Raw genomic sequence first — 113439 nt, 5'->3', positions numbered from 1 at the left:
TCCTTTAGGGTAAGTTCCTTTTCTTCTTTTTTTGTAGTATCTGTGGTATCCTCTTTGTTACATTGAGTAAATACTAAAGAAGTACCTACAAGAATAGTTAATAGTATTTTTTTCATGTTTTAATTATTTTCTATTAAGTGTTATTGGTTATTTTGGAGAAGCGATTTTGAACATTCCGGTTGTGTTGTTCTGATTATCTCCAGCTATGTTATTTACAAAGTCGGTCATTTGTAGAGCTGAGTGGACACTGGGAGTTGCACTATGATTGGGGTTGTCTTCAGAATCATTCTCTGTTAGAGTGATTTTCTTAGTGCCATTAAGGAGTTTGTCAAAGTCGGCAATAATAGTAATTTCAGCGTTTTGATTACCAATGGTTATTTCTTTGGCTAAAGGCAATTTTATATTTCGAGAGGCATCGACCCCGATTTTTTTAGTATCTCTATCCTTAATAGTGCTACCTATATGGATGGACAAAGTTTTATCTTGACTTCCCCAGAAGCCTTCAATTTTAGTAAAGCGATATCCATTTCCCCATTCCCAATGCATACGAGTGTCATTCTTTTCAGCTGCTTTGTAGAACTTAGGGAAACGTTCTTCATCAAGTTTGTTTAGCTCCTTACGGATACCATAGTCAAATTGAATTTCTTTGTATTGTCCTGTAGGTAAGTTGCTTAATTCCAATTTTAAAGAAGTAGGTTTTGCTTGGTCTAGTATAAAAGCACCTGTGTCAAGATTGTCACTATTATAAGAGACAACACTATTATCAGTTTTTATTAGACGGATGTTACTGATTATATACTTTACTTCAGAAAACTTAAGTGCTTGTCCGTTGGAAGTGTATGGTTTAGCACTAGCAGCATTTGCTCCTAACGTCAGTTTTTCTGTTCCTACATAATTTTCAAATTGTAAGGAGAGTTTTCCTTCATCTTTTAATTCAGAATTAGGTTTTTTTTCATCTTGCTTAGAATTATTATCGTCTTTACTACATGAAGAGAGTGCGGCTACTGTAGTGATAGCCATGAGGAGCGTTTTGAATTTTCTCATTTTTATATAAATTAAAATTTTAGAAATTAGGTTTTAGGGTGTGTTTTTCTATCCCTAAAGTATAAAAATAGGGAAAATATTAGGTGGTTAAATTAGAAAAAGAAATACTCATCTTTATCTCTAAAAATGAGTATTTCTTTAGAGATATCTTTTAAATAAATTGTGCTTATTTTTTGGATTACTTATGCTAATGTAGATAGATGACCATAAGGCATGGCAAGGATACGAACAAAAAATGTGGAATGTGGAAAAGGTCTTTTGTTCTGTGGAATGTACCCTGTATTCAAGGCGCAGAAGGGCATCCTTCATGGGTGGCTACATTAGGATCATATAAGGTTGAGCTGCAAGCTCGCACCAGCATAAGCACGAGCTGCAGGCTCGTGTAAAGATGAATGAAGAAGTCATGCGATCGGAGGTCGCATCTGTTTTCTGATGATCTTATGAAGAAGCAATTGTTCCTTGAAGAAGAAAGGGGGTAACTCCTCTATAGATAGCATTACCTTAGTCTCGAAAGCGAAGGGCTGTACGACCACTAAGTCGATATCTTTTAGGTTGAGGAGCTTATCAGAAGTTTTGGAGGTGTCCTCTATGTTCTTTTTCAGGTGGCATTTTCCATGGCAATCCATTTCTTTCTTGTCTTTATTGACACAATAGGCTTTTTCAATGAAATCGCGATTGATATGGTAATGCACAATAAGAAGCGTCTGCTGAAAGGCTATCAGCAGAATAAGTAAGGATAAGAAAAAACTTACAAAACGCTTCACAATAGATGATTTTTAATGTCGGAAATCTAGGGCAAAGATACGATTTTTTTTCAGATAAACAAGTCTTATTTTTAAAATTTCGCAATTATTTTTTAATTGCTGATAATCAGCCTCTTATAATAGATAGTTGATTATTAATGTCTAAAAAATTTTGTTTGTTAGAAAAAAAGCTATACCTTTGCCCTCAAATTCTACATTCATCTTTTACAGTATGAAGACTGTTATGGCAAAAATAATAACTTATGTACTGGCACTCTGCCTGTTAGCCTTACCGCTTACAGGAGAGGTAGCAGGACATGTATGCCCCAAACAGTCGCTGAAGTCTTCTGCTAAGGCGGGTATGGCTTGCCACAAAGAAGAGATGCCTGATTGCTGTAAGAAGAAAAACGGATGTGCTCCCAAGCATGCTTGTTGCCAAGCGTTGCCTATAGCTTCCTATGCTAGATTGGAAAGGAGCGAAACGACTTCTGTTATCGTACTTGTTAAAAAACAAGTACTTCCTACTATTGTATCACCATGGGCTGTGGCCCTTGAGGATTTTCCTTGGGAGCGAACCACTTGCCTTATTAATTCTTCCGCTATTTTGCTGGTGAAGGATATCCCTATCCTCTTTCAGCAATTTCTTTGTTAGCACTTTTAATTTTTTTCTAAAACTAACACTTTCATGGACGTATAGGGTCTTTTCCTTATACAATCTGTGCCAATGAGAGTACTCTATTTTTACAGCCCAAGGAATTCCTTTAGAGCTGTGGGAGAATTTTAAAAAAAAATTAAAAGAAAATTAACAATGAAGAAATATATATGCTTAGCATTATTCATGCTACCTCTTTCTATCTTTGCACAGACAATGTTGCAAGGAAAAATATCCCTCAAAGATGCCACTGATACCTTCACCGAAACAGGGGTGAGTATCTATTGGGAAGATACCACCATAGGTACTACAACCGATGCCAATGGTCACTTCAAACTATTGTATAAGCCAGAGCTTAAAAAACTGGTGGTCAGCTACGTAGGATTCAAGACAAAGGTGCTTACCATTACAGATCCTATGAAATTTGTCAACGCTATTCTACAGGAAGACACGAACCAATTGGAGGCAGTACAAGTCACTGTAGCCAAGCGCAAACCTACCGAACGCTTGCAGCTAAGCACAGCGGGGATGGTCAATATCAACTCAGGAGAGCTACTCAAGGCAGCTTGCTGCAACCTCTCCGATAGCTTCGAGACCAGCTCCAATACGGAAGTCGCGGTAGCCGATGCGGTGACCGGTACCAAGCAGATAAAGATGTTGGGCTTAGCCAGTCCTTATCTTTCGCTCACTCAGGAGAATGTGCCCAGCATACGCGGGGCTTCACAGGTGTATGGGTTGACTTTTATACCAGGCTCATGGGTAGATAATATCCAGCTGATCAAAGGAGCAGGGAGTGTGATCAACGGTTATGAGAGCATCGCTGGACAGATCAATACCGAATTGGTAAAGCCAATCCTTGATACCCCTATTTACCTGAATGTATATGGTAGTGAGGACGGACGTTTTGAACTGAATAATCACCTCAATACCAAGGTGAGTGACCACTGGCATACGGGGCTTTATATACATGGTAATGCCCGTAATATGCAGATGGACAACAATGGTGATGGCTTCATGGATGTACCCACAGGTAGCCAAATCAACCTGATGAACCGTTGGCAGTATGCCAATCCCAATACTGGCTGGATGTCCAACCTTAGCCTACACTATCTCTATGATGATAGAAAGGCAGGGCAACTTAGCTCCCTTGCGATCCCTTCTCTATGGCAAAGCACTAATAAGATTCATCAGTTCAACGCTTCGGCTAAGCTCGGTTATATATGGGAGGATATGCCTTACCAGAGTCTTGGTTTCCAGGCCGACTATAAGCAGTATGATCAGGATGCTCGTTTTGGGCTAAATGATTATGCGATCTCACAGAAGACCCTTTATGTCAATGCCCTCTTCAAGTCTATCATAGGCAATACCAATCATACCTTTACCACAGGGATCAATAGCATTACCGATGTGATAGACGAGCGAGTAGGAGTTCCCTCTCTCTCCGGAGATTATGACCGTACCGATTTCTCTGCTGGGGCCTTCTTCGAGTACAGCCTCTCTGCTGGGGATACCTTTGGGCTTACCGCAGGAGCCAGAGCGGACTATCACAACCATATAGGCGCCTTCATTACCCCTCGTTTCCACTTGCGCTATATGCCTTGGAAGAAGGGAACCCTTCGCCTTGCTGTCGGTCGTGGCGAACGCTTGGCTAGTATCTTCTCTGAAAATCAAAAGCTCTTCTCCACTGCCAGAGCCATACGCCTGATGGGTAGCGAGACGGATAAGACCTATGGACTTTCCCCTGAGATTGCTTGGAACTATGGGCTTTCCTTTACCCAATACTTGCCCTTGGGAGGTAGAGACTTAGAGCTGGTGGGTGACTTATATTATACCAATTTTACCAATCAGGTAGTGGTGGATTGGGACAATCCCAGAGAGGTGGCTTTCTATAACCTCACCGGTAAGAGCTTTTCTACCAATTTCCAAATAGAGGCCAACTATGAGATCCTCAAGCGTACTCACCTGAAGGTCGCCTATAAGTGGTTTGATGTACAGACCGATTACCTTTCAGGAAGGCGAACCCAACCTTTCCAACCTAAAGAGCGCTGGATGGTCAATCTCTCCTATGAAACCACTCCTCAAGAAGGCCGTCAATGGAGATTCGATACCACTTTCAATGCAGTAGGTAGCCAACGCCTACCGGATACTTCCTCCAATCCGCAGGCTTACCAAATGGGAGATACCGCAGCTGCCTATACCACCACTCAGGCACAGCTTACCCGAGTATTCTCTCCTATGATAGAGGTTTATTTAGGGGCAGAGAATCTCTTTAATTACTATCAAAAACGTGCTATCATAGCCTCCGATGCGCCTTTTGGCACTTATTTTGATGCTTCTATGGCCTATGCACCTGTACAAGGACGTATGATCTATGCAGGATTGCGGTTCAAACTTAAGTAAAACAAATTAAAAACCTATATTATCATGAAAAAATTCATATTATTGGCTTTTTTAGCCCTTTCGTTGCCTGTGTTGGCACAAAATAAAAATGCAAAAGCCCAGCTTCAAGTAGAAGGGGTTTGTAACTCCTGTAAGGCACGTATAGAAAAGGCTGCCTTAGGAGTAAAAGGCGTGAAATACGCTCAGTGGAATGTAAACTCGCACCAGCTTTCTCTCATTTTAGACGAGCGAAAAACCTCAACGGATCAAGTACAAGAGGCTATTGCCAAAGCAGGACACTCCAACAACCTTGCCGATGGCTCTCACAAGGTAGAAGCCAGTGAGGAAGACTATAACAAGGTTAGTGATTGTTGTAAGTACCGTGATGAAGAAGTGGTAAAAGCACACCATTAGAAAGAGAAAAGAGGCTATCCGAAAAGGGTAGCCTCTTTTTTTAGTGGTATCTTAGGATTAAAACTTGCCGGTAATATCCGCAATGCTGAAGCGGCCATCGATATCCTGAATTTGGATTTTTCCACTGAGAATATCGAAGAAGAAATCACGTATTTTCTCAACCGTCAGTAGGGCAGGGGTTCCGTCCTTGTCGGGGCCTAAGTCATAGGTTTTGAGCAATTGGCTTCCGAGGCTGGCGGCAGTCAAAAGGAAGTGATTTTGGAATTTATCCGTATCGAGCAGATCAGCAGCCAGTACCTTTCCTATGACGGTATAGCTACGTAGTGTTTTCTGAATATCCTGGTCGGTAAGGGAGGACTTCACCTCGTCCGTTTCGGTATCCATAGCTATTTTTCCAGAGTTAGGTGCCTGTTCGAGGCCTTTGTAGAGCGCACCGAGGTCAGCCAAGCTCAGGTTGTAGAGCCTTGTATCAGCAGTAGTTTGCATTTTTTCAATAGAGAAGGCACTGGGGAGTAGGAGGCTTAGTTGGCCTTCTACACGTACCGCAGGAGCGTTGAAAGTCCCTACGATACAGTTTTTCAAATCGATTTGCTGGGTTGCAAAGACTCCGCCACATATGACAGAGTTCTCCAGGATTACCTCATCGGCATAGATACTTCCGGCGACAAAGGCATTGTATAGGGTTACGCTCTTGGCATTGATATCTGAATAAAATAGAGGTTTCACCTGGGCAGCTCGCGATACGATAGAGTTGGCCGAACCGACACTTTTCTTAAAGGTGATATCCCCTTTGGCTTCGCTATTGATATAGAGTTCCAGTTGGGTAAAGACAGCTCCTTGTATTTCTAAGGAGCCATTTTGTATTTCCATTTTATGCGCAAAGACCGGGCCTTCTATGATGGTATTCCCCTGTACGGTAATGGTACGGGTGAGCTCAGATACTCTTTCGGGTAGGATACTTCCCTTGACTAAGTTATCTTTTAGTTGTATATTACTTTCATTGAAACGAATTTCCTTTAACTGCATGATTATAGACTTTTAATATGATTGAAATTGAGTAGTTTGAGAATACGCTCTCTGACACGGGTGGTGTGTGTATCCCCTTGGGTATATTTTTGGTTGAGTTCCGCATTGAAGAAACGGCTTATCTGGTTACTTTCCTCCTGAGGGAGGTTGCTCCAGGCCTTCTCTTGGAAACCAGAAAGGAGTTCCTTTGGATCCTGTTCGCAGAGCAGCTCGCAGGGAAATACCTCTTTATCTAACTCATTTTTAGCGCTTTGGGTTTCTATAAAACAAACGGGAGCATATCGGGTACCTTGGGCTTGCTCCTTAAGCATATTTTTATCAATGGTCTCTTCCAATTGTTTTTGTTTAAGGAGGAAGGTATTGGCTTTTCCGATTGTTTCAAGGGCACGTTTTTTGGTAAGGGAAGCACTGATCTGCGCTTGTAGGGCTGCCTCTTCGCGACCGAAAACTGTAACGGTAGTGGCCAGGTCGTTCTCCATGGTACGGCTCTGTTGCTGGTCACATTGTTCTTTGAAGAGAAAGGCAGGCTTATCCAATAGTTGAATGCGATTGGCCAATTCATGATTGAGGTCTTCAAAGATTTTCAAGTAGCGCCCTGCGATACTTTGGTAATCCCGTTCCATCTGTTTTTGTTTCTCAAAGCAACGTTTTTTCAGCTCTTGTAGATGTAGGAAGGTAGCCTCGATACGGGAGTTCAGCTCCATGATCTGTTGGTCGATTTCCAATCGGATGGTATTGAAAAAGCCACTGATGATCGTACTTCCTACCTTTTCAGCATTTTGGTTGATAGCGGCAATCTGTGCTGCTTCAGTAGCCGCTACCGAGGAGGTCAGTCCATTGACCGCACTCTTGCAGGTGTGAACCCCTTTATCAAAGGAATCTGTATCTACCTCTATGGTTATATATACAGTATCACTTACAGAGCCGCTATAGTTTACACTTGTTTGACCAGCAGGAACGCTTGCAGAGCCTGAATAATGGAGGGTTATCTTTTTTGAAAAATTTCTTTTGTAACTCATAAGCTATTGGTTTTTAATGGTTTGAAAAGTATTTTTCTCAAATAGCTTAAGGGCCGTATCTTTTACTCGCTCTGAGGCAGAGGAGGCAGAGAGGAGCTTGCTAAATTCGCTTTTTACCTCTTGGTCTGTCTGTGAAGGTTTTTCCCATGAGAGGGTGTCGAGCTGTTGGCCTAAGGTATTGCGTACAGCCGCTTGTGCAGGGGCACTCAGCAGGGGTTCGCAGATAAAGATATCTAAGTTTTTGGTGTTGAACTTATCAAAATTGCACTCGCTGATAAGGACAGGAATCGCCAAGGATTCTGTCTGGGCATGGCTATCGGCAAGGAGCACCTTGTTGGTGAGTTTTTTCTGCTCAAGGGAGGTCGATAGGAAACGGCTCATGGATTCGATCACCTTAGCGCCTCGGTATTTCATATTGGAAGCCAATATTTTTTGGCTATCAGCCAAGGATTCCACTTGTGAGAGGGGGACGGTAGCGGTCAGGTATTTGGATCTGTTGGAAACTCGTTCGAGTTCGCGAACAGCAAAATCAATAGTTGGCTTATCCAGCTCGAAAATGCGCTGGCGAAGGTTTTGGTTGAGGCCATTGAACAGCTTGAGGTAGCGGCCGGAGATCCTATTGTAATCACGCTCCATGCGACTACGGATAGCCAAGAGTTGTTTTTGTTGTACGTTGAGCTGCATGAGGTAGGAATCCACTTTGCTCCGTAGGGTAGCGATCTTCTGAGAGATTTGGGAACGCATCATGGCATAGAAACCCTTATTGACGTTCGAGCAAACCTGATCGGCAGCCTTTTGTTCTGCTAAAACGACGGCAGTCTGCATAGCTACAACAGCGGCAGTGGTACCCTTGATATGGTTGGAGATGGAGGACATCTCCTGAGCCATAGGCTCGGTATCTAAAATACAATCGATATGTGCCATATATTTAGCATTTTTAGGCGTTAGTAGCTTTGTTATCTTGTGATTCCTTTAGGTTTTCCAAGGCATTTTTAGCGATGGCAGGCAGGTTCAGAGAGATGTGTTCGAAGGTAATATCTTCCACCTTAGGGACGGGAGGAAGCTGGGAGGTCTTAGCAAATAGCGGATTGACTAAGGCAAGCGGCTTACGACGTTCGTCAAGGAAACGAACCTGATCGGTAGCTACTGCAATTTCGTTCGAATGCCCATCGCGCAACTTGGCATCGTAGAATTCTATATGGCCAAACTTTTCAGCTTTAAGGTCGATGTCTTCCTTGAGGCGCTCCATATAATCCTCGAAATCGGTCTGAACCTTGGCAAATTCTTGTGATTTTAAGGCAAAGGCAGCAATCGTATCCGCAGAATTATCACTTACATTAACGATAGTGGTATCTAAGTTCTTTTCCTCGGCCATCACCATGCTATCTTCTGTTTTTTGGAGGCTTGCCAAGGCATTGTAGGAGGCTACATACTCTCGAAGGCTCTCCTGCATGAGGTTGATAATATCGGAACTTTCGGCACGGCTCGCTCTATAGAAAGCATCTACATCTTGATGCCACTTATTCAGGTAGCTGATTTTCTGGTCTTTGATATGGTTGTATATTTTAAGGCGGTCTAAGCGGTTTTCCTGCATAAGGTTCTGTACCACAGGGGCGACAATCTCCTCATAGATTTGGTGTACACCGAAGGGCATATGGGTGGTGCTACCATCTTCGGCAGTCCACATACCGGTAAGCAGGTTATAGTACATACGAGAGCTGGGCTTGAGCTGGAAAGGGCGGTATCCTTGTACGGATTCGCTATAGTCGAACTTCTCTTGGCGAATACGCTCAATCTCCTCATGTTCGAGTATGGGGGAGTAGTGATTATAAGGGGACTTGAGGATTTGGTATAGAACTCTGTTGGATTCGTTGATCACCTTATCAGTGGAGGCAACCTTCAGGGCAGAGATAGCCTGAACGGAGTTGGCCATGGTCATCATCAGGCTTTTGAGGACTTCCTCGAACTGTTGGGTTTTGTTGGATAGTGAATCCTTAAGCTTGTTGATTTCCTGAAATTTATTGATACTATGCGTGTATTTCTCCTTGTTGAATACCTCGATAACAGGTGCCTCTTGTGGAATGTTATCGGTGGTGAACTCGTTCAGTTGTTGTAAGTACTCACTCTTGTCGCCCACCAAGGGGAGGGATACAGAGGAAGTATCTAGCTCATCCATACAATAGGAAATCGTTCTGAGGGAACGTTCCAATTTGCCAAAGTAGTCATATTGGTTAAGCTGCTGTAGGGAGGTAGAATAGGCATCGGTTTCGATGGTTTCGGTATCGGCTGAGGTCTCCACAATAGGAGCTTCCATGGAGAGGCCATCGAGGGTGCCAATGGTTTCGATCAACAAGTCGTTTTGGCGAGGCACCTGTAGGGTTACTTCGGACTCGGCTACACGGCCGGTATAATCCACAATGAAGCTCTTATCTTCATACTTAATTTGGTCGGCTACAGGGACATAAGCCACGCCCAGCTTGCTTACCTTATAGTCACGGAAGATCTCTTTGTGCTGTTTCTGAAACTCGTCGATGCGCTCATCCTTCTGAGCGATTTCCTTCTCTAAGGCATTCTTCTTGATGAAATAGACGAAGAAGAGTACAATGGTCAAGAACCACACCCAAAGACCTGCAATTTTCTGCTGTAGGGCGGCTTTTTCTTCTTCTAAGATGGCGATTTCTTTTTCGATACGTTCCTCTTCGGCTACAATTTTTTCGGCCGCTTGGCTGTAATAATTGAATAATATCTTGGCTTGATCCTGGTAGATATTATTCGATTCAGGGAAAATTTTACCTGTCATATACGTTTTTTAGTTTGAATATAGATTTTTTCTTTCTTGGAATAATCGTTCGAGTTTTTTGAGTAACTCCTCCACCCGATCTTTGTCTATTTGGTGATTGGGAATTGCACGAGAGAGATCCGTAGCGGTTTGTACAAAGCGCCTTTCTACCTCATGGGCTTCAGGGGTATTGGCAGGGGAGAGGAAACGCATATTTTCCTCAAGGGTAGCGATACGCTTTACCAAGGGTTCGGGTAGGTTACTTATCTCTTGGGAGAGATTTTTCAGGTGCTGTGCCTCTTTTCTTATCAAGGAGAGCCCTTCTTGCTGTTGGGCTTGTTGGGCATCTACTTCGGCCACCTTGCCAGCGGCAGATAAGGCACCTACTGCACTAAGCAAAAGCAGTGCGATAAGTCCTCCTTGTACCAATAGCTGTAGCAGGAAAGACCATAGGAAAAAGAGGTTGGCCAAGAGCATCACGCCTATAGCGGCTATGGCGTATAGGCTCACCGCTGCCCAACGAAGGCCTAAAGCGCCGAGCTGCTTTTGGGAAGGATCCGAGAGGTGTACCCAGGGTAGGGCTATTTGGGCAAAGCATAAGCCATATACAAGGGAAGCAACCAAAATATTCAGTACCAAGATACTGGTTTCCCAATGAGCGGCAAATATGATAAAAGCACTCACAAGGATAGCCTGCCCGATGAACAAGGCTAAGAGGGAGTATATTTTTTTGGTATCCATATATAGTAATTAGTAAAATTATCGTTTGTTACCACACTTAGGGCAGAACTTCACATGAGGCGGTAGGGGAGTACCACAGCGGCTACAGGAGTCACTGGACTGAACTTGCTTGCCACAGTTGCCACAGAAGGTAGCACCTTCGGGTAGGGGCGCATTGCAGTGCGGACAAGTGCTGTTACTTTGCTGGAGCGGCGTGCCACAACTCACACAGCGCTTGGCCGAGAGGTCATTGTCGGTACCACACTTAGGACAAGGATTGTAAGGATCACCACAGTGTGGACAGAAACGAGCCGTGCTGGGGAATTTCTTAGCACAGTTGGAACAATAGACCATCTTGACTTGTTCTTGTTCCTGAGCACCTCCCTGTCCTTGGAAATTAGCGTTGCCTGCTTGTCCCTGGAAGGTAGGCTGGTTGTACTGAGGTTGCATCATACCGCCGCCAACACCACCTTGGCCACCCATTCCGCCCATCATATTCATAGCCATAAGGCCTCCGAGAAGTCCTCCATTGCCATTGCCAAAGCCACCGATAGCATTGTTGGCCGTGTTGAACATCTGTTCTTGTTGCCAAGTGTGCCCAGTGATGGACATAGAAGCCTGGGTAGCGATGGCCTCGGCCACCTTGCGCCCTTCTTCGGTACTTTTATCAATATCAATAGAAGTAATGTTGAACTGAAGGAGTTCCAGCCCTAAGTTGTCCCAAAAAGGATTGAGAATATTCTTCAGATAGCCAGAGAGCTCGTCCAAGTAAGCCGATAGATACTTATATCCTACGCGATGCTTGAGGACATATTGGGCTATTTGGGATTTGGTTTTGGTGGCGAACTCTCCGAAGAACTGCTCCGAAAGGTCATCTTGGGTAAATTGGTTTTTGGTTCCCACCACCTTGATGAGGAACTTTTCGGCCTCATTGACCTTCAATCCATAGCGCCCCGCAGCAGTTATTGGCAGATGTGTGTTGTAATCAGGATCGTGAATAGCCATCTGGTTTACAGACCAATCGATGCTGAAGGATTGAATCTTGTTCACGAACCACACCTCGGCCGTAAAAGGATTTTTTCCACCGAAGGGGATTCCATACAAGCTCCTAAGGATGGGGAGGTTTTCCGTATTAAGCGTATGCTTGCCTGGGCCGAATTTACCAACGACTTGCCCCTTGGAGAAGAGCACAGCTTCTTGAGATTCCTGAACAATTAACTGAGTGAAAGTGGATAAGTTTGTTTCAGGAAATCGCCAAGCATATATCGTTTTGACTCCCTGGGGAGACCAACTAACTAAGTCTATTATTGCCATAAAAATAAGTTATTATAAAACCTATAGAAAATAATATAGGCAAAGTTAAGAAAAAATATTGATTTTTGAAAGAATTATTTGTATTCTTTTTAAATTATATAAATAATTGAAAAAGAAATCGATAGGTGATTATTTTACCTTCTTGAGTATTACTTTCTTGAAGAAAAAGTATATGCTATATCCGAAAAGGAGGCCTATACATAGGCCTGTGAGTACATCAAAAGGATAATGTACCCCTAAGTAGATACGGCTATAGGAGACCACGGCCGCCCATGATAGCAACCACAAGAGCAGCTTAGGGTAGCGAGGCTTCAGTACTTGCCCTAAGAAAGCAGCTAAGGCAAAACTATTGGCCGCATGGGCAGAGAAATAGCCAAACTGTCCCCCACAATGGGTAAAGCGCAATTGTTCATTAATCAAGGGGTTATGACAAGGGCGCAATCGGTGGAACTGTACCTTGAAGAGGTTGGAGAGCTGGTCAGTGAGGGCAATCATCACCGCTACGCAGAGCAAGATACAGAGGAATTGCCTGAGGGTGTACTGCCTATAACATGCCCAGCATAGCCAGCCGTACAGAGGAATAGCAGTCCATTTGTTGGTGATTACCAGCCAAAATCCGTCCCATAGGGGCGTGCCTAAGCCATTGAGGAAGAGAATCATCTCTTGGTCAAGGCTATTGAGGGTTTCTATAAAGCTATTCATAGCGGCTTATTTCTCGGTCATAGAAGGTGGTTGCCTCCTGGATAAGTCCCTCGGCGGATGCGGCAAGTTCTTCTTCGTCCTCCTTGTCAAACTCCTCCAGCCATTCTACCTCATCGTCGGCAAGGTTGAGGATAAAGCGAGGAAACTCCGTATGAATGATGAAAATAGCGTCGGGATAATCTGTGTTATCACCGAGCAAAAATTTAGGAAATGATGCCATAATCGTTATTTATATTTTCAATATAGTTAAATTCATATTTGCTTTGTTTGCAAATCTCATCGAGCAAGTCATTAAATAGTTCTTTTTCGACAATTTCGTCGAAAAATACAGTTAGCATAGGTATATTTATAATTTCTTCAATGCAAGACATGTATTTTTCTATAATGGATTCTATTGCAAATGCTTTTTTTGCATTTTCTCTAATTTTTCTTGTAATAGTTTCGATAGGTTCATCAGATTTGATGACAAAACTTATGGGGTATTTTTGTATTTTATCTATGTCTAAGAAATATTTTTTGAAATCAAGACTCTCTGTTACTTGGAAGAATCTACCCAAAGGTCTCATAACAAAGTCTATTCCTCCATCATTGGCATTTGTTTTTCCTGTTTTGTATAATTTCAGAGTATCTTCTGTGAGATTTTCTTTTGTATACCCCCAAAAGATAGTCTGATTGCTGTAATAGTATTTTAAAATGGCATAACTTACAATTTCAAACAAGCGAGCATCGGTACTGCATATCAATAGGCTTTTAACAAATGCTTTTTTATCTTCTATAGCACTATTGTTGGTTTGTAGTTCTTCAAGAGCTTCAAAAAACACCTTAAAAGAATATTGTTTAGCCTTAATATACGCATTGATAACCTCTATGATCGTATATGCAATATTAATTTCTTTATCTTTGAGGGTAATTTTTAATAAATTTTCATTAAACCAATAGCGTTTGGTCTCTAAATTTCTTAAGATAGGAATATAAGGGGCTGTAGGAAAGAATTTTTGAAACTCAGCGTTCATACGGTTATTTAGGGCATGGTTCTGGAGTGTTTTTCCGAAAGGAAGATTTTGCTGACGCTCAATGAGATCTTTATATAAAGCACCCTCGTAGGCGGCATAGTTTCCTTTTTTATCGAAGCCATGATACATATAATCTTCAACTATTACATAAATGGCATATAGGTTGGCAAAACTTGAACGAGACTTAGAATCTTTGTTAGCCGAACGTGTTTTTAGATTAAGATATTGTAGGAGTAAGCTCTTTTCAAATAGGGAGGTAGCCTCATCTCCATAACTCTTTTGTAAAATATCTTGAATAATTGTTGAAAAATCAAATCTCATAACACTTAAAATAAAGTAGGCTGATATACTAAGTTTTGTTGTTTTCTCTGGAAAGATTTTTTTTCTTTTTCTATTTTTTCTCCTTTAAATTCCTCAGATAGAGACAGGCGCCTGAGTCCTATTTTTATATATTCTTCTTGGAGTTCTATTCCGATAGACTTTCTTTTGAGGACTTTTGCAACATAACAAGTGGTAAAACTCCCTGAAAAGGGATCTAGAACAATGTCGCCCTCATTAGAACTAGCTCTGATAATCCGTTCTAATAAAATGGTTGGTTTCTGAGTAGGGTGGTTTTCATACTCTTCCATTCGGTAACGAACGCGAGGGAAATCCCATACATTGCCAGGAACTTTTTCGGAGTTATATACCGTAGGAACTGCTTTTCTATAGTCAATGAGTTTTCTTTTGGCACCTGTTTTGGCTTCTACGAGTATTTCTTGGGCATTGAATGTATAATTATTTTTATTCTTAACTCCGAATAAAATGGGTTCGTACATGGAGCCATAGTATTTTTTAGCTTGTACACCAGAGCTATCATATGACCAAACGATACGAGAGAGAATGGTTAGCTTATCTCTTAGAAAGATGTCAAAAAAAGGCATAAATTGTGTAGCGGTCATCACATAAAAACTCCCAGTAGGTTTTAATTTTCTAAGACATAAGTCAAGCCATCGGTAGCACCACTCAAGGTAACTATCTTCGTTTTCCCACTTGTCCATTTTCCCACTAAAATTCTTACCTATATTATAGGGAGGATCGGCAAAGATGAGATCCACAGAGGCATCGGGTAGGCTGTGCAATCCCTCAATTACATCTCCCCAAATTATCTTATGTGTTTCGTTTCCAAGTATTTCCATAATTATAGGTCTTTAGTGATGATTTTTCAAAAGCCTACTGGAGAGCAGCAAAAAGCGGGCAGTTTGTAACAATGCCGAAAAAGCCAGCCCTATAAGGAGTCCTATCCAGATACCTGTGGTCTTCAAAGGGGTGTGTAGTCCTAAGTAATAGCAAATAGGAAAGGCGATCACCCAGTAGGCTACAAAGGAAAGGAGCATAGGTACTTTGGCATCTTGCAAGCCACGAAGAGCACCTAAAGCGACCGTTTGGAGACCATCTACGATTTGGAAGAGGGCAGCGATCAGTAGCAGATGAGCCGATTCTTCTATCACTAAACCTATGTTGGTGGCTGTGCTGAGCTTATCGGTGTCCAAGAATAGTTCAGGTAGTTGGTAGCGTAATAGCCCCATGAGCCCACCTAAGACAAACTGAGTGAAGAGGATAAAGAGGAAAATAGAGATAGCCACACGGCGTAAAGAGACATAATCCTCCAACCCCTTGTAGTTGCCCACCCGTATCATGGCCACCACGCTCATTCCATTGGCAATCATAAAGGTTAGGGTAGCGATACTCAAGGCAATTTGGTTAGCAGCCTGATAGATCTCTCCCAACACTCCACTGATCCAAGTGGCAGCGATAAAGACCCCAGCTTCGAAGACCACTTGGAGGCCAGAGGGAACCCCTATATGGACGAATTTGCGGAGCATCCCTCCGTCTATCTTAGGGATAAGGCCTGTCATGTATTGGGTTAGGCGAGTATCTTTGTAGAGGATCAGCCAAAGCAAAATAGGCATTGCCACACGAGAGGCCAAGGTGCCTACTGCCGCTCCTAATACCCCCATACGGGGGCAGCCCCAACTTCCATAGATGAAGAGGTAGTTCAGGAAGATGTTGAGCAGGTTGGCCGCTATGGTCACATAGAGTGAATATTGAGTAATGGAAAAGCCATCCGCAAATTGCTTGAGTGCCTGAAAAAACATCATGGGAATGATAGAGACAGCCACCAAGTGTACATAAGGTACGGCCAAGGCAATTACCTCTTCCTTCTGTTGGGTGTAGCGCATCAGGGGTTCGGAAAGGAAAAGCCCCGCGAAGATAAGCAAGCCCAAGATGGTATGGGTCAGCAAGCCATGAGTGAGTATGGACTTGGTTTGGGCAGCGTCATTCTTCTTGACAGCTTCGGCGGTAAGGGTTGTAATTACAGTGGAAAAACCAATGCCAAAGGACATCAGTAGGAAGACATAGCTGTTGCCCAAGGAGGCCGCAGCCAGTTCCAAGGTGCCTACCTTGCCCACCATGGCTGTATCTATCACACCCACTAAGGTATGTCCCAGCATGGAAAGAATGATAGGCAGCGCCAAGCGCAGGTTATAACCAAATTCGTTAATATATTGTTTCATTTTTTCACAGTTTTTTCTTCAGGTTTGGAGGGGTTTTCTTCCAACGGAGGCTCGAAGGTGATATCTTGCGCGACTTCCCAGTTGGCACGGAGTTCTATTTCTTTGGCAAAATAGCGAATGGGTTCCGGTTGGAGGTGTCTGAGGAAGTTTCCAGTATCCCATTTTTTGTTTCCGTTGTGGTCTTCTATCACGCGCAGGCGATAGTTGCCAGCCTTGAGAAAAGGAAAGCTATAGGAGGGACTGGACTGTTCCACATACTGCTCATAGAGCACTTTTTTGGCCTCCTTATCAGTAAGTTCGATGATAAAAGGCAGGGGGACACTATCCTTAAAGGTGAGCTTAAGTGCCCCGAAATCCTCTGCTTTCTTGGCTGAAAAAGACTCCTGAAGGGTATCACTCTTCTGTCCGAAGAAGTTCTCAAAGGCGCTAAAGGCCTTGAAGAGGTATTTTTCTCCTTCTTTTACCTTCACCTTGAAGGAAATTTGGGAGGTATTGGGTGTAAAGACAGGCTCAAACCCCACTTCGGTACTGTCCTTAGCCATCATAAACTTGATAGCTTCTTTGTCAAAAGCATGGATTGGCATATTGGAGGCCAAGATGATTTCTTCTTCGGTAGGGGAAATGCCCTTGAACTCCGGGGTGAGCTTCCATTTTTCAGGTTTTATTTTTCGCATACTCACCTTGGTCGTATCGGAGGTATGAGGTGTTTTTACGATAAGCCTGAGGGAATCCTCCACTTTGGGGTGGTACCACAGCCATAGGGTATCCTTGGCGGGTTCCTTTTCTATAACATATTTCCAATCGGCTGGATAGGGAGGCAGTGGCTGTATATGGATACTGTCTTTCTCTCCTTGATAGCCGATACTGATACGCTGCTCACCTGAGAGGAAGGGGCGAGAGGCTTTTGTATGAGGTACTTCCTTGAATAGGGAAAGGGTGTAAGTACTGTCGTTAGGAATGGTAATAGGGGTAGCGTGAAAGCCAATCTTGTCGGTCTTAGGATCAAAGAGATAGTTGTTGTCTTTATCCTTCATCGCTACTAACTTATATTTTCCAGCCTTCAGGTGGGTAAGCTCAAAGGAGGAGAGGCTGTCCAAGGTATTGACTACATAGGTAGGTCTCTGTTTGTAGACAATAGAATCAGAAAATTTCTCGCCCAACTCGTAGAGCATCACATTGACAAAATGGTCACCTTTGGGCAAGAACGCATCCTTGATATTTCCCTTAAGAGTCAGCGAATCAATAGTATTTCCGGTGGAAAAGGTATAGATATAGAAACTCAAGGGGTTCCCCTCGTTGTTGTCCTGTATGCTTCTACCAAAGTTGAGCGTATAGGTAGTATGAGGCTTTAGCGTATCCAATATCTTAATATTGATATACTTAGAGGCATTTCCCGAAGGGGTAATTTCTGGAAAATAAGCCAGGGGAGGGGAGATGATTAGCTGCTTGCGCACGTCCTTGAGCGTGATAAACTCATCAAAATAGATACGAATACGATTGCCGGAGAAGTTCACCGACTCGTTGGGAGGAATGGTTCTTACTACTTTGGGAGGGATCTTGTCCTGTTCGCCCCCTGTAGGGGAGCCTACGCGTGCACAAGCCACCCATAGGAGGAGCAGCACACCACCGAGCAGATAAAGATATATTTTTCTCATAAATTTTTTATCCTAAATTTATCCCAAGTGTACCGCAGTATTGAGTTTGCCTAATAGCTGGGTAGCTACGGTATTGGCATATTCTTTTTTGCGATATTTGCTCACCGACTGTATGCCTTGCCGGGTATTGGTCAGGAACAGTTCATCGGCCTTTTGCAGTTCAAAAGGTGAGACGGGGCGTTCCTCTATGGTGAAGCCATCGGCCTTTCCTATAGCTTCTATGAGTTTTTTGCGGGTAATCCCATTGGGGGCACCTTCCGATAGGGGAGGGGTCACTACTTGATTGCCGAAAACTAAAAAAAGGTTACCATTGAGGAAGCTCACCACATTCTTCTGTGTATTCATCAGGATACAGTTCTGATAGTCATTCTCTTGGGCAAATACGCTTCCGACAATCTGGAGCATACGGTTGGTAATATTGAGCGTGGAGAGCAAGTCGGCCTGAGTGTAATAATCCTTGAACAGCTCCACCTCATAGGGAATACGCAAGTTCTGATAGAAGGGAGAGGTGATGCCCTCTATATCCATGCAATAATTCACCTCTGCACTTTGGGGGGTATAACCACCCCCTTCTCGACGGGTGATAGTGGTGCGTACCAGCACCGGCTTGGCCGAGAGTGCATTGGCCTGTATGGTCTTTTTGATTTCAGCCTCGAGGAACTCCATGGTGAAGTTGGCCGGAATTTCCATACGAGCAATACGCATGGTAGCCATCAGGCGCAGGTAGTGTTCTTCCCAGAAAAAGAGGGAGCCTTCTACATATTTTACGACATCAAAAACGCCATCACCGTAGAGAAAGCCACGATTTTTGGCAGAAAGAGCAGGGGAGGTTTGTTGTATTTCTCCGTTATAGTTGATCATTCGTTACAGTTATATTAAAGGGGGGACAAAGTTACGGATTATTTTTGGCTTCTCCTATAGCTTTTCAGTTAGCTCGGTGAGCCACTTGCCTTGTACCTTCATTACCTGTTCTATGATCTCCCTCACGCAGCCTTGTCCACCCCCAAGGTGGGAGATATATCGGGCTACGGCCTTCACTTCTGCTACGGCATCTTGTGGGCAGGTAGGCAGACCTACACGCTTCATAGGCGCCACATCGGGAATGTCGTCCCCCATGTAGAGAATCTCTTCAGGGCGTAGCTTGTACTTGTCCATATACTCCTTCAGCGGTTCTATCTTGAGGTGATTGGCCATATAGATGTCGGTTACACCCAACTGCTCGAATCTTCGGCGGGTACCTATGTTGTTCCCTCCGGTGATGATGGCAATACGGTAGCCCTGATTGATAGCCTGCTTAATGGCATAGCCATCTTTTACATTGAACGAACGCAGCAGGTCTCCATCATTCTGCACCAATACCTGGCACTGGGTAAGGACACCATCTATATCAAAGATAAAAGTGGTAATATCCTTCAATAATTCTTTGTAATTTTTATTTTCCATAAGTTGCTATTATAGAGGTTGATATATCTCTGTAAATGTCTTTTTCTATACCTTGTAGCAAGGCTAAATGTTTTGCTATCACTGTTCTGTCCCCCCTTTTGGCAGGCCCTGTTTGTCCTTCGAAGAAAGAAAGTTCTTGGCCTTTGCGGTAGGTCTCCTCCAATAGTGGGCGTAGTAGTTCAAAGGGAATTTTCTCACGGTCACAAAGCTGCTGGCTAAGGTACCACAGGTGGTTGGTAAAATTGTTCAGAAACACAGCGGCTACATGTAGGTACTGCCGTTGCAAGCTATCTATGGCATAATACTTGGGAGAAAACACCTTGGCTAAGCCTTCCAAAAGCTCATAATCAGTAGCCTCTTCCGTTTCTAAGCAGAAAGGAACTTTCGAGAAATCCACCGCTTGTGCCTTGGAGAAGGATTGTAAGGGATAAAAGACCCCACGTCGTTGCTTGGGGCTTAGCGCCTGCATGGGGACACTGCCGGAGGTATGCACCACCAATTGCCCCTGGAAAGGGAGCTGCTCGCAAAGAGTAGCTATGGCATCGTCTTTGACTGAAAGAATATAAATATCAGCAGGAAGCAAGGCATCCAGCTGAGTGGTTTTCTCTACGTTAATTGATTCAAAATCAGCACTTAGCAAGCTGCGATTGTATAGCTGTATAAGCCGATATTGTGGGTCATTCATTAGCTGTCGTGCTAAATGATAGGCCACATTACCCCCTCCTAAAAGGACTACTTTCTTCATAGATAGCAAACAAATGCCAAAAGTACTATATTTTTGCGACACCTCAAAAGATTTATCTTATTTTTTTAGGTCAGCTCACAAAAAAGCTGTATTTTTGCGCTTAAAATTACATTCATGAGAAAACTTGTAGGCCTTGCGGCCGTTTTAGCACTAATGGGTGCTTGTTCTAAAAAGAATGCCTCCCTTGAGGGAAATTGGAAAATCGGAACTATCACAGTAAATGGGAAGACACAGCCCTTGGACGATTGTACCCAGAAAACCTATCTTAGCTTTGGAAAGGATTCAATCACCTACCATTCTTTTGTAGCCTTTGACAACTGTAAGGAGAATATCTCCAGCCTTGCCTATGTGGCCACCTCTGACAGTATCAAGGTAACCAACGAACTCAAGCGTATAGAACGCAGTCACTACCAAATCAAAGGGGATACGCTCACTATCACCGATGAAGCAGAGATCCGAGGACAGAAACTCGTTTCTAAAGTAAAACTCATCAGAATGACAAGTGACAAGTGACAAGTGATTAGTATTAGTCACTAGTCGTTAGTCATTAGTCACTATTTTGGTATGATTTTTGCTTTTATTAGGGTATGAAAACACTATTTCTTACCCTTTTTTTAGTAGCTACTACTTGGCTGTATGGGCAGCCAGAGAAGTTTTCTTCGGGGAAACTGTTCCTCAGTCCTAAGGAAGAGGCACCCTTGCAACCTAAAGGAGCGGAGGAGAAAAGCTCCGAGGTGTCCTCTTGGCTGAAGAATTACCAAAAGCAACACCCAGCTCCATCCTTTTTATCAGAAGACAGGGGCGTGGATTTCACAGGTCAATACCGCAAGCAATATGCCCAAAAGGAGATTACCCTGCCTAAATATCAAACAGACCTAAAGCTGGAAAAAGAGCAAGACCTTTCTGCCCTCAGGGGTGATAAGTCCTATGGTGAGTTCAATAGCACCGCCGATGCTGTGGGTATCTTCTGTCGTGACTATGCCGATGTAGATGGGGATATCGTGGATATATACCTCAATGATGAGTTGGTGGTGAACAATGTATACTTACGAGGCGACTTCCAGCGGCTACACATTCCCCTGAAAGTAGGCTTTAATAAAATAGAGATCAAGGCACTCAATCAAGGACTTTATGGACCGAATACCGCCGAGTTCCGTGTTATAGATGATCAGAATCAAGTACTTATCAACCAAACCTGGGCGCTGCTCACCGGCTACAAAGCCCGCTTTGTGATTGTAAAAGACAAGTGATAATGACAAATGACGGGAGACCAATAACCAATAACCAATGACCAATGACCAATCATGGGTGACTAATTACTAATAAGATAATAAAAGATGAAAGAAGATATTTTAAAAGCAAAGAGTTTTGCTTTTGCCGTTAGGATTGTGAAGCTATATAAATATCTATGTGAACAAAAAACAGAATATGTACTTTCTAAACAGGTACTTCGTAGTGGAACCTCTGTTGGAGCAATGGTTTGTGAAGCAGAATATTCAGAGAGTAAGGCAAATTTTGCTCATAAAATGGGAATTGCACGAAAGGAACTCAATGAAACACTCTATTGATTAGAACTTCTTCTGCAAACAGAGTACATAACACAAACAGAATATGATAGTCTGTCAGCAGATGCTGTAGAAATTATCAAAATACTTACGACAAGTATCAAAACAGTAAAAAATATTAGTCATTAGTCATTGGTCATTAGTCATTAGAATATGGTCTCTCTCTCATTGGGTAGTAATCTCGGTAATAGAGCACAGTACCTCCAGCATGCGCTCTTCCTCCTGCATCGTGAAGTAGGGGAGGTGGTAAGGTTATCCCCCCTATATGAATCCCCAGCTTGGGGGTTTAGCTCGGAGCCTTTCTATAATATCTGTGTGGAACTCCATACCGACCTGCCTTTGGAGGTGCTCCTTCCCAAACTACACGCCATAGAAGCCCACTTGGGTCGCGTGCGTTCCACTCAGCCCTCGGCAGGTTATAAGGCACGTACTTTGGATATTGACATCCTCTACTATGCGGATAAGGTCGTACAAACCGATACGCTCTGCGTACCTCACCCACAGTTGGCCTCAAGGCGCTTTGTCTTACAACCCTTGGCCGATATAGCTCCCAATTTTGTAGATCCAGTCAAAGGGAAGACGATAACCCAACTCCTTGAAGCCTGCCCTGATACAGCTTCCCTTACCCTAGTAAAACAGGACTTTGCCTTGCCTGTAAAAAAGGCTACCATTCCCTATCGCTATATTACCATAGAGGGGAATATAGGTGCTGGGAAGACCTCCTTGGCCACCCGCTTGGCGGAAGACTTTTCAGGCCAATTGCTTTTGGAGGAGTTTGCCACCAACCCTTTTTTGGAGGACTTCTATAAGCAGCCACAGCGCTATGCTTTGGCCACCGAACTCAATTTTCTTAAAGACCGCTATAAGCAACTCCAGCAGACCCTTACCCTGAACGAACATCCCCTTTTGGTAGCCGATTACGCTTTTTCCAAATCGCTCATCTTTGCCCAAGAGACACTTCCTAAGAAGGAATATACCCTCTATGAAGAGCTGTTCTATCTGCTTTTTGAGCGAATGATAAAGCCTGATTTGTATATTTACCTACACCAACATACCGATATATTGCTGAAAAATATACAAAAAAGAGGGAGAAATTTCGAATCGCCTATCTCTAAATCCTATTTGGAACGTATCGAGCAGAGTTATCTGTCCTTTTTACAGCATAATCCCTCGTTGCATACTCTTTTTATAGACGTATCCTATATGGATTTTGTAAATAATGAAGCCGATTACGAGTTTATCACTGCCCTAATTACGAAGTAGATGCCCTTTTTCCAGCAACTCCATATAGCCGATGCCCATGTTTATACATGGCAACTCACTGAGACGGTGGCGCAGCTTAGCGCTGGCCTCACCCTCTCCCAGGGGGAGGAAGAGCGGATGACGACCATCCACAGCCAGAAGAAGCAGCGGGAGTTCTTGGCTATTCGCCATTTGTTGCAACAGGCACAACTGCCTACCACGGCTCTTTCCTATACCCCTGAGGGCAAGCCACAGCTTGAAGGGGCATGTATCTCTATTACCCACAGCCATGACTTTGTGATGATTGCCCTAAGCCCGCGCCCCATAGGGATAGACATAGAGTGCTGTACTCCCCGTATCCTTCGCCTTGCCCCCCGCTTCACCCCTTGGCAAGCCCCCCTCGATATGGACGAGCCTACCCAGATACAGGCCTATACCCAACTATGGACGATCAAGGAAGCGCTCTATAAGATTGCCGACCTGTCCTCAGTACGCTTCTATGAGGATTTGCAAATACCTCATTACCAAGCTCTCGCCCCTTGCCAACAAGCCCTTATCATCCACCCCGAAGGCGATAAGGCGTACGAGACACAGAGCTTCTTTGGGGAGGGGTATATTTGGACGGTGGTAAGTGAACAATGAAAAAACAACTCAAAATTAAAAACTCAAAAATGCGTATTCTTGCAATAGACTATGGTACCAAGCGTTGTGGTATTGCGGTAACAGACGAACTCAAACTGATTGCCTCGCCCTTGACAACAGTGGAGGCCAGCGAGCTATTGGATTTTCTCCACCAGTACTGCCAAAGTGAATCGGTAGAACGGATTATTGTAGGTCTGCCTAAACAGACCTCGGGCGAACTCTCCGAAAGTGAAGCGGCCATAACGACCTTTATCGAAAGGCTCCAAGAGAAACTCCCTGAGATTCACATCTCCCGTTATGATGAACGCTTTACTTCCAAAATAGCCTCTCATATCCTGGTGGAGAGTGGTACTAAGAAGAAAAAACGACAGGACAAAGCACTCTTGGATAAGATCAGTGCGACCCTTATCCTACAAGATTATTTGAGTTCTTTATCATAAGAAAATGACTTTACTCGAACAAGTATATACCCCTGCGGACATCCGCCACTTCTCTCTCGCTGAGCTTAGGCAGCTGGCGGGGGAGTTGCGCCATTTTATCATTAATGAAGTAGCTACCAAAGAAGGCCATTTGGGGGCAGGCTTGGGCGTGGTGGAGCTGACCATTGCACTGCACTATGTGTTCAATACCCCTGAGGATCTATTGGTTTTTGACGTGGGGCACCAGGCCTACCCTCATAAGCTCCTCACCGGCAGGCGCGAACGCTTTGCTACCAACCGCCAATGGGGGGGACTTTCGGGCTTCCCTAAGCGCCAAGAGAGCGAATTCGATCCTTTCGGTACAGGTCATGCGGGTACTTCACTATCGGCTGTACTGGGGATGGCTACTGCAGCAGTGCTTCAGGAGAATTTCTCACGCAAGCATGTGGCTGTTATTGGGGATGCTTCCTTTGTTAATGGGATGGCCTGGGAGGCACTGAACCAAATGGGGGATAGCAAGGTCAATATGCTGGTGGTGCTCAATGATAACCAAATAGGGATAGACCCCTCCACAGGTGCTTTTCGTTATTACTTGGAGCGCTTGGCTAAAGGAGCCGATAAGGGGAGCTTCTTTACGGACTTACAAATAGAGTATTTGGGTAGCTATGACGGACACTCCTTCGAGGAGTTGCTTCCGGTACTTACGCAGGCAAGGGATTTCTTTGGCGTACAATTGGTACATATTCGTACTACCAAGGGCAAGGGCTACCAAAAGGCAGAAGAGCGGCAAACGCTTTTTCATGCCCCAGGCAAATTCGACCCCGCCACAGGGATGCTCCTGCCACAACAGAGGCAACAAACGAAGTTTCAGGATGTTTTTGGGCGTACCCTCTGTGAGTTGGCCGCTGAGAACAAGGCTATAGTGGGCATTACTCCAGCCATGGTAACAGGTAGTTCGCTCCACTATATGCAACAACAATTCCCCGCTCGTACCTTTGATGTAGGCATCGCTGAAGAGCATGCCGTTACCTTTGCTGCCGGATTGGCTACTCAGGGATTGTTACCTTTTTTAGTGATTTACTCAACTTTCTTGCAAAGAGGCTATGATCAACTCATTCATGATGTGGCGCTCCAACAGCTCAAAGTGATTTTCTGTATCGATAGGGCAGGTCTGGTAGGGGAGGACGGTGCTACCCATCAGGGGGTGTTTGATATAGCCTACCTGCGCTGTATTCCTCATATAGAGATTGCCGCACCTCGCAATGAGGTAGAATTGCGCAATATGCTCTATACCGCCCAGCTCCCAGAGCAAGATAAGGCGCTGGCTATACGCTACCCTCGTGGTTATGGGCGGCTCACTTCTTGGCAATTTCCTTACGAAAAGATAGAAAAAACAGGCGTACAGCTCCGCAAAGGTACGCGCTATGCGGTGCTCTCGGTGGGTACCATAGCCGATGAGGTAGCCCAAGAGATAGAACAACACCCTAAGGCTGAGGTTTTTTCTCATTACGATATGCGATGGATTAAGCCCTTAGATGAAGCCTTGTTACACCAGGTAATGAACCAATATGAAGCGATTATAACTGTAGAGGAAGGCTGTAAGATAGGAGGATTTGGTGAGAGTGTCGTCGTTTTTGCCAAAGAAAAAGGCTATAGCCTTCCGATCAAAATCGTGGCCATAGCCGATGTCTTTGTAGAACACGGTTCGCTCGCCTTACAGCGGGCTTTTACCGGTCTTACTCATTTTCTAGACGAAGCTTTCTAAGCCATTGGTTCATATCTACTTCCTTGAGAATGAGTTCTCTAAGGGAAGAGATAGGAACACGTTGTTGCTCCATCGTATCGCGATGACGTAGGGTTACGGTGTTATCTTCTTTGGACTGGTGATCCACAGTGATACAGAAAGGGGTACCAACGGCATCTTGTCTGCGATAACGACGACCGATGGCATCTTTCTCATCATAGGCTACATTGAAGTCAAATTTCAGGTCGTTGAAGATCTGCAAGGCAAGTTCAGGAAGTTCATCCTTCTTGAGCAAAGGTAGTATCGCCACTTTGGTAGGAGCAAGTACAAAAGGCAAGCGCAATACGGTACGAGTTTCCCCGCCCTCAAGCGTTTCCTCTTGTAAGCTGTGGGAGAAGATAGCCAAGAACAAGCGGTCAAGCCCTACTGAGGTCTCTAATACATAAGGTACATAGCTTCTATTCTCATCAGGGTCAAAGTATTGTAGCTTCTTACCTGAATACTTCTCATGGTTGCCCAAGTCAAAATCAGTACGAGAGTGAATACCTTCTAATTCCTTGAACCCAAATGGAAAGCGGAACTCTATATCACAAGCAGCATCGGCATAGTGTGCCAATTTCTCATGGTCATGGAAGCGGTAGTTTTCAGCTCCTAAGCCCAAGGAAAGGTGCCAATTGAGGCGGGTCTTTTTCCAGTGTTCGTACCATTCTTGTTGGGTACCAGGCTTGATAAAGAACTGCATCTCCATCTGTTCGAACTCACGCATGCGGAAGATAAATTGGCGTGCTACGATCTCGTTGCGGAACGCCTTTCCTGTCTGCGCAATCCCAAAAGGAATCTTCATACGCCCTGTCTTCTGTACATTGGAGAAATTGACAAAGATCCCTTGGGCGGTCTCCGGACGTAGGTATAAGTCCATGGCTCCTTCGGAGGTAGCCCCGAGCTTGGTGCCGAACATCAGGTTGAACTGCTTTACCTCAGTCCAGTTCTTGGTGCCGGAGATAGGGCAGACAATTTCTAATTCTTCGATAAGCGCTTTTACATCGGCCAAATCTTCCCGCTCAAGGGATTTGCCCAATCGGTGAAGGATAGCTTCCGCACGTTCTTTGTATTCAATAACTTTGGGATTGGTGGCGAGGAATTGTTCCTTGTCAAAGGCCTCCCCGAAGCGTTTTTGGGCTTTGGAGACTTCTTTTTCTATCTTATCTTCTATTTTCGCTACATAGTCCTCTACCAAAGTATCGGCACGGTAACGCTTTTTAGAATCCTTGTTGTCAATAAGGGGGTCATTGAAGGCATCCACGTGTCCGGAGGCCTTCCAAGTGGTGGGGTGCATGAAGATCGCAGCATCTATCCCTACAATGTTCTCATGGAGCTGTACCATTGCCTTCCACCAGTATTCGCGGAGGTTCTTCTTTAGTTCCACACCATTCTGAGCGTAATCGTACACGGCACTAAGTCCGTCATAGATTTCGCTAGAAGGAAAAATATAACCATATTCCTTGGCGTGGGAGATTACTTTCTTGAAAATGTCTTCTTGATTTGCCATAGTTCTGAATTAATGAGTGCAAAAATAGTAAAAAATATCGTTAGTTCTATGCTTTTTAAAAATAAATTATCGCTTAGGGTATTCTTCCCATTGGGGGAAGTCGAATTGTAGCTGTACCCATTGGGGGGACTCCTCTTCCTCCGAGGGGTAGTTGAAGTGACTTAAGGATACACCCAAGAGCCGTACGGACTCTCGGAGTTTTTCCTGATAGAGGAGTTCGCGGATAACCTGATAAATAGTTTCACTATCTCCCACAAAGTCGGGTAAGGTGCGGCTACGGGTCTGCTGTTTGAAGTCACTGTACTTAAGCTTGAGGGTGATGGTCTTGGCCTGTAGCTGCTTCTTAGCCATTCGTTGGGCTACTTCCTCACATAGCTTCTGAAGCGGTTCTTCCATAAAGACCTCACTGGAGATGTTGGTATCAAAGGTATGCTCCACCCCAATTGACTTGACCAAACGAAAGGGGCGCACAGGGCTTAGGTGTATTCCTCGAGCTATCTGGTAGAAGTATTCCCCATTGTTACCAAAATATTCCTGTAGTTCTTCCAGACTCTTGGCGCGCAGGTCAGCCCCAGTGAAGATTCCTTTTTGGTACATCTTTTGGGCGGTTACCTTGCCAATACCGTAAAATTTCTTAATATCTAAGTTGGCCAAGAAGTCCAATACCTCTTCCGGAGGGACAGTCTTCTGTCCGTTAGGCTTATTGTAGTCACTGGCGATTTTGGCGATAAACTTATTCACCGAAATCCCCGCTGAGGCGGTAAGTCCCGTTTGTTCAAAGATTTTAGAGCGTATCTGCTGGGCGATAAGGGTAGCCGAGGGGATATCTATTTTGTTAGTGGTAACATCAAGATAGGCCTCATCCAAAGAAAGAGGCTCTACCAAATCGGTATATTCATAGAAGATAGCCCTTATCTGCATAGAGATTTCCCGATAGCGATCAAAGCGTGGCTTGACAAAAATAAGCTGCGGACATAGCTGCTTGGCCACCACACTGGACATGGCACTACGCACCCCATAGCGGCGAGCCTCATAGCTAGCAGCGGCCACCACGCCACGGGCTTCACTCCCTCCTACGGCAATAGCCTTCCCTTTGAGCCAAGGATTGTCGTGCTGCTCTACCGAGGCGAAGAAGGCATCCATATCAATATGAATAATCTTGCGTTCCACAAGGGCAAAGATAAGGATAATTTGCCAATGAGACAATGTGATTAAAATATTTGATGTATGAGAATAAGAAATTTAATTTATTTTACGCTCTTATTTTTAGGAGCATTACAAGCATCCATAGCTCAAGAGCGCACCATCTCAGGGGTGGTAAAGGATGAAAACCAGGAGCCTTTTGTTTTTGCAAAAAGCCGTCTCCTACAAGGGGGACGGCTTTTTAGCTCTATAACTGAATGGAAGAGATGAAAAATGAGTACTTTCTCTAAACAGCAGCACAATTTCTCAATTAAGAGAATAGCTGTAGGGAAGGGCAACAAAATGAAGCCTATTAAATTTTTAGTAATAAAATATTTTTATAGCTTTTTTCTTTGATTTTTTTTTCATACCTTTGACCGCTAAAAATACACTTCCAAAGTAGGAAGGGTGAATAAAGAAATTGTTTGTAAAAATAGCTATTTATTTAGCATAAATAGAAAAAATATAATGGGACTTTTTGATTTTTTAACAGAAGAAATCGCCATTGACTTAGGTACGGCCAACACGCTTATTATACACAAAGATAAGGTAGTGGTCGATAGTCCTTCTATAGTGGCACGTGACTTAATCACTAATAAGATCATTGCTGTAGGTAGGGAAGCGCAGCTTATGCAGGGAAAAACCTATGAGCGTATCAAAACGATTCGTCCGCTTAAGGACGGGGTAATTGCTGATTTTGATGCTTCTGAGCAGATGATCAATGCTTTTATCAAGAGTATTCCTGCCTTGAAGAAGCGTCTTTTCTCTCCTTCACTTAAAATAGTAGTGTGTATCCCCTCCGGGATTACCGAAGTGGAGATGCGTGCCGTACGTGAATCCTGCGAAAGGGTCAATGGGAAGGAGATTTTCCTTGTGTATGAGCCTATGGCCGCAGCCATCGGGATAGGACTGGATATCATGCAAGCCAAAGGAAATATGGTTATCGATATAGGGGGAGGAACTGCTGAAATTGCGGTGATTTCCTTGGGAGGAATTGTCTGCGATAAGTCGGTAAAGATAGCAGGGGATGTCTTTACCAACGATATCATTTATTATATGCGTACCCGACACAATCTCTATATAGGGGAAACTACGGCTGAAAATATCAAAATCAACACAGGTGCAGCCATTGAGGATATTGATTCTCCACCCGATCCGATGCTTGTTCAGGGGCGCGACTTGCTTACTGGAAAGCCTAAGCAAGTGGAGATCTCTCATCGAGAGGTTGCAAAGGCCTTGGATAAGTCCATCCTTCGAATAGAGGATGCTATTATGGAAACCCTTTCTCAGACTCCTCCCGAATTAGCTGCGGATATCTACAATACAGGTATCTATATGGCTGGTGGAGGATCCATGCTTCGTGGATTGGACAAACGTATCTCCATGCGTACAGACCTTCCGGTATATGTAGCGGAGGATCCACTTCGTGCTGTGGTAAGAGGTACCGGTATCACCCTCAAGAATATAGAAAAATTCAAAGCTATCTTAGAGAAATAAGATGCGCCTGATCCTATTATTCTTTAGCAAACAAAGAGACTTTTTGGTCTTCTTGCTCCTTTTTATCTTTTCCTTCTCCTTGGTACTGAATGGAAATTCTTTGCAGCGATCAAAGTTCCTATATGTAGCCACAGGAGTGGTGGGCGATGTCTATCTCCTAAGAACGGGGGTAGTGCAATATTTTTCCCTCAAGCAACAGAATGAACAGTTGGCTCAGGAAAACAAACAGTTGCACGAACAGCTTCTTAAGGAAAGGGCACAGAAATTGGAGGAGTTGGCTAAAGATCCTATTTTGCTATATGCTCCAGAGCAATATAAGGTGTATAGGGCAGAGGTAATCAAAAATAGCTATCAGCTTTCTAAAAACTACTTGATAATCAACAAAGGACAGCGGGATAGTATCCGTGAGGATATGGGGGTGGTATCTCCAGGAGGGATTGTAGGGATCATTGATAAGACCACGACCGACTATGCTTCCGTGCAATCGGTACTCAATACCCTCTCCAAGATCAGTGCCACTCATAAGAAATCGGGGTATTATGGTACCCTTTCTTGGGACGGAAAGGATCCTAATGTAGTCCAGCTGACCGATATTCCGAGTTTGGCGACTATCTCCCCAGGAGACTCCATTGTAACGGCAGGTCACTCAAGTATCTTTCCCAAAGGTATTCCTGTGGGCAAGGTGCTTAGTGTCAATGCTAATACAAGAGATAACTCCCTCCTCTCTCAGGTGAAACTATTTACCAATATGCAGCAACTACAGCATGTATATATTATTAAGAACAGAGATCAGGCTCCCATAAGAGCCATAGAAGAACAGATACAGGCTCAAGCAGATGAATAGTTTGTCTTATATTTTACGCCTCGTAGGGTGGGTACTTTTACAGGGCATACTCCTGAACAATATAAATTTGTTTGGGTATGCCAATCCTGCCTTATATTTACTCTTCTTCATGACCTACCCAGCGGTAGAAAATAAAATACTTCTATTCTTTTTAGCAACCCTATCGGGATTGGTGATAGATATTTTTTCTCAGACCAGTGGGGTCTATAGCTGTGCCACCCTCTCGGTAGTTTTCCTTCGACCACTACTTATTAGATTGTTCTTTGGTCAGAACTTTGAAGGGCAAGAAATAGCATTGCTTCAGGTAAGTGCCACCTTGCGAATACTCTATATCTTTTCTTTTGCCCTTGTTTTTCATCTTATTTTTTCCTTATTGGAGGCTTTTCAATGGCAATTATGGCTCTACTCGATTGATAGAACCATGGTCAATGTGCTCTTCACTGCTATCGTATGCTTATTTGTAGCTCAGCTTGTCGGAAATAGAAAGGAGAATAAGTATTGAAACTTGGGTTATTTGATTTAAATCTATAGGTTATCTTAAACAAAAATAGATAACTTTGGCAGAAGTAGCAAAAGTTACAACAGCTTCCATTAGGCAGGTATAGGAATAAAAAAATCACTACTCATAGAGTAGTGATTGTAAGGTTGTACTCGGAGCGGGACTTGAACCCGCACAGGCATTGCTGCCCACTGGATTTTAAGTCCAGCGTGTCTACCGATTCCACCATCCGAGCCTTCTATGATGGGCATAAAAAAAAGAGCGAAAAACGGGATTCGAACCCGCGACCTCAACCTTGGCAAGGTTGCGCTCTACCAACTGAGCTATTTTCGCAATTCATATCTTTCTAAGACGGTGCAAAGATACTACTTTTTTCCAAATCAACAAAGAAAAAATGAATTTTTTTTCTTTAAAGCATAAATTATTTTATAAGTGTTTGACTATGATATATTTACAAATCTATATTAGTCACTTGTCTCTTGTCATTTGTCACTAATCATTAGTCCTTACCCAATGAAATTTCTTTTTTATGGTGAAGAAAATATGCCAAGTGTTGCCCAGCTTGAGGGCTTCGATCTCTCGCATAGAATTATCGCTATCTATTTGCTCTACAGGGAGGTATTGGTAGAGAACCTTTGCTTCACCTATAGGGGAGAGGGTCTTTCGGTCTATGACTTGTTGCCTTAGCTCATAGAAAAAACCTTCTCGTGTAGTATAGAAAGCAACAATATGATCCCCATCAGCCATTAAGAAACCTTCTCTCATATAATGGCCAGAGGGGATCTTTAGCTTTTCGGAGGGAGCGGCTATGGTGGAGAACTTGAACGCATCATCCGCATTGATATCCCCATAGAGTGACTGATCGTCCCAATGAAGATACTCACAAGCCCAAGTAAAGCGTTCGCCCAAAAGCACTTTCTCCTTGAGTTTTACTCCCTCAAAAAGCAAGTGATAGATTCCCTTTGAGCCATGCTTTCCAGTCTTCTTTAGTGGGGTTCTCTGCTATGGGTAAAAAGCCTTGTACAAACTTACGTATGCTTTCCATACGTATCTTGGCTAAGTCCGAAAGGGATTCATCTTCCTCATAATTAAGAGCATTGCAACTACGGCGACCTTTCTCATCTATTTCAATTCTAAAGGAGGTATTGGTTACCTTTACCTTTTTAGGACTGTCTAAGGCCTCTATCCACTGAGCAAGATCTCGATAGTCCCCTTCACGATTTTCTGAGATGAAATTACCATAGAGAAAGGGCTTCCCTTCTTGGATAAGCTGCATACTGGACTTTATGGGAATCTCGGTAGTGGAGAGGGTAACTTGCTTGCCGTCCTTATCCGTATAGGAGGCCTTTTTGCAATAATAATCATCTGTGGTACCTGGTAGGGGATATAGCTCAAAAGTGATAGGGGTATCATATACCCACTTTATAGGTTCATCTCCAAAGAGAGGAATTACTAAAATAAGGGAGGTGTCTAACCTTTGGGCATCTTTTTCGCTTAGTTTTAGGAAATAACCCCAATCGGGGAGGAGAAAATCACCCTTTTCTAATACAAAAAGTACCCTTTCTACATTGGAAGATAGGCGAACCCAGCGATAACTTTCCTTAAACTCGCCTGTAACAGTAATCGCTTGTCCCCAAGTTATCATAGGAAAAAGGAAAAATAAAAAAATAACCCTCATATAATTAGTTGTTAGTCATTAGTCACTTGTCACTATTTAAGTATTTTCCTCATCGTAAAGGCACTAAGAACAAGATAGAGGATACACAATCCCCACATACCTGCCCAGTAGGGGAGTATGGTGGTGAGGCTAGCCCCCATTTGGGTGATAGAGACAAAGCCCTTAGCTCCTAAGGTGGTAGGAATAATATAGGAAAATACGTTCAGCCACTGGGGCATGGCTACCGTAGGCCAAGAAAAACCCGTGAGCATCACCGCTGGTAGAGAGGTGTACATGATGAGCATGATGGCATCTTCCCGACGGCGGAGAAAATTCAGCAAGCAAAGCCCCATAAACACAATAGAGAGGATAAAAGGGATCATGAAGGCCATTGTGATAAGGATATTGTTGCGTACCGGAATACCGAAAAGAGGCATTACGATGCCTAGAATGATAAGTAAAATTCCCATCGCAAGGGCTAAATAAGTGGTTGCCTTTCCCATTACGATAGGTAAGGCTCCCCAGAAGCTATTGGAATTAGGGTATATTTTGCGCAGCTTGTTGCCCTCACGCATGGTACCTCCTAATATACCTACTGCCGTGAGGATGGTGGTTTGGAAGATAATGACCAAGACCACAGGAATCAAGAAGGTCGCATAGCCTGAGGAGGGGTTATAGAGGCTGACCACCTTGGCACTTACAGGCATCGCTTCTTCGCGAGCTTGGGTGGGTAGCTTGCCTTGAGCAGAGGTACGCTTGAGCTCCACTCCTGCATTGAAATAGGTGGCGGTCATTTTGGTTGCGGTCAATACCTGTTTGTAATAGAGCATATAGGAAGCATCTGCATATACGGAGATAGAGGGTTGTTCTCCGCGTTGTAGAGCACGGGAAAAGCCGTTAGGTATGCTAACAACTCCTCGTATTTGTTCCTTGGCAAAGGCCTTTTGGGCTTCTGAAAGATTCAGATAACTACTGTAAATGGCCACGCCACTATTGGCATCTATCATACGGAACAGCTGTCGGCTTTGGGATGTGTTGTCCTCATCAACCACCCCAATGGGGAGTTCCTGTAAGGTCTCTTCCGAATAGAGATAGGTATAGAGAAAGGAGACTAATACAGCTACTATCACAAACGAAAAGAATACCGCCCTATCACGGAATATATATTTGGCTTCCCAGCGCATTGCGCGGGTGAAGTCGGCTGAACTTTGATAAATGTATTTTCTAAATGCTTTCATATCCACCTGATTTTATTTTCTTTACAAACATAGGGTAGGCAACCAGCAGCAGTAAGCCAAAGAGTAATAAGGCTAAGAGTGGTTGCCAAGTCATTTCTACAGGGATCCCTTTGATAGCGCGATTGACATAGTATTTCATAAAATGGGCATAGGGGAAGAGCTGTGCTAGATACTGCATACTCTTAGGTAAGCCTTCTATTGGGAAGGTGTAGGCGGCAAACGAAAAGGCAATCGCGGTGAAACCACTGCCTATGGTGAGTGCCGATCTGAAATTAGGAAGTATAGAAACGAGTGTGATCCCGATAATCTGATAAACGATGACTAAAGCAAAAGTGATGAGCACTACATTGAACATCGGGATGTGCAAAGGCGCTCCAATAAGCCCAAATAGGAGATAGTTCATCCACCACGCTACAAAGAGCAGTACTAAGGTATAAGGTAGGAGCTTGCTAACCAAAGCCTTCAGCGGACTGCCTCCTGCTTGGGCGAGCCAGTGTTTGCCTTGCTTGTAACGGAACTCTATGCCTAATACATAGACAGTTACCATCATTACGATCATTTGGAGCATCATCGGAAAAAATGCAGTAAGGAGGTAATAGGCATAGTTAGAGTAAGGGTTGAACAGGCCATGGTCATCTACCTTTACGGTTTGGGCTTCTGCATGAACTTTTTGGGTTTGTTGTCCTTTTTGCATCTTCTTTTTCATCACCAAACCAGCTGAGAACATGCCTATGGTGGTTTGGAAATCCTTTTGGATAAGGCCTGCACCGAGCATAAACTGGTTATTGGTATAGCAGATCACCGATTGGTTTTCGCCCTTGAAGAGTTTTTGCTGGAAGTCTTGAGGAATGACGATAAAGCCCATGATCTGCTGTTGCTGGATAAGGCGTTGGGCTTCTTGCTCATTGCTTAGCTTGGTAGTAAGGGCGATGTTAGGCGTGGCATCAAGCATACGCAAAAGGCTCTCGGAAAGCTGACTCTGGTCGTAATTGATATATGCCATAGGCAGGTCACGAGGCACCCCTTTGTAGAAAATAGCCGCAAAGAACCCAAAAATGATAAAGGGGAACACCAAAACGTAAAATAGTCGTTTCGGTGATAAGAATAGGTTCTTGCATTCGGTTTTAAATAAATACATGTTCAATTTGTCAATTAGCTAATTAGTTATATTTCTTCAGCGTTTTCTAAGTTTTCTATTAGGATTGGTTTTTCTTCTTTAAAGTGAAAAGAAACACCATAAGGCTCGCAAAAGCTGAAACTACCTTCGGCAAAATGCAATATCCATTCTTTGTTGTCATAGAATAGAAACTGCGGACTTTCAAAAGGAACTTCTTGCAAGGGAACGCTTAGCAATTGTTTTTCTTCTTCTGAAAGATGAAAGCCATCTGAGTTTATTAGCAGTTGTTCTTGAAAATAAGAAAGAGCTTTGGTAACCAACTTATCTGCGTTGGTAAGGATTTGTTCAATAAAAGCAATAGTATCAGCGGTGATAGTTTCAGTATTGCTAAACACAGAAAAAGGTAGCTGTAAAGTTTCTTTATAGAAATCACTTTTCCACTGGTATGAGGCCTCCCAAAAATACACATCTTCCACTTTTTCAGAAAAAATAAGAGTGCCAAACTTGGTGTTATAATTTGATGTGTTCATTTGGTTAATTGGTTTACAAGGTTTTAAGTTTGTTTTTTTCAAATTCAGCGATAGTGTTATCGATGATTTCTTTGATCTGATAAGAGGCGATGCCTAAAGGTTTGTTTACATCGGTGAGTGACCATTCTACTAATAATTCGTCTTTATCTTTACAGATAAGTAACCCAATGGTAGGATTGTCACCTTCTCCGCGCAAGAGTTTATCAACAGCAGTTACATAGAAATTTAATTTTCCGATGTATTCAGGGATGAAAAGTGTGACTTTGAGTTCTACCACAACATAGCACTTCATCGGGATATGGTAAAAAATGAGATCGGGGAAAAAACTCTGTCCTTCGGGCATACGCAATTCCATTTGTCTCCCCACAAAGGCAAAACCTTGTCCTAATTCCAGCAAAAAGCGAGTGATGTTCTGCATCAAAGCCTCTTCAAGCTCTCGTTCGGAATAGTCTTTACCAAGGGAAAGAAAATCGAAATTATAAGGGTCTTTGAGGAGCTCGGTAGCTAAATTAGCTTGAGGGATAGGCAATTGAGTATCAAAATTGCTAATAGCTTTTCCTTGTCGCTCAAATAGGTTACTCTCAATAGTATGCACTAATTGTACCCTGCTCCAATTATGGCTGATCGTCTGCTTGATATAGAATAGAGCCTCAGAAATAGAATTGCATTTTCTCATTATTTCAGTATGGTGTCTCCAAGGTATTAAGCCAAAATCTTTAGGCATCTCTAAAAAGCTACCAACTTGGTAGCTTTTTGTAAGTTCTTGATAATAAAACAAATACCATTGTCTTATGTTTTTAATATTGGCTACGGAAAAACCAGTAGCTTCAGGGAAGGCTTCTCTCAAATCCAAACTTAGTTGGTTGATAAAGCCACTACCCCAAGCCTTTTCGGTTTGCATTTTTACTATATCACTACCCAAGCTCCAGTAGAACTCTAAAAGGGCAGTATTCACCTTTATGGCTGTTTTGATTTGTGATTGCTGGAATCGCTGTTTGATTTCTATCAGCCATTGGTGGTATTCTTTATCGGGGAGGTTTTGCGCTCCAAAAGTAAAAGTTGGGGTTTCTTTCATTGTGGTTATTTTAAGAATTTTGATGACTTTATATAATCACACGCTTCCACTTTTCAGGGTCTCTGTTTTCAGGCAAATACTGTTCTTTGATAGTATCTAATAGCCAGCGATCCTCTACAAGTTTGTACTTGTACTCGCGCTTGTAATTCATTCTCGCATATTCTCTGTCGGTAAAGATAGAGGCTTTTTTACCAGAGATCTGCACTTCGGTAATGTTTTCTTTGGAGGGGTCGTAGTTAGGAGGGAATCCGTGACTGGTATATTCAGCACCCCCATATTTGCGCTCGCGTTCGGTGATGTATTCCTTATAAATAGGGATACGCAGCTCGGTTTGTTGCTTACAAAAGTCTTCCCAAGAGAGCGATTTCTTTTTCTCCACTTCTTCTTCATCTACTCTGTTGGCTTCTGTTTCCCATTCATACATGGCTTGTAGAAATGCCGTGAAATGCAGGCGTAGGGTTTGTTCTGTTTCTGTCATTTGAATAGTTATTTTTCATTATAAAAGTGCTATTGGCGGTAATCCTTTAGCCAAAGCCGCCAATCCTCGGGACAATGATAGGTCTCCATATACTTTTCTTGTTCTTCTATACTTAAGAAGTGCCAATATTTCAAAAAGGTATCTCTATAATGTTCTTGGTAGCCCTGATTCCAGCGAGGAGCCCCATGGAAACTATGAGGAAAGACTGTCCAAAAAGGAAATACTTCTTTATAATCCTCCATTTCTTTCTGAAAATGCGCTCTTTTATCTTCTTCATAGAATGCTATTTGTACAAAAAAGAGTTTGTTGGCTTCTTGGGTAATCTGTAGCTGTCCTTTACTAAGGGAATAAGGAGCTTTGCTAAAGAAAAGCCTAATACTTTGGGGGCTGACCTCCCCTTCGACTGCTTCTATACGCTTATAGAGGGCTACAGGGATAAAGAAGTCATACCTAAAAATGGGATAGGTTTTACAAAAGAAATCTTTGAGCTTTGAGAACATAATCTTGAGTTAGTTAATTAACGCTTCTCTTTCCTTCTTGGGTACTTTGGCGAGTACTTGGTCATAAGAGTGCTGTATCATTTCCTTGATAAGGGTAAGGGGTAAGCCTTCTAAAAGTACGGTATTCCAATGTCTTTTGTTCAGGTGGTAGCCCGCCACAATCTTATCGGGGTACTGCTCACGGAGTTCTACAGCACGCTCTGGGTCGCACTTGAGGCTCACACTTACAGGGAAACGCTCTAGATTGGTAAGGGCAAATATACGATTACAAATGCGGAATACCAAGAAACCCTCGCCAAAAGGCATATCCTCAGTTACATGCGGCAAGGAAAGGCAATATTCTCTAAGTTCTTCTAAGTTCATTTTATTTAGATAAAAGATTTCAGTAATTAGTTGTTAGGTTTCAGATCATATAAAACTCCTATATATTCACACACACTACAGATAAGTCTTTTTCCTTATTGCGGACAATTCCATAAAAGCGTTCTTTATACCAAAGCATCTGTTGCTCGTAATCAATAGTGTATTTGCCTATGTCTAATGAATGGATGATCTCTCCAGTTAAGGCATTTATAAGCATAGGCTTTTGTTTTTTATCACTTATGATAATACGTTCTCCACTTCGTACAAAGTGTACGGTTTGTCCTGTATTATAACTAAATACAGTTTGTCCGTTATTTAGTGAAACTCCATAAAAATAGCCTCCTTTACCTGCTGTACCAAAGTATAAGATATCGTTATATTCCTCTACTTGAGTGTAAAGATAAGCAGAGAGTTTGTATTTCCAAAGTGTTTTTTGGTTCTGTTTATCTCGGCAGCTCATCATAAAGGGAGATTGCATAAAGACTTCTTTATCTCCAAAAGAATAGACTTTCGCATCATTGAAAATTCGCTTTTGAGGAATACAGCAAAAAGACAGTTCTATTACTTCATTTTCAGTAATTTCAAATACCTTATTGGTTACAAAAATGTTGTCGAGTTTATAGTATTCAATGAGTATAAAAAGTCGTTCACCTTCCCGATAATAGTAAGCATCACTTCTATAACAAGGTTGATCTTCCTCAAAGGAGAAAGAAAGTCGTTTTTGTGATGTAAAATCTTCTGAAAAGATATCTACAAGAATATGACGATCTACATACACTCCATTTTTCACCATCGTTTTAGAAACATCAGCTGAGGCAAATTGCAATACAGCTATTTTCTCCTGAAAAGGGACGATATCTATCACTCTATAATGGCGAAAAGGGTTATTAAAAGTGTTTAAGGTATGGTAGCTTGTCATATATTACTCAAAAACTAAACGATTCTCAATAAATTGGTTTCTTTAGGTAGTGGGTTATACTTATTTAGTAACGTTTCTTCTTCTCCTTCGTGTAGCAAGGTAAGAAATATAAAACAGCCTCCAGATGTAAGTTTTCTAGTATATTCTCTAATCTCTCTTTTATAAATTTCCTCTAACACCTCCGCTTGTTCTTTTGTTAAATAAGGGCGATGGGTGCGAAGTGTCTGACGTAGATTTTCATAAAAATCACCATAACAGATAAAACTGATGTTGTGAAAATGTGCTACCGACCGTTTTATTAATTGGTAAAAAATAAAGTTCTGCAAATTGCCTGAAAGGATATCTACCTCCCCATCTTCTCTAATAAATACTATACTTGGCTCTTGTGTTGGTTTTTCTTTATCATAACAAAAACAATAAACCATATAGTCATCCACTACAGCCCTTGCAAAGGGAGCGAAGAAGAACTTTTGGTTCTGAGGATATTGTGTTAAATGCTGATTTAAAAACTCAAACTCTTTTGCGAGTTGAGAGGGGGTGAGTACCTGAAACCAATCTACATACAAAAACAAAGGCGGGTTCTCTTTCAGTTTAAGATATTCCTGTTCTAACCACTCTTTATTAGCCAATCTATCACCATTTTTGTATTCTATAGGACAATAAGAATGATATGGATATTTTGTCCCCACATCAAGCATACCATCCTCATAAAACTGGTGATATAGCTTGGGGTACTGAAAGCTATAAGTTTGTTCTATTTCTTGTAATGGATTCATATGGGTCGTTTTTTATGCGATAAAAGAGCTTGACGTTCTGCTATTATTTTCTGTAATTGCTGGTGCAAGAGTTCTCGTGAGGGGAGTTCAGTAACCAGCTTAATTGTCGCGCCAGTGGTGCGACAATTTGTTTACCGTTAGGGCTACTTTATTGCGTGTCTCATTGATAAGGGTACGCAAATCGGTAATCAAGGATTCTTGTAGGTTTACTTCTTTTTTCATAGTATTAGTTTGTTAATTAATTAACCAATTGCCGAATTACGCTTCACCATTTTGTATTTCTTCCTTTCTCCTTCAATAGTAGCCACTACTTCAAAACCGAGCTTTGTATAAAGCTCCTTAGCTACAGGGTTGTCATCAAATACATTTAGGCTAATAGAATGAACACTTTTATCTTCAAAAAGCATTGCAATAAATAAGTGCATAGCCTTAGTGCCTAATCCTTTTCCAGTGAGGGAAGGATTGATAAGGAATCTACCAATATGTACGTTACTCCCTTCAACTCTTATCTGCTGAATTATACCTATAAAACTACCCTCTGCCTCAATGCGAAAACAATGAGGCAAAGCATTGAGCGCTTCTATGGTAAGAGGATAGGACAAAGCATCTCCCGCCCATTGTTGTAAGAAATCAGCCCCTTTGCTATTAGTCCAGTGTATGATAGCCTGCTTATCTTCAGGCAATAATCCTTCAGTTATTTTCATTTTTCACTCACTAAGACCGACATTCCTGGTCTTAAATCCTTTACTTTTTCAGTAGGGTAGGCCTTGATAGCGAAAGTCTTCTTGTCAAAATCTCCTTTACTTTTGGTAGCTGTCCAAGTGGCAAAATCGGCTTGTACAGCGATGTGTTTTACTTCCATTTCTATTTCTTGATTGCCCAAAGCGGGGACAATACCTTTGAACTTGGTGCCTATCTTAAAATCGGCCATTTTGTCCTCACGTATATTGAACACCACCCACTCATCACTACTGTCAATGAGGTTCATCACAGGGTAGCCTGCATTGACAATTTCTCCTTCGTTGGGGATAATTGTCTGTATCTCGGCATCGGAAGGAGCGAATACCTTAGCGCCATCTTTATAAGCATTCACTTCGGTGATGACTCCTTGGGCTTGAGCGACAAGGGCTTGAGCGGCGGTTTTGTCTTCTACACGGGCACCATTTTTAGCCATTTCGTATTGTGATTTAGCGGCTTCCGCTTGTTTCTGTAGGGCAACCATTTGGGTATAGGCCTCGTCTTTCTTTTGAGCAGGGAGTACCTTGTCATTGTAGAGGTTGCTTACACGCTGATAAGTTTTCTCGGCCAGTTCAGCGGCCGCTTGGGCTTGTTGCCATACATTGTAGGCTCCCTGAATCTGCTCGGAGCGTGCACCACTTTGGGCTTTGTCGGATTGGGCTTGGGCAGCCATACGAGCAGCTTCCGCTTGAGAGAGCTTGGCGTCAAGCTCAGTGCTTTCGAGCTCCAAGAGTAGGTCGCCTTTGTGTACTACATCACCCTCTTGCTTGTAGATGGCCTTGACCCTACCGGGTACTTTGGGGGCTACATTGATTTGTTTGGCTTCTACCTGTCCTTGCAGATAAGTGGGTTCGCTATTGCTAAAGAAGTAGATAGAGAGCGAGATAATTACTGCAAATACAGCTAAGGTAACTAAAAGTCCGGTGATATTTTTCTTTTTCATAAGATAAAAAATTTATGGTGCAAAATTAAGGAAGATTTATCAGATAAAAATACTTTTGAGGCAAAAGATTTTTAAGATAGATTAAATTCTGAAGGGAGCGGTTGATAGGTAAAAAAACTTATTTTCATTGGGATATTTCGCTAAAAAACACTAACTTTGCACTGCTAAATAACTACAATATCGTGGAAACATTACGTGAAATCATTCACTCCATACGACAGAACAAGGTGCGTACTTTTATGTCGGGCTTCGGGATTATGTGGGGTATCTTTATCTTAGTCTTGCTTTTAGGAGTAGGCAAGGGGGTTGAGTATGGGGTGCAAGACTTGCTCAAGAGCTTTGCCTCCAAGTCGGTCTATGTATGGAGCGGGGAGACCTCTATGAAGTATAAGAACATGCAGGAAGGCAGACAGATTTTCTTTGATAAATATCTCTTGGAGGATATAAGGCGTAAGTTTCCTGAGATCAAAGGTCTTTCGCCACGAGCTACCCTTTCCAAAAATGCTATTTATGGTAAGAAAAACTGCTACACTACCATCACAGGGATTGCGCATGAGTATTGGTCTTTCTCCAATTTTAAGATGATAGAAGGTAGCCGCCCCTTCAATGTGATGGATGACAAAAAGGCACGTAATGTAGCTATTATAGGTAAGAAAGTGGCCACTAAGCTTTTTCTGAACGATAATCCTTTGGATAAGCTCATCAATGTAGGAGGGGTGTATTACCGTGTGATAGGGGTAATGAAGAATGATGATATGGTCAGCCAACAGGCAGAATCAGAAATCTTTGTGCCTTATCCCAGCTTTACCCGCAATATTCAAGATACACCTGATATCTCTGTCTTTGGCTTCTACCTAAGTGATGATACAAAGATTTCGATGAATAGCTTTAAGGAGAAGATACTCAACTACTTGGCTCGCAGCCTGCGTTTTGATGCCAATGACCCCAATGCTGTTTATATACAGACCTTGGAGGAACAAATAGCCAATATCAATAGTATCTTCACGGGAATCAGTGTTTTTATCTGGATCGTAGGGGCTTGTTTTCTTATCAGTGGGATGGTCAGTGTAACCAATATTCTTTTCATTGTGGTCAAGGAGCGTACCAATGAATTTGGTTTGCGTATGGCCATTGGGGCGACCCCTTACCATATTACGCTACAAGTGCTTTTGGAAGCCTTGATTATCACCTTAGGATCAGGCTTGTTGGGGATGTTCTTAGGGGTAGGAGTGCTCAAGCTCATTAATATTGTACTGGCAGCCTCTGGAGGTATGGGATTGCTCAAGACTACGGATATAGATATGGGGATAGCCCTTTTAGCGCTTTTTATTATGGTGCTGTCGGGTATTTTCGCCGGTACATTCCCAGCTCGAAAGGCCGCTAAGATAGAACCTGTAGCCGCTATGCGATATGAAAATAGAGGGTAAAGAATTTGTTTTTCTCATTTTATTTTCGTAATTTTGCGCGTTCAATGAAAAAGAAGAAAACATATATTCGTTTCTTTGCTTTTCTACTGCTGTTGAGCATGTTGAAAGTAGCCTTTCCTGTAGGTGAGTTTTTCCATAACCACCACTCAGGCGAAGAGCTGTGTACCCATGTCCAAGGGAAGAAATGTGATCACCAAGTACATATTTCCCAAGGGGAAAGGCATCATGATTGTATGTTTTTCCAGCTCCATCAGAACTTTGTTTTCATTACTTTCGATTATCATTTCGTACCTACAACTTATTATCCTTCCGTTTTTTCCATAACAGAAGGAAGACCTAACACTTCTTTTATTCAATACCTCCTAAGAGGGCCTCCTTCTTTAATGATCAATGTTTAATGATTGATGTTTATTCCCCAAATTTTTGGGTATTAATCTCATGAATCATTAATGGTATTAATCATTAATCATTACTGATATCAATCTTTATGAAAAAGTTATTGTGTCTTCTTCTTTTAGGAGTAGGCTTGTCCCTCTATGGGCAAGAAACTCTTGAGCTAACGATAGAAGACAAAGCAGGGCAACCCTTGCCCAGTGCAGTAGTACATTTTATAGGGAAACACTTTGTTAGCGATACTCAGGGAAGGGTAAGTATTCCTAAGTTAGCCAAAGGGAAATACCCTATTAAGATAAACTACTTAGGTTTCTTGGACTATGAGGCAATTCTCGCTATTCCTGCTGCTAATCCCTATAAAGTAGTTATGCAGGAGGAGGTCAACCAGCTTGCGGGCACCACTCTGGTAGGGCATGTAGCCAAGCCCATAACTACTTCCGCTGCAATCGACAAAACCAAGCTCCAACAAAAATCAGGAGAAGAGCTCGCCAAGGTACTCACGACAGTGACAGGAGTCTCCATGATACAGACCGGGGCTACGATAGCCAAGCCGGTGATTCATGGCCTACATAGTAACCGTATCCTGATCCTCAACAATGAGGTGCGCCAAGAGGGACAACAATGGGGTGCCGATCATGCCCCCGAGATAGATCCTGCTGTAGCCGATAGGATTACCGTGGTCAAAGGAGCTGAAGCCGTACGCTATGGTTCTGATGCCTTGGGAGGTGTGGTAGTGATAGCTCCCAATCGGCTTCCTTATGGGGATGGGTTGCACGGGCAACTCTCTCCCTCCTTTGCTTCCAATGGACGCAAGTCGGCCACTACCTTCAAGCTGGAAAGTGGACTGCCAGGTCTGCACCATTGGGCATGGCGGGTACAGGGAACACTCAAGCGTTCGGGGGATATCCATACTGCTGATTATGTACTGAACAATACCGCTGCTGCGGAGGCCAACTTCTCTGCTGCCATAGGTATGCAACGAGAAGAGGGGAGTGCAGAACTATTCTACAGTCGCTATGAGAATGAGAGCAGCGTATTCTATGGTTCCCATATAGGCAACTTGGACGACCTGCTGGCTCGGTTTGAAATCGGTCGCCCCCTTACGACCTATCCTTTTTCCTATAGTATAGAAGCCCCCAAGCAAAAGGTAGTCCATCACCTGCTCAAGGCCAAGGCTTATTATTTTCTCCCCATAGGGGGAAAACTTACCGCCCAATATGCTTTCCAAAAGGATATTCGTAAGGAGTATAGCCTACGTCGATTAGGGCGAACTCGTATTCCTGCCCTCAATATGTGGCTGACCACCCATCTGGCGGAGGTCTTTTGGGAAAATATGGATGCTCCTCACTGGAAAACACAATTGGGAGGTAGTTTTTCCTTGCAAGACAACTACAACCAGCCAGGAACAGGGGTAGTGCCAGTGATTCCCAACTTTGCTTCAGTGGGTTATGGTGCTTTTGCGATAGAGAAGTATCACAAAGATAGCTGGAATGCTGAAGCGGGAATCCGTTATGACTATAAGTACCTCAATGCAGATGGCTATGATATGTATTCCCAACGCTATGGAGGGGAACACCATTTCCATAATATTACCTATAGCTTAGGAGGGGCTTGGCAGGCGAGCTCTCACACAGCCGTTAGTAGTCATATAGGAGTAGCATGGCGCGCTCCACAGGTCAACGAACTCTATAGTAGTGGCTTGCATCATGGAGCAGGGACTTACAATCTGGGAGAATCCTCTCTGAATCCAGAGACCGGAGCTAAGTGGATTACCTCTTTGGACTATCACCATCCCAATCAAGGATTGCAGTTTTCTGTGGATGCTTATGCACAGCTTATTAAGGGCTATATCTATGACTATCCCACCGGAGAGGTACGTACTTTGTTCTCTGGGGTATATCCTATATTCCAGTATACCCAAGCCGATGCCTTCTTTCGTGGAGCGGATATAGAAGCCTCCCTAAGGCTTTCCCAATGGGAGACGGCTTCCCAAAGTCTCTCCTATGGACTGAGAGCTTCGGTAGTTTTTGCCAATGAGCTGAAGACCCATCGGTATTTTCCTTTTATACCTGCCCCAAGGCTAAGTCAGTCCTTGGAATGGAAAGCCCAACCCAAGGGTTTGTTTCAGAGTCTTGAGGCAAGTATAGGACATACCTTTGTAGCTAAGCAAACTCGTTTTGAGCCTTCGCAGGAGTTGGTAGCCACCACTCCCGATGCTTATCATCTCTTTGAAGCAGCTGTGGGAGGTACCATAGCTGTAGGAGAACAGCAGCGCCTTTCGGTAAGGCTCTCTTGTGAGAATCTTTTCAATCAACTATATAAGGAATACACCAATCGTTTTCGCTATTACGCCCATGACTTAGGACGCAATGTATACCTGAGATTGAATTATAATTTTTAAAAAAATTGTTGAACACTAAAATTAGAAAAAAATGAAAAAAATAACGAACATACTTAGAAAGTTATCTTTCATAGCGCTTTCTGCTGCTTTACTCTTTTCTTGTTCTAAAGAAGAGGGAAAAAATGGAATCACTACTCCTGCTCCTAAAATAGAATCATTGGAGTTAGGACATGAAAACTCTAAAATAGGTTATATAGGTGATGATGTACATATAGAAGCTCTTTTCTCAGCTGAAGGAATGATTAAGGAGACCAAACTACAGATTACTTATGCCAATGGGGAGTCTTCTTTCAAGATAGAGGAGATTTCTACTGAATTTGTAGGGAAAAAAGGAGGAAAAATACACAAGCATGTGGATATTCCTGCCGATGCCAAAGAGGGAAATTATGATTTCTTATTCTCTGTTACCGACCAAAATGGTCAAATAACCTCTGTCAAGGAGGTCTTGAAAGTAGAGAAGAAAAGAGATTTTACTGAGAATGAGACTCTTTCACTTGCAACTTTACAATTAGGAGTGTTAAACAAAAGTATTGCTCTAAAGAAGGACGATTTTATAGCCAAATTTAGCAATGGGAATGTTGCTTATGAACAGTCCAATTCTTTTGAACCCTTGGTGTATGAGGCCACTCGCCAAGAAGCACCTTTTGCAAAATATAAAGTAGCGGTTAGCTTTGCGTATGTATTTGATTTAGATATTCGCCCTTATCAAAGCTATGATGGAGTGGATAGTATTACCATCACTCCCTTAGATGCTACAGGGGAAGAAGCTAAGAATGACCAACCTAAAGAGATTTTTGAGTATTTTGAGCAGTATATCTCTTTCTTCTGTGGCAAACCTTATCAATATATCCGAGAAAATGATGATAAGGGGTATTCCGTGAAAAACTTTACGAAGGAAGAGTTCTACGCTACTTTTTCTAACAAGGAGCTAAAAGAAACAGACGCAGAGATCCTTTGGAATGCAAATCCTAATAAGCCTGCTGTGGAAAGCTCTAAAGCAAAGAATACGCCTATTGTGAAGCTAAAATACAAGCGCGAGAGTAATACTTACGAACTTTCCTTTGAGTTCAACCGACCTGTTGATTATACAAACAACCTAAAACAAAATTAAAAAAACAACAAGATGAGACACTTATTAAGCACATTAAGAACAGTACTAACAGCTGCTCTTTTAGGGGTAGCAATTACTTCATGTAGTAAAGATCCACAGAAGCCTAACAATGAAAAAGAGGACAAAGGACATGAAGATCCTACCAAAGTAGAATTTGTTATCCGAAGAGGGCACCTTCATGGGGTACGCTTCCATGGAGACCCTGAAAGTATCATTGCACCTGTACAGAAGTTCAAGTTTGAACTAGATCAAGCTACCAAAAACTGGGTGCGTAAGGATATGGATGGGAAGATACTAACTAAGGACTCTCCTGTAGTAATGATAGAGGGGGCTCACTATGCCATGGAAATTATCTATTACAATAGCAAGGGCGATCGTATGAACCATGAATTTACTAGTGCACAGATGCTCCCTATTCACCAGCACTTCTTTGAAGTAAAGAGCTATACTGATACCAAAACCCAACAAGAAAGTACTGATACAGCTTCTTTATTTACTTACACCTATCGTGATACAGATCCAGAACAAGTACCTATCGGAGACTTAATTGATGAAAAAAATAGTACCAAACGTTCTGTACTTACTGACAATCCTTTAGGATTGAAAGGCTATTTTGCTCCTGGAAAAGCCTATGCAAAATATGATATAAGAGTAAGTCTTTTCCATGTATTAAGAGGAACTAAAAATAAGAATAATCAACAAGGAGAATTTTATGCTTTTAATGCTCCTGGTGATGAGTTGAAAGCACGTAGTACTACCGATTTCTCTCAGAAGATACCAGTACAAGTGATTACTTCTATCTCCTCTGGAGGGGAAGAAGACACTGCTCGCTATTACAAAGAGATAGCTGACTACTATGGCATTACTCCTGAAAGAGTAAAAGCGCTTATAGATGAAGCACGAGATAAACATGATTCTGCTACTTATTGGATGTAGGATAGAGAACAAAAGTAATAGGGGGCGAATGGCAATTCGCCCCCTATTACTTTTTGTCTCGAAAAAAGATGGCTAACTACTTATTAAAGAATCTTAATTTTATTCATAAATAAAACCTAAATCGAGCTGCTAATTCATTTTTTTGTTTTACATTTGCGAAAAATTCGGTATGAAGGGAATTATTTTAGCGGGAGGCTCTGGCACAAGGCTTTACCCCATCACCAAAGGGGTCTCCAAACAGTTGCTCCCTATCTATGATAAGCCTATGATTTACTATCCGTTATCTGTACTGATGCTCTCAGGGATAAGGGATATATTCATTATTACCACTCCAGAGGATGCAGCGGCTTTCCACCGTTTGCTTGGAGACGGAAGTCAATGGGGGCTTGACCTTTCTTATGCCGTACAGCCTTCACCTGATGGCTTGGCGCAGGCCTTTATCATCGGAGAAGAATTTATCGCTGGGGACGATGTGTGCCTGATCTTGGGAGATAATATTTTCTATGGGCAGTCTTTTTCCCAAATGCTCTCTCAGGCTGTAGCCAATGTACAAAGGGAGCAGAAGGCAACTGTCTTTGGTTATTATGTAAAAGACCCTGAGCGTTATGGGGTAGCCGAGTTCGATACTGAAGGTAATGTACTTTCTATAGAAGAAAAACCTAAGGAGCCTAAGTCCAATTATGCCATTGTAGGCTTGTATTTCTATCCTAACAAAGTGGTAGAGATAGCCAAGCGCATAAAGCCTTCTGAACGAGGAGAGTTGGAGATAACTTCAGTAAATCAGGTCTTTCTACAAGCTCAAGAACTCAAAGTGCAACTTTTAGGGAGAGGATTTGCTTGGCTGGATACTGGTACTCACGATTCCCTGACTGAGGCCACCAACTTTGTAGAAACTTTAGAGAAACGACAAGGTTTGAAAATTTCTTGTTTGGAAGAAATTGCTTATCGAAAAGGATGGATTAGCAAGCAAAAATTACAAGAATTGGCACAAGAACTCGCTAAAAATGGATATGGCCAATACCTATTGGATTTAGTAAATCATAAATAACAACTAAATGAACATTATACAAACCGCTTTAGAAGGCGTTGTCATCATAGAGCCTAAAGTTTTTGTCGATGATAGGGGCTATTTCTTTGAATCTTTCTCCCAGCAAAGATTTATAGAAAAGGTGTGCAATACTACCTTTGTACAGGATAATGAATCCAAATCTACCTATGGAGTACTCAGAGGGCTACATTTTCAAAAACCACCCCATGCTCAATCAAAGCTTGTAAGGGTAGTTAGTGGTATCGTATGGGACGTAGCGGTAGATATCCGTAGCGGTTCTCCTACCTTTGGGCAATATGTCGGGGTAGAGCTTACTGGAGAGAATAAGCGACAGTTTTTTATCCCTCGAGGCTTTGCTCATGGTTTTATAGTATTAAGTCCAGAGGCGGTTTTCCAATACAAATGTGATAATTATTACGCTCCTGCATACGAAGGAAGTGTGCTTTGGAATGATCCTGCTATAGGGATAGATTGGAGAATTTCAGAAAAAGAAGTACTCCTTTCAGCAAAAGATAAGCAAAGTCCACTGCTAAAGGAGGCTTGGCTATTCGATTACCAAGAAAAATTATATTAAAACATCCATTATATGAAAAATATACTCATCACTGGAGCTAGCGGACAGCTCGCTATGGAAATTCATCAAGAATTGCCTAAGTCCGTCACCAATAACTATATTTTTACCACAAGAAATGAATTGGACGTAACCAATGCGGATAAGGTAGAGGCTTTTTTTAAGAAGCATAAGATAGAATTGGTCATCAATTGTGCCGCCTATACCAATGTCAATGGTTCTGAAATAGATAAGGAAAATGCCAATTTGGTCAATCACCTTGCGGTGAAAAATATTGCCCAAGCATGTACAGATCATAAAAGTGCATGCATTCACCTCTCTACCGATTATGTATTTGCAGGGAACAAAAATACGCCTTATACAGAAACCGATGCGACTTCGCCACTGGGGGCTTATGGACAAACAAAGTTGTTGGGAGAGAGTGCCTTACAACACTCTGATATTGATTTCTTGATTCTAAGAACCTCTTGGCTTTATTCTGCTTTTGGAAACAATTTTGTAAAAAATATTCTACGTATTAGTAAAGAACGTAAGGAACTTAAGGTAGTATTTGACCAAGTAAGTACACCTACGTATGCCAAAGACTTGGCTCGCTTTATTATCTTTGTTATTGAGAATAAGCTCTATAGAGGGAGACAAGATGTCTATCACTTCTCCAACGAAGGGGTATGCTCTTGGTACGATTTTGCGGTAGAGATACTTAAGCTCGCCGGTAGTGATTGTAAGGTGATCCCTTGTAGGACAGAGGATTTCCCCACTCCTGCGGCACGCCCAGCCTATTCGGTATTGGACAAGAACAAGATCAAGACAGATTTCAATTTTCCTATTCCTTACTGGAGAGATTCCTTAGTATCCTTGATGTCTCAAAACACCTCACTTATATAAGATGAAGCATATTTTAATCACAGGCGGAGCGGGCTTTATCGGGGCTAACTTTGTGGTATATTTTGCACAGAAATATCCCGATTATCACTTGGTGAATTTGGATAAACTTACCTATGCGGGGGACTTGACCAACCTTACCGAGGTGGAGCATGCCTCTAACTATACCTTTATAGAAGGTGATATCTGTGATCGTAAGCTTATAGAGTCACTCTTTGGAAAATATAACTTCCAAGGAGTGATTCACTTTGCTGCCGAATCTCATGTGGATAACTCTATCGCTAACCCCGATGCCTTTATCACCACCAACATACATGGGACTTTTACCCTCTTGGATGTAGCACGGCATCACTGGATGGAGGCTCCTTTTGTAGTGAAAGAGGCTTATAAGGAGGCGCGCTTCCATCATATTTCTACCGATGAGGTATATGGTACCTTAGGGGAGACAGGTCTCTTTACTGAGACAACCCCTTATGCGCCTAACTCGCCTTATAGTGCTTCCAAAGCTTCTTCGGACATGATTGTAAGGGCTTACTTCCATACCTATGGAATGAATGTAACCACTTCCAACTGCTCCAATAACTACGGACCTAAGCAGCACAAGGAAAAACTAATTCCAACCATTATCCGCAAGGCGCTACAGGGAGAAGCGATTCCTATCTATGGCGATGGTAAGAATGTACGCGACTGGCTTTATGTATTAGACCACTGTATAGGGATAGATCTCGTATATCATAAGGGAAGAGCAGGGGAGACCTATAATATAGGTGGGCGCAATGAGCGTGATAACCTCTTTATTGCAGGACATATCTGTGAATTGTTAGACCAAAAACAACCTTTGGCAGGGGGTAAGTCCTACAAAGACTTGATTACCTTTGTCAAAGACCGAGCAGGGCACGATCGTCGCTATGCTATTGATGCTACCAAACTCGAAACCGAATTGGGCTGGCGTGCACAAGAAAACTTTGAAACAGGGATTGTCAAAACCATTGATTGGTATCTCTCTTATTTTAAGGATTTGCTATAGCCTCAAAGGCTTTTTATTATGAAAGATATTGTCAAAGGCTACTTATGTGCCTTTATCTCGGCATTTACCTATGGACTGATTCCGCTTTTTATGATTCCTATCAAGAAAGCGGAAGCATTCTCGGTAGATGCCACTCTTTTTTACCGTTTCCTTATCGCCAGCGGATCTATCCTTATTTTCCTTTTCTATCAGAAGGAAAGGCTTCGCATCAGCTTTCGTGAAGGGCTGATTATGAGTGTCTTGGGATTGCTCTATGCGCTTTCTGCAGAGTTCCTATTCTTAGCCTATGACTACCTCAGCCCAGGGATAGCCTCTACGATCTTTTTTTGTTATCCGATTATTGTGGCCTTGGTATTGGTACTCTTTTATAAGGAGAGGGTTACCTTACCAACAGCGTTCTCTCTACTCTTAGTGGTGCTCGGGGTAGGGGTGCTGAGTATCAAGGAGGGGGCTGTTATCAATTATATAGGGTTGGGTATCTCTTTGCTTGGAGCTTTAGTATATGCTCTTTACATTTTGATTGTCAATAAAGTACGTATAGAAGCCTCTGGAGTGAAGGTCTCTTTCTATTCCATGTTGTTTTCCTCGTTGTATTTCTTAGTCAAAGCGCTTATCTTAGGAAGAAGTATTGCGATTCCTTCCTTATCCTTAGCAGGAGACATTACTTTATTTGCCCTTGTTACTACCTCCCTTTCTTTAGTTACCTTAGTGTATGCGGTACGCTATATTGGTTCTACTCCTACGGCGATTATGGGCGCTTTTGAGCCTATTGTGGCGGTGCTTATCAGTGTAGGACTCTTTGGGGAAGCACTTACCTCCTCCTTGGTGATAGGCGGTGTGGTTATCATCGCAGGGGTACTGATAGATATTGTCTTTAGAAAGCATTGAATAAGACATTAACATTCTTCCGAATAAAAAGTCCATCCTTTGAGTTTTTCTTTTTTATACTTCTTCACAAAAGCTTCCTCTACCCATATGCTACGAAGGCTATCCTTATTATAGAAAAAGGCACCTTCTTTAGAGTGATTCGTGATGTGTAGTAACTTGTGCTCTGTATCTATCAGGGTATTATTGGAATATATCTTTGCAGATACCCACTCAAATGTCCCTGGACACTGTTTTTCAAAGAAATCCATGGCTCTTTTGTTTAGCAAATAGATATAGACTTTATCAATGGATATACAATCCCATTTGGCAGCAATAGCTTCGAAGTCAGTAAAGTCAATCCGAATGTTCAAGTGTATAGGTTCAGGATCTTCAAACATCAAATAATCAGTAATAGAACCCTTTACCGACCGAAAAGCACCGTATGCTCTATTTGGGTAATTGTTGGAAGTGCTTATGGTATATAGCATTTTATTAAGTATTTGATTGTTAATGAGAGTTATATTGTATAGTATGGAATAGACGTTAGAGGATAGTGTTATTTATGTTATAGTATTTTTGTTTCTATTTGCTGTATATTACGAAGTATAAGTTACAAACTTACGCTATCATAAGAGTATTTAAATTCTTGTTCTAATTCGTGAATTGTGTTTAAGTAATTTTCTATAAGATAATCACTCATTTTTGTTGTATTTATATGGTTTTTTAATATAGTCAATAACTCTTTTGTTACTTGGAAAGGAATTTTTTCTTTAGTAGATAGTATTTTTTTTACTTCTGTATGAAAATTTTCAATTGATTTCTTTTTAGGACTTATATTAGGTATCGAAATCAAATAGTCCCATCTTTCCTCCCAAGAGTTATATTGAGGGAAAGAGGAAATGTTTAATGATACATAGTAATTTACCTTTTTGAGAGTGGTAGCTTCCTTGAAGAAATTAAAAACCTTGTCAGAAGGATATAGCTTATATCGCCAAACCATATTTCCTATACTTGATATAATATTAATTAGCATACATGTATTGGTTGAGAATGTTTTCCCTATGGCAACTAAGTGTTCAGCCAAAAGAGTGTCTGTTAGTATGGGAATGTAGAATGTAGAAAACTCTTTCCTTGGGAATTTTTCAAAAGCAGACGTTATTTTCTCCAAATCCTCCTCATTATATGATTTCCAAAGGTATAATTTATCCCTTAAGTCTTCTAATATCTTTATTTTCTGTTGCATAAAAGTTACTTTTGATTGATGTAATCATTCAAAATATTCATCAAATTCACTCATATTTCTCTGTATTTAAAAGAGGAACGCCGATAATAGAAAGGATTATCGGCGTTATAGATTATTAGTCACTAGTCACTGGTCATTAGTCACTAGTTACTAACTAAGGAAATCAATGATATTGCTAGCAATCATCGTGTTCTTTTTGGTATTTCTTACGTAGGTATCGGCGGCTTTTCCATGGATATAAACTCCCACAATAGCAGCATTGAGTGGGGTATAGCCCTGAGATAGAAGCCCAGTGATGACCCCAGTAAGTACATCGCCACTACCAGCGGTGGCAAGGGCAGGGTTTCCGGTGGAGTTCACCCAGAAGTGATCTCCGTCAGTAATCATGGTGAAAGCACCCTTGAGCACTAAGATAACCTTGTGTTTCTTGGCAAACTCTTTGGCTTTTGCCTGGCGGTCAAGGTCGTCCGACCATTTGCCGATGAGGCGTTCCAATTCCTTAGGGTGAGGGGTAAGAATGGTATTCTTAGGCAAGGCACGCAGGAGGTCTTCACTGGAGGCGACAAGATTGAGCGCGTCGGCATCAATAACGAAGGGAACGGTAGGGAAATTCCTAAGCAAAGCAGCCAAGGTACCTTGCGCATAGGCAGAAGTCCCCATGCCTATCCCTATTCCGATGGCACTGGGCGAGAAAGGAACATCGGTAGGAGCGAGTTCCTCTTCCTGAGAGGCGGTCAGTACCATAGCCTCGGGAAGGGCTGTTTGTGCGATTTGGTAGCCACACTTAGGTAAGAGTAAGGTAAGCAAGCCAGCTCCACTGCGTAGGGTGGCCTTTCCACTGAGGATAGCCGCCCCTATTTTGCCATAGCTTCCCCCTACGATAAGGGCATGGCCATAGGTACCTTTGTTGGTAAAGCGGTGACGTGTACGTAGTAGCCGCTTGATTTCTTTCTCAGTAGTATAGTCGTATTCGGTATTGGTTTCCTTGAGATAGTCGAAGGAGAGAGGTAGTGGGAGCACTTCCCAGTAGGGGATATATCGTCCTGTTTGGGGAAGTAGGAAGGGGAGCTTGGGAGCGAAGAAGGTCAGTACCACATGAGGGGTTACAAAGACATCCTTCTCATGTCTGTCCTCCCCTAAGTACATGCCCGAAGGAACATCTATACTGATGATAAGGCCTTTCTGTCGGTTGATTTCCTCAAGAACGCGCTGTACCCAAGGGGACACGCGGCGGGAGAGGCCTACGCCGAAGACCGCATCTATGGTAATAGTCTGGGAGCCATTGTATTTGTTGGCTACAAAATCCTCAAAGCCCTTGGCAGGTTTTCCTTTCACAGCAGCAAAGGTTTTTTCATTAGCTTGTAGGTAGTCTTCGGAGGTTTCAGGCTGGGAAACAGAGGAAATCTCCACCTGAGGGAAACCTTCTTTGAGTAGGTTTAAGTTTTTGGTAAAATCTTCTGTGTGAACTTCGCTAAAGGGGACAAGGGTTACTTTTACTTTTTTACCAGCCTGAGCCAGTAGGCGAGCTAAGGCGAGTCCATCGCCTCCGTTGTTGCCTACTCCAGCATAGATATGATAAGGGTTGTCATTAGGAAGATTTTTTTTGATCCAGGCCATAAGGTTATTGGCCGCTCTTTCCATGTGATCCCAAGAGGTAATCTGTTGTTCTCGAATAGTTTGCTCATCTGCTGTGCGCATTTGCTCATTAGTAAGTATTTTCATAGGTGAATTATTTAAGAATTAGTAAAATAATTTAGGTATTTCATGATAAATAGTCGATGTTTCTAAAATAGTATAAGATAGCTTCCTTCAGTAGGGTGTGTTGTTCTTTTTCAGATAGGGATAAGTGATCTTTGGTTCTCCTATAAAAAGGCCAACCTTCCTTATCTCTGTACTCAAAAAAATAGTATCCGAAAGGAACCAATACGCAGCAGGTGGCTATGTGTATAAGGTTGATCTTGTCCTCCTTTGAAAAAGTCTCATGAGGCTTACCAAGCTCCTGAATTCCTATCAAATAAAGGACTTTGTCTATATCCAACTGCATAGGCAGGGAGAAATCTTTCTTGAGCTTTTGCACCAAAGTCTCCCACTGCTCATTGAGTGTTTTTTCAGTTGTCACTAAGGTTGTTCTAAGGGAGAGCAAATATACTAAATTTTATGCAATAAAGAGATATGAACAGTTTTTATTATTTTGTTAAAAACTTTTATTTGCTGACAATCAATATGTTGTGAAATAGTGTGAAATTATTTTTTATATTCTATTGGTATAATCAACTTTTTTTACTACCTTTGTAGTTCAGATTATAAATAGAAAATCCGATTAGAAGATGAAAAAAATCGTTACAAGTATAGCTATTATTAGTTTGCTCGCCGCCTGTGGTGAGAAATCTGCTGAAAAATCTGATTATGCAGTCATTTCAGGAAAGGTGTTCTCAGTAGAATCTCAAGGGGAACCTCAAAAATTACTTCTGTTACAAAATGATGAGGTAGTGAAGGAAATTCCAGTGCTTCAGGATGGAACTTTCCGCGATACCATACGAGAAATAGGAGATAATCACTTCTATTATCTTGTAGAAAATCCTGCCATACAGACCCCTCTTTATTTGGCTAAGGGTGCCAATATCGAACTTACGCTCAATGAAGAGCTGAGCAAAACCATTGTAGCAGGTACTGAAACCAAGCAGACTCAGTATCTGATAGAGCGTAACGCCTTTATTGCAGATAAGATCAATGGAGCAGACTCCAATCTCTTTGGACAAAAACCTCAAGAGTTCAAGGAGAATGTAAAATCCTATTTTGCTGAACTTGAAAATAAGTTGAAAGCCTATGGCTTCGACCAAGAGTTTATTGATAACCAAAAGAAATGGACTAAATATAAATTCGTAGAGTACCTAACCATATACCCTACTTATCATATGTATACCTCAGGCAATGAGGCCATCTTGCCCGATGATTTCTACGCAGAAAGAGAAGGTATTGACTATGATAATGCACAAGAATTCAAAACAGTAGATACCTATCGCGATTTAGTGCGTACTAAGTACTATACCATCATTAAAAATCCGAATGATGCTCAAAATATAAATCAGTTCATCTCGGAGGTAAATGCTCTTAAATCAGATAATATTCGTGCTGATTTGGCCAGAGAGTTACTTAGCCTTATTGCACCAGGCAATCCATTGAACAAGGAAGTATATGACTTTGTTAGTAAGAACTTAATAGATGAAAAGCTTAAAGAAAAAGCCAAAAAAACGTATGAAACAGCCCTTAAGCTCTCTGTAGGGAATCCTTCTCCTAAGTTCTCTAACTATGAAAGTTTTGAAGGAAATAACGTTTCCTTGGATGATTTCAAAGGGAAAGTGGTATATATAGATGTATGGGCAACTTGGTGCATGCCTTGCCGTAGAGAAATCCCTGCACTTAAAGAATTAGAAAAGAAATTCCATGGTAAAGAGGTTGCTTTTATAAGTATTTCTATAGATGAAAACAAAGATGAATGGAAAGAATTTGTAAAAAATGAAGACCTTAAAGGAATACAACTCTATGCTGATAAGAACTTTGAATCCCAATTCATCCAAGACTATGCAATCCGACAGATACCAACTTTCCTACTTATAGACAAAGAGGGTAAGATCGTTAATGCTGATGCGCCACGCCCTTCTAGCGAAGAAATATCAGGTATCTTAGAAGGTTTACTAAAAAAGTAATAGACAAACTTCTAAATTATAGAAAGACTGCCCCCAAAAGGCAGTCTTTTGTAGTTAAAATCAGCTTAAAATTTTATCCATGCAAAAACATTGCGTACCGACTCCATATCTTTGTACTCGTAATGAACATTAACTATTAATCATTAATAAAGTGGAAGATAAAACTTTAATCAAGAAACGAATTGACTGGTTTTGTAGAAACAAAATCAATGCTTTTTCACCTACTATTTCTCCAGCTCCTAAATCGGTAGAGCGCAATGAGATAGAAAGCCTTTATGAAGGACTGTTATGGTTTGTCCAAAATGGCATACAAGAAGTGGTTATTGAGAAGAAATACATGGGTTCGTATTGTGATATTTACCTACATAATCACTTGGAAGAGAGTTATTTGGTAAGTAGAAATGGGTATAAGATTACCTATTTGGACAAGGAAAAATGGCTCGCAGCCTTGCGCCCTCTGCACGAGCGTTTTTCGTGGGATGGGGTAGTGCTGAGGATTATCCAGTCGGAACTGATGCCTTGGTCTGTCTTAGGGAAAGGTTTGATAACCAATGAGTTTGCAGCTTATTACATTTCTCATGAGATACATGCCAACTATCTGGAGCAGGGCTCCTTATATGAGAAGCTCCGTAAGATACAGCAGACCCCAGCATATCAGACCTTCGTAGAGGACGCAAAGCAGCTTTCCGATAAGCAACTGAAAGAGAAATATCCCAATCACATCATCCGGCAATACCAGTCGGTACGGGATTTCAGATTCTTCGATTTGCCACATTACCAGCAACAAATAGCCCTTTTCAAGCGACAATTGGATATTTTTGGTAAGGAAGCAGAACTTTTCTTCAAGCCTTTTAATATACTCAAGCAAGTGAATAGTGATGGCAGTGAGTACTTTGTCAATGACAATCTCAGTTTCCGTCAGGTCAATGATGATGAATGCTTACATTATCTTTTCACTGATGAGGCAGACTTCGAAGCGAAGTACCCCGAGATACGCACTTGGGTGGACAAGGTCAATCAGAGTGACGAAGAAGGGGTGGTCATCAAGCCACGTACAGCTTTCCTTCCCGGGATGCCACCAGCCTTTAAGGTACGTAACAATGATTACCTGACCTTGGTCTATGGAGTGGATTTCCAAGATAGGCTACAAGAGCAAATTGCCAAGCGTAATATTAAGGGAAAGCTCCGTTGTTCTATCAATGACTGGGCGATCAATGCCAAGCTATTGGCCATTCCTTATAGTGAGTTACATGAGGAAAACTACGAACTGAAGAACTTAGTGCTCGACCGTATATTAGGTGAAGAAATAGAAAACCAATTAGATAGCAGACTATGAGTATCTCCAATAAATCCCATTACTTTCCCCAACTCCTTATTCTGGTGGGGGCACCAGGATCGGGCAAGTCTACCTTTGCCCGCTATTTTATCCGTACCGAAGACAATTGGGTACGGGTCAATCGCGATGACTTCCGCCAAATGCAGTTTGGCGACTCTCTTATGTCGCCTTTCTATGAGGAACGTATTACCAAGATGGTGGAAGCCTCTGTCCTAACCCTTTTGAAAAATCGTACCAATGTGATTATCGATGCCACCAACTGCTCTCTGCGCACTCTGGAGGATATGATACATGCCTACACCGAGTATGCCGATATTTCCTTTAAGGTCTTTGACTTCTCGGTGGAAGAGCTTGTCAAGCGTTGTGATAAGCGTTGCCAGCAGATAGGCAAGTTTATCCCCAAAAGTGCCATAGAAAAGCATGTTACCCAATTGCAGTACACCAAGGAAAAGTTTGATTTCAAGCCAATTCCTCGTACGGTAAAGGAGGCTACCCTTACCTATGCCAAGCAGGATAGCTCCTTGCCCAAGGCACTGATCTGTGACTTGGACGGTACCCTTTCTTTGCTCAATGGCCGCGATCCTTACGATGCTTCTTCTGCGGATGAGGACTTGCTCAATACCCCAGTGGCAAGTATTCTTGCTATGGCCAAGGCACAAGGCTACAAAGTGCTTCTCCTTTCGGGAAGAGAACAACTTTATCGAGAACCAACCGAGCGCTTTTTAGCTAAGCATCAAATTGCCTATGACCTATTGCTCATGCGTGCCACCAATGATTATAGAAAGGACAACATCATCAAAAAAGAACTTTTCCTGCAAGAAATAGCGGGTAAGTACTTCGTAGAGTTTCTCTTAGACGATCGTAACCAAGTAGTGGATATGTGGCGTAGGGACTTGCAATTGCCTTGTTTTCAAGTAAATTATGGGGACTTTTGAGAAATCAAAAGTCTTTTTTTCTATAGTTTTTCAAATTAACAATACAAGTTATATAATTAACATTTTTTTCACTTCAAAAAACCGTACCTTTGTATCCTATTAAAAACATTCTTTGTTTTAGTATAAATTCCATTATTTTACACTACAAATATTATATAACTGATGAGAAAAATCTATTTGCTTTACTTACTATTGGGACTGTCTACAATAGCTACAGCCCAAGAACGTCTCTTATTTGGGATTGTCAAAGATGAAAAAAATGAACCTCTCTTGGGTGTAACAGTCATGATAGAGGGTATGGGCAAAGGAGTGGCTACCGATATCAATGGAACCTATTCCCTAGAGGTGAAAGATGGCCAGGTACTGACTTTCTCTTCTGTTGGCTATCAAGTACAACACCATGTGGTAACTCCTGATCTTAAAAAACTGGATGTTTCCTTATCTTTGCAGGTAGAAAAAATCCCTGAAGTAGTGGTAGTGGGTTTTGGAAAGAAACAAGCGGTTAAGGAACTCACCGGTGCGGTGAGTAAGCTGGATAATGTATCGGATAACAATTCCATTTCGGTAGATAAAGTACTCTTGGGTAGGGTAGCAGGGGTGCAAGGGGGAACGGCCTCCGGACAGCCAGGAAGTGCGGCTACCATTCGTATCCGTGGGGTGGCTTCGGTCAATGGACGTAACGAACCGGTCTATGTGATAGATGGGGTGAGAGTTACCCACGGTGACCATGCACAGAATACAAGAGGGAATAATGTATTGGCAGGTTTGAATAATGATGATATAGAGAGTGTTACCGTTCTCAAGGATGCGGTATCTACGGCCTTATATGGGGCAGATACAGGCTCTGGAGTGGTGATCATTACTACCAAATCGGGTAAGAAGGGAGCTGCTGATTTTCATATCTCGAGTGAGATAGGGCTGGTCTCTCGTGCCGCAGTAGGAGAGAAACCCCTCACCACTGAACAGTGGTTGGGTTTCCTATACGATGCCTATCTCAATAGTGAAGAAGGTTCAGCCGCTTATCCTAACAAAGAGGCGCTCCTGGCTGACCTTCAGGCGGGGAATGTCTCTGCTGGTAATGGAGGATTTATATTACAGGAGATCTATAACCAAAGACACATTAATACCGATTGGAGAAAGCTCGTGGAAAATAAAATGGCGCTCTACCAAGAAATCAATGCCACCGTCTCTGGCGGAAATGATAAGCTGTCCTATTATTCTTCTTTGGGCTACCTCAAGGAAGATGGTATCGTCAAAGCAAATAGCTTCGAGAGAGTAACCAGTAGCAATAAGATTGACTTCCAAGCCACCAGTAAGCTACGTCTCTCGACTAATATTCAGCTCTCTTATGCCAATACATTGGCACAACCAGAAGGGCCACAGTCTTCCGATCCTGTATATGGACAATATATGAACCGCCCTACAGAAAGTGCCTATAACTCAGATGGTTCCCTTAACTATGGCCAATATGGGGCGCTTTCCAATGGAACCTATAATATAGTAGCACTACAAAAACTAAACCATAATAAAAACCAAACAGTAAGGGCACTTACTAATTTTCAATTGGACTATCAGTTGACTAAAAACCTCCTTTATAAGTTCGTTTTTGCCCCAGAGTATATTGACTTAGCGGAAGATGGTTACAAATCCCCCGTACATGGAGATGCTTTCTATACCAAAGGGGAGGCTGATTGGTTCAATACACGTATATTTAGCTTCAATCTACAGAATATCCTTTCCTATGACTTGGCTATAAAGAACAAAAATTACCTCTCGGCAAGTCTTATTCAGGAAGCATATCGCTCCGATCAGAAGAATATAGATGCTGTTATCTTTACCGCCGGTTCTAATAAGCTCAAGACCCTCTCCAGCTTTATTAAGCCTGTTTCTATCGCAGGTACGAGGGAGCTTAATTCTCGTGAGGGCTATGCCCTGACCTTACATTATGATTATGATAAGTTATTCCTGTTAGACCTTTCTGGTAGGCAGGATAGATTATCCAATTTCTGGGAAAAGAACCGTACAGGTTATTTCTATTCAGTAGGATTAGGGGTGGATTTGGCACGTTTGGAGTTCTTTAAGAAGACAAAGCGGCTCTCACAGCTGAAGTTCTCCACCTCCTATGGTCGTTTAGGAAACATGGTCTATGTCTCTCCTTATGCAAGCTATCAGTATAGCTTCAATTATGACCACAAAGCGGCGGGTGTTCCTATAGGAGTGGACAACCCCGACCTACGCTGGGAGACACTCTACCCGCTGAATGTAGGCTTAGATGTAGGACTTTTCTCGGATAGAATAACCCTTTCTACTGCTTATTTCCTAAAGAAAACTAGGGATATGATCTTCTCTCTACCACTTTCCGTAGCTCAGGGGTCTTATACCGCAACCAAACAGGTGAATGTAGGAGAAATGGAGAACAAAGGTTGGGAACTGGCTCTCAATGCAGAAGTAATAAGGAGCGAAGAAGGATTCAATTGGCAACTTGGTGGGCATATCAGCACGCTTGCCAACAAAGTTACTCAAATGTATGATGACACTCCTATCACATTTCCCAATCGTATCCTCCAAAAGGGAGAAAATGTAGGGTCTTTTTACTTAAAAAAATGGGCAGGAGTGAATCCAGATACGGGAGCACCTCTTTGGTATAAGAATGGAAAAGATGGAGAGACGACCTCTGTTTATAGTGAAGCCAAGGAAGCTATACAGGGAAGCTATCTCGCTTCTCTCTATGGAGGATTTGATACCAAAATCTCCTATAAGAACCTATCCCTCTTAGCGCAGTTTGCTTATGGATTTGGCAATAAGCTCTATGATTCCTCTGCTTCTTGGGCGAAGGATGATGGAAAGACTACCTATATGTATCCAGGCTATGCCTCTCAGGTAGAATCCTATTGGACACCTCAGCATCGCAATAGTGAAAACCCTAAGCCTATCTGGGATGGTAATGCGCTCTCCTCGGAGCCCTCTACCCGTTACTTATATGATGGAGATTACTTGCGCCTACAGGTTCTGAAACTCTCCTATGACCTTCCTACCGATTGGCTCGAAGGTACCTACCTCAAGCATTTACAGTGCTATCTTCTTGGGGATAACCTATGGACTTATAACTTTGACAAAAGATTCAAAGGAGATCCCGAAGCGCAAGCCGATGGAACTGTCGATTTTGTCCTTCCTGCTCTCAGAACCCTAAGTTTGGGAATAAATATTAACTTTTAAATCACGAAAAATGAAGAAGAACATCTATCACTTAGCACTTATAGTTTCCCTTATACTATTTTCTTCCTGTAGTAAGGACTTTACCGAAACACAATTCTTTCAGTCGGATAGTGCTGACGAAGGAATTACCTCCGTAGAACAGCTTTCTTCTCTTCTTAGGGGAGCTTATGTAAGTATGAGAGATGCCAACTACTTGGGATGCAATTACAGAGCTTATGCTGAAGTACGTTCGGACGAAATGCATTACCTCTTCAACGCTCCTTCCCTGACGGAGGTGGCTACCTATACCCTTAGCGGGCAAGATGTTTATAGTCCCCCGGAGTTTACTTGGAAGACCATCTATCAGGTGGTAGCCTCTGCCAATATTGTGCTTAGTGCTCCTGATGATCTTCCCTGGGGGGAAGGAAATACACCCCAAGAAAGAACGAATGAGGTTAAAAAACTCAAGGCACAAGCTTATACTGTACGTGCCTTGGCATTCTTTGACCTATTGCGACTCTACGGACAGAAATATACAGGAGGTACTTTAGGAATAGTGCTGCCGACACGTTATGATGCCAATGCCCGTTCCACCAGAGCTACTATAGCTCAGACAGAGGCTCAAATAGAGGCAGATTTCCAAAAAGCAGTTGAATTATTTGAACAAGTCGCTGCTTCACAAGGAGTTCCTTTAGAAAATCTAGTAGATACGGATCACAGGAATTATATCTCTCCCTTGGCTGTAAAAGCATTACAATCAAGGTATTACTTGTATAAAGGTGAATGGCAAAGAGCTGCTGAATGTGCCCAAGAGGTAATCTTCTCAGGGATATACCAGCCAGCTGCTGCTTCTGACCTGAAAGGTTCTTTCCAAAAAGCGAATGCATCCAACAGTATATTCGAACTTACCGTAGGGATTAACGGTACGCTCTCTACTCAATCCTATGACTATTTGATTCACTCAAGAGGGACAGGTGCATTGGCCGTATCTCAGCAGGCACAACAACTTTACGAACCGGGTGATGTGAGAGCTTCCTTGATAGAGACGGATGACCCCCTCGGTGTGGAGATGTATTTCTTGAATGATAAATTCTCTGACCTAGAAGGAAATAGTAATATAAAGGTAATTCGTTATGAAGAGGTAATGCTCAACGCCATAGAAGCACTTCTGCACAGTGGAGATAATGAGACAGCACTGACCCTCTACAACGAGCTAAGAGAGCAAAGAGGCTTTACTGAAGAGGTCGATGCCATCTCCTTGGATGAACTCAAAAAGGAGCGTGTAAGAGAACTCTTAGGCGAAGGCTTCCGCTATTGGGACTTACTACGCTGGGGAGATACGGTACCTCAGGGCAATATAGATGGCTCTTTCTCTCCAAACAATAATAAAACAGTGCCTAACAGACTCTTTGCCTTCCCTATCCCTCAAATAGAGCGAATGAGCCCTAATAGCAAAGGGGTACAGCAGAATGAAGGATACTAACATATCAAATAAACCCATTAATAATCAAAAAATAACATGAAAAAAATCATTACAACAGTAACCCTTATGAGTTTGCTCACTGCATGTGGAGAAAAAGCAACACAAGGAAAAGATGACTATGCGATTATCTCCGGAAGGGTATCTACTCCTGGGGAAATTGAGAAAGTATTACTTGCACAGAACAATGAAGTCGTTAAAGAAATCCCTGTAGGCTCCGATGGTTCTTTCTTAGATACCATACGACCTATAACAGATAACCATTATTACTACCTCTTCGAAAGTCCTATATTGCAGGTTCCTATTTATTTAGATAAACAAACCAACTTGAAGCTAACTTTCGATAAAGATTTGGGAAAAACAGTTATTTCAGGTACAGAAAAGGAAGAAAATCAGTATCTATTGGAAAGAGAAGTCTTAATCAATAATAAGATATTCCGCTCCGATGCTGAACTTTTTAAGCAAGAACCAAAAGTGTTCAAGGAAAACATAAAAAAATACTTTGGTGAACTTCAAACAAAGCTAAATAGCTATAAATTTGATGGAGAATTTCTTAAAAAACAACAGAAATGGATAAAATATAAGCTCGCTGAGTGTTTGATAGATTATCCTAACTCCTATAATTATTTTTTAGGAACTCGACCTGTACTTCCAGAGGATTTTTATGAGGAAACAAAAGGAATTGATTTTGACAATGCGCAAGAATATGAATCCGATGAGGCTTACGGAGACTTAGTACAAAGAAAATATTTCCAGCAAATAAGTGATCCAGAAGATCCTGAACAATTGGAAAACTTTATCAAGACCATAGCCGCGCTCAAGTCTGCTAATATCCGTTCTGATTTTGCAGAAGGCTTAGCTGCTATGATCCAACCAAGCAATCCAAAGAATAAGGAAATCTTAGACTTCGTATTGGCCAATTCCAAAGATGAGGAAGTCAAACAAACTGCCCAGTTGGCTTACGATAAGCTCACAAAGCTTGCTGTAGGGGCGCCTTCACCCGTCTTTACCAACTATGAAAATGCCAACGGAGGTACAAATTCTCTCTCCGACTTCAAAGGAAAACTCGTATATGTAGATGTATGGGCTACTTGGTGTCGTCCTTGTTTGGCAGAAATCCCAGCGCTCAAGGCTTTGCATGATAAGTTCAAGGCCAATAAGAACATTGAGTTTGTGAGCATCTCTGTCGATGACGACAAAGAAGCTTGGAAAAAAGCGGTAAAAGACAAACAGCTTAAAGGGGTACAGCTCATTGCGGATAAGGCCTTCGAGTCTCAGTTTATTCAGGACTATGGCATTAACCAGATTCCTACTTTCTTACTTATTGATAAGGACGGAAATATCTTAGACGCTAATGCACCCCGCCCTTCTGACCCTGAAATAGAGAAAGTTTTATCAAAATAAAATTTGAACAAAATAGAGGTAAATCCTTAGTGGTTCGTGCTAAAGTGAAGCACGAATCACTAAGGATTAAATTTAACATTTTGAAAAGTTATAATTAAATAAATAATTGTACATTTGCCTCGTTCTAAAATCTTTTCCATGTCCTTAACGCTTATAGCTGCCTTAGACCTTGACCATGGTATAGGCAAGAAAAACCAACTACTATGGCATCTGCCGGATGATTTTCAGCACTTTAAGCAGCTTACCATGGGGCATTGTGTAATCATGGGGCGCAAAACACTCGAATCGCTCCCAAGGCTACTCCCTAAGCGAACCCATATTGTGCTCTCTCGCGACCCTAATTATCAGCGAGAACACTGTATCGTTGTAACCTCTATAGAGGAGGCGATAGCTGTGGCACAGCAGCAGGACCAACAGCCCTTTGTCATAGGGGGAGGAGAGATATATAGGTTGGCTTTGCCTTATGCAACCTCTTTGGAACTCACTCAAGTACAAGCCCGTTTTCAGGCAGATACCTTCTTTCCAGAAATCGACCCTCGAGAATGGCAACTGATAAGACGAGACTTTCATCCTAAGGATGAAAGGCACGCCTATGACTTTTATTTCGTAACCTATAACAAACTATTGTAAGATGAAAAAACTATTATTTTCCCTTCTTCTCCTCCTTACCACAACAGCAGGGGCACAGGTAACTTCTGAAAATCTTGGCTCCAAGGATATGGACGGTACCCGAAAGGTAACCATTGTTCTCCCTGATGGATACGACAAGCGTGATAAGTACCCACTCTTTGTGGTGCTCAATGCCAGTCGATTGCTCGAACCAACGGTCACTACCATGCGCTATTTCTCCCGTACCGGAGAGATGCCTCCTTCTATTATTGTAGGGGTTTACAATAATGAAGATGATGTAGCAGTACCTGAAGAAACAGGAGTTCCCTTTAACGAAACAGCTGTCTTTTTCGAATTCATAGGGCAGGAGCTCATTCCCCGCATACAAAGCAAATATGCAACCAATGGCTTCAAGGGAATTATTGCCGATGGGGAAGCGGCCAACTTTATCAATTATTATCTACTCAAAGAAAACTCCCTTTTCAATGCTTATGTCTCCCTCTCTCCTAATGTGATGGAGAAGATAACTACTTCTATCCCAGAACAATTGGCTTCTTTCAAGACTCCTATTTTCTATTATCTTGGTTGGACTCAGGAAGAAGACAATGCCACCCTGAAGAAAATAACAGACTTGGATAAGCTCATGAAGATCAAAGAGCTGGAACATAGTTTCTATTTCTCTCAAGAGTTTCCCAAAATCACCACCAGTACCGTCTCCCTAACTGGTATTAGCGAGGCGCTCAACCTCTTCTTTGAGGAATACCGACCTATTACCATGCGCGAATATGCTGAAAAGGTACTCAAGGTGCAGAATAATACTACTCAATATATACAGGACAAATATAAGAAAATCAAAGAATTATATGGGATAGACAAAGAACCTCTCTTGGAGGATGTCAAGGCAATCTATGCAGCAATCCTCAAAAATGCAGACTTCGAGTCACTTCCTATACTGATTAAGTATATCAAGCCTTATTACAAGGATACGGCCTTACCAGACTATTTGGAAGGGGATTACTACATCCGTATTCAGGAGCCACAGAAGGCTTTCCGCTCTCTTCAGCGTGCTTATGGGGCTAAAGAAATAGACTTCGTAACCAAGGAATTGGTAAGCCAATCCCTTGAAAAACTCCAAAAAGAATACCGAGGCAAGCTCAAAACGAAGAAGGGAGATGTTACTATAAAGGAAACGCCTAAGCAGCAACCCGCTGATACAGAGGGAGATAGTGCCCAAGCGCCTGCTGAAAGCCAACCCCAATAAGGCGGTAAAGAAAAACACTAAAAAATATTTGGAGTATCACTAAAAATGTTATATCTTTGCACCTCAAATTAAATATTAAGTTTTTATGAATCATTACGAAACTGTTTTCATTTTGAATCCCGTTTTATCTGAAGCCCAGATAAAGGAAGCAGTTGAGAAATTTGAGAATTTCTTGACCTCAAAGGGTGCTGAAATGGTGGCAAAAGAAGATTGGGGCTTGAAGAAATTAGCCTATTCTATCCAAAACAAAAAAAGTGGATTTTACCACTTATTCGAATTCAAGGCTCCAGGAGAGATTATCGAATCCTTCGAAGTGGAATTCCGTCGCGATGAGCGTGTGATGCGTTACCTTACCGTAAAGCTCGACAAAGATGCTATCGCATGGGCAGAGAAAAGAAGAGCAAAGTTGAACAGTAAAAAAGCCTAAAACATGTCTATCGAACAACAAGCAAAAGGAAAAAAAGAGGGAGATATCAGATATCTTACTCCACTGAATATAGATACCAACAAAAATAAAAAATATTGCCGTTTCAAAAAGTTAGGTATCAAATATATTGATTACAAAGACCCTGATTTCTTATTGAAATTTATTAACGAACAAGGTAAGTTGTTGCCTCGTCGTATCACTGGTACTTCTCTGAAGTTTCAACGAAAGATCGCAGTAGCCGTTAAGCGTGCACGTCACTTAGCCCTATTGCCTTATGTAGCCGATTTGTTAAAATAATTAATTCAAGGAATCAATGGAAATTATACTTAAAAATGATGTCCCTAACTTAGGGTTCAAGGACGATATAGTAACCGTGAAAAACGGATATGGGCGTAATTATCTTATTCCTCAAGGCCTCGCTCAGTTGGCTACTCCTTCTGCTAAAAAGGTGTTGGCTGAGAACTTAAAACAAAGAGCCTTCAAGGAAAAGAAAATTGTAGAAGATGCGAAGCAATTGGCTAAGGCGCTCCAACAGTTAGAAATAAAGATTGCTGCTAAGGCAGGGGTAGGTAACAAACTCTTCGGTTCTATAAACCATGATGATCTTGCCCAAGAACTTCTTAAGGCTGGACACCAAGTGGATAAGAAATACATCTATATCGCTGGTGGTAATATTAAGCAAACAGGTAAGTACGAGGCCTCTGTACGTTTGCACAGAGAGGTAATCGTTTCTGTACCTTTTGAAATAGTAGCCGAAAATAACTAAACGTTTTTATTCATAGATTTTGGATTTAAAGCGAAACCATCTCCCCATGGAGATGGTTTTTTTATAAGTAACCCCTATGTCCTTCCTCTCCATTTTCAAAGATATTTTTTCAGTATTGTACCCTCATTATTGCTTGGGATGTGGGCAAATTCTCAGCCCTCAGCTGCCATTTCTCTGTACCTCCTGCCTGCATGAACTTAGAGAAACAAATTTTCACCTGCTTTCCGATGAGCAGAACCCTATGATAAGGAAGTTTTGGGGTAGGGTTATGATCCAAAAGGCGGCTGCTCTACTCTATTATGACAAAGGAACAGTCTCCCAACGGCTTATCCATGCCCTCAAGTATCATGATAGGGAGGAAGTAGGCCGATGGATAGCCCAATGGTATGCGCCAAAGCTGAAGGAAACGGATTACTTTAAGGGAGTAGACCTGGTGTTGCCGGTTCCTTTGCATCCCAAGAAAAAGAAAAAAAGAGGTTACAATCAAGTAACACTCTTTGCAAGTTATATAGCACAAACACTACAAGTACCTTATCGTGAAGATTTGTTGCTCAAGCATACCTATAATACAGCTCAGGCTAAAAAACACTGGCTGGAGCGGCAAAGGTCTTCTGCTGAACAACTCATACTTACCGACCCTGAGGCCATTTCCGCAAGGCATGTCCTTATTGTAGATGATATTGTAACCACAGGGGCTACCCTCGCACAGTGCGCTACCTTGCTCATAGGGGCTGGCGCTCAAGTAAGCCTTGTCTGTATGGCTTATAGTAATGATGAGTAACTAACTAAGAAGCAGCGCTTTGTAAGCCTCATACGAATTACCTATGCTCTTCTTATGGCAGGTGCTCAGATCTACTTCAGGAACGGGGAAAGTAGGAATTACTTGGCGAATGACCTGGTCAAATTTTTGAGGGCTGGCGGTGCTTAGTACGGTACCATATTGGCTGGGAAGTAGCGCCTTCTGCAAGGCCAAGTGCCCTACTGCCGAATGAGGGTCGAGAATATAGCCCAAGGTGTGGTGTACATAAGCAATCTCATCCAAAGTTTCTTGGTCTGAAATGGCTACCGCTGAGATTGTTTTGCGAATGGCCTCTATATTATGACCGAATAGTTCTTGGATACGGACAAAGTTGCTGGGGTCTCCTACATCCATGGCATTGGAAAGAGTAGCTACAGAGGGTTGCGCATGGTAACTCCCCGTTTGTAGATACTGGGCAAAGGTATCATTGGCATTGTTAGCAGCCACAAAGCGGCTTACAGGCAATCCCATCGCATGCGCATAGAGACCAGCGGTCAGGTTGCCAAAATTCCCACTGGGGACGGCTACTACCCAATCCTTACCTCCTAAGAGGTCTTTTACCTGCTTATAGGCAAAGAAGTAGTAAAGCATTTGAGGGAGAAAGCGGGCTACATTGATAGAGTTGGCACTGCTCAGCACACGTTCTGCCTTGAGAGAAGCATCGGAAAGGGCTTGCTTGACAAGGGCTTGGCAGTCATCAAAGGTACCTTCCACCTCTACCGCTTGGATATTGGCGCCTAAGGAGGTCATTTGGTATTCTTGGAAAGGGCTTACTTTCCCTTTGGGGAAGAGAATGACCACTCTTACACCCTCCACCTTGTAAAAGCCATTGGCTACGGCACTCCCTGTATCACCAGAGGTAGCCACTACTACCGTAGTAGGGTTATCCTTATCAGAGAATTTGCCTAAGCAACGCGCCATAAAGCGAGCTCCTACATCCTTGAAGGCCATGGTAGGCCCATGGAATAGTTCCAATACAGAGGTATTGCTTAAGAGTTCCTTTACAGGGGTATCAAAGACAAATACTTCTTCCAAAACCTTTTGGAGTTCCGCTTTGGTAAAGCTGTCATTGACATAGGGATAAAGTGCCTCTGTGGCGATTTCTATATTGCTTTTTTGAGTAATATCCTCAAAGAAAGAAGCGGGTAAGGAGGGAATTCGTTCAGGAACAAAAAGTCCTTTGTCTTTTCCCAATCCCCTTAGGGTAGCTTCCTTGAAGGAGACGATTTCGTCCTTATGCTTGATATTATAATAGTTCATATGCAATGTTTTTTTGTGATACGGATATTTTTCTATGATTAGTCAGCAAAATCGTCCAACATATCTAAGGAAGGGACAAAGAAGAGGGTACCTGTTTGGGCGGTACTGAAATCCAACAAGCGATCGTAATTACCCACAGGGTTACCTACAAACATGTTGGTAAGCATTTTCTCTACAGTACTAAAGGTATTCGCATAGCAAATAAAGTAAGTACCCATCTGGTGGCTCGCAGGGTCATGGAAAGGCATATTGTCTCTGACTACTTTCAGGTCGTCTCCTACATTGGCAAGGGCAGAATGGGCATTGGAGGGCTTGGTATCTTCATCCATTTCTATATCCATCTCTTTGCTGCGGCCTATGACTTTTTCTTGTTCGCTTATAGGGAGCGCATGCCATGCGTTCATATCATGTACATATTTTTGGACAAATAGGTAGCTGCCTCCTTGATAATCAGGGTCTTCTTCACCTACTACGGCAAACTGTTCCCTTTCCTCGCCACGAGGGTTTTCGGTACCATCTACAAAACCAATGATAGCGCGTCCGTCCCAATACCTGAACCCTTGTACATTGACTATACAATCGGCAATAGGCTGCATTACATCAGTAATAACAGCGGCCATATCATAGGCTAAGCTTTGGTTATGTGCACGAATATGAAAATGTAAGTCCCCTTCGGTAGCTACTGCTGTATGCTTGCTACCCTTGATAGGTTGAAAATCCTTAAGTTCCTTAGGCAGAGGGGTAGGTAAGCCCAAAGTAAGCCACCCCCTATGGCTAATACCAATAGTTACACTTGCACGGGCTTCAGGGAAGCGATCGGCTACCGAGTTATTGAGATTTCCTACCAAACCACATACCTTGGAGAAAGCAGCCTTGAGCGGGGCTTTGTCCGCCTCTTTTTTGAATGTCCATACCAAAAATATGGTGTTATTATTAGGCAAATCAGTTACATTCTGATAATTCTTCATTATTTTATTCTGTAAAAGGTTTTGATTAACAGTAAGTTACACTATCTATTTTAGATTATTTTCTTTAAGGCACAAAGATAAGATATTTCTAACGGCTTTGCAAGGTGTTTCTTATATTTGTTTCATGGGGAGAAATTATATACTACGTACCAAGTATAATAGGATATTTCCATTGATTTTCTTAAAAAGATAGCTAATACTACGCCCTCCTATTCTTATAGGAAAACTTAGTTGATGTTGATTTCAGGGGTTGTTACCTTCAAGTTATAACGCTTTTTCTGGTAAATATAGAAAGTTCGTATCTCAAAATAATAGGTTCCAGAGGATAAATAAGGAAAATAAGTACTGATACTGCTCTGTGGTGCTATCTTTATGTAAGGTTTTTCAGTATTTCCTAAAAAGAGATAGTTCACAGAGCAATCATAACAGTTATCTAATCCTCCTCCGATATAGTGTTTTCCTTCTTTCCTAAAGCCCAAGATATGAGTACTTGCTTCTTTGCTTTCTTTTTTCAGTTTAGAAAATAGTTGTATGGTATCCGTAGTGGCATTCCTAATCTCTATAAGGGGTGTATGCTCTTGTACTCTTAGTGTTACATTCAAAAGAGGTTCATTTTGACTATACATAAAAGCAGGAAAGCAGAGGAAGTAAAACAGAATACTAAAGGGTTTCATAAAGAATCATTGAGCATTGGTTTCCAAATCGCCTCGAAGTAATCTCGACTATTGGAAAGGCGTGGAATCTTATGTTGGCCTCCTAACTTGCCGTTTTCCTTAAGCCAATCGTGGAAGAGGTTTTTTCGGGCAATATGAATCTTAGGCATGGCAAGGGTCATATCATTATAGCGCTTGGCTTCGTAATCGGAATTGAGGGCTTTTAGTTCAGTGTCCAAGGTGCGGGTGAAGGCTTCTATATCCTCAGGGGCGGTTTCGAACTCAATGATCCATTCGTGTCCGCCGCTCTTGTTGCCTTGCATGAAAATAGGTGCCACGGTGTATTCTATCACGCTACAATGGTGTTCATGACAGGCTCTTTTGAGGGCTTCCTCGGTGTTTTCTATGATAAGCTCTTCCCCAAATACGTTGATATGGTGCTTGGTGCGTCCTGTAATCTTGATACGATAGGGCGAGATGGAGGTAAAGCGTACTGTATCGCCTATCTGGTAACGCCAAAGCCCTGCATTGGTGGTGATGACCATGGCATAGTTCTTACCAACCTCTACTTCCCATAGCGGAATGGCTTTCTGGGCGGGGGTGCCAAAGCTATCCATAGGGATAAACTCATAGAAAATGCCATAGTCCAGCATCAGCAGCATTTCGTCGCTGTTGTTTCTGTCCTGTATAGCAAAGAAACCCTCGGAGGCATTGTAGGTCTCATAATAGCGGAAACTATCGGAGGGGATCAGTTGCTTATATTGCTCTCGATAGGGGACAAAGCTCACTCCACCGTGGAAATATACCTCTAAGTTTCTCCATATCTCTAATATATTTTCCTTGCCTGTATAGGCGAGTGCCTGCCTTAAGAGTACCATCATCCAAGAGGGAACACCTACCAAGCTGGTTACATTCTCTCGTGAGGATTCCGCTATAATAGCCTTCATCTTGGCTTCCCATTCACTCATTAGGGACACCTTGGTGGATGGGGTACAGCTGAATTCCGCCCAGAAAGGCAGGTTGTCTATAAGAATGGCTGATAAGTCGCCAAAGATAGTCCCGTTTTCCTCATATAGCTCCTTACTCCCTCCGAGGCGTAGGCTCTTTCCTGTAAATAGATTGGAGTCGGGGTTGTTATTCAGGTACAAGCAAAGCATATCCTTTCCTGCCTTGTAGTGGCAATGCTGAAGGGCTTCTTCACTTACAGGGATAAACTTGCTTTTGGCATTGGTCGTACCACTACTCTTGGCAAACCACTTGATAGGGGTACGCCAAAAAAGGTTCAGCTCCCCACGGCGGGCACGCTCTATCATAGGCTCTATATCCTCGTAGATAGAGATGGGAACACGTGAGGCAAAATCCTCATAGTTGCGAATGGAAATAAAATCGTATTGCTTGCCCATTTCGGTACTCTGTGCAGCTTCCAGGAGTTTGGCACATACATTTTCCTGTACTTCGTGAGGGCGTTTGATGAATTCTTCTATCTGGTCTATACGTTTGCGCAAAAACCAAGAGGCAATGGAATGGATAATCGTTAAAGCCATATTTTGAGAAAAAATGTTCGAGGTTTGATTTATTTTTACTACTTTTGTCAATCAGTATAGCGGACGTAAAAGTACAAAAAATATGAATACCTACCAAACGGTTTTAAGAAAAATGCGAACCGAGGCGCAAACGCCTGTACAGTATTACCTTTCCTTAGAAGAGGGAGAACTCCCTATGAACGACCTATTAGGGCAACAGCTCTCTTTGCGCTTTGCGGGTTACCACTGCTTGCACTGTGGGCAACCCAAGGAGATATATAGGCAGGGACTCTGTAAAAAGTGTTTCTTTGAAGCTCCTGAGGTGGGGGAGTGGATCATCCGCCCAGAACTGAGCAAGGCTCATCTGGGTATAGAAGACAGAGATTTGGCCTACGAACAGCAGGTGCAGCTACAACCACACTTGCTTTATTTGGCCAATTCCAGCGAGGTAAAAGTAGGGGTTACCCGCAAAACACAGATGCCTACCCGCTGGATAGACCAAGGTGCTCATGAGGCTCTGGTAATGTTGGAGGTACCCAACCGCTACTTGGCGGGGATAGGGGAGGTCGCCCTCAAGGCGCATATCTCCGATAAGACTAATTGGCGGAAGATGCTGACCAATACCGTCCAAGTAGTGGATCTCAATACTATAAAACAAGGCTTAAAAGCATTTCTCCCCCAAGAGACCTTGTCTTACTTCAGTGAAGAAGTACCTATCTACCATATCAACTATCCCGTTCTTAGGTATCCTACCAAAGTCACCAGCCTTACTATGCCCAAGACCCTACAATATCAGGGCAGGCTTATGGGAATCAAAGGGCAATACCTCCTCTTTGAGGATAACACCGTCTTCAATGTACGCGGACACGAGGGGTTTGTAGTGGAAATTAGTTTTTCTTAAATTACATTCGGCTATTTTCCTCCTCACTTATTTCTTTTCCTTTGTATTTGTTTTGGGTAGTGTTGAAATTGTAGCTTACTCCTATCTTGAAACTAAAATTACTGTTGTTATGGGCGGTACTGTTACTGATATATGGGTTTTGTATGCGAGCGTGTCGGTTTAGTCCGTTATAAAAGTCAGAGGCTACAGCATATACAGAAAGTGATTGGTGGAAGAATGCACGTGCTACTCCTACAAATACACCACTTACAGGCTTGTATATGTAGGCTTCTTGCATAGAGCCTTTGCTCTTATAGAGAAGCATAATTAAAAAAAGCCAATTTTCTGAAGGGGTGATTAGGTTCATCCATTCTACTGAAAAAAGTCCTTCACTTTTGTAAAACACCTTATCAGCAAAAGGTTTTTCATAGGTAAGGGTAAGTTTAGGCATCCACTTTCCTATTTGTTTTTGAGCATTAAGTGTACCTTTCAATAGGCTAAAATCGTCATAATTACGAAGAATTTTTTCTACCGCATCGGAGTTGATGGACGAGAGTTGGTAATCGGCATAAATTCCCTTGTGAATATGGGAATAAGTAACGGAAGCTGATATAGGCCCATAGGTGGCCAGCGTATTCCACTCATCAGTGAGTTGAGGTGTAATATAAGGGTTTCCGCGATTGTACAGGAAAGAAGAAACATAGCTATTGTAGTCACTGAGATCATGGAAGGCAGGGCGCTTAATCTTGCGAGCATAGCTGAAAGTTATTTGAGTTTTCTCCCAAGGGAAAGCCACCGATACATTAGGCAACCAATCTCGATAGGTCTTACTTTTCGCTTCGCTTTTCTGCTCGTTTTCATAATAATCAAAATCAGCATACTCATAGCGTGTGCCAAGTTTTAGATTTACCTTTTTGATAGGATAGGAAAAACTAAGAAAAGCATCCGAACGAGTTTCGTTATTTTTAACATTGAAGGCAGAAAGTACATTGTCTTGGTAATTCTCAGTGCGGTGTAGGTTACTTACCTCAACACCATAGCCAAGAGTCCCTTTGCCTAACTGTTGAAAGAAAGTGGTCTTGAGCCCCCACCAATTAGAAATCACATCGGAATGCGTGTGTACGTTGCGAGAGGTTGTATTAAGGAGGTTGTGCTCAACAATGTCTGAAGTATTATCAGAACGCAGACCGATATAATCCACATCAGTTTGCATTTTTAGCACATCAGTGAGTTTGCCTTCGTAATAGGCATTGACACTGAGTTTTTTGTCTTGCTCAAATTGGTCATACTCGTTGCGCCCCCGAGCAGTAAGCAATTGGTTCTTATAAGTGGTCGTTTCTTGAGTGCTAAAGTTGTGTCCGCTGAAAGGTATAATACTCCCTCTTATGCTCATCCCCAGAGAGTGTTCTTCAGAAAATTCATGTGCAAATCCTATCTTTGTTTTGATGTTTTTGTACTGATTTTGATGGGTTTCATCATTGAGTACTCGCCACTGGTTATTTTGGGTAAATACTTGCAAATCCTGAGCTACATTATAGTCTTCTTGGTTAAAATGATTATCATTACTTATGCTTGTAAACCAGTCGTTTTTCCCTTTACGATAATTGAAGCTTAACCAAGTTTCATACATTGTGCCTTTTTTGAAGAAATAGAAGGTGTTTTCAACTGCCCCACTAAGTCCATCTCCTGGTTTCTTTTTGAGTATGATGTAGATAACAGCGCCTACTGTATTATCGAAAGCGGCACCTGGTTGAGTTTCCATTTCTATACGCTCAATATCTTTTGGAGATAGCTGATACACCTCATCAAGGTTACGCACCCTGCGATTATTAATATAGAAGATGGGATTCCCCTTGCCAAAAACCTCAAAACCACTGTCTGTATAGGAAGTACTAACCCCTGGTAGAAAGTTCAATAGCATATCGGTAGTGGGCAATTTTTGCAACGTAGATTGTGCTACATTGGTACTAATGCGAGTGCCTTTCTGTTCCAAAATAGGATGGCGGTGGGCAGTAACAACCACAGCATCTAATTCATTAGAAGTGGGAATTAGAACAATCGTACCTAAATTACTACTTGTAGGAGACAATACTTTCTCTTGGTATTCCAAATGTGTAATTTTAATAAGCACCTTTTTGCTATTAGCGGGATTGGGTAGTTCAAAAGAACCATTCCCATTGCTGATAGCTCCCTTTACTAAGGTAGAATCAGGGAGCGACATCAGGATAATATTTGCATCACTGATGGGCTTCTGATCGGGGTTGACCAATGTGCCTTTGAAAGTAGTCTGTGCAGCAGTGGTGGCACTAATGACTAAGAGTAGTGAAAGGATAATATTTTTCATTTTTATATTTTTGGTTAATGAAGATGGTTGTTAATTCTTTATCACAAAGATACAACAAAATTAGATATTATGTGGTATGTATAATGTTAAAAAAATAAACTTTTCGAGAAACTTGAATATAAATACTAATAAATTTTTGTGATTTCCAGCTTTAGGACTTCCATCCAATTGAACGTAAGCTAAGTCTAATTTCTTCTTCCTTAATAAATTCAACTATATTCATTGAAAGCTACCGTTTTACTCCATTTGTAGAAGTAGTAATAGGACAATTATTGCTCTTAAATTCTCTTTTTCCCACACTTAAAAAAGAATAATCCGTTTATTTATTGTATCTTTGCCCAAAGTTACTGAGTTTTAGCGTTCCCCCCTTTTTATTATAAAAATATCAATTTGAGCAACTTTTACACCTCTAAAAAGTTTAAACAGCTTTAGTATGAAAATAGAAGTAATAAATAAAGGTAGTGAAGCAAAAGCCCTTGCTTTTCAGGAGTTTTTAGGCTTTACCTTGCCCGATGATTATTTTAATTTTTTAGCCCAAAATGACGGTGCTACCATTGATGAAGCCTATTTCTATGTAAAGGATATAGACGAATACATTATGTTTGAACTTTTCTATGATATAAAAGAATGTATAGAAACCTATGAAGAGTTCAGTGACGATTTTCCCGGAAAAAGCCTTGTCATCGGGAGAGACCCAGGAGGAGGGATGCTCCTTTTAGTAACCGAAGATGTGGGTGATTTCTCCAAAGGTATTCATTTCTATGACCATTCTCACTTTTTTGAGGCTTCCAATAGTGGTTGCAATACCTACTTTGTATGCGATACATTCAGTGAGTTTATAACCATTTTAGAGCATACCACTTTGCCATAATTAGGTAGTAAACCCTCAGAAATATTTTCAACAAGTAGCATCAAATCAAAATGACAGAAGAAGCGCGAACAGAAGCATTAAGTCAGCTTATCTATAAGTGTGCTAAAGAAGCATTCTTGGAATTGTTTAAGAACAAGGAACATTATTACAATTGTGTATTACTTGCTCCTGCCGAGGGCTATGCACCTATTCTATCGGCTTGGTCTTATGAAGCCTTGGACAGAGAGATACCTAAACATCCCAAAGAAGAAATTTGGTTATACAAATGGAACTTTGCTGATTCGCCTTATTACGCTTTTGGTGAGGAATATTTCAAACCTGTTCAAAGTTTGTTAGATACTTATCCTAGTATTCTTAATATGGAAGACGAAGATGAAATAGAGCGAGAGTTCGAACTAAGAGTCTCGGCAATGGTACAAGCGATGCAAAAATTGGATCAAGAGGGCATTTTCTCAATCAATCAGCCGAGAGAGCAAGTCTATATCAATGTTGAGTGTATTCCTAACGACAATTCCGATGTAGATAGAGCCCTTTTACTCAATGAAGCAAAGAATATCCAAGAATGGTTAAAAGATAATCCCAAAGTAGAGGAATAATACTATTTATTATAAAACACAAAGATTAGAATAAATTATAGCTCCTCCCAAAGAGGATTTTAATAGTTAAATATACGTCTAATTTTGCTGTAAGTAATATTTTAACATCAGTTCTATATAACAAAACATTGATTTACAACCACATTTAGTGTTATAAAATCCGTAAAATCCAGCAGTGCCAGCTGCCAATCTGTGCAATAAAAGAGATTTATCCGTGTTAAAATCTGTGTAATCAGTGTGAGGCTTTTAATTCACTGTCAGGTGAAAAATTCGTGAGATAATACAAAACAGAGACTTTTATACAATCCCAAATTCGTGAAATTTCGTAAAATTCGTGGGCTTTTCTCTATACTGCGCCAACTCACTGATTTTGTAGCCGTTTTTCTACATTATTAAAACACAATTGATATGAATAAACCATTAGATATTATATTAAATTCCGTCAGAAAAGTAGAGTGGAGAGCGCTAAAAGATCGTTTAGGCTTTATAGATTACAATATAGCTGATATATTGAACAACCTTATTGATGATAATCCACACAAAAGAAATATCGCTTATTGGCAATTAGACAATCAAATTGTTATACAAGGAGGTCTATCCGAAAGCTGTTTTTATATACTACCATTTCTTAATGAATTGGTAGCTATTACAAACAACAGGCTCGAACTTCTAAATATCATTTTTGAAATATTCAATGGTAACGACAGAAATGCCCAAGGCGAGCATATAATAATTAAATATAATACAGAAATAGAGCCTTTTGAGTACTTTGTACCTACTTCAGTAGGGAAGGAAGCCCCTCTTTTACCCTCTATTATAAGCTATATGGAAGCTAACAAAAGTGTTTATCTAAAATTGCTGAATGATATATCTTCTGTAGAAGAACTTGAAACGCTATTGTATATTATTTTATGTTTTAAAAGAGATCCTTTTATCAAAGAATGCTTTTATTCAGCAAAAAATAATGAAAAGAATAGCATATATGATGAAATTTTTGAAGGTTTTATAGCCGATATTGAAGAAATGCATTCTTCTTTATAAAATTAAAAGTAAAACTATTTATGGATAATATAGTAGATTAGTTTGAAGAAAAAAGGAATTGTAGATGGTGTGTTATAATGAAAGAAATAGAATTGTTTAGACATATAAAGGACTGCATCGGTATGTTTGTACCCGATAGTACTTATAGTAACTACGTATCTCTTATTATTGGCTATGATTTAGCTAAAGATAATATATTGTTAGAGGGGTTTAGCGAGTGGTTAGCTTCTAAATACAAATTACCGACTAACTTTGCCTTTTCTCAACAAATTAAATATTACCTTTTTAAAAAAGATTTCACAAAGACTTTAACTAAAGAAGATGAAATGCTTTTAATCCATTGTTTGTATGAGAAATTAGTGGAATTTTGGAAAGAAAACAACAAAATCTAAAGAATACTCTGATTATTCATTATGAAAATAGATGATAAACTACTAAAAGACACTCTAATTGAGTCTAAAATACCAGCTAATGACTTTGCCCTAATAAGTAAAGAGAACAAAACTAAAATACTGAGCAAATATGTAGATAATACCAAATTGAATAGCGGACGATTTTTACGATATTTTGAATGTCTTAAAGATTTAGGAAAGGTATATTATGGTGTAGAAGCTATAAGGGCTATTTTAGAGTTGCCATTAGAAGGTGATTTTTTTATCTTTACAGAAAAAGGAGATGATATATACAAAATATCTGGGTGGAATAATATAAAGTTAATTATCCCTCAATTACCCAGTAGTTTAGATGTTTATATAACAGATGTAAATTTAGCTGCTATGATTTGTTTAACAAGTGAAGATAATGTGATTATCAGTGGTAAAAATCCTTTTACTCGTTAAAATCCCAAAGTAGAGAGGTAGTTAATTTATGGAATATAAAGAATATATACAACGTGAATTTCAGTATATTACTAAGGATAATATATTGTTTTGGAATTTGTGGAATATATCCTATCCTTTTGATGTGTTAGCCACTTATAAAGAGGCGTATCCAGAGGAATACACCCTATTTAGTGAAATGTATTTTTCTTGTTTGGAAATGTTATATCAAGTAGATGAAAAAAGAGAAGTGTTAGTGTCTATTTTTGAACAAACCTATCCTTTTGTAATAGATGAGCAAGGAGAAATTATAAATCCTAAGAATATTCTACAGCAAAAATATGAAAGTTATGATGATGAAATATTGCCTGAACTGTGTATCCTTCTCTTAATAGGTCGCTTTGATGAGATTTACAAAGGGATAAAACAAAAGGCAGAAAGGTATGGAGAGCGTGCTATCAATGCGCGTATGGAAGTTATTTCGTATATTATCGCTTCGTACAAATGGGGATATCTTTTTCATAATATGGATAAGAGTATTGTCAGAGATGAAGTTAATGCACAAATGAAATTAGTAAAAACACTACAAACATCCCGTCTTTTTTCTTTAGAAGATAGGAATATTTTTAGAAATAAGTAACAATCAACGAACACCAATTTATCTAAATAGAAATGGATATATTAGAAATAGAGAAAATAATAAAAAACTTTTCAGACCTTAGCTTTATAGGGCTTTCTTTTAAACTTCCTGTTTATACAGAAGGTGATTTTTATATTATAGGAGTTGATTACGAGGATAAAATAGGGGTTAACCATAGCAATCACTCTGTTTATTCCCTTTCAGAGAGTATTCTTTTTATAAATTCGTCTTTGAACCAACTCTTAGATTGCTTGCTGTTTTTTACTAAAAACTTTGATTTTCAGGAAGAATATAGCGATACATTACGCTCGGAAAAGCTAAAAACTATAAAAAGCCATTTTTTAAAAATAGACACTCCTTGTTTGGATTCAAATACTTGGTGGAGTTATATCTTAGAACAAGTAGAGGAGGGGATATTATAGCGTTACAAACCCTACTCGTTTAGACACATGCTACATAATGAGGAACTTTGTTCGGCTATCCTATAACTATGGTGATGTATTGTCCTTCTATGTAGAAAAGAGATAAGATAAAGTAAGTTCGTATAATGATATAAAAATCAATCACTTACTAATGAATAAAGAATTAGCTGAGACTAAAAATATTAAAATTCATATAACTGTTGAAATTCCTCAGTTGTATGAAATTATTAGTGCTCAATCTGTATATGCGAAGCTATATGAATATATTGAAACTGTTAGAAATCAGATTAATACAGAGGTGCTTGTAGAATGAGATTTGTCTTTTAATATTCTTTCGTAGTTCCTTCTGATTTTAATGATTACAATGATTTATCTCAATACATAGTTGATAGTTCAAAACGATTGATATATCTTTAGAAAGAACTTATACCCTTAAAGGGAAGAAAATAAAATTAGGAAAGTAGCTGGTGTTCAGTTCATCTTATGCAAAAAATCAATGAAATAATTGTAGAAATAGAGAGAGACAAAGAGTGTATGGTTCAAAAATTACCCATACCCAATAAAAATGTACCTTTAGGACTTCCTGATGATCTAGAATTCTATTTGGAGAACTATCATTCTATTGTTTTCTTTCCAGAGGCTCCCTATTCGATAAAAATAGTGGGGCTAACAGAATTTGAAAGAGCCAATAAAGTACTTATAGGAGAAGAAAATAAGGAGGATATCAGCCATAATTGGTTTCTTATAGCTGATGATAGTAACTCTCAATATATCACCATTGATCTGTCAAAAGACAGATGGGGATATTGCTACGATAGCTTTTGGGATCGCTATGGAGTGGTAGGCGAGCAGGCTATTATTGCTAAGAGTTTTACAGAATTATTGGAGCGAATCTATGCTTGCAAAGGACAACAATGGTACTGGCTACAAGAAGATTTTATCTCATACGGAGATGCTTATGATGCTATATAATGTAGCACTGTACAATAATGAAAGTCAACGTTTATTTATAACAAACTATGAAAGACGAATTGTTTATATGGTTTATGACTACAGCACGCTGGAGAATAGGGGTGCCTCAGTTCTTTTACAATACTGATTATGAGACAAATAGAAAATTTTATAGATAGATTAGAAAAGGTTGTAAAGCCTAACTTACCTACTGATGAGCTTATTTCCTATGTGACAACAATTATCAAGGATGCAAGAGAACTTATCGCCTTTGGAGAGAAAAAATTAGCCTTAGATATTCTATTAGAAAATCTCATAGAAGAAAGGATATTGATAGACAAGGAAACGTTAGCTTTATTAGCTGATATTGATGATGAGGATATACAATCATCAGTAGCTTATTTAAGTGTTCTATTGAATAAATATTAAAAAGTTTTACTTTGAAAACAGATACTGTAAAACAAATTAAAACATGTGTTATAAAATTTCACAATTTTACAAACGAGATGTTAGTTTTGCTTATAGTGAAGCGCAAAATCCTATAAGTTGGTTAGATTTCTTTTCTGGAGAGAAATTGAATATTGAAGCATCTTTAGTTTTTATTGTAGATAGATTGGATACTTACCTTCACACATATGATATATTACCTACCATTGGGGCGCCTTTGGTAAGTAGTAGGTTCAGGAACTTATTTTTGCATTTAGTTGATAAAGAGGAAATAGAATTCTTCCCTGCTCATATAGTAGATAAGAAGGGAAACCATGATGATACTTTTTTTGCGTTGAATATTTTGCAGTTAATTCCTTGTTTGGACAAAGAAAAATCTATTTTTGAAATAGACGAAGATAACTATTATTCGATAAAGAAATGGTTTATAGAGACTCAAAAAATGGAATCCTATTCTATTGTACGGATGAAAGAACATAGCTCTTACATAATAGTATCTGAAGAGTTCAAGAATATTTGTGAAAGAGAAAAATTAAAAGGCTTTAATTTTACGGAAGAGGGCTATTCCATTTGGCGTTAAGCCCCGATGTGCCTAATGTATTGATAAGAGAACAATATCCCTATTACACAAACATAGAAAATTTGTAAGATCTGAGGGAACTTTTGTTTATATCGAACCTACTTTAAAGATAAGGATAAAGGGTTACAAAGTTTCAGCTAAAACCTTATAACCCTTTATTCTATAGTCCTTTATTTCTTAAAGAAGAGCAACAAAAAGTGTTTCCCCCTCTTTGCTGACAGCCGCTACTTTCTTAGCGGTAAGTCCCTTGATAGCCTTGTCCCATTTCTTATTGGAAAATTCGGTCTTAGCCTTAAGGTCTTCCAAAGGTAACTTGTTATCCTTTTTAAGGAGGTCAAGGATTAGTTTTTCGTCATCGGAGAGTTCTACTTCCTTGCGTTCAGGGCGCATCTGTGGGAAGAAGAGTACTTCCTGTATGGTCTCATTATTGGTTAGGAACATAATAAGCCTATCCATACCGATACCCAGCCCAGAAGTAGGTGGCATACCATACTCTAAGGCGCGGAGGAAGTCTTGGTCTATGAACATCGCCTCATCATCACCACGTTCGGAGAGCGCCATTTGTGCCTCAAAGCGTTCGCGCTGATCGATAGGGTCGTTTAGCTCGGAATAAGCATTGGCGATTTCCTTACCACATACCATGAGTTCAAAGCGCTCGGTGAGATTCTTGTCATTGCGGTGTTCCTTGGTAAGGGGTGACATCTCTTTAGGATAGTCGGTAATGAAGGTAGGTTGGATGAAGTTACCTTCGCATTTTTCTCCAAATATCTCATCAATGAGCTTGCCCTTGCCCATGGTATCATCTACTTCTATGCCAATGGATTGGGCAAAAACTCTGAGTTCGTCCTCGCTCTTTCCTGTGATGTCAAAGCCTGTAAAGCGTTTGATAGCTTCAGTCATGGTCACACGCGGATAAGGGGCTTTGAAATCCACTTCGTGCTTGCCAAAGGTTGTTTTGGTGGTGCCATTCACCGCCTTAGCACAATACTCCAAGAGGTTTTCGGTGAATTCCATCATCCAGTGGTAGTCCTTGTAAGCCACATATATTTCCATTCCTGTAAATTCAGGATTGTGGGTTCTGTCCATTCCCTCGTTGCGGAAGTTCTTGGCAAACTCATATACCCCATCAAAGCCCCCTACAATAAGGCGCTTGAGGTAGAGTTCGTTGGCAATACGCATATAGAGCGGGATATCCAAAGCATTGTGATGGGTAATAAATGGACGTGCAGAAGCTCCGCCAGGGATCGCCTGAAGGATAGGGGTTTCTACTTCTATATACCCATGATTGTTGAAGTACTCGCGCATCGCATTGAATAAGCGGTTACGCTTTAGGAATACTTCTTTCACCTGTGGATTCACTACCAAATCCACATAGCGCATACGATAACGCTGTTCTACATCGTTGAACTCATCGTGTACCTTTCCTTGGGCATCTACCTTAGGGAGCGGGAGCGGACGAAGGGTCTTACACAAGACTTTGAACTGCTTTACCTCAATGGATTTTTCGCCCATATTAGTCGTGAAGAGGGTACCTTCCACCCCGATAAAGTCGCCTAAGTCAAGGAGTTTTTTGAATACCTCATTATAGAGGGTCTTGTCCTCCCCAGGGCAGAGGTCATCGCGCTTAAAGTAGAGTTGTACGCGACCTGAGCTGTCCTGCAAGGTAGCGAAAGAGGCTTTCCCCTGAATACGGAAGGACATCAGGCGGCCTGCTACGACTACGTCCTTACCTTCTTCGTATTGGGTTTCTATGTCTTTAGCGAGGAAGTTCACAGGGAACAACTCAGCAGGATACGGATTAATACCTAATTCCCTAAGTTTGGCGAGCTTCTCTCGGCGGATAATTTCTTGTTCGGTCATGGTGTATAGATTTATGAGGGCAAAAATACAAAATAATGAGAAATGAGCAATGATAAAGGGCTAATTATTAACAATATTTTTTATTATGGGTAAATGTCCTTTTCCCCGAGCTATTTTCTCCAGAAACCACGGTGATCCCGCTAATTTGAATAGCAGCATGACCTATGGCTCGGAAATTCTCTGTAACTACTTTTATATTGGATTGCATAGCTTTTACTTTTCTTTAAAACAGGGTTGGTTGCCCATCATGGAATCGTACTTTTCCTAGATGCTTATAAGCAAGGTCAGTAACTTCTCTTCCGCGGGGGGTACGAATGATAAAGCCTTGTTGGATCAGGAAGGGTTCATAGACCTCTTCCAGGGTCTCGGCATTCTCAGAAACAGCAGTGGCAAGGGTAGTGATCCCCACAGGGCCGCCCTTGAACTTATCAATGATCGTAAGGAGGATCTTATTGTCCATTTCGTCCAAGCCGTGTGCATCTACATTGAGGGCTTTGAGGGCAAAGCGGGTGATTTCTATGTCAATCTTGCCATTGCCTTTGATTTGGGCAAAATCACGAACACGCCTTAGCAGTGCATTGGCAATACGAGGGGTGCCTCGGCTACGTCCGGCCAGCTCTATGGCCGCCTCTTCAGAGATGGGTACACCCAAGATATAAGCACTGCGCTGTAGGATAGTGGCCAGCAGTTCGGTAGTATAGTATTGTAGCCTACTTTGGATACCAAAACGTGCTCGCATAGGTGCGGTAAGCAAGCCCGAACGGGTAGTGGCGCCAATAAGGGTAAAGGGGTTGAGGCTGATCTGTACGGTACGGGCATTGGGGCCGGACTCTATCATGATGTCTATCTTGTAATCCTCCATAGCTGAATAGAGGTATTCCTCTACAATGGGGCTAAGGCGGTGAATTTCGTCAATAAAAAGCACATCACGTGGCTCTAAATTGGTTAGAAGTCCTGCCAAATCCCCAGGCTTGTCCAACACTGGGCCTGAGGTGATTTTGATACCTACCCCCAGCTCATTGGCCAAGATATTGGCAAGGGTCGTTTTCCCCAGTCCAGGAGGGCCATGGAAGAGGGTATGGTCGAGCGCTTCGCCACGGAGATTAGCTGCCTTGACGAATATTTTAAGGTTCTCCAGAATAGCCTCCTGCCCGGTAAAGTCTTCAAACGAGAGTGGCCGCAAGGCACGTTCTATATCCAACTCTTGGGGAGAAAGGTTGTTTTTTTCTGGATTTAGGTTTGCGTTCATAGAATCATTGGGTCAAATTAACCACGCCACAAAAGTACAATAAAATTCCTTAGAAAGCAAGTTTATAATATGCTTTTGAGGACTTCCCATGAGTGGGGAATCTTAAAGGAAGGTAGGTGCCAGCGGTAATAGTTCAGCAGTTGCTCCAAGAGGTCATTGCGCTCTGTTCGGCTCATTCTTAGCTGGCAGACTTCTTCCATGGAGTGGGTGAGAAAGAATTTCAAAAGTAGGCTTTCGCTCTCACTCATCAGGAAATGCCCATTGTGCATAGGGACAAATACCCCTGCTTCCAAATCAAAATAGGGGAGTTCTAAGGCATTTGTATTGGGCAGTACCCCTAAGTGGAAGGTAAGATCCGTGAGGAATTTCAGATGAAAGTTGGCAAAGTGTTCCGCCCTATCATACCATTGCAGGTTCTCCTCCCAAAAGGAAAAAAGGGAAGCATTTGCGACTTCCTCCTGTAACACTTGGCTGCCTATCTCGGAGAGAAAGAATAGGACAGAACTGCGGATTACACTCTGTTGCAGACTTTTATAGGGATAGCTGACCCTTACTTCCTTGATGTATTCCAAAGTACCATCTTGGCGATCGGTGGTGATAAGCTCCAGCTGACTTAAGGGTTGGAAGTAGGCCGGGGTAATGGCCTTTTTCTTATGCCTTAGTACGCCCTTGAGCAGGTAAGAGCGCACCCCCTGCTGTGTATAGCAACGTACGATAAGGCTCGTTTCTTGGAATTTAATAGCAGAAAGTACGATGGCCTTGGTCTGTATCATTGGGAGGGGAGTAGGGGATGTAGGTTGTTGTTCAGGGAGTCTGGGTTGCTAAGGAGCGTGCCGAGCTTGTCATCCAATTTTTCTTTGTTGAGAAAATTGATATAACGAATGACAGAGGCAAACGACTCTCGTATATCCCCAATGCCTTTTTGTACATCCTCCTTGCTCAGTTGAGGGTTTTCCTTTACTTCACTGGAGAGGCGGCGGACATAGGTTTCGAAGAGCTTCAGACGAGCCTTTATTTCATCTCGGCGGAGTTTTTCAGGGAAATTGTCCTTAGCCCATAGCTGTCGGAGTTCATCTTCTATTTGGAAAAGCCAGAAGTAGATGCTATTATAGGAACTCTTGATGTTTTTGGGGTTACTAAGGAGTTTTTCTCCGGATTTTTCTACTTCTTTATAGTATTTGATAGGTAGAAGTAGTTCCGAACGATAGAAAGAGATATAATCTTCCGCTACTTCTTGCTCATCATAGTTGATAGCAAAAGTATATTTGCCATATAGGGGAGTCTCTACCTGTATATCTACCTTCACCCAACCGTCATTTACAGCGGAGAGCTTGGTATAAGGTTCCAAGTGGTTAAGCGAGAGGCTATCCAAGCGTAGGAACTGCTCACGTATGATTTTTTTATCCTTTTGGCGCACTACCTCCAACTTTACTTTTTTTATTCCAGAGGAAGGGAACATACGCACCGAGAAAGTATAGGGAAGCTCCTTGAGCAAGAGTGTCTCCCAAGCAAAAGAGGAGACTTCATCGGCCTTGTGCTTGACGAACTTGTAGGCCGTATCGGAAGGAGACTCCAAGATGCGCCAATCCTGCATCAGATTTCCATTGGTCTGGATATTCTCTTTGGCATTAGGATAGAGCCGCTTATATACATAAAGCGAATCAGGATTGCTATGCTCCAAAAGGGAAACAGACTGCTGTTCAGGAGAGATACTCAGTAGGATTTGGTAGATGGTCTTCAGTTCGTACCAGTTACGTATATTTTCAGTAGCTTCTTCTGTGAGCTCTGGGTAAGTGTAGTTCTTGATATATACGGTTTTAGCCTCCTGAGTGTGGGCGACTTCTTTCTTTTTCTGTGGCTCACAGCTCAGCAGGCTTCCTATAAGGAGATATAGAATAATAATTCGTTTCATTTCAGATATTTGGAAATGAAGTATTTAGGTGGTTTTCTTTACATATTGGGTAAGGATTACAATCTGTTGCCCCTCTACTTTCCCTTCTATATATTGCGCATTTTCAGGGTCTAAGGCTATCTTGCGCACTACAGTACCCTGTTTGGCGACCATACTGCTCCCTTTGACTTTTAAGTCTTTGATAAGTACCACATTGTCTCCAGCAGAAAGTACAGCTCCATTGCTATCCTTATGAATGACTTTTTCGCCTTCTTCCAAGTGGTCATTAAGCGCTTGGGCAAAAGCCAATTCTTCCTCCGTAAGATATAGCATATTGAGCAAATCTAGAGACCATCCCTCCCCTTTGAGTCGGTTTAGCATACGCCAAGCCATCACTTTCACAGGGAGGTGCTCACTCCACATACTATCGTTCAGACAACGCCAATGGTTGCTGTCCATAGTTTCAGGGTTATTTATTTGGCTAATACATGTTTCACAAGCCAAAAGGCTATCATCTACGCCTCCAACCTTGGAGGGTGGTACTTGGTAGATACTTAGAGAAGTGGTGCTTCCACATAGTTCGCAACAGTTCCCACTGCGCTTTTTTAAATCATCTAATAACATTGAAGTTGTATTTTTGCCACATGGGGTTTACAAGCGGCAAAAATACAACTTTTAATTGTTAATTATCAATGGTTAATTGTTAATTTTGATAATTGAAGGGATTTAGCTCTAACCTTATTTCTTATTTACCTCATGTATAAGTATACCAATTAGCCCTAAGGAAGCGGCAGTTCCTATAGCAGCTTTTTCATTTACTTCAGAATAGAAAAACTTGTTAGGGGCTGGATCCTTAAAGACATTTCGAGAAAGCCCTTTCTTGCCGCAAGACTCCTCCCTGACATAGGCCATGACCTCTCCTTGTTTGTAATTGCCTATCTTTGAAATATAGAAGTTATTGTTGATTCGCTTTTCTTGATTATCAATACTATAAGTGATGATATTGTCAAATCTAATAGGGGAATTGTTGGCTGAGAAGTTTATCTCACGTTTCTCTATCTTTCCAGTAATCTTAAAAGGGAAATCACAAGTGGCGAAAGGGGCATTGATAATACCCTTGGTTGGGATTACCTTGAAAGTTTTAGGAGGAATGACCGATATGGGGTGGATTTGTTCATTGTAATTTACATAATCAAAGGCTTGGTCATTCTTTACGAAAAAAGATTTGTTCAAGTCTAAGACTAAGTCTTTGTCAGTCTTGTTATACACCATAAAAGTGACATTTCCATAGAGTTCCCAAAAATGATAGCTGATTCTACAATCTTCGTTCTCGAAATGTAAAGCCGAACCACTATTCTGAACTTCCGGAGTGGTAGAAGTTACGGTGTATACCTGGTACTTCATTGGACTACAGGAGCTTAGAACAACCATAGCTCCTAAAAATAAAAATATTTTTTTCATTAAATAATAAATTATAAGTTGCAAATTTATGTTTTCAAGGCTCTTAACCGTCCTTGAGATTGGCATCATCAATTTTCAATAATGACACAAATGTACGAATTTATTTTTTAAACAATCTATCTCTTAACTCAAAACTTAAAAACTCTCTCGGGAGTTACTACATAGTCCAAGGCGATATCGCCTTCTCTTACGTCTTCTATGAGAGGTTCAGGGGGGAAGAAAGAAAGTCCCACTTTGAGAGTATCTTTCTTGCATTCTTCTAAAAAGATGTCATAAAAACCTTTTCCATAGCCTACGCGGTTGCCCTTGGTATCATAAGCTAAGAGAGGTACAAAAACGACTTCGATCTCTTCACTCTTTATAGGAATTCCTCCTTGGGGTTCAGGGATATGCCATTTGTTATTGGCCTCTATCTGGGAAGGGTCGTAGCGAAAGTGTTCCATATGTACCGTCTCCATTAGGGTACGAGAAACGACCAGAGTCTTTTCACGCTCCTGCAAAAGGCGGATAAGGTGGCTGGTATCCACTTCTCCAAAAGAGATGATAGAAAGAAAGCTATGGAAAACCTGCTTATCCCAAATGGGAAGCCTCAAAGCCTGTTGGGCTATCTGCTGGCTCAAAAGAGCTTGTTGCTCAGCGGAAATGGTGGCTCGTTTTTGCTTGTAAAGGGTACGGAGGGCTTTCTTGTTCATATGTATTGTCCTGTATAGCTATTTTTGTTTTTCTTAATTTCCTCTGGGGTACCTGTGGCTACGAGGTTTCCTCCCAGTGCTCCACCTTCTCGGCCTAAGTCTATGATATAGTCGGCTCGGCGAATGACCTCTACATTGTGTTCTATCACGATAATAGAGTGCCCGCGCTCTATCAGCGCATTGAAGGAGCGTAGTAGCTTGCCTATATCGTGGAAGTGAAGCCCTGTGGTAGGCTCGTCAAAGATAAAGAGGGTTGGGGTTTCCTGATAGGACTTCACTAAGAAGGAAGCCAATTTGATACGTTGCGCTTCCCCACCTGAAAGGGTAGAAGAGGGTTGCCCTAAGGTTACATAGCCTAAACCTACCTCTTGCAAGGGGAGGAGCTTTTGGGCGATTTTTTCCTGCTTGTGCTGGGTAAAGAAAGCTACTGCATCGTCAATGGTGGTTTCCAATAGGTCGTGTATGTTCTTTCCTTGGAAAGTAACTTCCAGAATTTCAGGCTTGAAGCGCTTGCCATCACAGGCTTCACAAGTTAGGTGTACATCGGCCATGAACTGCATTTCTATAGTCACTTCGCCTTCCCCCTTGCAGGTCTCACAGCGCCCACCTTCGGTATTGAAAGAGAAGTGCTTGGCCGTATACCCACGCATCTTAGCGAGCTTCTGGGAGGCAAAGAGCTGACGAATATCATCATAAGCCTTGATATAAGTTACAGGATTGGAACGGGTGGACTTTCCTATGGGATTTTGATCGACAAACTCTACGCGCTTGATATGGGAGAACTTCCCGTCCATACTGCTGTACTCACCTATCTTGTCCGTAGGTTGTTCGAGCTTGCGCAAAAGGGCAGGGTAGAGGATATGCTTCACCAAGGTACTCTTGCCACTACCTGATACACCGGTTACTACCGTGAGCATATCCAAGGGGAAAGTAACATCTATATTCTTTAGATTATTGGCACGAGCGCCTTTGATTTCGATAAAGTGCTTGGAGGTACGCGCTTTTTTAGGTATTTCTATAGTGCGCCTACCGCTAAGGTATTCCCCCGTGAGGGTAGGAGCCTTGAGGAGTTCCTCATAGGTGCCTGTGGCGACCACTTCTCCGCCGAGGGTACCCGCTTCGGGGCCTATATCTATGATATAGTCGGCTGCTTTCATAATATCTTCATCGTGCTCCACGACGATGACGGTGTTGCCTATGTCTCTAAGGGATTCGAGTACGTGAATAAGGCGTTCCGTATCTTTAGGATGTAGCCCAATACTGGGTTCGTCCAAAATATACATGGAACCCACCAAACTACTCCCTAAGGAGGTGGCCAAGTTGATACGCTGACTCTCTCCCCCTGATAGACTATTGGACTTGCGGTTAAGGGTGAGGTAGCCCAAACCAACATCCAACAGATAGTGCAAGCGGTTGTGTATCTCTCTCAAGAGACGTTCGGCGACCTTCTGTTCGTAGGTCTTGAGCGATAGGCTATCAAAGAAAATGACCAAATCAGAAATTGGCATAGAGACCAAATCAGAAATGGATTTGCCTCCTACCCGAACATAATTGGCTTCAGGTCGGAGTCGCTTACCTCCACAGGCATAACAAGTCGTTTTACCGCGGTAGCGTGCCAACATCACTCGGTTTTGTATCTTATAGTTCTTTTCTTCCAATTCCTTGAAAAAGGCGGTAAGCCCTGTAAAATACTCATTGCCATCCCATACAAGCTGCTTTTGTGCTTCGGTAAGTTCGTACCAAGGGCGGTGGATAGGGAAGTCAAACTTATAGGCGTTATTGACCAACTGATCTCTGAACCACGACATGGTCTCCCCACGCCAAGGATAGATCGCGTTGTCATATATCGAAAGGGAGGTATTGGGTACGATGAGTGTCTCATCAAGCCCTATGGTATCACCATAACCCTCACATACAGGACAAGCGCCATAGGGGTTGTTGAAGCTAAAGAGATGCACATTAGGCTCCAAGAAAGTAATCCCATCCGCTTCAAACTGGTTGGAGAAGTGATGTTCCTCTCCTGTGGTCAAGTCCTCTACAGAGCAAACGCCTTTTCCCTCGAAGAAGGCGGTACTTACCGAGTCGGCCAAGCGCTGGGCGGTCTCTTCCTCGTGATCTACTACAATGCGCTCTACCACCAACTGAAAGTCACTTTTGACATTCTTGAAATCCAAGTCACTCAGGCGCACCACTTCCCCTTGATACTTGATACGGACATATCCCTGCTCTTCCAATAGGCGGAGTGTCTGCTCGTAGGTACGTCCTGTACTAAGGGTAATCGGGGAGAGCAGTAATAGCTTGTGTTCATCAGGGAAGGAAAGGATAAAGTCTACCACATCGGAGACGGTATCTTTCTTGACCTCTCTGCCCGATATAGGGGAAAAGGTATGCCCCACCCGAGCAAAGAGTAGTTTTAGGTAGTCATACACCTCGGTAGAGGTACCCACTGTGGAGCGAGGGTTGCTGGTATTGACCTTCTGCTCAATAGCGATAGCAGGGGAGATGTTCTCAATGAAATCCACCTTAGGCTTGTCCAACCTACCCAAGAACTGACGGGCATAGGAACTTAGGCTTTCTACATAGCGGCGTTGCCCTTCCGCATAGAGGGTATCGAAAGCCAATGTGGATTTTCCAGAGCCTGAAAGCCCTGTTACCACCACTAATTTCCCTTTGGGAATAGCTACACTGATGTCTTTAAGATTATGTAATTTAGCTCCTTTGATAAGGATTTGTTCTTCTTTCATTTTTTTTATTTTTCACTATTCATCCACATACCCAGCTCCATGTATTCGCTGGCTTTACTCTTCACTTTCTTGGTACCACTGGGCATACTTTACATACGCATTAGCAATACGATTGATTTCTCCTTCGGTGAGTTCAGGGGAGATGTCCTTAATCTTTTTGGCAGGGACTCCCGCCCATACTTCGCCCGATCCTATATGAGTACCTTTGGTAACTACGGCACCTGCTGCCACGATGGAGTTACTCTCCACTACACAGCCATCCAAGACGATGGCTCCCATACCGATAAGGACATTGTCCTTAAGGGTACAGCCGTGTATGATGGCATTGTGCCCTATAGAGACATTGTTGCCGATAGTGGTAGAGGTTTTCTGATAGGTACAATGTACCATCACATTGTCCTGTATATTTACCTTGTTGCCAATGACAATAGCATTCACATCGCCCCGAAGGACGGCATTGTACCATATACTACAATCCTCTCCGAGAGTAACCTCACCAATAAGGACAGCAGTCTCGGCTATAAATACGTTTTTTCCTATAATGGGGGCTTTCCCCCTAAGTTCTCTTATGATAGGCATATGCTATTATGTTAGTTACGATATATTATTCCTCTATAATACCTAGTTTTTTCATTAGAAAAGTTGCGTTTTTGTTCTTGCATACTCCATCTCGCAGCTTATAATCGAAGGTGAGTTCCCCTTTGCTGATTTCAGACTCAAAGCATTTGTTTTGCAGGAGCTCAGGATAATGATTTGTTAGGTTACACACTTCGATATCGTGGGTGGCAAGCACTCCTAAGGCTTTGAGCGAAAGTAGCTTCTCGATGATTTTAATAGTTCCGTGTTGCTTGTCTTCGGAGTTCGTACCTCTGAGCACTTCATCGAGGAGGACAAAACAGCGCTCACGTTGTAGGGTATCCACGATTTGTTGAATACGGTTGATTTCAGCAAAGAAGTACGACTTACCATCACTTAGGGAGTCTGATAAGCGCATAGAAGCCAACAAACGTAATGGGTGTACTACTGCCTTACGCGCACATACAGGCAAACCTACTAAAGTAAGCAGCATATTGACCCCTAAGGTGCGCAAAAAAGTACTTTTCCCAGACATATTGGAGCCTGTAAGTAGCACAAAAGCCTGCTCACTGAGGGCTATATCATTGGTAATGCGCTCTTCTTTACGGATAAGCGGGTGACCTACGCCCTCAAAGGTAACCTTATACTCTTGGTTGAGTGTAGGATAAGCAAACTCAGGGTGGTTGTAACTGAAGTTAGCGAAGCTACAAAGCACCTCAGTGTCAGCGACAGACTCTAACCATTGAGTAACTTCTCCTCCGTGAAGGGCTTTCCACTGAAGTAGGCTGCCATATCGGTGGAGGTGATAGAAGGTAAGTATATTTAAGGGGATAGATACGAGGATATTCGCGACACTGTCCAAATCATCCAATAGGCGGGAAAGCTGGGCTATATGGCTACTCGCTTGCTTATTTTTATCAGGAAAGCGCCTCTCTACCTGTGCGATGCACTCTTTGAAAGCATACAAAATGGCATAAGTACGCTCAAAACCAAGTTTTTCTTGGGTGATACGTCCGATAAAGAAAAAAAAGACCAACAAATGTACAGATATTAAAACCTTAGCAATTAAGGTAGCGCCCTCAAAGTTTCCTACATAACCTAGCAAAAGGCTTATGACAAGCAAGATAGGTGATAGGATAATGAACACACGGGTAAGCTTACTAAGCCTTTTTGCAGGAGCGTTTGCCCATTGGTGTAGCTTGGTATAGAAATCCTCACTATCGTCAATTTGTTGGGCGTATGCCATAAAGGTTTGTCTCCAATTTAGGTCAGGAGTAAGGGCTTGGATTTGGGCTTGAGTGTGTATAATTTCATCAGTAGAGGGGTGGAGCAAACGCTCAGCTAAGAGCTTCCTGCCTAAGAAGGTATGAGTACGATTAATATACTGATAGAGTGAGCGCTCACCAAGTATGTCCAAATCATAGGCGTAAGGGTGGTTATCTTCCTCAAAGGCTTTTCCGTTGTCAGCAAAAAAGGTGTGATGCGTCAGGAAGTCTATTTCTTGCTCATTAATGCGTATCTTTGCTTTGGCAATAGCCCTAAGAGTGCTTATTTTTTTATGCCTTACCACCAGCAGAAGAAAGGAAACAATAGCAAGCAGAGAAGCTACAGCCATTATAAGAGAGGGCTCCTGAATAAGGCAATATACCAAAGCTATGATACCTCCCATCACAAGAAGTCGTAACAGCCCCATACGATTGTATTGATCATTAAGGTTATTATACTCTTTTTGGGCTGAAGCTAAGCTTTCATTATACGTAGGTATCATATTTTGGGCTATTAATATTAAGGTTGAATCAATCTTGTTTTTTTACACACTTGCTATTTATAGGCTATCTGTTACTCCTTTTATTTTGTCTTAAATCTTTCTGGAGCTTCTAAATATATTTGCATCACCTCCTCATAGCGCGCATAGCACCGCTCCACAAAGGCTTGTATTTTAGGCTTTAGCGCTTCAAGGGTACCTTTTGCTTCAAATTTTTCATAGGTATCACCTCCGTGACCAGTTACCAAATACCCTAATATATCTACCTCATTATCTATATATTGGTAAAATAAACAAAGGTCTAATAAGTCTATATCCTTTTCGTTTAGATATTCTTCTTTCCAAAGGAGCGAAAGATATTTTTCATACGGATAATAATCCCTTATGTCATTGCTATAATAGTCTTCACTTATGATATTTGCTATTTCTTCTCTATCTATTAGGCGTGCTCGGTAGTCCTCATAAAGTTCGTTGATGAACTTATCTACCTCTGAGTAGGCGGTATGATAGAATTTGTTGAAGATACTTATGAGCTTGCCTACACTATCAAACTCTTGACTTTTACATATACTTAGCTCATCAGTAGCTATACACAAGGCTTCGTAATCACAACGCAGGTAATCCCTCCATACGGTGAACCTTTTTAGGTGCGTTTCGGTTTCGAAATCCACCACTACGCCCTCGTTATCCTCCCCGAAAAACCTTAGGTTCTCTTCGGGGATTTTCTTTTCAAGTACTTCTTTTATAAAGGGTTCTACATCAATCATAGATAAGGGGTTTATTAGGGGACAAATACATCATAGATAATAACTTCCTTAACCCCATCGTTCATATAGCACGAAAGAGCAAGCATTAGGTCACTTCTTCCCTCTTCTTTTGGACTCATTTTGCTAGCTAATTGTTTAGCTCCCCATTTTTGAGTAAAAAATAAGTAGTCTCATAAGCAGAAATACACTCTTTCATCAGTTTTTCGTCAGGATTTTTGATCTTGAACTGTTGATAAAAGAGAGGAAATTCTGTGGTGGGCTGCTGAGCTTCTGGCTTTATCTCGTATTGTATTTGCTCTCTTAGAGGTTTGATGATGGAAAGGAAATCAGGGGTGAGGTACCCTAGCTCACGATACGTAGCTATATAAGCGCGCGGCTGGTAAAACCCGCTAAAAATATCTTGTCCTAAAAATTTGCTCTCGTAAGAAAAGTTCAGGAGCCCCATTACGGTAGGCATCACATCTATTTGAGAAACGAGGGTATCCACGCGCTTTGCCTCTAAGAAGTCCGCATAAATAAGGCAGGGAATACGATACCTATCCAAAGGCAATTCGGTACGCCCAGCACTTGAAGCGCAGTGGTCGGAAACAATCACAAATACCGTATCCTTAAACCATGCTTCTTTTTTAGCCAATTCAAAGAAGAGTTTGAGTGCATAGTCGGTATACTTAACCCCACCACTACGCGACTTAGCGGTGCCAGGAATATCAATACGACCTTCAGGATAGGTAAAAGGGCGGTGGTTGCTCACGGTCATCCAGTGGTTAAAGAAGGGTTTGCCTGTTTTTGCTTGGGCGTTCATTTCCTTAATGGCTTTGCGCGCCATATCCTCATCACTTACCCCCCAAATGTTGGCAAAGGTAATCTCCTCAGGAGTGAAGTTATCTCTATCTATGATATCGTAGCCGTTACCTGCGAAGAAGTCCTTCATATTGTCAAAATAGCTATACCCCCCGTAGAGGTATTTCACGCTATACCCTTTGGACTTGAAGACACTCCCCGTGGTGAATTTGTTCTTGTTATCCTTGCGCTTAACGATACTCTCCCCGGGGGTAGGTGGTAGACAAAGGGTCAGCGCTTCCAACCCACGTACAGTACGGTTACCCGTAGCATATAAGTTGGTCAGGAAGATACTCTTTTGTGCTAAGCTATCGAGGAATGGAGTGATGCCCTCTGTATTGCCATAAGTAGCCATAAACTCCGCAGAGAGGCTCTCTACAGAGATAAGCACCACATTCTTATGCTGCTCGCTGCCTTCTCCTTCTACAAAATAAGGGAGTTTACTAATGGAAAAATAGTCTCGTACGCCACAGCTGGGGACTGGAGGCTCTCCTGTCGATGTTTTAAAATGCCTCAAAAAGGTGGTTCTTGCTTCCTCTTCGGGCAGGGTGGGGTAGAACTGAAAGAAATCCAACTCGCTATGGGTGAAAGCGTAATAGAACTTATAGACCCCATTGGCTCGTATCTCCTGAACAAATACGTTGTTGGACTTGATATCGTCAAACTTGGGGGTAGCCCACAAGCTCAAGAGGAACAATGCCACATAGCTTCCCAATAACAAGCCTTTTTCTTTAAGGCTGGGGATGGTCTCAAGGGTAGCTATTGTTTTTTTATAGAGGAAAATAGTCAGCGCAAGTACCACGACAAATACCCCTGAGAAGAGCGGTACTACAGGGTAACTCTCCATAATATTTCCGATAACCTCCGTGGTGTAGATCAGGTAATCCACGGCAATAAAGTTGTACCGTATCCCGAACTCATTCCAGAAGAAATATTCGCTAACGGCATTCATCACTATAGCAAAGGTATAGATAAATAGAGTAATGAAATAGAGTACATTACGCACTTGCTTGCGCCACTTACCCGCAAAGAGCATCGCTGCAAAGCAAAGGGTCTTTGCCCCAAAGAAGTACAGGGCAATTTCCTCTACCGAGCCCCCATATTGGTAGAAAATATTATTGGGGACAAACTCTATATAACCCAAGAGCAAGAGCATTGCCCCAAGGATAATATAGCCATAAGGCTTTTGGTATTTTATATTCGCAATAAAAAGGAAGTAAAGCACCAAAATACTATTAGCCAAGATGATAACAAACGCATCGTTCAAGGTACCCACCAAAAGCATTCCCAAGATTTGACCTAATGAAAAAGAGGTGGTGGTAATGGGATGTCCCATAAAGATGATTCTAAGAATCAAAGAGATAATTATATATAAACCACCTACATAGAGGAAAGGTCGGAGCTTGCTAAGCCATATTTTCATAGCGATAAATTTTTGTGTGCAAATATACAACAAACAAATGAATAAGTGGCTATCTTGGAAATAATTCTTATTTTTGCCCCCAAAAAGAGAGGTAATGCTTATTGTAGAAAATATATCTTATGCCTATGCCGACACCCAAGTGCTTGAGAATATTCACTTTAGCCTCGCCCCAGGGGAGCTACTTTCCATAGTGGGAGCGAGTGGTTCGGGCAAATCGACCTTGCTCAAGGCTGTCTATGGTTTGTTTGACCTTCCTCAAGGAAAGATTTCTTGGAAGGGAACGCCAGTCTTAGGTCCAGCTTACAACCTACTGCCTGGCTTCCCCCAGATGAAGTACTTAGCGCAGGATTTCGGTCTGATGCCTTATATGACGGTGGAGGAAAATGTGGGGAAGTACCTCTCCAACTTAGACCTACCTAAGAAGCGAGCCCGTATAGCCGAGCTTTTGGAGATGATCCTCATGCAGGACTATGCCAAGGTAAAACCTATTTTCCTTAGTGGTGGCCAGCAACAACGGGTGGGCTTGGCCAAGGCGCTGGCACAGGCTCCAGAGGTACTTCTTTTGGACGAACCCTTTAGCCAAACCGATAGCTTTCTAAAGCATCATATCCGGCAAAACCTTTTTGACTTTGTCAAGGAACACCATATTACCACCCTCATAGCGACTCATGAGAGCCAAGAAGCCTTGGGCTTCTCTGACAAGATTATGGTCATAAAAGAGGGCAAACAGCTACTTATCGACACCCCTGAGAGCGTATATTATACTCAAAATGAATACATAGCTTCGCTTTTTGACATTGTCAATAAGCTAAGTGTACAAGGGGAGCCCCGCCTGTATTATCCTCATCAGATCCACATAGTGCCACAGTCCTGCTGGCAAGTAGAAGTGGAGCAATGTTTTTTTCAAGGTGGCTATTACCTGTTGCGCTGCAAGGCAGCACAAGGAACCATCTATGTAAAGCATACTGAAAGCGTAGAGAAAGAAAAAAAAGTTTGCTTAGAAATAGGTAGTTAATAAAAAAAGTTGTATATTTGCCCCACTAAAAAAGAGAAAAGATTATGACTGCATTTTTCAAAGGCATCAAGTACTTTTTTGAAGAAATAGCTTTTGCACCTTATGACTATCTAAGACACTTAGAGCTTTCTTCTTGGTGGGGAGCCAACATCGCTACTTGGATTATGATAGTGGTCTTGTTTGGCTTTTTCTTCTATTGGGTAAAACAATTGATAAAATTCTCAAAAGAAGGAACAGAACGCACCGATGTTACTGCTCATTCTTACTTCAAATAAAAGGAAGCTGCCTGAACAATGGTATCAAAGCGACTTGAGCATCAGGTCGCTTTTTTGTTAAAGTAGAAAAAAAGCAAAAAAAAATCGGTTATCTCGAAAAAAAAACGTAAAATTGTAGCTGCAAAAAATATAGTAAAGATGAAAACTAAAATGAATTATTTTTGGCTCTTATTGATTGCTATCTCACTGAATGTGAGTGCACAAAATAAGCTGATTACACTAAAGGACATTTGGTCGGATTATGCTTTCTATCCTCAAGGAATGACAAATCTTTCCGCGCTGAAGCTTACCAATGAATATACAGTGCTCAATTATGATTATGCAAATCTGAATTATACTATTGATTTGTATAATTTTGCTACACTACAGAAAGAAAAAACGCTCTTTGATACCCGTCAGTATCCTCAGATCCGACGTATCAATAGCTATACTTTCAATAAGCAGGAAGATAAAATCCTTATAGCTACCAATAGTGAATCCATCTTTAGGCGCTCCTTCTTGGCCGATTTCTATATATTTGACCTTAAAAAACAGGAACTGACTAAGCTCACCGACAAGAAAATCCAAGAACCACTCTTCTCCCCAAAAGGGGATAAGGTGGCTTATGTGTATCAGAACAATATCTATATATATGATACCCAATCTCAAAAGGAACAACAAGTGACCTTTGACGGACAGAAGAACAAGATTATCAATGGGGTGAGCGACTGGGTATATGAGGAGGAATTTGCCATTGTAAGAACTTTCGATTGGAATGCTGATGGCTCTCAGCTGGCTTATATCCGCTTTGATGAAAGCCAGGTGCCGGAGTTCTCTATGGATATGTATGGGACCCAGCTCTATCCGACTCAAAACACTTTCAAATATCCTAAGGCAGGAGAGAAAAACTCTCAGGTGAGCCTCTATCTATATGAAGTAAAAGAACAGAAGGCCACCCAAATTCCTCTTAACGCTTACTATATTCCGCGTATCCAATGGACGAAAGACGCCAATACCCTTAGTATCCAAACCCTCAACAGGCATCAGAACGATTTTAATATCCTCTTTGTAGATGCTACCACCAAGCGTCTTAATTCCGTATATCATGAAGTGGATAAGGCTTATGTGAGCATCACCGATGATCTGACCTTCTTGGATGACCATAGTTTTATCATCTCCTCCGAGAAAAATGGGAATAACCACCTCTATCACTATGACAAGAATGGTAAGCTTCTCCACCAGATAACCCAAGGGAAATGGGAGGTAACTGCTTATTATGGCTATAACCCTAAAAATAAGCGCATCTACTATCAGTCCACTGAACCAGGCTCTATCAACCGTGGAATCTATTCCATTGCCCTCAGCGGAAAGGACAAAAAAGCCTTGGCCGTAGAGATAGGTACCAATGAGGCTACCTTCAGCCCTGATTTTTCTCTATTTATCAATGAGTTCTCAAGCGTAAAAACACCTAACCGCTATACACTTAATGATAGCAAGACAGGAAAAGTGGTGAAAGAAATTCTCAATAATAACGAATTGGAACAAAAAATAGCCACTTATAAAAAAGCGACTAAAGAATTCTTTGAGCTAACTACCAAAAATGGAGACAAACTCAACGCTTGGATGATCAAGCCAGCCGATTTTGACGAAAACAAGCAATATCCACTCTTTATGTGTCAGTATTCAGGGCCGGGCTCCCAGCAGGTGCATAATTCCTTTTCTGGTTTTGATGATTTTTGGTACTATATGTTGGCTCAGAAAGGTTATATTATTCTCTGTGTGGATGGACGTGGTACAGGTTACAAAGGAGCAGCCTTTAAGAAATGTACTTACAAGCAATTAGGAAAATATGAATTGGAAGACCAAGTGGAAGCTGCTAAGATTGTGGGTAATTATAAGTATATAGATAAGAATCGCATCGGTATTTGGGGCTGGAGCTTTGGAGGCTTCATGGCTTCTAACTGTATCCTAAGAGGCGAGGTCTTTAAAATGGCTATTGCTGTGGCTCCAGTGACTAACTGGCGTTTCTATGACACCGTATATACTGAGCGCTATATGCAGACCCCACAGGAGAATCCTGAGGGCTACGATAACAACTCCCCCCTTACCTATGCTAAAAACTTGGATAAAAAATTCCTCTTGGTGCATGGTACTGCCGATGACAATGTACATGTGCAGAACTCTATGCGCTTGATCGAATCCTTAGTGCAGTATGACAAGCAGTTTGAGTGGGCAATCTATCCCGACAAAGACCATGGCATCTACGGGGGCAATACACGCCATCACCTATATCAGAAAATGACCCAATTCATATTGAATAATTTATAACACATAACATAATTTAATTAGACAGATAATGAATACAGAAAAAAAAGGACACCCCGCGGGGCTTTATCTCGTGTTTTTCACAGGAATGTGGGAGCGCTTTAGCTATTATGCGATGCGCGGTATCTTGGTGCTTTACCTCACTGCTACTTGGCTCAATGGAGGGCTGGGTTACGATGAAAAATTTAGTACTACAGTTTATGGTATAGCCACAGGGCTTTGTTATTTCACTCCACTCTTTGGAGGGTGGCTCTCCGACCGCTATTTAGGACAGCGTAAGTCTATCGTTATAGGAGGCTTTATTATGGTAGTGGCTGAGTTTTTACTCTTTGCGCCTGAACTCTTCACCTCTACTGCGGCCAATCTTACTCCTGAACAATTGGAGCACAACGAGCTCATAGGTAGAATTGGCCTTTTCTCAGGGCTTTTCTTACTGATTATCGGAAATGGATTCTTCAAACCTAATATCTCTTCTATTGTAGGGGACTTGTATGAGCCAGGTGACAAGCGTTTGGATTCGGCATTCTCTATCTTCTATATGGGAATCAACTTAGGGGCAGTGATGGCGCCCCTGATCGTTGGTCTTTTAGCAGACAACGTATTTGCAACCACTTATCTAGATGCCAATGGAGTGACTCAAATCACTCATGGTTATCGTTATGGTTTCTTAGCCGCTGCGGTAGGGGTACTCGTGGGGCAACTTTTGTTTGTCTTTCTAAGTAATAAGTATTTAGGAAATATAGGAATAGAGCCTAAGGGAGCTGCCAAAGCTGCTCAATCCAACACCGAGGAGGTAAAGGTACCACTTACACGACAAGAAAAAGAACGCATTGCAGTGATTTTTATTTTCTTCTTCTTTGCTGTCTTCTTCTTTGCTGGTATGGAACAAGCAGGCGCATCTTTTAACTTATATGCTAATAAGTATATAGATAGAAATGTATTCGGATTCGAAGTGCCTACCGCTTGGCTACAGATGATCAACCCCTTCTTTGTGATTGTCTTAGCTCCTGTATTTGCTTATTTTTGGAACACACGCTTAGGACAAGCGCTCAATACCCCTTTGAAAATGGGTCTTGGCCTGATCGTCTTAGGAATAGGTTTTTGGTTTATGCTCATTGCAGGTTTCCAAAGAGGAGCTATGTGGGAAGGAGGCCTTAACATCGTAGACAATACCGATGTTACGATCAAGGCCGGTATGATTTGGATGATTCTCACTTACTTCCTCCACACCATAGGAGAGCTTTCCCTCTCTCCAGTGGGGCTTTCTATCGTAACTAAGCTTTCTCCTGCACGCTTTGCATCCTTATTCATGGGGGTTTGGATTATGGCAGCCGCTTTTGCCAATATGCTTGCTGGCCTCATCTCCTCTTATGTAGTAGAATTAGGAGCTAGTACTGTATTTGCTTCTATCTCTGTATTTGTAATGGTATTGGGTATCCTTATGGTATCCCTTAATAAGGTGATAGAGCGTATGATGCATGGTGTTAGATAGTAAAAAGTAACTAATGACCAGTGACGAGTGATTAATGCCCACAAGAGGATTAGTCACTTGTCATTGCTCATTAATACAAACCACTAGTTACTAATTAACAATTAACAATTGAGAATAGAGAATTATTTTTGATTGTTAATAACTTTTTTATCCTTAATTTTCTGATTTACAGTGAGTTTTGAAAAAAGGAGTGAAAAAAAGTGAAATATGAACGCAAAATATTTGTATAATCGTTTGTTTTTATTGTATCTTTGCACACTTTTAAACGAAAAGAATATGTTAAAAAAAGGAATGCGTTTAGTGGTGTTATTAGGAGTAGCATTGCTTGGAGATCAAGCATTTGCACAACAGGATTCCCAATACACCCAGTATATGTACAACACGATGATGATCAACCCTGCCTATGCAGGTTCTCGTGGGAGTACTAGTATTTTTGCACTTTATCGCAATCAGTGGGTAGGCCTAGATGGAGCCCCTAAGACAGCAGCCTTGAGTTTCCATACTCCCTTTGAAGAAAAGAATATAGGAGTAGGAGCAGCTATCTATCATGAGAGTATAGGCCCGCAGTCAACCAATATCATAGAGGGGGACTTCGCTTATACCTTGGATTTCGAAGACTCTAAGCTCGCTTTCGGACTAAAGGCAGCAGCAGGTTTTTACAACTTCGATCGAGATAAGCTCAACCTTATGTATCCAGCCGATGCTTCTTTCGAAGGAAAACCCAATACCTTCTTGCCCAATATTGGAGCAGGGGTATATTACTATGGGGAAAACTACTATGTAGGATTCTCTATTCCTCACCTTTTGGATACCAAAACCTTCTCCAAGACTGATGAGCGAAAGATTACTGATATTAATGAAAAACAACACTACAACCTTATGGGAGGCTATGTGTTCGACCTTTCTTCTGATATCAAGTTCAAGCCAGCTGCCCTGATGAAAATGGTATCTGGAAGCCCCTTGCAGGTTGATCTTTCTGGTAACTTCATGTACGATGAGCGTTTTATAGTCGGTTTAGCTTACCGTTGGAGTGCTGCTGTGAGTGCAATGGCAGGTTTCCAAATTGATAGGAACTGGTTCATCGGATATGCCTTCGACTGGGAAACAACCAAAATAAACAAATACAACTATGGATCTCACGAGATCTTCCTCCGTTACGAGTTCTACCGAGATATTCAAAAGATCATCTCTCCTCGTTTCTTCTAATGTAACTAATCAATTAATATAATTAAAAATGATAAGAAGAATAACCACTATTTTTCTGCTCTTCTGCTCCGTTTCTGCCCTTTTCGCGCAGGAAGATAAGGAAAAATTGAAGAAAGAAAACGAAAGCAAAATCAAAAAGGCGGATGAGCTTTATAGCAAATATGCCTATGTGGATGCTATCAAGATATACGAGCGTATTGCCGAACAAGGTTACGTAGACCAAAATATCTTGGAAAACTTAGGGAATGCCTATTATTTCAATGCGGACTATACTACAGCCTTGAAATGGTATGATAAGCTCTTCGAAGGAACTAAAAATGCAGCTAACAATTATAACATTACTCCAGAATACTACTATCGTTATGCACAATGTCTCAAATCAGTAGAACGCTATGACGAAGCTCAAAAAATCTTGGAGCAATTCATGAAATTAACCGGTAAAGATGACCTCCGCGCTCGTAAATTGGAGGAACATGCTGACTACCTTCAAGTAATCAAAGATAACTCTGGTCGCTTAACTATCAAGCCTGCTGAAATTAACACTGAATATTCAGAATATGGTACCGCTTTCTACGGAAAAGATGAAGTCGTGTATACTGCAAGCCGCAAACCGAAGTCCTCTCGTGGTACTTCTAACTGGACTGGAGAGGGATACTATGACCTCTACAGAGCGAAATTCAGTGATGGAAACCTTACCAAAGAAGAAGAATTTGCTCCTAAGCTCAATACTCTCCTTAACGAATCCAGCCCAGTATTCACCCGTACCTTGGATACCGTTTACTTCACTCGTAACTACGAAGTGCCTCTTTCCAAAGAAGAAAAAAGAAAAAAAGCAGAGGAAAAAGTCCTCTTGGAGATCTATCGCTCTATCCGAAAGAATGGCGAATGGACAGAAGCAGTACGCATGCCTTTCAATGTAACAGGTTATAGCGTGGCGCACCCTGCTATCTCTCCTGATGGAAAATACCTTTACTTTGCCGCTGATATCAACGGTACTCATGGTAAGTCCGACATCTTCCGCGTACGTCTGAATCACAAAAAGGGAGTGTATGGCAAGCCTGAAAATTTAGGAGATGTCATCAATACTGAAGGTAGAGAGACTTTCCCATTTGTCTCCGAGCACAATGTACTTTTCTTCTCCTCTGATGGACTTCCTGGCTTAGGAGGATTGGATATCTTCGCCGTGAAAATAGAAAACGATGGCTCTCTCAAGAGATTACAGAACATTGGTCGTCCTGGAAATACGCCTGATGACGACTTCGCCTTCATCCTTGATGAAAAAAGAAATATAGGTTTCCTCTCCTCCAACCGTCCTGGTGGGAAAGGTAAAGACGATATCTACTACTTTGTACAAAACAGACCATTAGAGTTCGATTGTAAAAAAACAATCAAGGGGATTGTTAAGGATATAGATACCAAAGAAGTCCTTGGCGAGGTGACCCTTACTCTTTCCGATAGTGATCAAAAAGAAATCACTAAGATTGATAACAAAGCCAACGGAGAATACGACTTCGGTGCTCAAACGGTGGATTGCGATGGTACCTTTGTATTCCTCCGAGCGCAACGCAAGGACTATGCAGTGGTAGAAGAACAAGTAAGCATCCGTGAAAAAGGCAAAATCATTGAGAAAGAAATCTTGATGAAAACCACTAAGCAAAAACTCAAAAAAGGAGATGACTTAGCTAAGATTTTCCAAATCAAAGAAATCAAGTTTGACCTTGGTAAGTACGACATTCGTCCTGATGCTGCTGCCGAATTGGTTAAGATCGTAGAGGCCATGAAGGATCATCCTACTATGAAGATCTCTATTCGCTCCCACACCGATAGCCGTGGTTCTGATAAGGCCAACTTGATACTTTCTGACAAGCGTGCCAAAGCTACTATGTCTTGGATTATCAGCCAGGGTATTGACAAGAGCCGACTCACCGCTAAGGGATATGGAGAAACACAACTCGTAAACCGTTGTAAAAATGGCGTTCGTTGCTCTGAAGAGGAACACCAACAGAACAGACGTAGTGAGTTCATCATCACAGCCATGTAAAATTTTTTCATAGTTTATATTTTTTACGGCAATAGGGCAACCTATTGCCGTTTTTTACCTCTTTCCACAGTCTATTAGTCACTAGTCACTACTCACTTGTCACTTGTCACTAGTCACTATTTATTAACAATCTTATTCTTTTATGTGGAAAAAAAAGATTTTGAAATCAAAATAAATCAAAAAAATGTACTACCTTTGCCCCTTGAGAAATTATAAATTATCCATAATGATGAAAAAGCTGAATAATTTCAAAAAGTTTTTCTTTAATCTATCGGTATGTATCCTCTTAGCTTCCTTTGGGCAGCTCAGAGCGCAGGTAGTGGTTACTTCTGTAACGCCTAAGCCTGCTTCGGTGGATTTTGCCGATACAAACTTCCAAATGGACTTGGAGGTAGGCCTTACCTTACCGGTAGGGGTTCCTACCGCTGAGGTGAAAGTAACCTTCGCCACTGGTTTGGAGTATGTCTCTGTAGCTCCAGGAGCGGGTGCCATTTCAGTGGTACGCAAGACAGGAGATACTGATAACAAGGCACCTACCTTTACCGTAACAGGTGCCGCGGGGGCACCTTTGGTCTTTACCGTAAAGAAAAAGGTCACTCAGGCCGCCTTAGCCAGCTTTACCAGTGCAGGGGTGCAGTTCTTTGACAATGTCTCGGCAACCCCTGCGGGGCCTAGTAGCAATGGAAAGTCTACCGCTTACAAGCTTAACTGGCCTATATTGCAGATTACCTTGGATGCAGGTGCCGTTACCGAGGCGCTAGGGACCTATACCCATAGCTTCACTGTTACAAATACTAGTGAGTTTAAGCTTAAGGAGATCTATTTCTCAGTGGCTTATCCAGCGGGTATAGAGAAGGTAAGCCTTACTGCTCCTTCAGGCTATACCCTTACAGCAGTAGGGACTGTCCCTACCGGCAAGGGTCTCCCTTCTGAAGGCAAGGACTTATACAAGCTCACCAAGGCAGGCAGCTTTGCTGCTAATGAGACCATTACCCTTACGGAGAAATACAAGGTAAAGGTTTGTGAATCAAATAGCAAGCAGGTTGACTATACCCCTTATTGGGGGCCTTCTGCTACGGAATTGTATTGGAAGGATAGAATTAACACGCCTGCATCTAGGACAGTGAATTTGGAGGCAGTGAATACCACTACGGTGCAGACCGGTAGCCAAGAGAATTATTTTGAGTGGAAGGATGGCCTCTGTGGAGCGGTAGTCGGTACCTCCTATATAGGCTATAAAAATACTTCTACTGATAATTCTACAGCCTATAAGAATAAAATTCGCATATTAACGGGGGGCAATTATATTCCTACCAATATAAATATTATTGCCGCAGATAATACCAAAATTCTGCTGAGTCCAGGGAATGGGACTAATGATATCACTTTGGATCTTAATGATTTGGCAGCGTTGTCTGTAACTGCTTTAGCAGGAAAGGATGTAGGGCTTACCGATGAGGATAATGATGGCTTTGCCGATGATCTTAAGAAGGATGCGACACTAAGGATTTGTTATGATCTGAAGACCAAAACAGGGGCAGCAACCTTTACTTGTGCTAATATTGCTACTAATTTTAGCTTAAACGATGTGATTACGAGCTTCTTTGAAAATGCTTGTGGCCAAGAAAAGAGGGGAGCCCTATACAACCCACAGAACTTTGGACGTGAGTTTACCTTTACCGATGGTTCTGTTCCGCCGACCCAATTGGTAAAGAATCAGGCAATAGAGGGGTATCTGATGCTCTCCTATGGGTACCTTAGTTCTTATCAGAAGTATAAGGGACAGCCCTGGACGAATAATGAAATACGCTATCGCTACTATGCCAAATTGCCACAAGGGGTGAAGATGACCAACATCCGCTATTATTATGGGCAAGACCCCAATGATAGAACGGTTCCTTCGGTAGCTATTGCGGATGTGCCTGCAGGAGGGGTACTGGACTATACCGCCCTGACCACCAACTATCCGGTAGGTACCCTTGATGATATAAAAAACAATAGAAAACCAGGCTATATCGCTTATGAGTTAGAACTTTCTGACTGTACAGGAGTGGGTACAACAGGCAATTTGGAATATCGTATTTCTATCTTAGATAAGAATGGGGATGGCACTTTCTGTGAGATTCCTCGGGTATGTGTAACCAAGGCCATCAGTATGGGATGTCCTACGACTACCTGTGCTCTCAAAGGGCCACAGATGCTCTCCACCAAAGTAGAACGCGCCGACGATTCCTATGGATGGACGGATGCTACTATGACCCAGCGGGTGGCACGTACTGCTGTAACGGCCAGTCAGCGCCGCCGTGCCTTATATTTGGATCATATAGAGGTGATCTCCGAAGGCCAACAGTCCAATGCAGGGCCTACCGACAACCTCTATTACTATATGGCTGTAGCCAAAACTGCCGAGCTTGAACCCAAGAGTATCAAGGTAAAGGTAGGTAGCTATGAGACCACCCTACAGGCTTCTGCGGTGGTTTCCCGTACCCAAGATACCCAAGGAAAATACTTCCTTTGGAAGCTTACTTCTGCGCTCCCTGCAGGGGTGTTGGCTGCTAGTCAGACCTTTTCCGTAGTGGCAACTTACCAAGTGATGAATGCTAATATTCCAGATGGTAGTACTTATGCTAAGGATATACAATCGGGACAGACTTCCTTCTTCTATTCCTTGGATGATAAGACCGATACCAATGTGAATGCTCAAGGATTCCATACTGCCCAGCAGCACTGTGGAGTGGATCTCATTCCTGTCTTTAACATCATAGAAACCTATACCAAATTAGCATCCAATCAGTTTAACCCTGAAGCTTGTAATGAATATGCTATAGGAGGTAATATAATGTACTCCACACGTACCACACTTAGTACGGATAATTTTACGGGAGAATACCGTCCTGGTAGGCGTATTAAGAAAATCACAATCAAGATGCCGCTCTCATACCGTATCATTAAGGATAAGGTGACGTATAGTTACAATGCAGTTCCTTCGGATGTTTCTAATAATAATAGGCCTTCAGTTCTTATTCCTTTAAGCAAATGGACAATGAGCGAAGGGACCGAGCGTGTATATACCTATACCAACCCTAGCAATACAGCTGATGCTCACTACCTCCCTCCGGGAATGGTAACAATGAAAGGAGCCTATGCGGAATACCTACAACCTATTATACAGGCTTCTTGTAGTACAAAAGAAGCTACTAGTATTTTTGCTCCGTCCGATGATACTGATGCAAAAAAACAGGCAGCCCTAAATGCGGCGGGTCAGAAAGCTAGTGTTGAGGTAGAATATGAGGATTACTATTACCACTATGCCCAAACCACGGAACCAGCTCCTGTTGTGAATAAAGGTTTTGAGCAACGTATTTGGTACAGCAATAAGCCACAACTTGTCATCAATGCAGAGGGGCAGGGACTTTCCTTTATTGCCAATGCGACTGAGCAGGAGGCGCGCTTTAGCCTATCAGTACCGCCGGGAAAACCTAATACATTTTATGCTTGGGTTTCTATACCCGATGTGCCAGGTATGGAAGTAGTTAGCCTACAGGAAACCAATGCAGCAGGGGTTCCTCAAGGTACTCCCTTTACACCTCAGACGATCTCAGGAGAAAAGATGTTCCACGTAAGTCAACTTATTACATCTACTAAGAAGTACTATACAGTGAAGTTCAAAATTACTAGCTGTAATACATCTGCTCTTAAGTTTAAGCTCTATGCAGGTTGGAACTGTTCGGGCTACCCTACAGGAGGTTACCGCACTACTTGTGCTACCTCTTCAGGAACAGATGCTTATAAAGAATTTACGGTTATACTCTCCAATGCCCAAAAGCAGATCACTGCTGCCAATACCAACCCAGGACAGCCTGGCTATGTACATCAGGGATTAGACAACAATAAAATCTCTATGTGTCAGGATACCCCCTATACCTATACCATTAAGAGTGCAGGAACAGGAGATATCTTCAAGGCCAATTTGGTGGTACGCAAGAAACCAGGGCTTACCATTCGCAAGGTGAAGGTAGAATACGATGGGGTTGTATATGATACCATAGTCTCCAATCCTAAACATATAGGAATAGAGCGCAATGGGGATGTTACCACCTATAAGCTAGAGGACATCCTCCCTGGGGGCAAGCTCCCAGGCTCGCTCAATGAGGCGAACCCTAATAAGCAGCAACTGAAACTTACCTTCAGTGTCTTGCCTACTTGTAACTTTAACATTGGTTCCTCCTTTGATATTGATATCGTAGGGGAGAATTTCTGTGGAGGGGCTGCCACCGGTCAGAAGACCGAGGAGATGGTCGCAGGAATTATAGGGGCTAACTCCGACTATACGACAACCAATAGCCTTACCTACCTCTCTGGCAATGCCAATATCTGTGCAGGCTTGGGCGGTACAGGAGCACGCTATCACGGACGTACCCAAATCAATATCACTGGTTCGGCCAAGCGAACTGGAGCAACTGGTCGCCTCTATATTCGTGTGCCTAAAGGATTTAAGTACAGGATAGGCTCTTTTATGGCCACCTATACGCCGTCAGGCTATACAGAGACGAATCTTGGACTGCCACCTACCACTACAACTTATCCTGTTTCTCCTCCTACTGTATCTTATAATACTATAGGAGATGAAACGGAAGTAGAGATACAGATACCTCAAAACCTTAAAAATGGTCACTATTTCGAATATGAGTTAGAAGTATATCAGGATATGAATATTCCTGCTCAGGATTGTGACCAGGCTGCTAAGCTCAAGTACTATACAACTGATAAGATTACCAACTTGGCTTGTCCGCTCTTGCCTTCTCCTAGTATATGTCATGATGTAACTATTATCACAGGAGCAGAGCAAAAAGTAGATATCCATACCGAGCGTGCCGAGTTGGCTATCACTCAGGTGAAGACCACTTCCGAGATTGTCGCAGGACAGGAGAAAGTAACCTTCAAGTATAAGGTGAAGAACAACAGTACTACTACTCCTCATAATACTACCCTCAAGGTAGCCCTTTATAAGGATGCCAACAACGATGGGGTCTTGGAGGATAGTGAATTAGTAGATACTTTCACCGATGGGGCAGCATTGGCAATCAATGGAGAGCAGGAGTTTACACACGATAAGCTCTTGCCACATACCGATATTTGCCGCTTGTACTTAGTAATTCGCAACAAGGACAACAACTGTCTCTGTAGCGATGTGAAGGTAGCTGTGCCATCACCGGAGACAATTACCGGTCTGATGGACGATCAGAATGGCTGTGAGAGCAACCCTTATACCTTTGCACTCAAGCCAGGGGTACCTACCTACCAAACCTATACTTGGGAGGCGGTCTCCCCAGCTGATGCCCTAAGCTACCTCTCTGCTACCAATATAGCTACTCCTACCTTTACCTATACAGGGGATAAGCTAACGGCCACTACTGAGTTCAAGTATAAGCTCAAGATAACCCGTCCTAACGGTGGCTGTGAGTCTGTCCAAGAGGTGAAACTCACTGTAAAACCAGCACCAAGTATCACTCAGCTTACAGCTCCTACCAATCCGTATTGTACAGGTACTACCGCTGCCACTCTTACCGCGGTGGTCAATACCCATGGCGTGGCAGGTACTCTCACTTATGAGTGGTATGAGAGTCTTACCAATGCCTATAACGGTACTCAAAAGGGTAGTAGCCCAACCTTTACACCTCCAACCAATGCAGCTGGTATCAAGTACTATTATGTAAAGGTAAAGAACACAGGTTGTGGAGAAACCTTGAGTAACATCATAGCGGTAAAAACCAACGCTACTCCTGCCAAACCTACTGTTGACCAAGATCAGGCAGCGGGCTGTGGTACAGTAAGCACCGCTAAGGTGAGCAACCGCAGCAGCTATGCTGCCGGAATTACCTTCAGGGTGACCAAAGGGGGAACCTTAGTGAGCGCTACGGTGGCTTCCAATGGTACTATCAATGGTATCTCCGAGGCGGGCACGTATGTAATCAAAGCCGTGGAGGATGGTTGCGAATCAGTAGGAACGACCTTTACAATAGCTGCTAAGAAGCCAGTGCCAGATAAGCCAACCCTTACCCTGACAGCGGAAAGCTGTACCAGCGCAACCGTAGCCGAGATTACCAACCATGCCACAGGGAAAACCTATACTTTCGTCAAATCAGATGATGGTAGAACGGGAACCGTTTTAGTGGATGGTACAGGTAAGATTACCACCAGCCTTGCAGCAGGCAAGTATAAGGTAAAAGCCACTCAAGGAGGCTGTACCTCCGAGCTTTCTGCTGAGTTTGAGATCAAAGCAGCTAAAGGTCGTC

107 protein-coding genes, 2 tRNA genes and 2 pseudogenes are annotated in these 113439 nt (G+C 41.9%); 55 read left to right on the top strand and 56 right to left on the bottom strand.

What is annotated here, in order from left to right:
- Positions 1 to 147 precede the first annotated feature (147 nt).
- The gene (locus HMPREF1551_RS00545; protein WP_021627026.1) at positions 148 to 1044 is read right to left on the bottom strand and encodes an MbnP family protein; all 897 of its coding nucleotides are present in this window, start codon (positions 1042 to 1044) and stop codon (positions 148 to 150) included.
- Between the two features lie 401 nt (positions 1045 to 1445).
- On the bottom strand, positions 1446 to 1808 hold the full coding sequence (locus HMPREF1551_RS00540; RefSeq protein WP_021627025.1) for a hypothetical protein: 363 nt from the start codon (positions 1806 to 1808) through the stop codon (positions 1446 to 1448).
- A 223-nt stretch (positions 1809 to 2031) separates the two neighbouring features.
- Here HMPREF1551_RS00540 and HMPREF1551_RS00535 point away from each other — a divergent pair, with 223 nt between their 5' ends.
- The 3 genes from HMPREF1551_RS00535 to HMPREF1551_RS00525 all read left to right on the top strand — a co-directional run bounded on the left by HMPREF1551_RS00535 (position 2032) and on the right by HMPREF1551_RS00525 (position 5232).
- The gene (locus HMPREF1551_RS00535; RefSeq protein ID WP_034543965.1) at positions 2032 to 2439 is read left to right on the top strand and encodes a hypothetical protein; all 408 of its coding nucleotides are present in this window, start codon (positions 2032 to 2034) and stop codon (positions 2437 to 2439) included.
- 156 nt (positions 2440 to 2595) lie between these two features.
- Positions 2596 to 4839, top strand: coding sequence for a TonB-dependent receptor (locus HMPREF1551_RS00530; protein WP_021627023.1), 2244 nt, complete (start codon positions 2596 to 2598; stop codon positions 4837 to 4839).
- A gap of 24 nt (positions 4840 to 4863) precedes the next feature.
- Positions 4864 to 5232 carry a heavy-metal-associated domain-containing protein gene (locus tag HMPREF1551_RS00525; RefSeq protein ID WP_021627022.1) on the top strand — a complete coding sequence of 123 codons (369 nt, stop codon included), beginning with the start codon at positions 4864 to 4866 and terminating at the stop codon, positions 5230 to 5232.
- A gap of 57 nt (positions 5233 to 5289) precedes the next feature.
- Here HMPREF1551_RS00525 and HMPREF1551_RS00520 read toward each other — a convergent pair whose 3' ends face one another.
- The 15 genes from HMPREF1551_RS00520 to HMPREF1551_RS00450 all read right to left on the bottom strand — a co-directional run bounded on the left by HMPREF1551_RS00520 (position 5290) and on the right by HMPREF1551_RS00450 (position 20206).
- Entirely contained in the window at positions 5290 to 6258 is a 969-nt protein-coding gene (locus HMPREF1551_RS00520) for a hypothetical protein (protein WP_021627021.1), read from the bottom strand.
- A 2-nt stretch (positions 6259 to 6260) separates the two neighbouring features.
- Positions 6261 to 7277: a hypothetical protein gene (locus HMPREF1551_RS00515; protein ID WP_021627020.1), complete on the bottom strand. Its 1017-nt coding sequence runs from the start codon at positions 7275 to 7277 to the stop codon at positions 6261 to 6263.
- Between the two features lie 3 nt (positions 7278 to 7280).
- Positions 7281 to 8201 (bottom strand): hypothetical protein, encoded by a 921-nt coding sequence (locus HMPREF1551_RS00510; protein ID WP_021627019.1) that lies wholly within the window; start codon positions 8199 to 8201, stop codon positions 7281 to 7283.
- A gap of 13 nt (positions 8202 to 8214) precedes the next feature.
- Complete coding sequence (locus HMPREF1551_RS00505) at positions 8215 to 10077, bottom strand: hypothetical protein (protein WP_021627018.1); 1863 nt, start codon at positions 10075 to 10077, stop codon at positions 8215 to 8217.
- Positions 10078 to 10086: 9 nt separating this feature from the next.
- Positions 10087 to 10797 carry a hypothetical protein gene (locus tag HMPREF1551_RS00500; RefSeq protein ID WP_021627017.1) on the bottom strand — a complete coding sequence of 237 codons (711 nt, stop codon included), beginning with the start codon at positions 10795 to 10797 and terminating at the stop codon, positions 10087 to 10089.
- An 18-nt stretch (positions 10798 to 10815) separates the two neighbouring features.
- Positions 10816 to 12090 carry an SPFH domain-containing protein gene (locus HMPREF1551_RS00495; protein WP_021627016.1) on the bottom strand — a complete coding sequence of 425 codons (1275 nt, stop codon included), beginning with the start codon at positions 12088 to 12090 and terminating at the stop codon, positions 10816 to 10818.
- 129 nt (positions 12091 to 12219) lie between these two features.
- Positions 12220 to 12792: a phosphatase PAP2 family protein gene (locus HMPREF1551_RS00490; RefSeq protein ID WP_021627015.1), complete on the bottom strand. Its 573-nt coding sequence runs from the start codon at positions 12790 to 12792 to the stop codon at positions 12220 to 12222.
- Positions 12785 to 13012, bottom strand: coding sequence for a hypothetical protein (locus HMPREF1551_RS00485; protein ID WP_021627014.1), 228 nt, complete (start codon positions 13010 to 13012; stop codon positions 12785 to 12787). Before HMPREF1551_RS00485 ends, HMPREF1551_RS00490 begins: the two co-directional genes overlap by 8 nt.
- Positions 12996 to 14126, bottom strand: coding sequence for a hypothetical protein (locus tag HMPREF1551_RS14110; protein WP_021627013.1), 1131 nt, complete (start codon positions 14124 to 14126; stop codon positions 12996 to 12998). The genes HMPREF1551_RS00485 and HMPREF1551_RS14110 overlap by 17 nt, the downstream gene beginning before the upstream one ends.
- A gap of 5 nt (positions 14127 to 14131) precedes the next feature.
- Positions 14132 to 14983: an adenine-specific DNA-methyltransferase gene (yhdJ, locus tag HMPREF1551_RS00475; protein ID WP_021627012.1), complete on the bottom strand. Its 852-nt coding sequence runs from the start codon at positions 14981 to 14983 to the stop codon at positions 14132 to 14134.
- A 12-nt stretch (positions 14984 to 14995) separates the two neighbouring features.
- Positions 14996 to 16363, bottom strand: a complete 1368-nt coding sequence (locus HMPREF1551_RS00470; protein WP_021627011.1) for an MATE family efflux transporter — start codon at positions 16361 to 16363, stop codon at positions 14996 to 14998.
- On the bottom strand, positions 16360 to 18018 hold the full coding sequence (locus HMPREF1551_RS00465; protein WP_021627010.1) for an Ig-like domain-containing protein: 1659 nt from the start codon (positions 18016 to 18018) through the stop codon (positions 16360 to 16362). Before HMPREF1551_RS00465 ends, HMPREF1551_RS00470 begins: the two co-directional genes overlap by 4 nt.
- A gap of 18 nt (positions 18019 to 18036) precedes the next feature.
- The gene (locus HMPREF1551_RS00460) at positions 18037 to 18879 is read right to left on the bottom strand and encodes an aminotransferase class IV (protein WP_021627009.1); all 843 of its coding nucleotides are present in this window, start codon (positions 18877 to 18879) and stop codon (positions 18037 to 18039) included.
- Between the two features lie 54 nt (positions 18880 to 18933).
- On the bottom strand, positions 18934 to 19461 hold the full coding sequence (locus tag HMPREF1551_RS00455) for a KdsC family phosphatase (RefSeq protein ID WP_021627008.1): 528 nt from the start codon (positions 19459 to 19461) through the stop codon (positions 18934 to 18936).
- Positions 19451 to 20206, bottom strand: coding sequence for a Rossmann-like and DUF2520 domain-containing protein (locus HMPREF1551_RS00450; RefSeq protein ID WP_021627007.1), 756 nt, complete (start codon positions 20204 to 20206; stop codon positions 19451 to 19453). The genes HMPREF1551_RS00455 and HMPREF1551_RS00450 overlap by 11 nt, the downstream gene beginning before the upstream one ends.
- Before the next feature lie 114 nt (positions 20207 to 20320).
- Here HMPREF1551_RS00450 and HMPREF1551_RS00445 point away from each other — a divergent pair, with 114 nt between their 5' ends.
- From HMPREF1551_RS00445 to HMPREF1551_RS00415, 7 genes and pseudogenes are all read left to right on the top strand, one after another.
- The gene (locus HMPREF1551_RS00445; protein WP_021627006.1) at positions 20321 to 20719 is read left to right on the top strand and encodes a lipocalin family protein; all 399 of its coding nucleotides are present in this window, start codon (positions 20321 to 20323) and stop codon (positions 20717 to 20719) included.
- Between the two features lie 74 nt (positions 20720 to 20793).
- A complete protein-coding gene (locus HMPREF1551_RS00440) occupies positions 20794 to 21456 on the top strand; it encodes a hypothetical protein (protein WP_021627005.1) in 663 nt (220 codons plus the stop codon).
- Between the two features lie 87 nt (positions 21457 to 21543).
- Positions 21544 to 21900: pseudogene (locus tag HMPREF1551_RS14460) on the top strand (four helix bundle protein).
- Between the two features lie 24 nt (positions 21901 to 21924).
- A complete protein-coding gene (gene folK / locus HMPREF1551_RS00430; RefSeq protein ID WP_021627003.1) occupies positions 21925 to 23034 on the top strand; it encodes a 2-amino-4-hydroxy-6-hydroxymethyldihydropteridine diphosphokinase in 1110 nt (369 codons plus the stop codon).
- Positions 23035 to 23655: a 4'-phosphopantetheinyl transferase superfamily protein gene (locus HMPREF1551_RS00425; protein WP_021627002.1), complete on the top strand. Its 621-nt coding sequence runs from the start codon at positions 23035 to 23037 to the stop codon at positions 23653 to 23655. It abuts the gene before it with no gap.
- A 29-nt stretch (positions 23656 to 23684) separates the two neighbouring features.
- The gene (gene ruvX / locus HMPREF1551_RS00420; protein ID WP_034543962.1) at positions 23685 to 24095 is read left to right on the top strand and encodes a Holliday junction resolvase RuvX; all 411 of its coding nucleotides are present in this window, start codon (positions 23685 to 23687) and stop codon (positions 24093 to 24095) included.
- A 4-nt stretch (positions 24096 to 24099) separates the two neighbouring features.
- On the top strand, positions 24100 to 25839 hold the full coding sequence (locus HMPREF1551_RS00415) for a 1-deoxy-D-xylulose-5-phosphate synthase (RefSeq protein ID WP_021627000.1): 1740 nt from the start codon (positions 24100 to 24102) through the stop codon (positions 25837 to 25839).
- Here the strand turns inward: HMPREF1551_RS00415 and HMPREF1551_RS00410 are convergent.
- Together HMPREF1551_RS00410 and dinB are read right to left on the bottom strand one after the other, a co-directional pair.
- Positions 25811 to 27367, bottom strand: a complete 1557-nt coding sequence (locus HMPREF1551_RS00410; RefSeq protein WP_021626999.1) for a glycine--tRNA ligase — start codon at positions 27365 to 27367, stop codon at positions 25811 to 25813. The genes HMPREF1551_RS00415 and HMPREF1551_RS00410 overlap by 29 nt on opposite strands.
- Positions 27368 to 27433: 66 nt before the next feature.
- Positions 27434 to 28537: a DNA polymerase IV gene (gene dinB, locus HMPREF1551_RS00405; protein ID WP_034543959.1), complete on the bottom strand. Its 1104-nt coding sequence runs from the start codon at positions 28535 to 28537 to the stop codon at positions 27434 to 27436.
- 57 nt (positions 28538 to 28594) lie between these two features.
- Between dinB and HMPREF1551_RS00400 the strand changes: the two genes are divergently transcribed.
- The 4 genes from HMPREF1551_RS00400 (at position 28595) to HMPREF1551_RS00385 (ending at position 31392) form a co-directional block, all read left to right on the top strand.
- Positions 28595 to 28780 carry a hypothetical protein gene (locus HMPREF1551_RS00400; RefSeq protein WP_021626997.1) on the top strand — a complete coding sequence of 62 codons (186 nt, stop codon included), beginning with the start codon at positions 28595 to 28597 and terminating at the stop codon, positions 28778 to 28780.
- 237 nt (positions 28781 to 29017) lie between these two features.
- Positions 29018 to 30046 (top strand): rod shape-determining protein, encoded by a 1029-nt coding sequence (locus tag HMPREF1551_RS00395; RefSeq protein ID WP_021626995.1) that lies wholly within the window; start codon positions 29018 to 29020, stop codon positions 30044 to 30046.
- Position 30047: 1 nt separating this feature from the next.
- Complete coding sequence (gene mreC / locus HMPREF1551_RS00390) at positions 30048 to 30890, top strand: rod shape-determining protein MreC (RefSeq protein WP_021626994.1); 843 nt, start codon at positions 30048 to 30050, stop codon at positions 30888 to 30890.
- Positions 30883 to 31392, top strand: a complete 510-nt coding sequence (locus HMPREF1551_RS00385; RefSeq protein ID WP_021626993.1) for a hypothetical protein — start codon at positions 30883 to 30885, stop codon at positions 31390 to 31392. The genes mreC and HMPREF1551_RS00385 overlap by 8 nt, the downstream gene beginning before the upstream one ends.
- 146 nt (positions 31393 to 31538) lie before the next feature.
- Here the strand turns inward: HMPREF1551_RS00385 and HMPREF1551_RS00380 are convergent.
- The 16 genes from HMPREF1551_RS00380 to HMPREF1551_RS00310 form a co-directional block, all read right to left on the bottom strand.
- Positions 31539 to 31624: transfer RNA gene (locus HMPREF1551_RS00380), tRNA-Leu, on the bottom strand.
- A gap of 25 nt (positions 31625 to 31649) precedes the next feature.
- Positions 31650 to 31722, bottom strand: a tRNA-Gly gene (locus HMPREF1551_RS00375).
- Positions 31723 to 31881: 159 nt separating this feature from the next.
- Positions 31882 to 32337, bottom strand: coding sequence for a hypothetical protein (locus HMPREF1551_RS00370; RefSeq protein WP_021626992.1), 456 nt, complete (start codon positions 32335 to 32337; stop codon positions 31882 to 31884).
- Complete coding sequence (locus HMPREF1551_RS00365; protein WP_021626991.1) at positions 32327 to 33067, bottom strand: hypothetical protein; 741 nt, start codon at positions 33065 to 33067, stop codon at positions 32327 to 32329. Before HMPREF1551_RS00365 ends, HMPREF1551_RS00370 begins: the two co-directional genes overlap by 11 nt.
- Positions 33068 to 33099: 32 nt before the next feature.
- Positions 33100 to 34284: an ABC transporter permease gene (locus HMPREF1551_RS00360; protein ID WP_021626990.1), complete on the bottom strand. Its 1185-nt coding sequence runs from the start codon at positions 34282 to 34284 to the stop codon at positions 33100 to 33102.
- Positions 34271 to 35422 carry an ABC transporter permease gene (locus tag HMPREF1551_RS00355; protein WP_021626989.1) on the bottom strand — a complete coding sequence of 384 codons (1152 nt, stop codon included), beginning with the start codon at positions 35420 to 35422 and terminating at the stop codon, positions 34271 to 34273. Before HMPREF1551_RS00355 ends, HMPREF1551_RS00360 begins: the two co-directional genes overlap by 14 nt.
- A gap of 26 nt (positions 35423 to 35448) precedes the next feature.
- Positions 35449 to 35931, bottom strand: coding sequence for a hypothetical protein (locus tag HMPREF1551_RS00350; protein WP_034543949.1), 483 nt, complete (start codon positions 35929 to 35931; stop codon positions 35449 to 35451).
- Positions 35932 to 35944: 13 nt separating this feature from the next.
- Positions 35945 to 37006, bottom strand: a complete 1062-nt coding sequence (locus HMPREF1551_RS00345) for a YhcG family protein (RefSeq protein ID WP_021626987.1) — start codon at positions 37004 to 37006, stop codon at positions 35945 to 35947.
- Between the two features lie 28 nt (positions 37007 to 37034).
- Positions 37035 to 37484 carry an NTF2 fold immunity protein gene (locus tag HMPREF1551_RS00340; protein ID WP_021626986.1) on the bottom strand — a complete coding sequence of 150 codons (450 nt, stop codon included), beginning with the start codon at positions 37482 to 37484 and terminating at the stop codon, positions 37035 to 37037.
- Positions 37485 to 37513: 29 nt separating this feature from the next.
- Positions 37514 to 37984 carry a hypothetical protein gene (locus tag HMPREF1551_RS00335; protein ID WP_021626985.1) on the bottom strand — a complete coding sequence of 157 codons (471 nt, stop codon included), beginning with the start codon at positions 37982 to 37984 and terminating at the stop codon, positions 37514 to 37516.
- Between the two features lie 9 nt (positions 37985 to 37993).
- Positions 37994 to 38347, bottom strand: a complete 354-nt coding sequence (locus HMPREF1551_RS00330; protein WP_021626984.1) for an MmcQ/YjbR family DNA-binding protein — start codon at positions 38345 to 38347, stop codon at positions 37994 to 37996.
- A 58-nt stretch (positions 38348 to 38405) separates the two neighbouring features.
- Entirely contained in the window at positions 38406 to 39212 is an 807-nt protein-coding gene (locus HMPREF1551_RS00325; RefSeq protein WP_021626983.1) for a PQQ-binding-like beta-propeller repeat protein, read from the bottom strand.
- Between the two features lie 68 nt (positions 39213 to 39280).
- Positions 39281 to 40042 (bottom strand): hypothetical protein, encoded by a 762-nt coding sequence (locus tag HMPREF1551_RS00320; protein ID WP_021626982.1) that lies wholly within the window; start codon positions 40040 to 40042, stop codon positions 39281 to 39283.
- Positions 40043 to 40141: 99 nt separating this feature from the next.
- Positions 40142 to 40264, bottom strand: coding sequence for a hypothetical protein (locus HMPREF1551_RS14315; protein WP_021626981.1), 123 nt, complete (start codon positions 40262 to 40264; stop codon positions 40142 to 40144).
- 20 nt (positions 40265 to 40284) lie between these two features.
- Positions 40285 to 40746, bottom strand: a complete 462-nt coding sequence (locus tag HMPREF1551_RS00315) for a GNAT family N-acetyltransferase (RefSeq protein WP_021626980.1) — start codon at positions 40744 to 40746, stop codon at positions 40285 to 40287.
- Positions 40743 to 41723: an HlyD family secretion protein gene (locus tag HMPREF1551_RS00310; protein ID WP_021626979.1), complete on the bottom strand. Its 981-nt coding sequence runs from the start codon at positions 41721 to 41723 to the stop codon at positions 40743 to 40745. The genes HMPREF1551_RS00315 and HMPREF1551_RS00310 overlap by 4 nt, the downstream gene beginning before the upstream one ends.
- Before the next feature lie 182 nt (positions 41724 to 41905).
- On the opposite strand from HMPREF1551_RS00310, the gene HMPREF1551_RS00305 reads away from it, so the two are divergent.
- The 10 genes from HMPREF1551_RS00305 to HMPREF1551_RS00260 all read left to right on the top strand — a co-directional run bounded on the left by HMPREF1551_RS00305 (position 41906) and on the right by HMPREF1551_RS00260 (position 52407).
- Positions 41906 to 43150: an ABC transporter permease gene (locus tag HMPREF1551_RS00305; RefSeq protein ID WP_034543943.1), complete on the top strand. Its 1245-nt coding sequence runs from the start codon at positions 41906 to 41908 to the stop codon at positions 43148 to 43150.
- A gap of 44 nt (positions 43151 to 43194) precedes the next feature.
- Entirely contained in the window at positions 43195 to 43548 is a 354-nt protein-coding gene (locus HMPREF1551_RS00300) for a hypothetical protein (RefSeq protein ID WP_081695725.1), read from the top strand.
- A gap of 89 nt (positions 43549 to 43637) precedes the next feature.
- Positions 43638 to 45944 carry a TonB-dependent receptor gene (locus tag HMPREF1551_RS00295; RefSeq protein WP_021626976.1) on the top strand — a complete coding sequence of 769 codons (2307 nt, stop codon included), beginning with the start codon at positions 43638 to 43640 and terminating at the stop codon, positions 45942 to 45944.
- Between the two features lie 31 nt (positions 45945 to 45975).
- A complete protein-coding gene (locus tag HMPREF1551_RS00290) occupies positions 45976 to 47055 on the top strand; it encodes a DUF4625 domain-containing protein (protein ID WP_021626975.1) in 1080 nt (359 codons plus the stop codon).
- Positions 47056 to 47067: 12 nt separating this feature from the next.
- Entirely contained in the window at positions 47068 to 47991 is a 924-nt protein-coding gene (locus tag HMPREF1551_RS00285; protein WP_021626974.1) for a hypothetical protein, read from the top strand.
- A gap of 169 nt (positions 47992 to 48160) precedes the next feature.
- On the top strand, positions 48161 to 49039 hold the full coding sequence (rfbA, locus tag HMPREF1551_RS00280; RefSeq protein WP_021626973.1) for a glucose-1-phosphate thymidylyltransferase RfbA: 879 nt from the start codon (positions 48161 to 48163) through the stop codon (positions 49037 to 49039).
- Between the two features lie 7 nt (positions 49040 to 49046).
- A complete protein-coding gene (gene rfbC, locus HMPREF1551_RS00275; protein WP_021626972.1) occupies positions 49047 to 49613 on the top strand; it encodes a dTDP-4-dehydrorhamnose 3,5-epimerase in 567 nt (188 codons plus the stop codon).
- A gap of 12 nt (positions 49614 to 49625) precedes the next feature.
- Positions 49626 to 50495, top strand: a complete 870-nt coding sequence (rfbD, locus tag HMPREF1551_RS00270; protein WP_021626971.1) for a dTDP-4-dehydrorhamnose reductase — start codon at positions 49626 to 49628, stop codon at positions 50493 to 50495.
- A 1-nt stretch (position 50496) separates the two neighbouring features.
- A complete protein-coding gene (gene rfbB, locus HMPREF1551_RS00265) occupies positions 50497 to 51519 on the top strand; it encodes a dTDP-glucose 4,6-dehydratase (protein ID WP_021626970.1) in 1023 nt (340 codons plus the stop codon).
- An 18-nt stretch (positions 51520 to 51537) separates the two neighbouring features.
- Positions 51538 to 52407, top strand: a complete 870-nt coding sequence (locus HMPREF1551_RS00260; protein ID WP_021626969.1) for a DMT family transporter — start codon at positions 51538 to 51540, stop codon at positions 52405 to 52407.
- An 8-nt stretch (positions 52408 to 52415) separates the two neighbouring features.
- Here the strand turns inward: HMPREF1551_RS00260 and HMPREF1551_RS00255 are convergent, their stop codons facing one another.
- From HMPREF1551_RS00255 to HMPREF1551_RS00240, 4 genes are all read right to left on the bottom strand, one after another.
- On the bottom strand, positions 52416 to 52784 hold the full coding sequence (locus HMPREF1551_RS00255; protein WP_231374940.1) for a hypothetical protein: 369 nt from the start codon (positions 52782 to 52784) through the stop codon (positions 52416 to 52418).
- A gap of 212 nt (positions 52785 to 52996) precedes the next feature.
- Positions 52997 to 53629 (bottom strand): hypothetical protein, encoded by a 633-nt coding sequence (locus HMPREF1551_RS00250; RefSeq protein ID WP_021626967.1) that lies wholly within the window; start codon positions 53627 to 53629, stop codon positions 52997 to 52999.
- Between the two features lie 150 nt (positions 53630 to 53779).
- Complete coding sequence (locus tag HMPREF1551_RS00245) at positions 53780 to 55351, bottom strand: NAD(P)H-hydrate dehydratase (protein WP_021626966.1); 1572 nt, start codon at positions 55349 to 55351, stop codon at positions 53780 to 53782.
- 40 nt (positions 55352 to 55391) lie between these two features.
- Positions 55392 to 55748 (bottom strand): hypothetical protein, encoded by a 357-nt coding sequence (locus HMPREF1551_RS00240; RefSeq protein ID WP_021626965.1) that lies wholly within the window; start codon positions 55746 to 55748, stop codon positions 55392 to 55394.
- Positions 55749 to 55956: 208 nt separating this feature from the next.
- On the opposite strand from HMPREF1551_RS00240, the gene HMPREF1551_RS00235 reads away from it, so the two are divergent.
- From HMPREF1551_RS00235 to HMPREF1551_RS00180, 12 genes are all read left to right on the top strand, one after another.
- Positions 55957 to 57336 carry a TlpA family protein disulfide reductase gene (locus tag HMPREF1551_RS00235; protein WP_021626964.1) on the top strand — a complete coding sequence of 460 codons (1380 nt, stop codon included), beginning with the start codon at positions 55957 to 55959 and terminating at the stop codon, positions 57334 to 57336.
- Positions 57337 to 57487: 151 nt separating this feature from the next.
- Positions 57488 to 58672, top strand: coding sequence for a hypothetical protein (locus HMPREF1551_RS00230; RefSeq protein WP_021626963.1), 1185 nt, complete (start codon positions 57488 to 57490; stop codon positions 58670 to 58672).
- Entirely contained in the window at positions 58669 to 59607 is a 939-nt protein-coding gene (locus HMPREF1551_RS00225) for an AAA family ATPase (protein ID WP_021626962.1), read from the top strand. The genes HMPREF1551_RS00230 and HMPREF1551_RS00225 overlap by 4 nt, the downstream gene beginning before the upstream one ends.
- Positions 59608 to 59769: 162 nt before the next feature.
- Positions 59770 to 62823 (top strand): SusC/RagA family TonB-linked outer membrane protein, encoded by a 3054-nt coding sequence (locus HMPREF1551_RS00220; protein WP_021626961.1) that lies wholly within the window; start codon positions 59770 to 59772, stop codon positions 62821 to 62823.
- Between the two features lie 10 nt (positions 62824 to 62833).
- Positions 62834 to 64285 carry a RagB/SusD family nutrient uptake outer membrane protein gene (locus HMPREF1551_RS00215; protein ID WP_021626960.1) on the top strand — a complete coding sequence of 484 codons (1452 nt, stop codon included), beginning with the start codon at positions 62834 to 62836 and terminating at the stop codon, positions 64283 to 64285.
- A 36-nt stretch (positions 64286 to 64321) separates the two neighbouring features.
- A complete protein-coding gene (locus tag HMPREF1551_RS00210) occupies positions 64322 to 65686 on the top strand; it encodes a TlpA family protein disulfide reductase (RefSeq protein ID WP_021626959.1) in 1365 nt (454 codons plus the stop codon).
- A 138-nt stretch (positions 65687 to 65824) separates the two neighbouring features.
- On the top strand, positions 65825 to 66316 hold the full coding sequence (locus tag HMPREF1551_RS00205) for a dihydrofolate reductase (protein WP_021626958.1): 492 nt from the start codon (positions 65825 to 65827) through the stop codon (positions 66314 to 66316).
- A gap of 1 nt (position 66317) precedes the next feature.
- Complete coding sequence (locus tag HMPREF1551_RS00200) at positions 66318 to 67556, top strand: alpha/beta hydrolase (protein WP_021626957.1); 1239 nt, start codon at positions 66318 to 66320, stop codon at positions 67554 to 67556.
- An 85-nt stretch (positions 67557 to 67641) separates the two neighbouring features.
- Positions 67642 to 67983: a 30S ribosomal protein S6 gene (gene rpsF / locus HMPREF1551_RS00195; protein ID WP_021626956.1), complete on the top strand. Its 342-nt coding sequence runs from the start codon at positions 67642 to 67644 to the stop codon at positions 67981 to 67983.
- 3 nt (positions 67984 to 67986) lie between these two features.
- Positions 67987 to 68280, top strand: coding sequence for a 30S ribosomal protein S18 (gene rpsR, locus HMPREF1551_RS00190; protein WP_002670530.1), 294 nt, complete (start codon positions 67987 to 67989; stop codon positions 68278 to 68280).
- 16 nt (positions 68281 to 68296) lie between these two features.
- Complete coding sequence (gene rplI, locus HMPREF1551_RS00185) at positions 68297 to 68749, top strand: 50S ribosomal protein L9 (RefSeq protein WP_021626955.1); 453 nt, start codon at positions 68297 to 68299, stop codon at positions 68747 to 68749.
- A gap of 76 nt (positions 68750 to 68825) precedes the next feature.
- Positions 68826 to 69530 (top strand): ComF family protein, encoded by a 705-nt coding sequence (locus HMPREF1551_RS00180; protein WP_034543936.1) that lies wholly within the window; start codon positions 68826 to 68828, stop codon positions 69528 to 69530.
- Here HMPREF1551_RS00180 and thrC read toward each other — a convergent pair whose 3' ends face one another.
- From thrC to HMPREF1551_RS00160, 4 genes are all read right to left on the bottom strand, one after another.
- A complete protein-coding gene (thrC, locus tag HMPREF1551_RS00175; RefSeq protein WP_021626953.1) occupies positions 69531 to 70808 on the bottom strand; it encodes a threonine synthase in 1278 nt (425 codons plus the stop codon).
- Between the two features lie 38 nt (positions 70809 to 70846).
- The gene (locus tag HMPREF1551_RS00170) at positions 70847 to 71776 is read right to left on the bottom strand and encodes a Dyp-type peroxidase (RefSeq protein WP_021626952.1); all 930 of its coding nucleotides are present in this window, start codon (positions 71774 to 71776) and stop codon (positions 70847 to 70849) included.
- Positions 71777 to 72003: 227 nt separating this feature from the next.
- Positions 72004 to 72378 (bottom strand): hypothetical protein, encoded by a 375-nt coding sequence (locus tag HMPREF1551_RS00165; protein WP_155851594.1) that lies wholly within the window; start codon positions 72376 to 72378, stop codon positions 72004 to 72006.
- Between the two features lie 68 nt (positions 72379 to 72446).
- Entirely contained in the window at positions 72447 to 73973 is a 1527-nt protein-coding gene (locus HMPREF1551_RS00160; RefSeq protein WP_021626950.1) for a GH3 auxin-responsive promoter family protein, read from the bottom strand.
- A gap of 82 nt (positions 73974 to 74055) precedes the next feature.
- On the opposite strand from HMPREF1551_RS00160, the gene HMPREF1551_RS00155 reads away from it, so the two are divergent.
- A complete protein-coding gene (locus tag HMPREF1551_RS00155; RefSeq protein WP_021626949.1) occupies positions 74056 to 74853 on the top strand; it encodes a DUF2797 domain-containing protein in 798 nt (265 codons plus the stop codon).
- A gap of 1 nt (position 74854) precedes the next feature.
- On the opposite strand, the gene HMPREF1551_RS00150 is transcribed toward HMPREF1551_RS00155, so the two are convergent.
- Positions 74855 to 77176, bottom strand: a complete 2322-nt coding sequence (locus HMPREF1551_RS00150; protein WP_021626948.1) for an outer membrane beta-barrel protein — start codon at positions 77174 to 77176, stop codon at positions 74855 to 74857.
- A 433-nt stretch (positions 77177 to 77609) separates the two neighbouring features.
- Here HMPREF1551_RS00150 and HMPREF1551_RS00145 point away from each other — a divergent pair, with 433 nt between their 5' ends.
- From HMPREF1551_RS00145 to HMPREF1551_RS00100, 11 genes are all read left to right on the top strand, one after another.
- The gene (locus HMPREF1551_RS00145; RefSeq protein ID WP_021626947.1) at positions 77610 to 78047 is read left to right on the top strand and encodes an SMI1/KNR4 family protein; all 438 of its coding nucleotides are present in this window, start codon (positions 77610 to 77612) and stop codon (positions 78045 to 78047) included.
- Positions 78048 to 78097: 50 nt separating this feature from the next.
- A complete protein-coding gene (locus tag HMPREF1551_RS00140) occupies positions 78098 to 78643 on the top strand; it encodes a DUF4303 domain-containing protein (protein WP_021626946.1) in 546 nt (181 codons plus the stop codon).
- A gap of 408 nt (positions 78644 to 79051) precedes the next feature.
- Positions 79052 to 79684, top strand: a complete 633-nt coding sequence (locus HMPREF1551_RS00135; RefSeq protein WP_021626945.1) for a hypothetical protein — start codon at positions 79052 to 79054, stop codon at positions 79682 to 79684.
- Between the two features lie 77 nt (positions 79685 to 79761).
- Complete coding sequence (locus HMPREF1551_RS00130) at positions 79762 to 80076, top strand: hypothetical protein (RefSeq protein ID WP_021626944.1); 315 nt, start codon at positions 79762 to 79764, stop codon at positions 80074 to 80076.
- A 21-nt stretch (positions 80077 to 80097) separates the two neighbouring features.
- Positions 80098 to 80523: a hypothetical protein gene (locus HMPREF1551_RS00125; protein ID WP_021626943.1), complete on the top strand. Its 426-nt coding sequence runs from the start codon at positions 80098 to 80100 to the stop codon at positions 80521 to 80523.
- A gap of 28 nt (positions 80524 to 80551) precedes the next feature.
- Positions 80552 to 81142 (top strand): hypothetical protein, encoded by a 591-nt coding sequence (locus HMPREF1551_RS00120; RefSeq protein WP_021626942.1) that lies wholly within the window; start codon positions 80552 to 80554, stop codon positions 81140 to 81142.
- A gap of 32 nt (positions 81143 to 81174) precedes the next feature.
- The gene (locus HMPREF1551_RS00115) at positions 81175 to 81564 is read left to right on the top strand and encodes a hypothetical protein (RefSeq protein ID WP_021626941.1); all 390 of its coding nucleotides are present in this window, start codon (positions 81175 to 81177) and stop codon (positions 81562 to 81564) included.
- Positions 81565 to 81715: 151 nt separating this feature from the next.
- Positions 81716 to 81877: a hypothetical protein gene (locus HMPREF1551_RS13555; RefSeq protein ID WP_021626940.1), complete on the top strand. Its 162-nt coding sequence runs from the start codon at positions 81716 to 81718 to the stop codon at positions 81875 to 81877.
- 170 nt (positions 81878 to 82047) lie between these two features.
- Positions 82048 to 82536, top strand: a complete 489-nt coding sequence (locus HMPREF1551_RS00110) for an SMI1/KNR4 family protein (RefSeq protein ID WP_021626939.1) — start codon at positions 82048 to 82050, stop codon at positions 82534 to 82536.
- 129 nt (positions 82537 to 82665) lie between these two features.
- Positions 82666 to 82944: a hypothetical protein gene (locus HMPREF1551_RS00105; RefSeq protein ID WP_021626938.1), complete on the top strand. Its 279-nt coding sequence runs from the start codon at positions 82666 to 82668 to the stop codon at positions 82942 to 82944.
- Positions 82945 to 82987: 43 nt separating this feature from the next.
- Positions 82988 to 83542, top strand: coding sequence for an imm11 family protein (locus HMPREF1551_RS00100; RefSeq protein WP_021626937.1), 555 nt, complete (start codon positions 82988 to 82990; stop codon positions 83540 to 83542).
- 177 nt (positions 83543 to 83719) lie between these two features.
- Here the strand turns inward: HMPREF1551_RS00100 and lysS are convergent, their stop codons facing one another.
- From lysS to HMPREF1551_RS00040, 12 genes are all read right to left on the bottom strand, one after another.
- Positions 83720 to 85402, bottom strand: a complete 1683-nt coding sequence (lysS, locus tag HMPREF1551_RS00095) for a lysine--tRNA ligase (protein ID WP_021626936.1) — start codon at positions 85400 to 85402, stop codon at positions 83720 to 83722.
- 223 nt (positions 85403 to 85625) lie between these two features.
- Complete coding sequence (ruvB, locus tag HMPREF1551_RS00090; protein WP_021626934.1) at positions 85626 to 86651, bottom strand: Holliday junction branch migration DNA helicase RuvB; 1026 nt, start codon at positions 86649 to 86651, stop codon at positions 85626 to 85628.
- Positions 86652 to 86713: 62 nt separating this feature from the next.
- Positions 86714 to 87424, bottom strand: a complete 711-nt coding sequence (gene recO / locus HMPREF1551_RS00085) for a DNA repair protein RecO (RefSeq protein WP_021626933.1) — start codon at positions 87422 to 87424, stop codon at positions 86714 to 86716.
- Positions 87421 to 88563, bottom strand: coding sequence for a hypothetical protein (locus HMPREF1551_RS00080; RefSeq protein WP_021626932.1), 1143 nt, complete (start codon positions 88561 to 88563; stop codon positions 87421 to 87423). The genes recO and HMPREF1551_RS00080 overlap by 4 nt, the downstream gene beginning before the upstream one ends.
- Positions 88564 to 88587: 24 nt before the next feature.
- Entirely contained in the window at positions 88588 to 89166 is a 579-nt protein-coding gene (locus HMPREF1551_RS00075) for a PhnA domain-containing protein (RefSeq protein ID WP_021626931.1), read from the bottom strand.
- Between the two features lie 114 nt (positions 89167 to 89280).
- A complete protein-coding gene (locus tag HMPREF1551_RS00070) occupies positions 89281 to 90003 on the bottom strand; it encodes a membrane lipoprotein lipid attachment site-containing protein (protein ID WP_034543932.1) in 723 nt (240 codons plus the stop codon).
- 128 nt (positions 90004 to 90131) lie between these two features.
- Positions 90132 to 90695 carry a 5-formyltetrahydrofolate cyclo-ligase gene (locus HMPREF1551_RS00065; protein ID WP_021626929.1) on the bottom strand — a complete coding sequence of 188 codons (564 nt, stop codon included), beginning with the start codon at positions 90693 to 90695 and terminating at the stop codon, positions 90132 to 90134.
- Positions 90692 to 93439 (bottom strand): excinuclease ABC subunit UvrA, encoded by a 2748-nt coding sequence (gene uvrA / locus HMPREF1551_RS00060; RefSeq protein WP_021626928.1) that lies wholly within the window; start codon positions 93437 to 93439, stop codon positions 90692 to 90694. The genes HMPREF1551_RS00065 and uvrA overlap by 4 nt, the downstream gene beginning before the upstream one ends.
- 54 nt (positions 93440 to 93493) lie before the next feature.
- Positions 93494 to 94018 carry a gamma carbonic anhydrase family protein gene (locus HMPREF1551_RS00055; protein ID WP_021626927.1) on the bottom strand — a complete coding sequence of 175 codons (525 nt, stop codon included), beginning with the start codon at positions 94016 to 94018 and terminating at the stop codon, positions 93494 to 93496.
- 25 nt (positions 94019 to 94043) lie between these two features.
- A complete protein-coding gene (locus HMPREF1551_RS00050; RefSeq protein WP_021626926.1) occupies positions 94044 to 95783 on the bottom strand; it encodes a MutS-related protein in 1740 nt (579 codons plus the stop codon).
- Positions 95784 to 95863: 80 nt separating this feature from the next.
- Positions 95864 to 96547 (bottom strand): hypothetical protein, encoded by a 684-nt coding sequence (locus HMPREF1551_RS00045; protein WP_021626925.1) that lies wholly within the window; start codon positions 96545 to 96547, stop codon positions 95864 to 95866.
- A gap of 127 nt (positions 96548 to 96674) precedes the next feature.
- Positions 96675 to 98810, bottom strand: coding sequence for an LTA synthase family protein (locus HMPREF1551_RS00040; protein ID WP_021626924.1), 2136 nt, complete (start codon positions 98808 to 98810; stop codon positions 96675 to 96677).
- 94 nt (positions 98811 to 98904) lie between these two features.
- Between HMPREF1551_RS00040 and HMPREF1551_RS00035 the strand changes: the two genes are divergently transcribed.
- The 7 genes and pseudogenes from HMPREF1551_RS00035 to HMPREF1551_RS00005 all read left to right on the top strand — a co-directional run.
- Positions 98905 to 99825 carry an ABC transporter ATP-binding protein gene (locus tag HMPREF1551_RS00035; protein WP_021626923.1) on the top strand — a complete coding sequence of 307 codons (921 nt, stop codon included), beginning with the start codon at positions 98905 to 98907 and terminating at the stop codon, positions 99823 to 99825.
- 44 nt (positions 99826 to 99869) lie between these two features.
- Positions 99870 to 100100 (top strand): DUF6341 family protein, encoded by a 231-nt coding sequence (locus HMPREF1551_RS00030; protein WP_021626922.1) that lies wholly within the window; start codon positions 99870 to 99872, stop codon positions 100098 to 100100.
- 138 nt (positions 100101 to 100238) lie between these two features.
- The gene (locus tag HMPREF1551_RS00025) at positions 100239 to 102407 is read left to right on the top strand and encodes a S9 family peptidase (protein WP_021626921.1); all 2169 of its coding nucleotides are present in this window, start codon (positions 100239 to 100241) and stop codon (positions 102405 to 102407) included.
- 28 nt (positions 102408 to 102435) lie between these two features.
- The gene (locus HMPREF1551_RS00020) at positions 102436 to 103896 is read left to right on the top strand and encodes a peptide MFS transporter (RefSeq protein ID WP_021626920.1); all 1461 of its coding nucleotides are present in this window, start codon (positions 102436 to 102438) and stop codon (positions 103894 to 103896) included.
- Between the two features lie 276 nt (positions 103897 to 104172).
- Positions 104173 to 105102, top strand: coding sequence for a type IX secretion system membrane protein PorP/SprF (locus tag HMPREF1551_RS00015; protein ID WP_034543929.1), 930 nt, complete (start codon positions 104173 to 104175; stop codon positions 105100 to 105102).
- A 28-nt stretch (positions 105103 to 105130) separates the two neighbouring features.
- Positions 105131 to 107143, top strand: a complete 2013-nt coding sequence (locus tag HMPREF1551_RS00010; protein WP_021626918.1) for an OmpA family protein — start codon at positions 105131 to 105133, stop codon at positions 107141 to 107143.
- A 226-nt stretch (positions 107144 to 107369) separates the two neighbouring features.
- Positions 107370 to 113439 (top strand): annotated as a pseudogene (locus HMPREF1551_RS00005) (hypothetical protein); the annotation flags it as partial.

It is taken from the genome of Capnocytophaga sp. oral taxon 863 str. F0517 (genome assembly GCF_000466425.1).
Taxonomy (GTDB): domain Bacteria; phylum Bacteroidota; class Bacteroidia; order Flavobacteriales; family Flavobacteriaceae; genus Capnocytophaga.
This window is presented reverse-complemented; position numbering and strand designations above follow the sequence as displayed.

Coding starts and splice junctions, on each gene's coding strand:
- HMPREF1551_RS00105 (WP_021626938.1), top strand. CDS start 82,666: ATGAGACAAATAGAAAATTTTATAGATAGATTAGAAAAGGTTGTAAAG.
- HMPREF1551_RS00070 (WP_034543932.1), bottom strand. CDS start 90,003: ATGAAAAAAATATTTTTATTTTTAGGAGCTATGGTTGTTCTAAGCTCC.
- HMPREF1551_RS00345 (WP_021626987.1), bottom strand. CDS start 37,006: ATGAAAGAAACCCCAACTTTTACTTTTGGAGCGCAAAACCTCCCCGAT.
- ruvX (WP_034543962.1), top strand. CDS start 23,685: ATGCGTATTCTTGCAATAGACTATGGTACCAAGCGTTGTGGTATTGCG.
- HMPREF1551_RS00030 (WP_021626922.1), top strand. CDS start 99,870: ATGACTGCATTTTTCAAAGGCATCAAGTACTTTTTTGAAGAAATAGCT.
- HMPREF1551_RS00410 (WP_021626999.1), bottom strand. CDS start 27,367: ATGGCAAATCAAGAAGACATTTTCAAGAAAGTAATCTCCCACGCCAAG.
- mreC (WP_021626994.1), top strand. CDS start 30,048: ATGCGCCTGATCCTATTATTCTTTAGCAAACAAAGAGACTTTTTGGTC.
- HMPREF1551_RS00235 (WP_021626964.1), top strand. CDS start 55,957: ATGAAAAAAATCGTTACAAGTATAGCTATTATTAGTTTGCTCGCCGCC.
- HMPREF1551_RS00125 (WP_021626943.1), top strand. CDS start 80,098: ATGAAAATAGATGATAAACTACTAAAAGACACTCTAATTGAGTCTAAA.
- HMPREF1551_RS00400 (WP_021626997.1), top strand. CDS start 28,595: ATGAGAATAAGAAATTTAATTTATTTTACGCTCTTATTTTTAGGAGCA.
- HMPREF1551_RS00415 (WP_021627000.1), top strand. CDS start 24,100: ATGACTTTACTCGAACAAGTATATACCCCTGCGGACATCCGCCACTTC.
- HMPREF1551_RS00455 (WP_021627008.1), bottom strand. CDS start 19,461: ATGGAAAATAAAAATTACAAAGAATTATTGAAGGATATTACCACTTTT.
- HMPREF1551_RS00075 (WP_021626931.1), bottom strand. CDS start 89,166: ATGTTATTAGATGATTTAAAAAAGCGCAGTGGGAACTGTTGCGAACTA.
- HMPREF1551_RS00525 (WP_021627022.1), top strand. CDS start 4,864: ATGAAAAAATTCATATTATTGGCTTTTTTAGCCCTTTCGTTGCCTGTG.
- HMPREF1551_RS00355 (WP_021626989.1), bottom strand. CDS start 35,422: ATGTATTTATTTAAAACCGAATGCAAGAACCTATTCTTATCACCGAAA.
- HMPREF1551_RS00025 (WP_021626921.1), top strand. CDS start 100,239: ATGAAAACTAAAATGAATTATTTTTGGCTCTTATTGATTGCTATCTCA.
- thrC (WP_021626953.1), bottom strand. CDS start 70,808: ATGAACTATTATAATATCAAGCATAAGGACGAAATCGTCTCCTTCAAG.
- HMPREF1551_RS00065 (WP_021626929.1), bottom strand. CDS start 90,695: ATGAACAAGAAAGCCCTCCGTACCCTTTACAAGCAAAAACGAGCCACC.
- HMPREF1551_RS00050 (WP_021626926.1), bottom strand. CDS start 95,783: ATGATACCTACGTATAATGAAAGCTTAGCTTCAGCCCAAAAAGAGTAT.
- rpsF (WP_021626956.1), top strand. CDS start 67,642: ATGAATCATTACGAAACTGTTTTCATTTTGAATCCCGTTTTATCTGAA.
- HMPREF1551_RS00260 (WP_021626969.1), top strand. CDS start 51,538: ATGAAAGATATTGTCAAAGGCTACTTATGTGCCTTTATCTCGGCATTT.
- HMPREF1551_RS00335 (WP_021626985.1), bottom strand. CDS start 37,984: ATGTTCTCAAAGCTCAAAGATTTCTTTTGTAAAACCTATCCCATTTTT.
- uvrA (WP_021626928.1), bottom strand. CDS start 93,439: ATGAAAGAAGAACAAATCCTTATCAAAGGAGCTAAATTACATAATCTT.
- HMPREF1551_RS00485 (WP_021627014.1), bottom strand. CDS start 13,012: ATGGCATCATTTCCTAAATTTTTGCTCGGTGATAACACAGATTATCCC.
- rfbA (WP_021626973.1), top strand. CDS start 48,161: ATGAAGGGAATTATTTTAGCGGGAGGCTCTGGCACAAGGCTTTACCCC.
- HMPREF1551_RS00545 (WP_021627026.1), bottom strand. CDS start 1,044: ATGAGAAAATTCAAAACGCTCCTCATGGCTATCACTACAGTAGCCGCA.
- HMPREF1551_RS00255 (WP_231374940.1), bottom strand. CDS start 52,784: ATGTTTGAAGATCCTGAACCTATACACTTGAACATTCGGATTGACTTT.
- rfbC (WP_021626972.1), top strand. CDS start 49,047: ATGAACATTATACAAACCGCTTTAGAAGGCGTTGTCATCATAGAGCCT.
- ruvB (WP_021626934.1), bottom strand. CDS start 86,651: ATGAACGCAAACCTAAATCCAGAAAAAAACAACCTTTCTCCCCAAGAG.
- HMPREF1551_RS00115 (WP_021626941.1), top strand. CDS start 81,175: ATGGATATATTAGAAATAGAGAAAATAATAAAAAACTTTTCAGACCTT.
- HMPREF1551_RS00225 (WP_021626962.1), top strand. CDS start 58,669: ATGAGTATCTCCAATAAATCCCATTACTTTCCCCAACTCCTTATTCTG.
- HMPREF1551_RS00200 (WP_021626957.1), top strand. CDS start 66,318: ATGAAAAAACTATTATTTTCCCTTCTTCTCCTCCTTACCACAACAGCA.
- HMPREF1551_RS00445 (WP_021627006.1), top strand. CDS start 20,321: ATGAGAAAACTTGTAGGCCTTGCGGCCGTTTTAGCACTAATGGGTGCT.
- HMPREF1551_RS00470 (WP_021627011.1), bottom strand. CDS start 16,363: ATGAAACAATATATTAACGAATTTGGTTATAACCTGCGCTTGGCGCTG.
- HMPREF1551_RS00425 (WP_021627002.1), top strand. CDS start 23,035: ATGCCCTTTTTCCAGCAACTCCATATAGCCGATGCCCATGTTTATACA.
- HMPREF1551_RS13555 (WP_021626940.1), top strand. CDS start 81,716: ATGAATAAAGAATTAGCTGAGACTAAAAATATTAAAATTCATATAACT.
- HMPREF1551_RS00460 (WP_021627009.1), bottom strand. CDS start 18,879: ATGATCAACTATAACGGAGAAATACAACAAACCTCCCCTGCTCTTTCT.
- HMPREF1551_RS00520 (WP_021627021.1), bottom strand. CDS start 6,258: ATGCAGTTAAAGGAAATTCGTTTCAATGAAAGTAATATACAACTAAAA.
- HMPREF1551_RS00510 (WP_021627019.1), bottom strand. CDS start 8,201: ATGGCACATATCGATTGTATTTTAGATACCGAGCCTATGGCTCAGGAG.
- HMPREF1551_RS00395 (WP_021626995.1), top strand. CDS start 29,018: ATGGGACTTTTTGATTTTTTAACAGAAGAAATCGCCATTGACTTAGGT.
- HMPREF1551_RS00180 (WP_034543936.1), top strand. CDS start 68,826: ATGTCCTTCCTCTCCATTTTCAAAGATATTTTTTCAGTATTGTACCCT.
- rpsR (WP_002670530.1), top strand. CDS start 67,987: ATGTCTATCGAACAACAAGCAAAAGGAAAAAAAGAGGGAGATATCAGA.
- HMPREF1551_RS00220 (WP_021626961.1), top strand. CDS start 59,770: ATGAGAAAAATCTATTTGCTTTACTTACTATTGGGACTGTCTACAATA.
- HMPREF1551_RS00135 (WP_021626945.1), top strand. CDS start 79,052: ATGAATAAACCATTAGATATTATATTAAATTCCGTCAGAAAAGTAGAG.
- HMPREF1551_RS00170 (WP_021626952.1), bottom strand. CDS start 71,776: ATGAAGAATTATCAGAATGTAACTGATTTGCCTAATAATAACACCATA.
- HMPREF1551_RS00310 (WP_021626979.1), bottom strand. CDS start 41,723: ATGAAAAAGAAAAATATCACCGGACTTTTAGTTACCTTAGCTGTATTT.
- HMPREF1551_RS00110 (WP_021626939.1), top strand. CDS start 82,048: ATGCAAAAAATCAATGAAATAATTGTAGAAATAGAGAGAGACAAAGAG.
- HMPREF1551_RS00315 (WP_021626980.1), bottom strand. CDS start 40,746: ATGAAAATAACTGAAGGATTATTGCCTGAAGATAAGCAGGCTATCATA.
- HMPREF1551_RS00140 (WP_021626946.1), top strand. CDS start 78,098: ATGACAGAAGAAGCGCGAACAGAAGCATTAAGTCAGCTTATCTATAAG.
- HMPREF1551_RS00015 (WP_034543929.1), top strand. CDS start 104,173: ATGTTAAAAAAAGGAATGCGTTTAGTGGTGTTATTAGGAGTAGCATTG.
- HMPREF1551_RS00350 (WP_034543949.1), bottom strand. CDS start 35,931: ATGAACACATCAAATTATAACACCAAGTTTGGCACTCTTATTTTTTCT.
- HMPREF1551_RS00215 (WP_021626960.1), top strand. CDS start 62,834: ATGAAGAAGAACATCTATCACTTAGCACTTATAGTTTCCCTTATACTA.
- HMPREF1551_RS00530 (WP_021627023.1), top strand. CDS start 2,596: ATGAAGAAATATATATGCTTAGCATTATTCATGCTACCTCTTTCTATC.
- HMPREF1551_RS00535 (WP_034543965.1), top strand. CDS start 2,032: ATGGCAAAAATAATAACTTATGTACTGGCACTCTGCCTGTTAGCCTTA.
- HMPREF1551_RS00505 (WP_021627018.1), bottom strand. CDS start 10,077: ATGACAGGTAAAATTTTCCCTGAATCGAATAATATCTACCAGGATCAA.
- lysS (WP_021626936.1), bottom strand. CDS start 85,402: ATGACCGAACAAGAAATTATCCGCCGAGAGAAGCTCGCCAAACTTAGG.
- rfbB (WP_021626970.1), top strand. CDS start 50,497: ATGAAGCATATTTTAATCACAGGCGGAGCGGGCTTTATCGGGGCTAAC.
- recO (WP_021626933.1), bottom strand. CDS start 87,424: ATGATACAGACCAAGGCCATCGTACTTTCTGCTATTAAATTCCAAGAA.
- HMPREF1551_RS00205 (WP_021626958.1), top strand. CDS start 65,825: ATGTCCTTAACGCTTATAGCTGCCTTAGACCTTGACCATGGTATAGGC.
- HMPREF1551_RS00330 (WP_021626984.1), bottom strand. CDS start 38,347: ATGAACTTAGAAGAACTTAGAGAATATTGCCTTTCCTTGCCGCATGTA.
- HMPREF1551_RS00500 (WP_021627017.1), bottom strand. CDS start 10,797: ATGGATACCAAAAAAATATACTCCCTCTTAGCCTTGTTCATCGGGCAG.
- rfbD (WP_021626971.1), top strand. CDS start 49,626: ATGAAAAATATACTCATCACTGGAGCTAGCGGACAGCTCGCTATGGAA.
- folK (WP_021627003.1), top strand. CDS start 21,925: ATGGTCTCTCTCTCATTGGGTAGTAATCTCGGTAATAGAGCACAGTAC.
- HMPREF1551_RS00495 (WP_021627016.1), bottom strand. CDS start 12,090: ATGGCAATAATAGACTTAGTTAGTTGGTCTCCCCAGGGAGTCAAAACG.
- HMPREF1551_RS14110 (WP_021627013.1), bottom strand. CDS start 14,126: ATGAGATTTGATTTTTCAACAATTATTCAAGATATTTTACAAAAGAGT.
- HMPREF1551_RS00055 (WP_021626927.1), bottom strand. CDS start 94,018: ATGCCTATCATAAGAGAACTTAGGGGGAAAGCCCCCATTATAGGAAAA.
- HMPREF1551_RS00035 (WP_021626923.1), top strand. CDS start 98,905: ATGCTTATTGTAGAAAATATATCTTATGCCTATGCCGACACCCAAGTG.
- HMPREF1551_RS00120 (WP_021626942.1), top strand. CDS start 80,552: ATGGAATATAAAGAATATATACAACGTGAATTTCAGTATATTACTAAG.
- HMPREF1551_RS00080 (WP_021626932.1), bottom strand. CDS start 88,563: ATGAAACGAATTATTATTCTATATCTCCTTATAGGAAGCCTGCTGAGC.
- HMPREF1551_RS00295 (WP_021626976.1), top strand. CDS start 43,638: ATGAAAAAGTTATTGTGTCTTCTTCTTTTAGGAGTAGGCTTGTCCCTC.
- HMPREF1551_RS00145 (WP_021626947.1), top strand. CDS start 77,610: ATGAAAATAGAAGTAATAAATAAAGGTAGTGAAGCAAAAGCCCTTGCT.
- HMPREF1551_RS00465 (WP_021627010.1), bottom strand. CDS start 18,018: ATGAGAAAAATATATCTTTATCTGCTCGGTGGTGTGCTGCTCCTCCTA.
- HMPREF1551_RS14315 (WP_021626981.1), bottom strand. CDS start 40,264: ATGAAAAAAGAAGTAAACCTACAAGAATCCTTGATTACCGATTTGCGT.
- HMPREF1551_RS00385 (WP_021626993.1), top strand. CDS start 30,883: ATGAATAGTTTGTCTTATATTTTACGCCTCGTAGGGTGGGTACTTTTA.
- HMPREF1551_RS00300 (WP_081695725.1), top strand. CDS start 43,195: ATGAAAAAGAAGAAAACATATATTCGTTTCTTTGCTTTTCTACTGCTG.
- HMPREF1551_RS00490 (WP_021627015.1), bottom strand. CDS start 12,792: ATGAATAGCTTTATAGAAACCCTCAATAGCCTTGACCAAGAGATGATT.
- HMPREF1551_RS00365 (WP_021626991.1), bottom strand. CDS start 33,067: ATGAGGGTTATTTTTTTATTTTTCCTTTTTCCTATGATAACTTGGGGA.
- HMPREF1551_RS00290 (WP_021626975.1), top strand. CDS start 45,976: ATGAAAAAAATAACGAACATACTTAGAAAGTTATCTTTCATAGCGCTT.
- HMPREF1551_RS00245 (WP_021626966.1), bottom strand. CDS start 55,351: ATGAAAATACTTACTAATGAGCAAATGCGCACAGCAGATGAGCAAACT.
- HMPREF1551_RS00515 (WP_021627020.1), bottom strand. CDS start 7,277: ATGAGTTACAAAAGAAATTTTTCAAAAAAGATAACCCTCCATTATTCA.
- HMPREF1551_RS00150 (WP_021626948.1), bottom strand. CDS start 77,176: ATGAAAAATATTATCCTTTCACTACTCTTAGTCATTAGTGCCACCACT.
- HMPREF1551_RS00320 (WP_021626982.1), bottom strand. CDS start 40,042: ATGAATCCATTACAAGAAATAGAACAAACTTATAGCTTTCAGTACCCC.
- HMPREF1551_RS00010 (WP_021626918.1), top strand. CDS start 105,131: ATGATAAGAAGAATAACCACTATTTTTCTGCTCTTCTGCTCCGTTTCT.
- HMPREF1551_RS00250 (WP_021626967.1), bottom strand. CDS start 53,629: ATGCAACAGAAAATAAAGATATTAGAAGACTTAAGGGATAAATTATAC.
- HMPREF1551_RS00340 (WP_021626986.1), bottom strand. CDS start 37,484: ATGACAGAAACAGAACAAACCCTACGCCTGCATTTCACGGCATTTCTA.
- HMPREF1551_RS00155 (WP_021626949.1), top strand. CDS start 74,056: ATGAATACCTACCAAACGGTTTTAAGAAAAATGCGAACCGAGGCGCAA.
- HMPREF1551_RS00450 (WP_021627007.1), bottom strand. CDS start 20,206: ATGAAGAAAGTAGTCCTTTTAGGAGGGGGTAATGTGGCCTATCATTTA.
- HMPREF1551_RS00045 (WP_021626925.1), bottom strand. CDS start 96,547: ATGATTGATGTAGAACCCTTTATAAAAGAAGTACTTGAAAAGAAAATC.
- yhdJ (WP_021627012.1), bottom strand. CDS start 14,983: ATGGAAATACTTGGAAACGAAACACATAAGATAATTTGGGGAGATGTA.
- rplI (WP_021626955.1), top strand. CDS start 68,297: ATGGAAATTATACTTAAAAATGATGTCCCTAACTTAGGGTTCAAGGAC.
- HMPREF1551_RS00020 (WP_021626920.1), top strand. CDS start 102,436: ATGAATACAGAAAAAAAAGGACACCCCGCGGGGCTTTATCTCGTGTTT.
- HMPREF1551_RS00100 (WP_021626937.1), top strand. CDS start 82,988: ATGTGTTATAAAATTTCACAATTTTACAAACGAGATGTTAGTTTTGCT.
- HMPREF1551_RS00160 (WP_021626950.1), bottom strand. CDS start 73,973: ATGGCTTTAACGATTATCCATTCCATTGCCTCTTGGTTTTTGCGCAAA.
- HMPREF1551_RS00210 (WP_021626959.1), top strand. CDS start 64,322: ATGAAAAAAATCATTACAACAGTAACCCTTATGAGTTTGCTCACTGCA.
- HMPREF1551_RS00040 (WP_021626924.1), bottom strand. CDS start 98,810: ATGAAAATATGGCTTAGCAAGCTCCGACCTTTCCTCTATGTAGGTGGT.
- HMPREF1551_RS00440 (WP_021627005.1), top strand. CDS start 20,794: ATGAAAACACTATTTCTTACCCTTTTTTTAGTAGCTACTACTTGGCTG.
- HMPREF1551_RS00130 (WP_021626944.1), top strand. CDS start 79,762: ATGAAAGAAATAGAATTGTTTAGACATATAAAGGACTGCATCGGTATG.
- HMPREF1551_RS00360 (WP_021626990.1), bottom strand. CDS start 34,284: ATGAAAGCATTTAGAAAATACATTTATCAAAGTTCAGCCGACTTCACC.
- HMPREF1551_RS00285 (WP_021626974.1), top strand. CDS start 47,068: ATGAGACACTTATTAAGCACATTAAGAACAGTACTAACAGCTGCTCTT.